The organism is Acidovorax sp. LjRoot129, assembly GCF_964253765.1.
Lineage (GTDB): Bacteria > Pseudomonadota > Gammaproteobacteria > Burkholderiales > Burkholderiaceae_C > Acidovorax.
Window position 1 is genome coordinate 1 of record NZ_CAXUSE020000002.1, and the last position, 113,705, is coordinate 113,705.

Below are 113,705 nucleotides of genomic sequence, written 5' to 3' on the forward strand. Positions count from 1 at the left end.
CATAGCGGTCAACCGGGAAGCGAAACACACCCCGCAAGTTGATGCTCTCCAGCCTGGTGGGCGCAATCTTCCCGATCAGTTCCGGTGGAATGACCTGGCGGCGGTTCGACCAGCGATCCAGGACCGCCTGCATCTGTGAGGTATTCCACGCCATCACGATGTTGGCCATCAGGCTCAACGCATCGGCCACAGCCTGCATTTCATCGACACGTTTGGCCTGCGCCGGGCTGATCCGGCCGGTATAAATGGCGCGCTTGAGGGCGTTAACAGCCTCGCCCCGATTGAGCACCCGGCGCAACTCGTTCCTGAAAGCGTCCTTGACAAAGTAGTCAGCCAAAAACGCCGTACGCAGCAACCGCCCCAATTGCACGCCAGCCTCATAGATTGGATCGCCCTGGGCGGCAGAACCGAACCGCGCAAGAGCTGCCACCGCACTGGCATGTCCGCTCATGACCGAGGCTGCCAGGTGCACCAGACTATCCCAATGCTTTTCGATCAAAGCGACGTCGACATTGGCTTCGCACACCGCAGCGATTTCTGCGGGCACTTTGGTGCCGCGTGGCACAAAGAGGTGGCGCTGTTTGAGTTCCTTCAACCGCGGGCAAAGATCAAAACCAAGCAAACGGGCATGTGACATGGCAAAGTCGGTGTAGCCATGGGTATCCACAGCAAGCTGGCTGGTCTCCAGCTTTTCTTGGCGGATGACACCTTCAATGGCCACGCCCGCCTGGCGCTCATTGAGCACAAAGGGCTGCGCATGGAAGATGCCCCACCGGTCTTTTACATGGGAGTAGATTCCAATGGAAGGTGTGTTGCGCCGAGGATCAAGCCGGGCTTGCCACACCCGTTTGGTGGTCTCCATGCTCATCATGTCAGAAGATGCCAAATCGGACCGCCCCCAGGTGGCGGCAATCGGGTGTCGCTGCATGAATTCCAGCACAGCCTGGCAGGCCTGGCTCAGACGCCGTTCGTCCCGCGCCCAGCGCATGGCCTGGCGAATGCTGGTGGCAGACAATTGCGGAATCATGCGCGCGCATTCGACCGCAGTCAGACTGGTGCCGTGGGCCATGATGCCGGCATAGACCATCAGCAGCTCGTCGGTAGAGCGCGGCTCACGTCCGAGCATGATCCAGCTAAAGCGCACCTGGGCGTCAACGGCCAGAATCACTTCCGGCAATTGAACCTCACCGATGCGGTGATCCAAAGCCGCGCGCAGCTTGGTCACTTCTGGGTCTTCGTCCTCTGCGGGCAATGGCGACAAATGGAGTTCATCATCCACGCGCAGTACGCCACTGCGGGCTGCAGCGGCCACCGCATCGACACCGGCAGTTACTCTGGCCAGCAAAGGCTTCAAGAAAGTGGCAGCCTTGCTGGGTAACGATAGACGGGCATAGTGTTTCTTGGACTCTGCCTGCCAACGCTCGTCCGTGAAGAACAAGCGCGCACGACCCCGAAAGCTCAGGCTGTGCTCAATCCAGACCGAGCCATTGCGCACCGCGCGGCGCAGGGCAAACAGGGTGGCCACCTCCAACGCCTGAAACGCCCGTTCCCGGTCTGGGCTGGAGATCGAAACCTGCCAGATCATTCCCAGACTTGGTGCCACCACTTCAACTGGCAGCTTTCTGGATCCTTTGAGATATAAAGCTTGCAGCTTGGCAAGGTACTCGATGGCAGGATGCTCGCCGGTGGCCTGCCAGGGCAGCTTTGCAATGGCGACGAGCAACGACCGCACGGGGCGAATTCCATCAATCAATCCCTCGCGGACCAGGGAGGCCCTGCTCGGTGGTTTGCGTTTCTGGGTTTCGGTGATCAAGGCTTCAAGACGGGCACGCAACTCAGCATCTGGCACCGCACCTTGCGCGCTCAAGGCAACAAGTTCGCCGAGCAGCGTTTTGTACATTGCGGCCCAATTGACGGTAGCGGGGACATCGGCGGCAGCCTGACGCCACAGATCGGCGATCCGGCGCTGCACCATAAGGATCAACTGGTCTGTGGTGGTGAACAGGCAATACCGAAGAAAGCATGCGACCTCCACGGTGCGCGCTGGCTCTTTGATCTTGGCTCCGGCTGAGGGCGGCCTGGAGACAAGTCGGCGCGCGTAGCGGCGCAAGATGAGATCGGGGATGTCTGCCAGGTGCTTATGAACGTCCAGCGTGTAAAGCAGGTCGATGCGCTCCAGTACCTCGCTGATTTGGCGGGTTGAGTGTTTCGCCGGTGCAGCCCATAGCCAACTCTGCTGGGTTTGTCCATCTGGGCGCAGCTCTGAAACTGAGGCTCGCCAGCGATCAAGTGTTGCTGGATCAACGCTGGCGGCGATGGCGGTGCCTGTTTCAACTTCAAGCTGGGCAAGTGCCGCCGCAATCAGTGTCCGAATTGCCCGCTCGTGCACGATCACCAGCTTGTTCTTGTACAGCCATTGACGCGCCCGCACGAGTAGCTGATCGCGGTCGGCGCAGCGCGCCACTTCGTCGCGCAGTTCACGTACCAGTGAGCGGCGCTGGTGCTCGCTCATCCACTGGAATCCAAGGACCGTGCAGGCTACTTGTTGGTGATCGAATAGCGTGCGCCCGCGTTCATACATGGCTCTCAGCGAGGCGACTTCTGGTGCTGCAATGCCAAGCTCGTTGCCAAGGTGGCGCCACAAGGCTACTGGAATTACCCGAAAGGCACCGAGCAAACGCCCACTCATGCGCAGGAAACCAATATGGAGCGCCAGACCAAGCTTGTGGGAATCACCTCGGCGTGCATTGATTGCGTCGCGCTCGGCACCATCGAAGGTGAAAAATGCCTTCATCTCGAAGTCGCTGATATCGCGGGGGAGCCCACGCATCCCCAAAAACGTTGTGTGCCAACCCTGCATCGTGAACCTCAAAAGTGGGAGGCCACCATACCCGTTTACAAAGCGAACAGGAAAGTCAATGAAATCAACGGTCTACCCAGACCACCCCCGCGCCAGTGCTAGCTTTGCGTACCGTCACTTATTGCACTGAAAACGAGGAGACCCCTATTACCCAGCTTCGCTGCCAGGATGATGCGAAAGAAATGGATCGGCCCATTACCTAGCGAGCGTCGTGCCGCTGAAATCCGCGAAGTTTTTGTCTCGTGCTGGCAAACGGCCAACCAGCGGCACGGCCACATCCCAGCGAGGGAATTTACCCATCACGCGTCTTTTCTTGACTCAGGGGGCACCTTCGCCACGCGAACGGCCATGTCAGTAAGGGCGACTGCCTGAAGATTCCAAAGTGTGTCAGGCACATAGCTCCAGGCGAGTACAGAATTTGGATACACGGCAACCGGTGATCCACGCTCGTCTAGAACAAATGGGAACTCGCCCTGCATGTAGATTCGACCATAGATAACAGTGACGGTGGGTTGCATCATGATCTGTAGCGCCAACCCTTCAAGATAACGCTTCGGGTCGCCCGCTATCACCTCGATGTATTTCCCTTCGTGCATCGCAAACCACTTTCTGCACGCCATAGCCACCATTTCACCCTCTGGCGGCTCCCCCATGTGCCAGCCGTTCGGGGCATCCTGCTGGGTTTGAGTAGGTGATGCCTTCTTTTTTGAGTTGCTCATAATCAATCTAGACCGCCGAGTAACTTTGCGAACTTACGAACTTTCGACCCTACCGCGTTGGCGTCCATTTCTTTTTCCCTCCCTTCGCCAGAACTCTGAGCTAATGCCGCGTTCTCGCCTGACAACGATGCTGATGATGGCACCACGACAGAGGGAGTTTCAACCTTGCGTTGTGGAAGTTCTCTTTGCTTGGACTCTGCGATTTGTACATGCGGTGTTTTGGTTGGGTGCGGATTGACGGAAGCGGCCGAAGTCACAAGCCCACCACTTTCTATTTGCCATCCAATCGCTGCCAATGATCGCAACCTCTCTGCGCGAAAACGAGAGGGTGTTGCTTCAATTTCAGCGTACAGACGCGGCTGGGCCGCGTTTAGCACCACAGCGAATTTCAGCGGCTGGCCCGAAGCCATTAATTCCGCATCTGCAGTCTTGACCGAGACAGGTGCAGAGACAACTACAGAACCATTCTCGACCTGTAAGCCCAGCAGAGCCAAGATTCTCAGTCGCTCAGAGCGGACCCCTTCAGGCACCTGACCCAAAGCGAAGATAAGTGTTGGGTAGGCCTCAGTAATCGCTACGACGACTTTGAGGCTCCCCTGTTTCATGTGGATGCGCCCATCAACCAGAACCCGCGGGCATTCGCCAAAACTGGGTCTTTGGGCGTGACAACTTTAAGCTTGGGAAAAGCGCCCTGAATAGCGTCATGGAAAAGTGGGGCACCACCACCGACTAACACAACGACGTCAGGCGACATGGATTCAACCCGAAGAGACTTTTGAATTGAAGTCGCTGTCACCGACGCCAGCGATTCACTAGCCTTCGACAGGTACGGCTTCAATTCCACACGATCTCCAGCCAGAAGAATTGTGTCTTTGCCATTCCGAAGTGCATTTTCAATAGCCTCTATAGATGGCTTGGACCCATATTCTTGAGCAATCAGAATTCCGGCTTGCTCCAGAAGCACTGATGAAGCCTTGATGCTCGTTCCACTGGATTGACGCTGAAGTTGCCCATTGCTCACCAGCACCCAGTCGAGCGAATAGAAACCTGGGTCCACCACGAGAACCCGGTGCTCATCGGTAATTTCGACGTGGTCATTGTCTGCTTGAGCCTGGTTAATGTAGTCCAGCATCCCACCAATTGGCTGTGCAACGACTTTCACTTTTTTGACGATCACAGTCCGCTTTGGCGTGATCTGGTGCTCACCAGTGAAACGCATTTCCAATTCTTTACGGCGGGCGTCGTCTTGGAACTGATTGACGGGTAAACCCGTCACCAGCAAGTCGATTTCTTTCATTTCGGAAAGCAAGAGGCCAGCATGAAATAGCGCCTTGTACGAATCGGTTTTTGCATAATCGGCATGAAGTGACCTCTCCCACATCTCAGCCCGATCAGTGGAAACGCCCGCGATAAATGGGACTCCATCTACCATCACATGCAAAAACTCATCTTGCGACCGCCCGTCAAAGCGACTTCCAAATCGATCCGCTGGGGCGGCACCCGCTGGACGCAACACTGTTTTCATTTTGCCATCAGATGGACCGTACGCCAATTTCAGACCTGAGTAGCCGATATCAATGCCAACAACGTTCATTTTCCCTCCTGTGCAATATTGCAATTTAATTGTACACGAATTGCAATCAGCAATTCGCATCACCATCACCACAGTCGCCCCTCAGTACGCAGGTCGCTACTAGGTCTGTCGCTCCACAGTCGCTCCTAATCCGTGCAAGCTACGTACTCCCAACCAAGTTCGACTTGAACCCCAGAAACTGATGCAATTCAATCCTGTAATAGGATGGATCTACCCCACAAATCCCCCCTATAGAAGACTCTAACAGGTGAGCCTGCGAGACACATTCGTTTGATGGTCTCTCACTCCTAATAGTGTGGATTGACCGGGTGAATCCATCCCGACTATTGTCATGTGTCTAGACGTCCGCCGCTTCGTTCAACCCCACTGCGCGAATTTTGGTGCTTAAGATACTTCCATCCTGTAGTCGGATGGATTGACTGGGTGAATCCATCCCGATGAGGCCGCTACCGTATTGTGTATGCTAAGATGAACGGTACTTCCATCCTATTAGGATGAATTTGGCCTGGTACATCTATCCTGAAGAAACGATCCGCTAAACACCTCGGAGCTATAGGATGGAAGTACCGGGTAGATCAACACACGGTAAACATATGGATGTACCCCACCCTGAGAATTCCGTCTACACCAATGCAATGGACGCTATCGAGGCATGTGTCCGGGAGCTCTTTGACGAAGCCGTGAGAGCACAAGACGGGTACTTGAGTCACGTTGACGCTGTCGAAGCTAAAGCCAAGGGTTGGGATTCCCGTAGCACCCTTCAGCTCTCGTGCACCAAGAAAGGCAACTCGTTAGACCTTAAGTGGACCGGCATCAAATGGTACGGACCCAAGAACAAGCGAGTGAGCATTCGAGTACCCATCAAGAAAGGTATTGATGGCTCATTCAGTATTGACAAGCTCAAGGAGTTCGCAAAAGATTGGGAGATAGATAAGGTCGTTGAGACCGAAAGGAAACTTCAGGTAGTACGACGAAAAGCAAAGCACATTGTGAATGCAGCGACGTCGATTCGACATGTCATGAGGTTTCCAAAAGAGTCCGTCGATGAAGCATCCTCGGATTGACTCAGCGAATTGGGTGGATGCTCGATGGGTCATTCAACAACTGTCGGCTGATGGCGGGACCATGTAGATGCATATCACCCCGTTTTCATTCGGGGGGCGCCTTTCTAGTCTTCACGGCCTTTATTTCCCGGCCTTATGAGAAATGCATTAAGGGTCGATGCTCTCTCTTGATGTTTACTGGGCCCCTTGGCTTCAGTACCTGAGTTTTCGGGCTTGCTTCCCCTCGATTTGGAGTTCGGTTCCCCGGGCTGTCTTTCGAGGTGCTGGTTTCGAGGCCTTAAATTCGATTTGCACCCTTCGATTCCGCTATCGTTTTCACGGGATGATGTTTTAGTGCTTCCACGGCTCCGATGGACTTCATCCCGCGCCCGCCTGCTTTCATTTCCCCCGGCGTGTTGATACTGGGCTTATGAGAAATGCATAGAGTGACGTCTCAGCGCTCCTCCCGGTTTAATGTTCTCGGGCTCGATGGAGTTGGCGACTATGAAAGTGCATTGTTTTCTTTCTGCCGCGTGCGGATGGCTTTGTCCGCGTGGATATGCAGGCTGCTGATGGTTTTCGGTCGCCCTTCCGTTTTTCCCGACGAAACGCCCCCGACGTCACGGCCAAAATCGGGCTCAGACCTGTTCCCGGCGCCGTAATCAGGATTGCTCGGGCCGTTCAATCTCCCTTGGAATCCTCGCCGCCAACCTCTCTGCGTTACGCCGGCTGCTTCCTGGCTTCGGCTTCTGGCACGGGCCTTTGGTCGACCTGGCGCTTTGTCCCGGGCTTCCCACTCGGAAGGCACCGACTGGCTGGGTTGGGTTTTGGGGGCTAGAGGTTCCGCGCTACGGTGTTCTGACACGAGCTGCAGCCGCCTGCTGCGCCCGGCGCCTGGGCCCTTCGCCTGTGGGCCTGCCTTCGAGCGGAATTCACAGGGTGATCGCTCTTCGCGGCTGTACCCCCGGTGGTGGGCGGACTTTCCCGCCTTGACGCGTCAAGATATGAGGCACGCGATTGCAGGCCCGCCAAGGGATCGAAAACGGGCGCCACAGGGTGCAGGGTGGACTTCGGCCTTCCGGGGCTTCCTGGCCGTCCTATGGCCTCACAGCCTCTACCCCGCTTTTTGATCCCGATGCGGCGCACTCTGGGCTAAAAGGGCTTTCCGCCTGCTTCAAATTCATCTTTTGGTTTTGATGGCCCGTATGGCGGCAATAGCCGCCGTATTTGCGCCCCTGCGTGAATAAGAGCTTCATTGATTTCTTCGGGCGCCAAAACTCGGGCGTTGTCCATTGACCCGGCCCAAACTGACCCATCCAGGAAGTCCACGGCTTTTACTCGCTCAGTTTCCTCATCAACTGAAACAACCAATCCTTCCGACGAACAGCCGTGTCCGCAGTCGAACTCGATTACGTCGTAAAGCTTCATTTTGGCCTTTGCTCAGAAAAAACCCCTCAGCCGGGTCAATGCTGCTCCGAATAGGTGTCCGATTCCATATAAGACGAGCATCGTGGGCGCCGCAATCACCAAATAAGCCTCAGGCCACGACAGCGTGCGCAAAAAACTCGTCGCTCCCATTTGATGCAGCCAAGAGCCCTGTATTGCGATAGGCAGTTGCATTAACACATAGCTGCCTTTGGAGTCTGCCTTATTTGCAATCGAATAACAGACACAAAAAGCAGCTGCCAAGAAGTAAACACCCGCAAGTGTTACCCCGAATCGACTGAGTCGGAATTTCCGTTCGCCCGCCATTTTCATTGATTGAATCCTGTTGTCTTTTGCTTATATGACATTTTCTGATTAACGCTAGTATCCGTCAATGCGCCAACTTACTTTTATACGCGCTTTTCATTGAAATCAACCTCTCCCGCTCGACAGCTCGGAAACATGAATTCATGCTCCTGCTGCTTTGATCCAGTGAAGGCTCTTTCAGGATTAGTGGCATCAAACCGGCGTGACGGTGGCTCAGGTTTGACCCACAATGGGGAAACTGAGCCTGGTAGGCTTAATCGAAAGGAACTCTCGTGGACAACTGGCTGAAACGAACCCACGCGCTTGGGATTGAGGATTTCGAAGAAATGGCTCGTTCGCACGGTGTGCTCGCCCCGGATCAGCAAATGAGTCGCGAGCTGCTTGCCTTTACCGTTGCGGTGGTCGAGCAGTGCGCCTGCATCGCCGACTCGTACTCGACGGACGATGATGAAAATGCCGGGGATCACATTCGGTCGTTGGTCCCTGGTTGAACCTTCACGCTCGCGCGATGGGAATGTCTGCCAGTCGCGTCGTGTATTGCGGCGTGCGGCGCTCCTGCCGCATAGCCCACTGGTGTTCTTCGGCCATTCCCGCGCTCCCTACGAAAACCGTTCGCTTTCCGTATCGGGAATTGATTCCGTCGATGGCACTCATGAGCCCCGACATGTCCTTGCCGGTTGGCTCCTCCAGATCCAGCTCACCTTGGTGCAACGTCGATGGGCCGAGATCGAGCAGCATTACTCCCGCTTTGGCCAACTGGAACCCTGGTTCGTAGATGCGACGCATCCCCTCGCACGCTGCGGCCACGAGCAGTTGGGTATCGGCCGTGGGTCTGCGAAGCGGAACCACCATCCCGCGCGAAAACTGCGGCGTTTGACGAAACGGCGAGGTGTGGGCAAAAACGTATACCTCGCCGGCGTAGCTCCCCTGCTTGCGCAGCTTCTCTCCGGCGCGCGAAGCAAATTCGCTGACCGCCTCAAGAAGCGGCTCCAGCTCTGTCACGGTCTTGCCAAAGGACCGCGTGACCGCGATCTGCTTTTTTTCACTGGGGATCTCTTCCATCTCGATGCAAGCCGTTCCTCGCAGCTCCAGCACGGTCTTTTCGAGGATGACGCTCCACCTGCGGCGGACTGTCGGCGCATGCATCTTGGCCAGGTCGAGCGCGGTGAGAACTCCGGCTTCTGCAAGCTGGGCCCCGATGCGGCGCCCCACTCCCCACACCTCGCCGACGGGCGTTGCCCCAAGCAAGGCTTCGAGGTCACCGGGAGATTGGGCGGCAAGATTGCAAACGCGCGCTAGGTGAGCCGGATAGCTTCCAGGCTTGCGTTCGGCACTCTTTGCAATGTGATTGGCCAGCTTGGCGAGCGTTTTTGTCGGTCCAATACCGATTCCGCAAGTCAGTCCAGTCCACTGCAAAATGCGAGCGCGGATTTTGAGACCCCTTTCGACCAAGTCGCCACGGACGCCGTCAAGGCTGACGAAACTTTCGTCTATCGAATATACGGATTGTATAGGTCCATAACCCGCGGCAAGGCTCATCATTCGATTGCTCATGTCCCCGTAAAGCTGATAGTTCGAACTAAGGCCCACCAAACCATCAGTTTCCACCATTTTCGCGACCTTGAACCAGGGGTCGCCCATTTTTATCCCAAGTTGCTTTGCAAGGCCATTTCGAGCCACGCAGCAGCCGTCATTATTTGATAATACAACTAACGGCTTTATTCTTAGGCTAGGTCTGAAGGCTTCCTCAGCACTACAATAAAAGTTATTCGCATCAATAAGGGAAATTATCGGCATGATAATTACTTTCCCTGCCGGAAACGCTTTATCGTGGCAGTCACAACCCCCCACACCTCGATTACTTGCCCGTCCTTGGGCACTATGTCGGGGAAGGTCGGGTTGGCCGCAACAAGCTTGACGCGGCCATTCCGGCGCCAGTAGGTCTTGCACGTGAACTCGCCGTCAATCACAGCTACGACCACGTCGTTGTGGGTGGGGCGCAATGCCCGGTTCACCACCAATAGATCTCGGTCAAAGATTCCTACCCCCTGCATGCTGTCCCCCCTGACGCCGATGAAGTACGTTGCCTGAGGGTGCGTGATGAGGATCGAGGCCAAGTCCAGACGGTCAACCGCGAAGTCCTCTGCCGGCGATGGGAAGCCTGCGCGCACCGTGGCGCCCGCCAGCGGCAACTCCAACAGGCCAGACTCGATGGCCAGGGGTTGCGGTGCTATGAGGAGGCGATCACTGTACATAACTACAGTATAAGGACCACCTGCGGGTTTGGGTAGGATGGACTACCCTCCCCCCTCCCCAGGAGTGCTCCCTTCCTGTAGTGCGAAGCACTCACGATTTGCGGACGTCGCAATCGGCCGATGGTGTTATAGCCCCAGAAGTACGCAGCCGAGCGCCAGCGAGGCGGCGACGTCGTGTAATCCAAATAGCTTTTTTTGGGTTGCCACGGGTGGACGGGTATCTGAGAGCATGGGACTGACGTCGACAATGTGACATTGACCATTTTTCTGCGTTCGGTGGGTCGACGGACAGCCGCCAATTCCTCGCCCATCACCCTTATGTTCTCCGACCATCGCCCTCACGACGCAACCGAGATCACCATGGAGGATTTCACTCCGAGCTGTTGGGGCTTGGAACCTGGTCCTCCTCGTAGCGTCGACGACTGGTGGACCCTCCTTCGAGACCTGGGATCACAGGCACACAAACGAGGTGAATTCCGCACAGCAAGAGCGATCTATCTCCTTGCCGATGCGTGTTCGCTCCAGCTGCGCGCGGAGTTCCGGAATGAACCTTTTCACCCGAGAGCTCGCACCGAATTCAACATGCCGCGCGACGTGGGCAGCTTTGAAGCGTACGTTTCGCTGATCGCCAGCGTCTACCCTGTTGTGAATGACGCAGCGCTCAGGGCTCGCCTGGCGGATATTGCATGGCTCGCCGGAAAGCCCAAGAGAAACCCCCTGCATGCACAAGCTGCCATGCAAGCCTATTTCAAGATGCCCCTCGACCTGGATTCATGGCTGACACTTGGCAGTGAACAATGCTGGCGTCGCGGGCTAACGCTTGCATTGCAGGTGTACAAGAGGGACGAAGGCGAGAAGTACATTTCAAGCGTTACCGACAAACTCGTGGGTGTTTGTGAATCTGAGCTGGCACCTGGCAACGAGACGAACATCAGCTTGTCGGTCGTCGGCATGTTGATCGATTTCAGCCTCGGCTCGACCAGTTATCAAAGCCTGGCTGGGCTGCTGGTGGATCGCTCAAGACAAGCACGCATTCAGGGAAACTTTTATCAGGCGACGGCTCATCTCACTCTTGCAAAAAGACTGTATCGCCTGCTGCACGACCATGAAGGTACTTCCGACGTTTCGGTCTTGATCTCTGAAATTTACATTGATGAAGCCACACGACGCATCAGTGCGCCACGTCCAAGCTTCTTCTCGGCCGTGGACTGGTACAACGATGCACGTCACGAACTACTGACGATTCCAACGCGGCTTCGCGCTACCAGGGGCGTTCAAGCCAAACTTGATGAGCTGTTGCGGCTTCACGGTGAAGCGCAAGCAAGGTCGCTGGAGGAATTTCCTATCGGTCATGGGCCTTCATGGGATTTAAGCGAGGTCGCGGACGCAGCTATCTCCTCTGTGGAGAACAAAGAACTGCTTGACGCTTTGCTCGCCTTCTCAGAAATCCACCATTGGACTCACTTCGCCTCAGCCCGCCAGGAAGCGATACAGAGCTTGGAGAAATACGTCGCCGGCTCCTTGTTCGCCACAGTAAATCTAGCTGACGGAGGGCGCGTGGTGCGTAAAACGCCAGCCTATGACACCGGCGCAACAGCGGACAGCGGTACGAACAACGCCGCGATCTCGCGCAAGATGGTGGAGCACCATATGATCTCGGTGAAGCTCGTCTGTCACGGGGCAATCCTTCCCGCGTGGCATCAGCTTGTTCTGGATCACCTCATCGAGGAACAGGATCTCTTGGGGATTTGCTCGTTTTCCTCGGTCGTCCCAAACGAGCGTGCGCCATTGGTGGCCAAAGGACTGAAGGCGGGGTTCGAAGGAGACTTTGACACCGCACTCCACCTCTTGGTACCACAGCTGGAACACATGGTGCGTTGTCAGCTCAAGCGTAAGAATGTCGTAACGGCATGGCCGGAAGAGGACGGCGTGGCAATGGAGCACGGCTTGAGCACACTCATCGCCAAGCCTGAGATGTTGTCCATTTTTGGCCCAGACAGGACGTTTGAAATCTCAGCCGTCTTTTGTGATCAGACGGGCCCCAACATTCGCAACGACTTGGCTCACGGCCTTCTTCCACCTGGTGCGCCAAGCAGTCACCAAGGTATCTATGCCTGGTGGATGATCTTCAAGTTGGTGTTTGAAAACTACTGGTATTCGGCTCCCGCCAAAAACTGACCTTCCCTGCAGCCGAGATTCTGAATCGCCGTGTCTCCTACTGAGGCGGCTTCCGCCGTCGGAAAACGCTTCCCCCCTCGCGCGGCGGGCCCAGTGGCAGCTCAATGAATTCTCGTGACACCAGCCGTTGAAACGCATGGCCCTGGAATTGCTCCACCGGCGTGATCTGGATCTTCACTCGATCTGCGTAGACCTCCAGCTCCACCAATGGGACACCCAGCGGCGACAAGATTGCGGCTCCCCGAGCGCGTTGCGCTCTTTCATGCTCCTCGGCCAAGCGCCTGGCTGACATGGTCTCGGGCGTCTGCAAGTGCGCGTCCAGTTTGCGCACCAACTCGGCCGTGATCGGAACGTGCGGCAAGCGCTTGAGGTAGGCGGACACCTCCTCCAGCAGCTTGAGCGTGTCGTTCAGCGTCGCCTCAGCGCTGATCTCAGGTGTGGTCATGGTTTTCCGCGTGTTTGATCAGCATGCACACCGCTTGGTAGCTCTCCATCACCATGAACGTGCGAGAGCCGCGCTGGCCGTCCACGCCGTTTATCTGCTCGGTGAGAGTGATTTTGGTTTTCACCCCTGAAGGGTAGTTGGCGTGGGTCACGTCCACGACCGTAGCGATCAATGGCACCTGCAACAGGGCGCTACGCGGCACCACGAGGGTATCGCCAGAATCGGTGACAACCGTCACGTCAATGCGGGGTGGGGTCAAACCCATCATCGGCCCAGCAGGTTGGTCACTTCATGCCTCGCCGTCGCCGACAAAGGATCGAGGCAGACAAAGTGGCGACCCACAGACACTGCGACGGACAGATCAAACACCACATGGAGCTCCTTCATCGCTGAAAGAGACCCGTCTTCAAGATGTTGAAGTCGGCAAGGCGTAACGGCAAGAGTGTTGTTCATTTCGCGGGCGTCACACCATACTTATCGGCTAATACTAGTAATATTACCCGATAAATCGATCACTGGACAATCCAACAGGCCACAAGTGAATAAAACGACGGGATGGATCATGGCAAAAAACTATGCAGCGCCACCCCAAGTCGCATTTATTACTTAATTTCCTTATCTATTGCCTTTATGAGCTCTGCCAACATAGGGTTTTGCCCTTCCGGAGAGGCCAGATAGTCAATAGGAATCTTTTGGGAATTTGATAAACGACGCACAAGAACCTCAGTATCACTTGACGTGATGCAGAGATTTTTTGCATGATTGGTTTTGATCTGCATTTCAGCGGGGGAAATTTGACTCATAGAAATGTGGCCCCATTTTGCATTTTGGTTATCGGCAGGTGATTGAAATGGATTTACAAAACCGATTGGAGAGCCTAATGTTGGTATCGAGGCCGTATCAAACGGGTTTGAGAATCCAGGTGTTCCCGTTGTCGACATTGGCGGCGCTGAGCAAAAAGAAGTTCCACTAATGTTCTGAGTGGCCCATACAAGGCATCCCCTCAATCGACTTGCAAGTGTGCGTTGGTCGCTATCAGGAGTTTCGAGATTTGCAGCCAAGCATGAGTCACACATGCCGATTGCGTTCATTCGAACAATAGGCTCAAGGTCTCCCAGGATGTTTGGTTTACCGAGAACACTGGCACACGAATTCTTTCTTGCGGAAGATATTTCAACGGCCCGTTCCGTTCTCAAGGGAACTTGGCAAGAGACTGTATTCGCCAGTCGCACAATAATTGTTTCGCTACCAGTGTTTTGAGGTACCTCACAGTGCATAGACGTGGGTGAGTATATACCTGGAACAACTCCTTTTTCACAGGATAAACCTGCTACACCGCCAACCGAGCTGACTGTATAGTTAGATGGTACCTCTTGCACAGCAGGCGTATAGCGCAGATTGATCACCATATTCCGGCTAGATTGAACGGCATTGCACTGCAGACTTTGAATCGCCGGAGTGCCTATTTTTTCAAGCTCGACCTTTTTTGCGAGGCATTGCTCGTACTGCCCTGCCAGTGTTTTTCCACAATCAGCGCTGAAAACCTCGCTATATGTCTTAACGAAGCTAGAGGATTCCAATTTCTTTATCTCTTCGCGACATATCTCGGTCGAATATTGAGCGGAGTTCCCATAACCAAATCCCACCGGACCAACTTCCGGAATAGGAATACTGAAATTAAAATTTGTCCCACTTGTGCTGCCATATTTCATGCAATTGAATGCCCTACTGTAAGTATTTAGAGCTGATGCATTCACGCTTGTATTTGTCAGTTTACAGCTAGACAGTTGCTCAGCCATACACTGCAGTCCACTTGTTTTTTCTTGGGCCTGAACCTCTCCAATTCGTATTAAAGAAAAAATAGCCACTGCGAAGATAACCAGCTTTCTCATACTTCCCTCTCCTTCTTGAATGGTGAGTGCGCAGTTCTAGGCGGCAGCATTGATTTGCCGAACCGCCTACTCAGCCCTCGCAGCATCTCAGAAATATCAGCTTCGTCAAGCGTAGCCTGTGCAGACACCTTTGCGTGTCGTAAAAATTTTGAGGGCGAGAACTCAGTCACCGACGGGTCGCCCGCAGCATCTCCAAGCGAATAACGGCCTCCACCCTTAAACAGAGGCGTTTTGCGTGCTTTTCGCCCCCCTTTACGCGGGGGCGGCTTCGGATAATCCTAAGCGGCATTGACCTCAGCCTCCGACAGCTGAACGGCTGCGCGTACAGCCCTCCCCTCGGAGATCAGTGCCTAGACCCGCGCACCCGCGCGCCTGCTTTTGGTTCAAGTGGGCATGGGCCGCGACAGCTCCTAAAGTCCAAGCCGAAAGCGAATTCACATGCACCAGCCCCTCCCACTCCAGGGAATCCGAGTTGTCGATCTCAGCCGGATTCTCTCTGGCCCGTACTGCGCGATGCTGCTGGCGGATCTGGGCGCTCAGGTGTTGAAGGTGGAGTCCCCGCAAAGCCCCGACCAGGCGCGCAAGTGGGGCCCTCCTTTTCACCGTGAGCAGGTGGCTCCGCACTTTCTCGCAGCCAATCGAGGCAAACGGCTGATGCATCTGGATTTGCAAGACCCGACGGATCTGGAGCACATCCGTGAGTTGATCGCCAAGGCCGACGTGGTGGTGGAAAACTTCAAAGTGGGATCGCTGAAGAGACTGGGGCTCTGCAAAGATCAGCTCATGCAGGAGCACAAAAAACTCATCTGGTGCTCGATCACCGGCTTTGGGGGCTCTGGCCCATTCGCGCACCGCCCTGGGTACGACGCCATTGCGCAGGCCGCTTCCGGGTGGATGAGCCTGACTGGCAACGCTGATTGCGGTCCGATGAAGGCAGCGCCGCCGATCCTGGACCAGTCCACCGGTCTTTTCGCTGCGCTGGGCATTGTGGCCAAGCTCCACCAGCGCCAGGCCACCGGCCAGGGCGGGCAAGTGGAAGCGAACCTGTTCTCCTCGGGGTTCGCGCTCCTTGGGCCTTTCGCTCAGTCCACATTGCTCACTGGGCGCAGCCCGACGCTTGTCGGGAATGCCAACCCGTTTATCAGCCCGTTCGGCCGTTTCCTTTGCGATCAGGGCACCTACCTGATGCTGACCATCGGGTCCGATCAGCAATTCACGACCCTCTGCAATTTGCTGGGAGTCGGAGAGCACGTTGCTCTCGACTTCGCCGAGCACCACGTGCGCCTAGATCGTGCTGGTGAGCTGAATGCCATCCTCCAGGTGGCGTTCTCACGCCTGGATGCGCAGGAGTGGGAGGCCATTTTGGGATCGCGAGGAATCGCCTGCTCCAGTGTCAATTCCGTCGTCCAGGCGTTGGCTCATCCACAAGTTGAACCACTGGGGCTGGTTCAGAAGGACCATCTGGGCCAGCACCAGATTGCCACCCCAATTTTTCTGAATGGCTCTCCTCTGTGTTCGCACTCGCCGGCACCAATGACGGACGAGGCGATGAGTTCAAAAGACGCTTTTAGTTGGTTTGGTGTTCAACCAGTTGCCAGCGCGGTGCATTTTTAGCCGCCAAGTATTCGTTTATCTTGCACAGAGTGTCGATAAAGTCTTCGCGATATAGCCAATTGAGCATTAGAGAGTCGTCGGCAACCTTTACGGTACTCATCAATGCTGACGGCACTTCTTCAAAGCGGTAACCCAGTTGCTTCATGGCTTCGATATTAGGGGTTCCTTTGGCCTGCGAGGAGCAGAAGAATTCCCAGCCATCCTGCAGTGCCTGTCCAACAAAACAGGCCCGGAGAATGTGATTAATACACATGCCTCGGGCTTTCTCAGCGGTAGCGAGGCGCATAACAGTAGCGCAGGGGAACTGAAGGCTGCGGCCTTCCAGGCTGGCGCCGACCGCTTTCTCCAGCGACTGCCGGTCCTGGGAGACTGCGATGGCCACTGTTCCGAGCAGCGTACCGGGTTGATCATGGGGCTCAGCCACAAGAACGACAGTTCCTTCGGGGTCGGATGCCATTTTCAGGCGGTCGTAGTCTTCAGCCGCGAACCATGTCGCACTTTTGTAAGCGCCAATGCGCAGCAGATCCACTGATTCGATATCTTCGTCTGTGGCAAGACGAATGATCAGTTCTGGATTTAGATTTGCAGGTTGCATCATTTATAATTTTCAGGTATCGGGGAGTGGATTGGATGGAAAAAATAGACTGGTTATTTCTCTCAGCCCATGCGACAGGGATTATCGCATTAGTCCTGAACGTTGCGGGGCTTATCGTCAAAAATGATTCTGCATTACGCAGAAACGCCTTTTGGGCGTCGTTATTTACCATCGCACATAACGCGTCGATTGGTTCTGCAACAGCTACAGCGTTGTGCTCAATAATCTTTCTGCGCAATTACATGGCCATTCGCCCAGATAAGCTGTCGTTGCGGAAAAAGGTGGTTCTGTGCAGCGCATTCATGGGCGCAACGTGGGTTGCGGCTGCGGTGACATGGAGCGGGCCGATTTCGGTAGTCCTTGCCGTGGGCAGCTCGTGTGTCACCTATGCCTTTTTCTTCCTCGCTGGGGTCCGACTCCGGCTGGTGATCGGCATGAACTGCCTGCTCTGGCTCTCCAATGCGATCATTTATGAGTCACCCTGGCAGTTCGCGACCGGGTGTTTGGCTGCTGGTGCTGCATTCGCAGGGGCATGGAGGATTCACAGACATCACGCGCAGACACAGTCGCCCTGAAATGCCGCGAAAAGTGCTTAAACGCAATCCGTGCAGAGGCCTCCTTACCCCGAACTGGTGAACCAATTCAACGGCTTACGTGCTTAAACGCAAACCGTGAGCGCTATGTGGGCTCCGCTGCGGCAGGAAAGCCCCGGCTGGTAGCCCCCTGCTTTCGCCTATCGGAAGCAGCGAAAATAGATCCAGGAGACCCCAATGCCCGCAAAAATCTACGACGCGGAAATGCAGTACCTGCTCATCGAGCAGGCCCGGAATGTGGGGCTCGACCCTAAGAAACGCGTCACGCCGTACGACAGCATTGCCGCCGAGGTTGATCCCGGGCTGACGCCTCTGCTGGTGTATTCCATCGTGGTCCCGGCTTTCCGATGCCAGATCCGCATGCTGGTCGATGCCGCCGCCCCCATCTCTGTGTCGGAATTCCTCAATCAGGCGTGGGGCATCAATCGCATGCTTGGAATGCCCCAACGGCTGGAGATGAAACCCTGGCTACTGGAGTCCGACCGGGGATTCGTCGGATGGGCCCAGGAAATCGACGTGCAGTGTGGTCCCGTGCAGCACACCAAAGCCATCGCCGCCTATTCATCCTCCATCCTGGATGTGGCATTTGCCGCGCTGGACGGACGAGGCCGGGGCGAATCCCTTCCCCAGCCTCTCAGCGATGCCAACGATGCTCTCGCTGCCTTTGACAACCGGGCGATTGAGGTCATGGTGAAAGGGATGCGGCCAGGAATGAAACAGGCCGATCTGAGCATGTTCTCGCACTGGCTCCACCGAGGCCAGGGCTACCTGCATGAGCATCACACCGTAGAAGCTGACTGGGACTCGACTGCCTTGGTTTTGAAGATCAGTCCGCAGAAACAAAGAGCCTTTGCTGAGCCCGTCTGGCTTGACCACGAAGCCCCGGCCCTCGAAGCGATCATCGCAATGTGGCCATCCGGTTCCAAGGTCTTCTGCGAAGAGGTCGGTGTCACACCTGCAGACATGAAGGCATGGCTAGCCCTGGAGGCCCCCATTGGAGAAGAGGAGTACCAGACCCTCGTCGGCATGCTGCCAGTCCGGGATGAAGAGGGTCCGGAGGTGTTTTTCGATGCCGACGGCGGGTGCCTGCTGGTCGCTGGGACCGTAGGTCACGCCACGACCGCCTACAACGCCCTGACAGGCAACGGTGAGGTGGGCTTCTGTTTTGAGGCAGTGAGCCCCACCACGGACTTTCAGGGGTTTCGCGTACTGCTCTTCCTGCCGGAGTCGGGTGACCTCACCATCATGCTGTTCAAGAAGGGCGGTAAAGCTGAGCCTGCTCTCAGCCGGAGCGAGCTGGTCAATTTCCAGGGACCGATAGCCGTACCAGCCGATATGGCCACTGCGCTCGATGTGCTGGTCCGTGACCGAGCCACTGTTGCCGACCCCGGCCACGCGGGTTGCGCCTTCTGGGACGAATTTGACGAGTGGCTCACCACTGTCGAAATGGTGGAAACCGGCGCCGAGGAGGATTGCGAGAGCGCACTTCATGTCGCCTCCGACTTGATCGCCCAACACTGGATGATGACTTCGAACGCGGGGTCGATGATCGAAGCGGCCTTGGCGATGGGACCGCCTAAAGAAGCCATTCAAGAAATCGTTCGCATTGCTTTTGCCGAGGGCTTTCGCTCAGGCACAAAGTGGAGATGACAGTGGCTCACACAACCCAACATTACGACGTCTTCAGGCCGCGCACAGCGCCAGCCAGCATCCTCTACGACGCATTCCAGGCAGAAGCGCTGCACCGCAAAAACCGTGAGCTAGATGAGTGGATCAAGCTGGAGCTGCAGGCGGTTTTCGCAGCTGCTGCCCAGTACGCCCAAGAGCATGGACTGACCGCACCGACGTTTGAAGACGTTGAAGCTGCCGAGCGCATGGCGCGGGGCTCTGCCGATTACGGTTCCAAGTGGGCGATCATGGTTGCGCAGAAGATGAAGGTCTGCCGCGTTGATACGGCTGGACAGCGCACGCCGTGATCCGCCAACAGATCACTGATGAACGTTTTGCGATCAAACTTGATTGCGACAAGCTCATCAATGAGCCAGGCCAGGCTGCTAGACCTCGCCAGCGCTTGGGACCTTAAAGGGAAGTACGTTCTCCGGCAGGATTCGGACCCATTCGTGCTTGAATAGGTCACGGCGGCACGTCCTCTGATAGACCTCGCCGAACTGTTCGTTCGCGAACTCTCGCAACATCCAACCGCGTTGGTCACCCGAGTGCTTTAGGTTGAAGAATGCCTCGATCCCTACCTGGCCAATCGTCGGGCTCACTTCTTCAAACTCAGCGCAGGAAGTGACGGTGTAAGGCATGCTGTCCAGCCAGCTTAGATCAAGATTCGCCTCCTCCATTTTCACCCTCACTCCTTCGGCCAGGAGACCCGCGGCAGGTCCAAATAGGTACCAATCCTCAAGAGTCACAACGAGCGGATAGATAGCTAACCCATTGGGCGCCCAGTGAGTGTGTCCTTCGAGGGCGTCAGCGATGTTTTTGTAGAGCTGGATCACTGCCTTCGCCAGGAATTCGACCTGCTGACCGATGATCAATGGGTCTATGGATGACTTCGCGCCGACAGTCATGCGTTTCGCTTTGCATTCGACGAATAAGCTTCCCGTTTCGTCGGCCAATATCCAGTCCACACCGTCTTTCCTGTCACGCCCCACGTGGTAGACACGCTCCTCGCTGATGGTGAACTTAGGGCTTGAGAATGTTGCCGACAGCACGTCTCCAAAGTAGGCCTGGAATGATGCTCCAAAAGGGTTGTTGAAACCCTCTGCCCGTGCAATGTCGTAGAAGAGGCCTTGGCTGGCGCGCCGGATGACGAAGTGAGGAATTGGACAGTGCATTCGTTCCGGTCTCATCGGGTCCAAACTCACGAGTGGTCGAGCTTCGAGCGGGTTCCACGTGTAAGCCCAAGTTTCGTCGTGCCTAGCGGCAGCAACGATTTGTTCTCTGAGGTCAGCCAGCGGCTGCGATAGCTTTTCAAGAATCGTGTCGCTTCGCTCAAGTTCGATATCGAAGGCGCGGTAATCCTGGCGAATGGACATGGCTGGCTCTTTGTTCAAAAGGCCAGCAGCCGCGAAGCCGACAAAAAACCATTCCCGCGTGCTGACACCCGTCTCGCGCACTACCAACCGCTCAACATCGGGTGCTGAAAACACTTTGAAGTGCCTCATGAGCGAATTGAACAAGCGTTGTCGTTGCCAGGGAAACTGTTGATGCCCTATGGGGTTTAGGCTGTTGAACGAGCTCTCCGGCGTCATGTTCGCGATAGCCATCTCGTTGCCTACCCGGCGCAGCGTGTTGATTGCATTTGCCATGCCATTCCACGGACGCATCCGGAGTTTTCCGTTAGGCGCCGCGTGCAGGACGATTTCACGCGCGAGGATGGAGATTTCCCACTTGAAGACGAGCGACTTCAGACTCCGAAACCCCTCGTCAGTCCATACCGACTCTTTGTTCGTTGGATGGTCCACTGCTTGGAAATACCACCATAAGTCTTCGAGTGAGCCACGCAGGTTGTACTGGCGCAGCAGATTCCGAAGTGGTTTGTACTGAGGGTAGCTATTCAAGGGTCATTCTCTTGATGTTGGTGCTGTCCTGCGCTTCACCGAGGCCTGGCCTAAACCAACTTTGCCCACCGCTTGATCCGCGCGATCAAGCGCTCCAGCTCCTCCGGCTCCAATGGCATACCGGGCGCCAATTCCAGTGCCGCCTCCAGTGAAACATACCCGTTGCGCAAGAGCGCCAAGCAGTAGTCTTGGTCCTTGTCTCTTGCTGCAGCTGCCTTTGACATGAACAAATCGGTGACGTCCAGGCACCAGCCTATTCGGCTATCCGTGTTTCCGTTCTGCACTCTCCACAACCTCGTTTCCCAACCGTCTGGAAGGAAGGCGGTTTCGGGTCCGACCCCTTGGGCGTAGAAACCGTAGGTGTGGTGGAAGTCCGAACCTTCCCCGATGCCACCGTCTATCTTGTCGGCCAGCTCAGGGGCGTACCGGGGATATATGTCCGCCTCAGCCGACATTTTGAATTCCGGCTCCGGGTAAGGAATCTGACCAAGGATGGACTGACTGCCGATGATCACGAATTCATACTCGTTGGTGATCGCCCCACTGGCGCGGATCAGGTGCTCAAGCTCGTCACGGTTCATGAGACGACCTTTCCCCACCTACCACCACCCCCTTCTTGAGGCTGGCTATGTCGCTCAAGATGCTCTCGCGCACTTCTTTGGGCAGCACCGTAGGGAGCGGAGACGCCTGGCGCAACTCTTGCGCATGCCGAGATCGACCCAGCACCTTGCTCCACTGTTTGTCGCCGAGAATCTTCGACCACTCCTCAAAAAGGGCGTGCGATTGCTTATTGCCACCTCTGAGCCAACGAACAATCGTTTCTTTGGCTTCATCGAGGAGTTCTGGGTTCTCGCGAACCAGCTCCACGGCTCGCTCGTGAAGCACCAAGCTTTGTAGATCCTGAGCCTGGTGTCTCCTATTGTCCGTACTGACTGTGATCTGCACCTGGGGGATTGGCTTGAAAGAGCGTGCGGCTGCAGAATCGGCCGGGGCGGCATGAACCATGTCTCCGGCCAGAAAAGCCAGGTCTGCAGCCACTCCAAGCACCCCCATGACGCGCAGGTACGTGCCGATGGACGGGCCCGGATCGCCAGCCTCGACCGCATAGAGCGTCGTTCTGGAAATGCCTGCGCTATTGGCCATCTCGACGGCCGTCATCTTGCGAGCCTTCCTCAACCGACGAAGGCGATCACCCAGCTGAAGCAGCAGCTGTCGATGCAGGACAGGAGAGTCGGCAGGATCAGTTTTCATCTGTTCAGAATACTAGGCGAAACGCCTTGTTTTGTCCAATTTAATGAACAGATGAAAGGCCCCATCCGCGGCCAGAACCGTTTTGCTCGTTGGACCGTTCACTGCAATGGCCACGTCCAAAGAACGAGCCCAATTGCTTTGCCAGCGCCCAGTCCCAATGGAAGTGATCCTACAAACTCATCAATGTGGTTTGTCTAGGATCGAATTTTCATAATGCAGGAGACCTCATGTCCGACAACAAGCAAAGCACGTCTCAAGACCGCAAGCTCATCAGCCTTGAGCAAGAGTACGAGTTGCGCGACTGGACCAAGTCGTTGGGTTGCTCTGAAGATGAGCTGCGAGCTGCAGTGAAGGCCGTGGGCAACTCGGCAGAAGCCGTGCGCCAGCACCTGTCAGGCCAGAAGAGGGGCTAACCATGCCCCGCCGTGCGGACAAAGGGACCCCTGAGGCTCCCCTGAGCCCCCTCCCCTTCGCACTGGCACCCCAGCTTGCGACCCTTGCGGATGGCCTGCCTCCTGACCCTGCAGCCTGGGGCTGGGAGTTGAAGTGGGATGGGTTTAGGCTCCTTGCGCGAATTGAGATCGGCACAGTTCGCCTCTTCACTCGGAACGGTCACGACTGGACCGCCAAGATGCCAGAGCTGGCTGCAGCAATTAGCAAACTGCCCGTCAAGAGCGCCTGGATCGACGGCGAGGTGATCGTCATGGACCACAACGGCGTTCCCGACTTTGGGGCTTTGCAAAACTCGTTCGACAACCGCAGATCCAAGGATCTCTTGTACTTTGCGTTTGACCTTCCCTATTGTGACGGTCGGGATCTGCGCGACCTGACCAATGAGCAGCGGCGCGAGCAATTGGAGGCAATCATCTCTAGCGCTGCTGAGGAACGGGTCCGCTTTAGCGAAGCATTCGAGCATCCCCCGGCACACCTGGTGGCTAGCGCCTGCAAATTGGGCTTTGAAGGCGTGATTGGAAAACGACGCAACGGCCGTTATGTCTCAACCCGCAGCACCGACTGGATCAAGCTCAAGTGCAGCAACAGGCAGGAGTTCGTGATCGGGGGCTTCACTGACCCAAAAGGGTCACGCAACGGCGTCGGCTCACTCATCCTTGGCGTCCACACAGGCAATGCGGGCCTCAAGTACGCCGGCAGCGTGGGCTCGGGCTTCAGTGCCCGTGTCCTCGCGGATCTGTACGACAAGCTGGGCGCCATCCAGACCGCAGACTGCCCCTTCTCCAATCCCAGTGCCATCACCAAGAACGTCCACTGGGTAGAGCCCAAGTTGCTCGCCGAGGTCTCCTTTGCAGAGTGGACCAAGGAAGGGAAGGTTCGGCATGCCGTCTTCCGCGGCGTCCGATCCGACAAGCGGCCAGAGCACATCGTGCGCGAGGTGCCCAAGCGCATGCGAGCTGGGAAGCCCCCGAGCGAAAGCCCCAGCGGGCCCCCCGGCGCCGGCTTGCGGGTGTCCAACCCTGAGCGCGTCATCGACAAGAGCACGGGGATCACCAAAATGGAGCTGGTTCGCTACTACGCGACCGTCGCGCCGCTGATGCTGGAGCACCTAGCTGGACGGCCGGTTTCCCTCGTGCGGGCGCCGGAGGGCGTCGGGGGCGAGATGTTTTTTCAGAAGCACCTGGACAAGGGCTCCATCGCCGGCATCAGTGAAATGCCTCCTTCCCTCAACCCCGGCCATCAGCCCCTGCTGGAGGTGGTGCAGCTGGAGGGGCTCGCAGCCGCTGCCCAGATGAACGCCATCGAGTTCCACACCTGGAACGCGCGCAAGGATCTGATCGGAAAGCCCGACCGGATGACATTCGACCTTGACCCCGGCGAAAACGTGCCTTGGGAGCATATGCAAGAGGGGGCGCGGCTTGTACGAACCATCCTGAGCGAGCTCGATCTGCCCTGCTTCCTCAAGACCAGCGGCGGCAAGGGGCTCCATGTGGTGGTCCCTATCAAGCGGCTGCATGACTGGGACACCGTCAAAGACTTCTCGCGCCACCTGGTGGCGCACCTCGCCCGCACCATCCCCCAGCGGTTCGTCGTCAAGTCGGGGCCTAGCAACCGCGTGGGCAAGATCTTCGTCGACTACCTGCGCAATGGCTTCGGAGCCACCACTGCAAGCGCCTGGACGGCCCGCGCGCGCCCCGGCATGGGTATCTCGGTACCTGTGGGTTGGGATGAGCTTTCGGGGCTCACCAGCGGGGCTCATTGGACCGTGCGTAGCTTCGATCAGAGGCTGCGAGTGGGCAACTCTCGCTGGGAGGGCTACGACAAGGCGGCGACGAGCCTTGCTGGCGCTATGAAAACCATGGGGTTCAAGCCCCCGAGCAAGCGGAGCCCCACGAAGTGAACATCCTCGTTGGTACCGCCTCCTGGACAGACAAGTCGCTCATCGCTTCAGGAAAGTTCTATCCCCCTAAAGCCAAGACGGCCGAGGCCCGCCTTCGGTACTACGCGAGCCTGTTCCCCATGGTGGAGGTGGATTCGTCCTACTACGCCATGCCCAGCGCTTCCACTGCGCAGCTCTGGGCCGAGCGCACTCCGGATGACTTTGTTTTCAACGTGAAGTCCTTCCGGCTCTTCACCGGGCACGCGACAGAGCCCAAGGTGCTGCACACCGACATTCGCAAGGCCCTGCCTGAGCCCCTGGCGTCCAAGAAGAACCTCTACTACAAGGACCTTCCCCTCCCGGTGCTCGATGAACTATGGCGGAGGTTCAAAGAGTGCTTGGAGCCTCTTGCGGCGGCGGGAAAGCTCGGGGCTGTGCATTTTCAGTTCGCCCCATGGGTCATCAACAACAGGGATGGCCATGCCCACGTGCGCGAGTGCGTTGAGCGCATGGGCGACCAGCTGCTCGCGGTCGAGTTTCGCAACAAGACCTGGCTGGACGAGGCGCACCGCGCGGACACGCTGGAGTTCGAACGAGAGCTGGGGGTTGCACACGTCATCGTTGACAGCCCCACGCACACCTACAACAGCGTCGAGCCGGTGTGGGATATCAGCAGTACCCGGCTGGCGTTGCTGCGCTTGCACGGGCGCAATGAGGAGACCTGGAACATCAAGGGTGAAGCGGCCTCGGACAGGTTCAACTACGACTACACCGACGACGAGTTGCGCGAGCTGGTGCCGCAGATCCGGAGCATTGCCGCTCGGGTAGACGCCATGCACATAGTCTTCAATGTGAATAAGGAGGACCAGGGACAGCGGAACGCCCTGACCCTGATGCGCCTTCTGGCTGAGAGTTAGCCCCTAGGCGCCTGCCTTTGACGTTTTCTGGCGGATCTTCATAACTGCCAAAAGGCCAAGCAGACCGACACCGGTTGAGATAGGGATGGTCAGGAAACCAGCGAACAAAATTGCCCAGAAGGTCCTCTCTACACCCATCTCTTTCACGAGGTAATACGACGCAGCGTAGGTGGCCCCAAAAAATAACAGCATGCCAAATTTCATCAGCGCGTCCGCGCTCGTTTGGTCAGCACTTTTCTCTGAGGTCGAAGCGGGCGAGGATGCGGGGGCATGCTTGCTCTGCTCGCCCGCCAAAAACAATTTTTCGTCTGCGCTCAGCTTCCCAACTTTCAAGGTTCGGGATGCGACGGTATGAATGAAGTCAGAAGCACCTGGGACCTCGGGGTCGAGAGATAGCGCGAGCTTGCAAAGTTGAACGGCCTCAACGCACCGAGTTGCGTGCTCATACGGGGTATCCGGCACAGCGATGAACTCCATCGTGTGCTTCAAAGACGTTTGGTAGTAGGCGTTTGCAATAGCTACCGCTCCCACAGCGCAATCCATGCTTGCGACTTTCTTCATCGCATCGTTTTCAGCAAGCCTGACTGCTGTCCGGTAGCACTCCATCGTCTCGGGAATACGCGAGTGGGCCAGGGTTGAGAGGTATCCAGCACTGGTCCCTTTACCTACCCAAGCCAAAACATTCTTGCTGTCGATCTCAAGGACACTGGTGAAGTACCCAAACGCCTCTTGATGGTTTCCAGCGGTCGCTGCAGCGTTGGCAAGCTCGATTAAGTGTGCAGACCTGTTGGCGTCAGATTTCTCCACCTCGCGAACGAAAACGTCAGTACCGCAGTATTCGCATTGGGCGGACACTTGCCCGGAAGGCACCTGCAGTTTCCCTGAACACTGTGGACAAATCGCTGGAATGAACTGCATGCCTGGTGCCTGTTACTTGTTGTGACAGTCGATTTATACAGCACATGAATAGGGTTTTACTCGCGCAAGACATACCAGCGCACGTAGCCCGCGGGCGGCTGGGGAGCTTCGGGTAGATCTCCAGCAGCGACTACGCGAGCGTTTTCCCGCTGGATCTTGGCGATGGCCTTCGAGGGGCTGATCGCGTCCCACGAATTGCAGGACCAGCCACACTGATCCCCCGCTATCGCCTTCGGGCCCCGTACCAACTCGTCGACCTCATCATGGCCTCCCAACCCTTTCCGCCGGCCCCCGTTCGAGTTTTCCGGCTGCGGCGCTAGGTCAAACCAGTGCCCGTAGACGGGGGTGTTGTCCCGGTCGCCATGCGGTCGCAGTGTGATTTCGTGGACATGAACCGGTTCGTAATCCTCTGGCAGGGCAATGGACAAGACGGCGTCAACATCCAGCCGACCGTTGGGATCGCTCACGCCTGGAGCCATCCACAAGGCCGAATTGGGAAAGCGCGTGCGCCAGCTTGAAAACCAGTCTCCCAGCAGCGGGCTGATGGACTCACCTGCGAGCTTTTCGATGCTGACGCCCATGTCGTCGTGCACGAAAACCGTGTCATGGTCGAGGTAGTCAGCGGCAGGTACTGCGCAGAGCCGCCACGCGTGGTGATCAGAGTTCCCGGCGAAGATCGCCCGTCCCCTTCCCTTGTCCAGGTAGGGCTTCACGAAGAGACTTTTGAAGTGCTCGACTACTTTGGCGTCCGGGGCCAGTCGGGACATGATCACCTGGGGCTGGGCAGATCCAACACACAGGTACCAAGCCTCTCCGTCCTGCAGCATGGCGCCAACCGGGATGGCAAGGTGCATCTCTCGCACGTAGCCTGTGTCTTTCAAGCTATCGCGAGAGCGCTGCCATTGGGACACCGCGTGTTCAAAGGTCGCCTCATCCATGGGCGCCGTGAAAGGAGCGAGCTGCTCGCGCCAACGCTCCACCACCGCGAAGATGGCACCCTTACGGCCGACGCTGGCAAACCGACTGCGCCGCGCCGTCCACCCATGCGGATCGGGCCACTGCGCGAGGACTGTGACAGAGGCGTCGAGCTTGGGCAGTACCTCCCAGCGACGTCGCAGCTCGGTAAAGCCTTTTGTGCCACGCTCCAAGCTGATTCTGTGCACCCACGCATGGGGTTCCAGTCGGTTGTCGCATTCTTCCACCTTGGGCGCCGCGTAGAGCATGTACCTCGCGCCGCCAGAGAGAACCAGTCTCAGGGGCTCATAGCCCAAGCTGCGTGCCAAGGCCTCGGCTTCGGCCTTGCGAGCATCCTCGTTGCCGTCGCCCGCAATCAGGAACATCTGGTCCAGCAGCGATTTCCAGGCCTTGGCCTCGCTGGGGATGGAACCGTCGAAACGCGGGAGCGCTTGGCCCCGGTTCGCTGCCCGCCAGGCGATCACCGCGCGGTCCACCAGCTTGGGGCGCTCCGATACCTCTCCGACGCCACCGTCAAGCAGGGCCTGCAGCAATTGGGAACGCGCCCCGGACTCGGCCGCTCGGTCGCTCTCAATGAGCTTCAACGCCCGCTTGAAGAACCGGATGTACTCCAGATGCCTCGCCCGTGTTCCCCGGTGCTGGATGTACCAGCGCAACTCATCCGGGTCGACCGCATCCAGTACCAGGTAGGGCACCTCGTCGCCAGCCCAGTCAGAGCGCGCCAGCTTGAGCAGTGACACCTTGCAGTTGAACTGACGGTCGCTGCGATACGAGTCCTTCTGCACCCGTGCGTCGACGCACAGTTGGTCGGCCTCGCGGTAGACAACAGCGCATTCGACCCGCGCGAGGGGCCTGGCTCGGAACTCAATGCCATCTCGGCTCCTGCCACTGAAAGACTTGCAAGCCCCTGGTGCTGTCTGAGGGGTCATCAGGCTGTACCAGTTGCACAGAACCCGCGAGCCAGAACGCAGGTAGCCGTTCATGCTGGTGAGCCATTCTTCGAATCCGGGACGCTTGGGCCCGCCCGCGATCATGTTGCTGGCATCGTCGTCATGCAGGAAACGGCAGTGCCGCTCCTGAAACCCCAGGGACACGAAGTCTAGCGATGCAGGGCCGTCGTAGAAGTCACCGAACAATTTCAGTCGATGATCCAGCCCGCAGGCCAGGAGCAGGAAGCGCTTGAAGTGCAGGGCGAAGAGCTCATGCTTGCGCAGGCGGTCTGTATAGGCCACGTCCTCGAACTTGATGCGGGTGCCGTCGAGCCCCCGAAAAATGCCCTCCTGATCGTTCTGGGTGGGGAACAACCTGGCTGCGCCCAAATGCGACTCAACCGGCGAAAACACCCTGTGGATGTTCATCCCGTCGCGCACAAGCAGGAACACCTCTTTGTTCTGGGCGTTGCGGGCCATGTTAGAAAACGCGTCACCGTAGTCGATGTAGCGCCGCGTGGTTGCCATCACCAGTACGCAGCGCTCGGTCGGGAAGATCTGCTCCACCAGGCCGTCATGTTCGCGCAGCGCATCGAAAAGCTGATCTACATTCGAGTGGTCGAAGCGCTCGTCGACGTCCGCCCAGACGGCAAGCTCCTCGTCGGCGAGCAACTTGCGCTGCACGAAGGTCAGGGGCACATCACGGTGAGCCCCCTTGCCTTCTCGCACAGTCAGAACATCCACGTCCTTGCCCAGGTACAAGTCCAGTGACTCTATCCCCCTGAGGAGATCGGAGACGAAGGCGCGCACATCCTCTGTCTGCGCAAGAGCAGCAGCCGCCTGTTCAGCGTAGAAGGGGGTTAGCTGCTGGATGACGCTGGCAATTTCCTTCGTCTTGCCCTCGATCCACTTCGCTCGTACAGAGGCAATTTGATGCTGGTGGTTCGCTGCAGCACGCAGTGCCGCCATCCGCTCGGGCGACAGCCCCCCCGCGATGGCCTCTGCAACCGTCCCGGTGGCCATACCCACCACCTCGGCCGCGTTGACTGGGGGTGCAAGGGTCGCCAGCACCTTCGGGGGCTCCTGCGCGCTTCCGGGGGTGTCAGAGGGGGTTGCTTTCTTGTCCTGAGCCGCCTTCGCGGTTTTCGCCGCCTCATCTTCCTGCACCAGAGCGGCGATCAGGACGGGGTTACTCTGGCCCTGCACCAACTCGCCTTGAAGGTCGGCGATACGGGACTGCACCGCCTGCACCTCAGCGTGGCGGATCTTCTCGTGATCCGGCTCGAATTCGAACCGGCTCAGGAAGTCGTTCAGCAAAAACCGGTGTTCGTCGTAGCGGAACCATGTGCGCTGTGTTCCCCCCTCCTCCTTCGGGACCTCCAGATAGACGTCCTGGCCGATCTTGAGCGGGTGAGGTCGCAGAACTACCGTGTGGGGCTTGTCATCCGCCAGCCGTATCGACTGGATCAACAGCACCATCCCTGCGTCAATGCCCTCTTCGGGCACGTTGTCCAGGGCACGCCAATACTGGCCCGCCTGAAGCGTCTGGAATCGCGCCAGCGAGTGAACCTCGGCTTCGGAATGCGCCAGGGGATGTTGGGTCATGGCTCAGGTATCCGCTTTCATGGTGATGGCACGGAACATGGCGCAGCGGCGGAATGTGGCCACATCAAGGGGATCGCCATGGGCCTTCGAGACGCGCAAGGCCAGCCTCAGCAGCATCTTGATGTCGCGCGGAGCTATGCCTGGGAAAAGATCCACCAGCTGGGCGATAAGGTCGGGGGTCAATTCAGCGTTGAACTGGGTTGCCATCACCCGCCAGATTGCCGCTGCGTCTTCCGCGCCTGGAACGGTGTAGTCGATGATGGCAGCGCAACGGGAAATGATGGCGTCGTCAATGTCGTTCGCCCGGTTGCTGGTCATGAACATCAGCGCCTTCGTGTACTCCAACACCCGCAGGAACACAGCCACGATGGCGTTCTGCTCGATGCTGTCGCCGCGCTTGACTACGAACACATCCGCCTCATCCAGCAGCAACACGCAATCCCAGCGCGTTGCGCGGTCGAAGACCGTCTTCAGGTTTTTTTCGATCTCCTCAGCGGTGGTGCCCAGTGTGCCGGCGTGGATCGCGTACAGGGGCCGCTTGATCAGCTCGGCATACACCTCGGCCGTCAGCGTCTTACCTACCCCTGCCACGCCCTTGCACAGGATCACGTTGGTGGCGCTCTTGGCCTCAATGAAGTCGTTCACGAAAGCATCGAGGTCCGTGGTGAGCACGTCCAGAAGATCGCGGTGGGTGTCTGGAAGCACTAGCTTGTGGCGCAGCGTTTCGTCATAGACATAGGGACCCATGTTGTCCGCGTGAACCCAGTAGTAACTGTGGCCACTCAGGTCAAAGACCCTCACCACTGGATGCTCGGGCACTTGACCCACGCCATCGTCCGAATCAAATAACGTGGAGTCGGTATGGCGCACCACTGCGCCATAGTCCTTGGACTCCAGATCGTGGACCACGCGGCGCCCCGTCATGTCATCGCCGTCATTTCCTTGACGTGCCTCACAGTGGAAGGCTTTTCCTGTGATGCGGAATTGCTCCGCAAAGGCGCTTTGAATGCATTCATTGTGTCGCTTGAGGCTCGACTGATGCGCAGCCTTCAGCGCGTGCGTTTCTTTGTAGATGCCCTCTTCCGCCAGAATGTCCGCGACACGGCGCTTGGCAACTATTTGGGGATGGAACGCGTGCCGGCGCGTGAACACGCCGAAAGTGGCTTTGTAATTGCCGTCTCGACTGAAACCGTAGCTGGCGGTTTCAATCGTCACGGTGGGGGTTCCGTTGCGCCGATAGTCTTGCCCGCTTTCGAAAGTGACATTTGTGACGAGCTGGGGGTAAAGCTTCTCATCGGGCCCAGAGACATAGATCCATCCGTCGATGAGATCGCTCTTGAGAAAGGCCAACAGCACCGCCTGGAAAGCCTTGAAATTCGGTACCGGCTTGTCGAACTTGCCTGCCCTGGCCAACAGGATTGACTCCAAGGCGCGAGCGGTCTTGTTGTCTTGCACCGCTTGCGCTGCAGCGATCAGGTCACTCATGCCCTCACCGATCAACTTCTCTGTGTTGATCACTATGTCGCGCTGGACTCTCTGGGCATCTTGGCGATTGGCTTGAAACACACTGGATTTCGTGGCGGCGATGAGTTCTGGGCTGACGGTCAGGGACATGGGTTTTCCAATGAGTGTTCGCGCGCGTTCGATTAGGACTGGGTCAGGGCGGGGCTTGTGGTCACGGGAACACTTCGCATCACCTGCTTGCTGACCCGGTACTGTTTTCCGCGCTTCGTCGTGAGGATGTGGGTGTAGCTGTAACCCCCGCTGTAGAAACTGCTGGCCAGAACAGCTACTGAGCCCCCGGCGCGAAGGGCGCGCATCACCTGGTCGAGACCGGCAGATTTCAGTTGATGGGGAGCGGCAATTACCGGCTCGTCATGGGCGGGTTTGTCAGTGGGTGCACACCTGGGGCAGTCTTCCGAGAGCAGCCCTTTTAGATCTTGCGACGGGCTAGCGCAAATGTCATCGTGATGGGAAAGGTACATGATATTGAATTGCTTTGAGTGCAATTATCAATTGCACTCAATTGCAAAGCAATAGCAATTCATATTTGTCAGAAATTATTCGTCAAGGCCTCGCGAAGAATGCTGGGGCCAGCTGGCTACGCGGTGGTGACCAATGCTTACAGCGCGAGTTGGTGCTGCTGGAATACTCTTTGAAAATCCTCTGACGCACATTGCCATGCTTCATCGAAAACTTCTTCTGACAGTCGCTCTGTTCGCTGGCTGCGCGAGCAATCCAGGGAGCGTCAACGTCCAGGTCCTGCCGACTGAGTACGTCGTCGGTAGCGTCCGCTCGGAGCTTGCTACGCCGGGCGTGGACGAGGTGGTCCGGCTTAAACCGAAAGTCGTTCACTTCTCGATTTGTATGTCGATGCCGCCAGCCAAGGTGATTCAGTTCCAAACTGAACTTAGGGCGCGGCTCGATGCAAGGATGACGGCGGGTTACTACGAGAAGTGCCCAGAGAAGTCCGTCGCGAGCACTCCCCCGGCCGTTCAGAAGTTCATCTTTCGCCCCGATGGCATGCTCACGCCGCTGCCGCCATCAGACTCCGTGTGGCATTAGCGGCGCGTCTGCATGGCGCTTGTGCCAGAGAGTCGCTTAAAGCTCTATCGCTACCGGAATAACAGCCAAAGGAGCAGCATGATGCCAGCCACCAATATGAGTGAGCCCTGCCGCTCGGTGCTCCGTCGCCTTCCATGTCTGCGATGCCGAACTGGTGCCATCAAAGTTCCTTCCCGTGTTCAAAGCGCTGATACCCAAAGGTTTTACAACGTCAAAATCCGATTTCGTGGCACCGCGCATCATGTTGCTTGATCCCAGTTTCCCAGCAACAGCGACTTCAAACGGCGTTCAAGATCCCGCTCGTCATCTGGAGCAAAGGAACGATGGCAACGCCGAATAGAACCACCCCTGCCAGGGAAAGAAACAGTGCGGCCAAGACCTGGGTAACGGGTACGAACACCGCTATCCGCTGACGATACAAGTTCCGGTACTGGAAGGCCAGCTCTCCGATGGTCGTGGCAATCTGCGTACGGTCTTGTGCAGTGGCGAGGGCGGCTTTGTCAGTGGGATGGAGCGTAGTCATCACGTACGGCCAGGGGCTTGCGCTACCCCCTACGATGGTCTTCCTGGCCCGTTCGAGGTCATCCCGAAGCTCCCCCCTTGGTGAGTTGTCACGGGAGAGGCGCAGGCACTCTTCGAGCCTCAGGCCAGCCGTGAGAAGCACGCCAAGGCCGAAAAAGACAATGTAGTTCTGCTTGGCCAGAAGCAGGTCGCGGTAGAACGGGATTCTCAGGATCACCCGGTCGACAGCAGAGGGGATGATCGGTCGAAGAATCATCAGCGAGAAAAACGCTGCCAGGAAAAGGCCCACCAGCACACCGAGTGTCCAATTGAGTGTGCTGGAGAGAGTCGTGACCCACCCAATGTCCACCGAGCTCTTCCCCATCTTCATGAGGTCCGACTCCATGATCATCGGGCCGACGTACAAGGTGCTCCCGAACAGGGTTGCGACACCCGCCAAGAAGCCCATACCGGCGCTCCACAGGCCCCGGCCGGATTCCTTCTTGACGCTTTCGAGTTCCAGTTCGAACCGCGCCGCTTCGCGCAGCGCATGGGCAATATCCCCACCATGTGCACCAGTCCGCACCAATGCCTGCACAGCTTCTGGAAAGAAACGCACACCTGCGAGTTCCATTGCCTCTGGCAAAGATGATCCCGATTCGATGTGCTGGCGAAGGATGGCCGAGACTTCGCGTACGTTCCCACTGAAAGAGCTGTGAATGATCTGCAGCGCCTCGGACATGCTCACGCGAGAAGCAACCATGCTGCTCAGCCGCTGGAAGAACACGGTGCGATCACTGATCGACATCCCACCGCCAAAGACCAGCCGAGGAACCAATTTGATCCTTATCACCCTGCCCTTGCGTGCGGCCTCGTACTTTGCCGCCTCCAGATCTCGCGCGGCCACCAGGATGGACTCAATGCCCTTCGAGGACTTGATCGTTGCCTTGTAGGAGCGCATTCTGTTCACCCGTGGTGGTTGGCGATGACCCAGTAGGTGACGTATGCCCCCTCGCTGTTGGACACTGCGTTGCACGAGGTACCCACGAACATCGCCTGGGCCGGAAATCCTGCTTTGGCGCTCTTGACGCCGCTGGCAACCGCGTTTTCAACCGCGATCTGCGGGTACAAGCAGATCGCGACGGCCGGCAATCCCGCGTACTGCGAGCTTTGAACGGACCAGGCCATGCCTTGTGGTGCCGGTGGCAGAAAGGCAAACGTGGGCTGCAGCGTCGGGATCAGGTCGGTGCCCGGTGCTGGCAAGGCAACGTTTCCGTTCCCATCGGAGACGCTCTTGATGTAGCGAATGGCACCGTCAGAGAGGCGGTGAAGCCCATCCTGCGCCTTCGATCTCGCTTTGTAGGCAATGAGAGCGTCGACAGGCAAGTAGCTCAAGGTCGCGGCAGTGAGTGCGGTGAACATGGCAATGGACATGAGCACCATCAGAATGCTGAACATAGGGATGTGGGGGCTGGGTTTGTGGGAAGGCGGAGCTTGCAGCAAAGTTGCGTGCCACCTCAGGCCTAGGGAACAGGGATCTCTATCGCGTCGTCTACTTCGGCACCAAACACGCGGCGGATCTCACGCATATCGGTCTCACCCGCCTGCAGTTTTGCCAGGGCATCGTCAACGATGGTGGGCCAGTTGCGCTCGCTGTTCAGGACTTTGGCGACCGCCTCTTCGTTGGGCAGATAGGTGGCTTCTGACACGATGGTTCGGCCGCGATAGCCGGTGTCTCTGCATTCACGACATCCTGCCCCTGCGCAGGGTTTGCAGATCGTCCGCACAAGCCTCTGGACCATGACGCCCCTCAAAAGGTGAAGCAGCTCATACGAGGCCACCCCGATATCCCGCAGCCGACCCACCGCGCCCAAAATCGAACCCGTGTGAAGCGTGGCGATCACCAGGTGGCCTGTTTCGGCGGCTTTGATGGCATTGCGGGCTGTCTCAATGTCGCGAACCTCGCCAACGATGATGACGTCTGGGTCGGCCCGCATGAACGTCTTCACCGCCTCGGAGAAATCGAGGTTCACGGTCTTGTTGATGTTGACCTGACCTGCATAGGCGATGCGGTACTCCACGGGGTCCTCTGCCGTGTAGATAGCCCGCTCCAGGAAGTTCATTTCGCGGGCTGTGGCATTCAATGTCGTGGTCTTGCCCGAGCCGGTGGGCCCACAGATGAGACAAAGCCCGTAGGGACGTGATACCGCTTTGCGCCAGTCGGCAACTCGCGTGATCCCGAGATCATCGAGGGACAGGTTCATCGAGTCCGGGTCCAACAAACGCACGACGATTCGCTCACCGTCGGTCGTTGGGACTGCAACTACGCGCAGGTACACGATTCGGCCGTTGTGTTCAACCGAGAAGCCCCCGTCCTGGGGCTTGCGGCGCTCAGCCATATCCATCCGAGCCAAGTCTTTGATGCGCGAGGCCAGGGCCGTGTACTCCTCCAGCGATCCCTCATGGTCAGGGCTCAAAACGCCATGACGCCGCAGCATGACGGTGTAGCTTGCTTGGCGAGGGATGATGTGAATGTCAGAGGCTTCCTTGTTCATCGCATTGCGAACGACAGCCTCCCAGGCGCCCCCCTTCCCCGAGGGAGAGCCGTTGCCAATCTCAGAAGCCTTGTCGAGATACTCGGCGAGTCGAGCTGGGTTACAAGGCGCGAAAATGATTTCACGTTCGCCCAAGACCTCTTGCAGCTTGGCGCGCACGACATTGGGTGAGCCGAGCGTTGCAACGTAGATCTGCTCGCCAATGTCAGCGGTGATCATCGTGCGAGTCGAGATCAGCAACTCAAAGGGCACTTCAGGCAGGTATACCGATTCCTCGTGCATCGATTCCGGTGAGACCTCGTGCAGGATTTCAAGCAATCGTTTTTGACGCAGAAACCCGTTGCGCACCAAGATTTTCCCTAACCTGGCACCTGTAACCCCCTGCTCCTGAAGCGCGGCATTGAGCTTGTCCCGATTGATCAGGCCGCGCTCAATCAATATCTCGCCCAGCGGTTTGCTGGCCAGTGACGGGGTGGTCATCAGCTGCCCGCCTTGGTGCTGACGGGAGCCAGTGACGAGGTGTTTGTACCATCGCCAAGCTGCCCTGTATTGTTGCTCCCCCAACACTTCACCGTGCCGTTCATCGAGGCACAGGCTGAATTGATGCCGATGGAAATACGGCTCACGCCTGCTGTAAAGCCTACAACCTGAACCGGAACGCTTGATGCGGTGGTGGTGCCATCTCCCAATTGGCCACTGCCATTGGCTCCCCAGCATTTGGCGGCCCCTGAAACAACTGCGCAGGAGACGCCGTTGCCCGCCGAAATGCTGCTCACTCCTGATGTAAGTCCGACCACCTGTTGGGGAACGCTGGAGCTAGTCGTCGTTCCATCCCCTAGCTGGCCTTGGGCGTTAAGTCCCCAGCATTTGGCAGCGCCATTGACAACAGCGCAGCCGTGGCTTGTGGTTGCCTTCACGCTTGTGACCCCTGAAGTCAAACCTGACACCTGCACGGGGACGCTGGAGGACACCGTAGATCCATCGCCAAGATTTCCCGACGTGTTGGAGCCCCAGCACCGTACCCCACCGTTCACAATGGCGCATGCGCTCCCAGAAGAGGCAGACACGGCACTGGCACCTGAAGTCAACCCTGCAACTTGCACAGGCAAAAAAGAGTTCGTAGTGGTACCGTCGCCCAGCTGACCTCCGCTGTTGTTGCCCCAACACTTGACGGAGCCTGCCAACGTGACTGCGCAGCTGAATGCCTGTCCGGCTGCAACGGAGGCCACACCCGTCTCCAAACCCGCCACCTGGACAGGTACGCGAGAGGCAGTATTGCCTCCATCGCCCAGCTGGCCCGAACTGTTGTTACCCCAGCATTTCGCTGCGCCTGACACGACGGCGCAAGTAGTGTTACCGGTAGCAGAAATGGTAGTGACACCAGAGGTCAGCCCTTGCACTGAGACCGGAACATTGGAGGCGGTAGCGCCACCATTCCCGAGCTGCCCCAGATTGTTGTTGCCCCAACATTTCGCTGCGCCTGCAGTGGTAATTGCGCAGACGTGCGAAGTAAGTGCTGAGAAATACGAGTGCGAAATTTGGACCACCTGCAGGACCGACTCGCCCACCTTGATGGTGTAAACCTGCTGGCCTGTCTTGTTCACGTATGTGCCAACAACCGTGAAGCTTGCTCCCTGCGGACCGGTCTTAGTCGTGGGCGTACCTGCGAGCAGTCCATCGTTGCTCAGCGAAATACCCGCTGGCAAACCTCCTCCGTCCAGCGCGTACTGCACACTTGAGATACCTGGCCCAGCTGTCACCCGAGTGATGGTCTTGAGGTCAAAGTTGTATCCCGCGCCCTCCATCGCGTCCGGCAGCGCACCAGAGTCCAAGGTTACAGCGGGCTCGATGGGTCCAGCCGACCCTTTGGGCTTGAGAGCTGGAACTGCTTTCAACATCCAGTAGTTCTGCGTTTGCGCAAAACCGGAAGTGTGAAGAGCGGACAGTGCTATGAGGCACGGAAGAAAAAAGCGGCGATAGTTCGACATGGCTCTAATCTGGTTTGAGGTGGTTAATGTTTAGCGGCCTGCTTTGATGTTCACGGGAACACCAGAGGCGTTGTTGGAGCCGTCGCCCAGCTGACCGTTGTTGTTCCATCCCCAGCACTTGACCGCACTGTTCACGACTGCGCAGGAGAAGACGGTGCCTGCTGACACCTGGGTAACGCCGGTTGCCAAGCCAAGCACCTGCACCGGCACCGCGGAAGGGGCCGTCGAGCCATCACCCAGTTGCCCGTAGTGATTGAAGCCCCAGCATTTGGCCGCGCCTGACGCTACGGCGCAGGTAAGAGAGCCACCCGGAGAAACGCTGCTCACGCCGGTGCTCAGTCCCGCAACTGCGACGGGCGTGCTGGAGCTATTTGTAGATCCATCACCGAGCTGGCCGTGGCCGTTTAATCCCCAGCATTTCGCAGCACCCGAGACAACTGCACAGCTGTGAGATGAGCCCGCCACAAGGCTCGAAACTCCCGAAGTCAAGCCGGCTACTTGTTTTGGCACGTTGGAGTCTTGCGTCGTGCCGTCACCGAGGTTGCCGTTGAAGTTCGAGCCCCAGCATTTGGCGCTCCCGCCTACTGTCGCGCACGCATGCGCCGAAGAAGCGGAAATACTGGTGACCCCCGCATCCAGGCCAGCCACCTGCACTGGCACGTTGGAGTTGGCCGATGTTCCATCGCCCAACTGACCGCTCGCATTGCTACCCCAGCACTTCGCGGAGCCCGAAGTGGTCGCTGCACATGCGAAACCGTGCCCTGCAGACACACTGGCAACACCCGAAGCAAGACCTACTACCTGCGCAGGCAAAAGCGATACGCCGGTTGTGCCGTTCCCCACCTGACCGAAGCTGTTGTTCCCCCAACATTTCGCGGCGCCCGCCACGACCGCGCAGGTCGTGTTGCCACTTACTGAGATGCTGCTCACGCCAGCACTGAGTCCAACCACCGGCACAGGTACGTTGGAGTTGGTAGTTGTCCCGTCACCCAGCTGGCCAAAGCTGTTTGTGCCCCAGCATTTGGCCGCTCCAGAAGTCGTTACTGCGCAGGCATGGGAGTTCAGCGTCATCGCATATGAGGTTGCGATCTGAACCACCTGTAGAACTGCCTCACCTACCTTGAGGGTGTAGACCTGTTGCCCTGTTTTCATTTCATAGGTGCCCACCACCGTAAAGCTCGCGCCCTGTGCCGTGGTCTTTGCGGTGGGAGTGCCTGCCAATTGACCATCGCTGCTCAGCGAAATCCCGGATGGAACCGATCCTCCGCCGAGGGCGTATTGGACAGAGGTGATGCCGGGCCCGCCCGTCACGTGCGTGTACGTCTTAAGGTCAAAGATGAACGCCTTGCCTTCCACCGCATCCGGCAGGGTACCGGCATCAAGTTTGATCGATGGCTCAGTGTCTACGTCGCCAGTTTTGTTCTTCAGACCGGGGACCGGCTTGATAACCCAGTAATTCTGGCCAGCGGCGGGAAGCGCAGCACAAAGAACGGTTGCAGCCGCCAGAAGTGCCAAACAATTTTTAATAGGAATTTTCATTTTTGAATGGCTCAGCCGGACTGCTGACTATTTATTGGGTGCAGCAACCTGCAAAATTGGCGGAAACGGTAGAACAAGAAGGAACTGGCCCTGTAATACCCATTTTCTTGTTTACTTCCGTGCACGTTTGAAGTTTTGCCGAGTCCGTGCCCGCAATCGGATACGCGACATACCCATTTAGGGCTGGCATCGGCACGGACGAAAGAGTCCATCCATCAGGCACAGAGGTGAGATAAATGGGAGCAAGGTCCGAGATGCTCACAGAGGTTACGGATGGGTTGTCCGCAATGTACATTTCAAAGGCGGCAGCAATTTGTTGAGACTGATTGATAAGGCCTGCCGTGTCAGCCTGTTTTTTGCCATCAGCCATGGCATCCCCACCATAATAAAATGATGCAGCAACTAAGGCGACCACCAGAACAATACTCACGACCGCAATAATCAAACTAAACATGTTTCAATCCCAACTTATCGCACCGTCAAGTGCTTGAGCAGCCACTTGGCAGGTTGATATTTATAAGCCGCAAAACTGATTACCGTACCCAAGCCCCAGAACACCACTGCGACCCAATCCCCTGTGATCAAGTACCAAATAGTCATCAGGCCAGAAATGACGGCGAGTAAACCGTCCATGAATCTGGCGTAGTGCTGGGCTTTATTGAACTTACTCATCAGAACGACCTTTATGCCCACGCCGCAGAGCGGCGGGGCTTGATTACCTAGATCGCGTTTTAGAACTTGAACTGGAAGACTTGTGGATCAGTGCCAGTAGCACCAGCCACGCATGCGTAGGGGAGCGTGCCCAGGGCTGCAATCACGCCGGTAGTTGCGTTCATGCCTGTTGCACCAGCGTTTTTGTTGATCTGGTCGCACAGCTTCTGATTGGAAGCGGGGGTGCCGGCCAGGTTGATGGTGATCATGCGGGGCGACGTACCTGCCACAGCGTCAACGAGAACCCAGTCATTGGTACCTTCGACGCGCGATTTGACGTTGGGAACGCCGCTCAGGTTATTGCTGGTCACCAGGTCAGCAACGCTTGCAGGGTTTGCTGGCTGAGTGGTGATGTGCATTACGGCAGCGCCGCCGATTTGCTGTGCGGCAGTAACGTACGCGGTTGCATCGGCGCTGCTACGACCTTGCGAAAGGGCATCGCCGCCGTAGTACATAGTCGCAGCTGCGAGGGCAACCACCAGAGCAATCGAAACGATAGAAATAATCAAGCTAAACATATTTTCCTCAGACAGGTTCCAGAATAAAAAACACGCCGGGTTTAGCGCAACCGCTCCCAGCACAAAACTCCGCCAGCTTGTAACCGGCACAGCGGCCGATAACAATTGACGAAGACTTCACGCGATCCTGCATCAAATCAGTAGTAGGCTGATATGACACGATTGCATGATCGTGGGCCCGAATGGCAGACTTAATGCCATAGGCCTCAAATTCCTTAACGCATTGCGAAGCTAGTATTTCCTTGGACTGCGCTTTTCCCACGGAGCTCGCAGCGTAAATAAAAAAGGCAGAAGTCAGCAGCAAAAAAGCTGAGGCGATTGCAAAGGCAACGGCAATTCGAATGTTCACCGCACGCTCAATCATTGGCGCCCCCCTTCTTCGGCGACGCGGCAGACCCAGTTGCCTGCGCCCAGGACCAGCGGCCCTGCCCGTACTTGATGTAAGACAGATAACCGCCGTTGGTCGTCAACTTTTGAATGGCAATATCAAGCTGCGTGCTTGGCAGATTGGTTATGTCGGTTCTGTAAGAGGGGTTAATTGCAGCAAACCGATGCGTATAGCGTCCCGCGTCAAGGGCCGACCCTTTGAGGAAATACACCCCCCCTGCGACGCTGAACACGACGGCGCTCGTCACGAGTAGCGCTGTCATTGCGCTACGGATAGCGCGTGCTGTTCCGTAGAAAGGCGCCAGTGGCTTGCCCAAGAAGAGCGACCCGATACCCTCTGCAGCTTTTGCGTGGCGAATCTCATCCGGGGGGTGAATGACGGTGATCAGGTCTGTCCCTGTCTGGCGTATCGAGGCAACACGAAATTCCGTCAGTGGGACGTCGACCCGAGCGCCAGGCTCGGTTTCCAGCAACTGCAGTGCCCAAGCGGTGATGGAGCGGCCAAGACCGCCTTCCTGGACTTCGAAGATTTTTCGTCCGTTGTGGCTAACGACGTCAATGAAGCACGCGTCCTTGGCGATCACCTGTGACTCCGCGAGCCCGCGGGCATAGGCAAGCACATCCGCATGGCTCTCGGCATCCATTGCGCCCACGACGAGCAGCATTGGCAGGCGACCGAGGAATTCCTGTGCGTCGGAGGCACTTACGCTTTTGTTTCGGCGCATGGTGGCTCCTCAGCTTCCACTCTGTGGAGTGGCCTGCGCTTCGACATCTGCGCCGAAGATCGTGATGGACGGGCGAATCACGATGAAGATGGCGTGACGGTTGGTCGTCAATGCCTCGCTGCCGATTTTCGATTTCTCAAGCCCCGTCAGCGATGTGTAGCTTTCGCTGACCTGGTCGTACGAGATGCCGCCGAGCATGATGATTTGCCCAGGCCGCATGCGGCTGATGTTCTCGAATTCGAGTTCTTGGATTTCGGGCTGGCTGATCGTGCCCACGGCGTTGCCGGCGCTCAGCTCGCGGAAACGCACGAGAGAGGAGAGCTTGGCTTTGACGTTCGTGACGACAAGGTGCTCGGAAGCGTCGTATCTGGGAACAATGTCAATCTTGAGCCCCGAGTTCACCGTGCTCGTGTTGACTGAGCCTGCCACTGCACCACCTACCGCAGCGACGGCGCCGACGCTGCTGACGTAGGGGATCTGACTGCCCGAGCTGATTTTTACCGGTGCACCACTGAGTGTGCTGATGAGGACGTCTTGGTTTGTCTGGGCCTTGCCGTACTTGGAAAGCAGCTTGATAGCGGCAACCAGAGAGAACTTCGCGTCGTCGATCTTTATCCCGAAGCCCCCACCGGTCAGCGACGCAACTGAGCCAAGGACGCGCTGGGTCACCACAGCCGCAGCTGCAGCGCCGACGCCTTGTGGAGTGACAGGAATGTTCACGCCGGTCGCCACTGGCTTATCAATGCCGGAGCCCCACTTGGCCGAGAATTCGTTCCAGTCGAAGCCGTGGCCCGCATCACGGTTGAGCCGCACATCGATCACGGCGATCTGCAGAGCCACCATGGACGCGTTAGCAGCCATGCGCTGGAGGTACAAATCCACATCCCTGCTGACGGTCGAGGTCGCGTCGTACGTCACAAGCCCCGAGTCAATGTCGGCCTTGATGTTGGTAGCACCGAGCCCGCCCATGGCCACAGGAATACGCTCCATCAGCTCCCTGTTCTGAGGGACCGTCACCATGTATCGAACGCCCTGCCGTACGAGCAGCACTCCATCAATGAATTCGTAGTCGAGGTCGTGGACGAGCGCGAAGGAGTCGAGGAACTCAGCTACGGTGCCATTGAAAGCGGTCATCTGGACCGTTTCATTCCGCTTCTCCTCGCTGGCCTTGAGCACGACTCGGACGCGCTGCAGCTCAATCGCACTGACCAGCTCAGCCAACGTTGCCTTGGCGCTGAGCGAGAACTTCAGGGGCATCTGCGCCACGCTGCTCGGCAAAGGCGCCCTCTTGCGCACACTCTTTCCGGTCTCAGCACGCACGTACTGGACTGCAGGCAAGCTGGCCCACTTCGATTCCATCTCACTGGTCACTTCACTGCGGACTGGAAGCTTGTCTACGGAATCAGGAAATGCCGCGCATCCAGCCAACACACCGGCGAGTGATAGCAGTGGCAGCAGTCGGAAAGAAGCGACTTTCATTTGCCACCCCCTGCAATCTTGGGCAGCGTGAGGGTGGATGCCTCGGCGGGCCGTTTGCGAACGACGCCTTCATAGACGTAGATCTCGAAGTCGTTCATCACCCCCAGGACGCGTTCTTGCTCCTTCACCAGCTCGGTCGAGGTTTTGGCGATGACGAAGGAGCCAGGCGCGCTGCCCTTCGATGGGAGGGGCAGAGGCAGGGGATCACTAAGCTTGATCCCGCTGTCTGGAGGCTTTACCGAATCATTCGATTTGCCGATCTTTTCGATGGCGCTGGCGAGCGATGCCTCAAGCCGCGCAATGCGACTTTCTTGCTCGGCCGAAACACTGGGAACTGCAGCAGCCGGGGGTGCAAATACGTCTGCCGCCTGCACGGTGGAGCAAACGAAGAAGCTGCATGCGCAAGTTATTGCGCATCGCAAATCGAAAAGCAGTGAAGAAGAAAGCACTTGGTGACCGGTCTTTGAAGCAATCGATTGATGAACCAAAAAAGGCTCACCACCTATGCACAAAGTGTTACCGGCGCACCCGCTTCAAACAGGGCTGAAAAGCACGCTAAAACTGAACGTTATGAGAAAAGTGCTGTAAATCGGCCTTATGAAGCGCCTCTCGCGATGAGGCGCAGCTACATCTCATCGCTGTTCAGTCGAGCCCACTTCACATCAGTCAGGAGTAGATATCGTGCGTCCCAGCGGCTCACCTCATCGCGCTGCGCGAATCAAGCGCATCTGCAGATAGACACCAAGACCTCTACCTGGGCCGAGCTTTCTCCATCGCGCGAACTCCAGTGGTCGCACCATCCCCATGAGCTTCGCAAGGGCGCGCCAGCAGGGTTTGTGGCTCCACTGAAGCCCCAATCTGCCGACCAGATCTTGGGTGAGCCCCCGAAACGGAAGCACCTGCACGGGATGAGTTTCGCTGCGGATGGCAACCGCCCACGGGAAAAACGGAACTGGACTAGCCACAAAACCTTCGATGACCGGAAACGGCATCTCATGAACAGGCGCCCGCCTGTGCACGCCTGCAAGACGATGCAACTGCGTCCGGTTCTTTCCTTCGCCGGCCAGGAACAAGGGAAAACCACTCCAAAAGCTGGTGTACCCCTCGGGGTCCCATTCATTCGCATCCCGCGCTTCAAACTTCAATTTCTTCATGGGGGCGGAGGGTGTGTCTCTGTATGACTCCTTGCGCACCCATCCCAGAACTGCCCATGGCGGGATAGTCATCATCTGATCGCCGCCGTTTCCGAACTTCGAACGAAACTCCACGCCGAGAAGCATGAAAACGAAGCGATCCGCGAAATGCGGGCCCTCTTGGTGGGATGTTCCTTTGAAGTGCTCAAGCGCCAGCCCGTGACGCCTCAGCACGGCGTTGATCCACTCTTCGTTGCCTCCCTCGCCTTGCCAACGGAAGGCGTGGTCCAGTGCGTCTTTGAGCGTGGTGATCTGGGTCAGCAGGGGTTTCCAGCCTGGGTCGATGAACGCACGCGGGTCAGGAGATCCGCGAAAGGACAAAGGTGGCTCAACATTCATTCGCCGAGCTCGTCAAACCAGCGACATAAGAGCCACTTTGAACGCATTCCAGGCATCGGCTGCAACAGCTGTCTCGCCCGCAGCCTTCATCCATTTGGCCCGCTCTCGGCGGTCGAGACCATTCCACCACGCCATGCCCTCTTCCCCATCGACGTCGGACACTGATGGTGCGTCATCACGTTTCAAAACCGCCTGCAGCTTCTCCAGCGCATAGGCGACGTTGGCCTCCGTGATGACTCGCGCGATTTCGGGAATTCCCTTCACGCCGTGACGTGGAACCCCTTCCTTCGCGGCCTCCAGGTATCCAACCCTGCGCACATGCCATCCCAGGAACAAGCGGATTTTGGCGCGCGTCAGGAGTGAGCCCCGGCGCTCAGCGTCGATGGCCAGGGCCTTGTCGATGCCTACCTTGAGCGGCACGAACACACCGGGGCCGAACAGGTGCGGCCAGAGCGTGGCTACCTCTCGCGCTACGGCTGTTTCCTCCACGGCGACGGTCGCTTTGGTCGAGGCTTCGGGCTTTTCTATGACGGTCATGGCTTTTCTCCGGAAATCTTGCTGGCGCGCTTGCGCAGTGAGGCGATGGCTGGCGTGGCTTCGAAGTGCTTGAGCAAGCGGCTTTTCTGCTCGTCCAAGAGTGTTGACGCGGCGATCATGTCGGGCCAAGCATCGAAAGCCTTGCGTACTGTCTCTCTGAGCAGGGCGTTCACCTTCGGCTCCAGCAGACCCGGAACCTCGTTGCAGAGCTGTCGAATCACCTGGGGTGTGACTCGCGCATGTTTTGGCCCAGCCGACGCAAACCGAAGTGCGTGCCCCCGGCCCGCCAGGTACGCGGCGTACGCCACCACGTCATAGGCGGGTGACAGCTCGGGCGTCCGGCCATCGCGGTAGATCAGCCCGTGGTTCTTGAGGTGTGCGTCGTAGTTGCCCAGCAAGTCGTTGACCACGATGCGGCGCAGCATCTCGTGCGCAGCGTCCATGCCCAGCCCCGGCGTTTGCACCAGAACCCGCAGCACGGCTGCATAGCTCGCCAGCGGGTGGCTGTATTTGAGCTCTGGCCGCACTCCGAAAATCTGGGCGAAGTCCTCGCAATGGATGTGCGCCGACTCGGTGCGGTCAAAGCGTTTCACCGCAAGGAACTGCCGCCCTTCCCCCAGCACGAACGGCTGGTCGGCCTCGATGTTCTCCAGCGGCGCCAGCTCCACCTCGCACACGTTCACACCGGCCACCGCAGCCAGGCGCATGGACAGTTCCTCCACTTGGGGAAGCAGCGGGTATTCCACCGTTGGAAGCTTGGCAATGATGTGGATGCCTCGTGCGTTCTTTGTCCGAGCGACGTACCGCCCGCCTGACTGCACGAGGGAGAGCTTGGGTTGCACGCCAGACAGGGACGTTGCTTCGGGCAGCGGTATCGGCGTCACCGTCATCTCCAGCGCATCGTTGTCCTGCGTGACCACCTTGGCCACGCTCTTGTTGTCCAACGGGGCTTGCTCCACGTACACCGCGCCGGGGAGATCCGTGCCGCACAGGCTGAGCAGGCCGAAGTCGTCACCCTTGTCGAGGTGGCCGATCTGCTCCAGGTGGCGCCGCAGCGGCCCCTCTGGCAGCAGGTTCAGGAAGAACGGCGGCAGCTGGTCACCCTCCCCGTTGAAGAATGGCTGGGCCGTGTACTCCGCCAAGAAGGCAGCGCGGGCCTGCGGATCTGCCACCAGTGCGTTTTGAGAGAACACTGGGGCTTCGTTGTCGTTCCAGAACTGGGGCTCGGGCACAAGGCGGGTGATGGCGTTTGGCCCCGTGCCGTACTGGAATAGGAGCCCCACAAGACGCTTTTGCGGCCCAAGGAAGACGTTCACAGCGCGGTACTGCATATCTATCCCCTTCCGAGGCCGAGACGGCGTTCCACGTCGGTTAGCACAGCGCGCTCGGCGCGGGGAGCTTGTGTCAGCGAATGGGCCGCTTCCTTGGGCAACAGGACCAGTTCCAGCCCCAGCTCCGAGGCGAGGGCCATGGCATTGGTCAAGCGGGGAGCTGCTTGGCCGGAAAGGATCTGCCGGACAGCCTGCGGAGTGAGCCCTGTGCGCTCAGCAAGCGCGTTGGCGGTGATCTTCCGCGCCTTCTGCGCTTCTGTCATCGCTGCGGCAAATGCGCTGAGTGTTTGCATAGATAGTTAACTGTCGTTTTTAGAGAAAACAATAGTTTTATATAACAAGATTTGTTGCACAGTCAACAAAAGGTTGACTAACGATTTTCACAAAAACGACAGTTAACTTACCACGCAACACCCGAGCCCCATATGACACCCGCGTATTGAATCTGCATAGGCCACGCACCCAACTGAACCCGTACACCGTCTCAAACCCGTGGTCAAATTCCGCTATGGACTTAAACGCTCAGGTCAGTACAGGATGCCGGCGAGGCGAGGTTTGCGGCCTGGACAGCAGCCACGCAGGCTACCCAGCGCTGGCGCAGTCTTTCTGGGAAATGCTGGCCACCCTCGACCCGCATTTGCGCGCGCCTGCAGGTGACACCATCGGGTCGATGACTGGTGATCGCCTGCATGTCCAGTGGTGGTGTGACCCCACTGGTAAGTGGTTTGCCGCTCAGGTGATGGACGCAGCAACACAAGGGGTGTGGGAAGCTTTCCTCTTGCCGGCTAGCACCGGACAGCCTCTGGTGGGGCGCCGCCTGTGCATGGGCGACACGCCAGCGAGCGACGCCCTGGATGAGCTGTGGATGGACGTCTTCGCGGGCTTGCTATCGGAAACGCACCCCGCCGCCCGATATCCCACGTTTTCCGAGCTGGTGGCCGCTGGGAGCAACCCCGCTGGTGTCACTGCAGTTCGAGAGGAAACCACCCTGCTCGCACGGCTGCAAGCCGACGTGGAGTATTGGAAGCACCTGGCTAAATCGCTCAGCAAGGCCGCAATTGCCGCAGAGAGCACCTACTCCCCTCCCCCTGCATTCCTGGCGCCGCCTGCACCGCCTGACTCGGCCGGAGCCCCCCGGCAGTGGCAGCTGAAGGACATAGCAGAGTGGGCCCAAGCGAACGAACATCGCATCGTCATCATGCAACGGGCGATTTCGGCCACAAAGCGCAGCACCTTTGAGCAACCCGCCCTGCTCTACGAATGCCTGGAGCTGCTGGCCAACGAGTACACCCAGGTGAAAACTGGCAAGGCCGACCGAAATGCCTTCAGGGACAAGGCCCGCTCAATTGGTATCGACTTTGGGGGTTCCGTTGACCCGAGCGTTGCCGGCGAAATGGGTGAGCTGTACTTCGTTCGCAGGGGAGGAAGGCGCAGATTTCTGGATCAGCACCTCATCAAGGGAAATGCCCGAGATCCACGCTTTTGCATGAGGGTGTACTTTTGCTACGACGAGGAGGAGCAAAAGGTCATCGTCGGGCACATGCCTTCCCACCTCCCTACCAGTTACACGTAAGGCACGGTCATGGCGTCGAAGCTCACAAAGGACCAGAAGCGAGAAAAGAAAAAACGCGAGGAGCGCAAGCTACAACTGCGCCGCGCCCATGAAGAGAACCGGCACAACAAGAAATTCAGCGGTCTGTTGATGACCCTCACCAACGCCCTGGAAGGGGTGGCTCAGCAACAGGATCTGGATGAAGCGGTGTTGCGAGTTGGTGGTGGGCAAAGCGTGGCCGTGAGTGAGAGGGAATCACGCTTCCAAAGCCCCGAGTGGGCAGAGATCAAGCAACGCACTTCTCGCATGGTGGCCCTCCTTCGCGAGGACGCGGAAAGTGACTGCGCGGGCTTGGGTCTCCAGGGGCGGGTGTTCTTGAACGGAGACGGGGGAACACGCTTTTCGTCATCCCCATTTCCTCTGTTCGCGATGCTCTCGTCCTATTGGCTCCCGGATGAGGTCGTTCACAAGTTGGCAAAGGAGCTCGACCCCGAGCCCAGTCAAGGTGCCTACTTTTTCGGGGTCGAGGTGAGGGACCTGGCTGTCCACTTTGCCATTGCTTCCACCACCGATGCCAAGGATGAGCCCGAAGCGTTCTACGTAACGCCAAAGGGCTGGCACCGTCTTGACACCCGCATCTGGCGCAATGACCTGTGGCCCGGCCTCGGCCATCTTCTCATCGCTCATCGAATAGCCAGGGGCACCAGCTTCACTGAAATGGCCATAGCAAGCCTGATGGAGGCTGCGCAGCGCGCCAACGATGATGAAGAGGCGGAAAAGTCTGAACCCATTTTGGACGAAAGCACCAGGGGCTCCATCAGGTCCTTGGGCGCGGATCTGCTCTTCGAAACTGAAGTCCTGCTGTCAGCAGCAGAAGCAGCCCGTGCGAGAAAACATCAGGACGCCCTTACCTACGAATGGAATGAGGGATTCGAGGCCCGTCAGGGTGAGATAGATGCCCTGGAGGAGCGGTACCGGGCGCTGGAGCAAGAAAACCAGACCCTCCGTCGCGTCTTCTTGCAATCGAAGCAAAACCCCGTGGCGGCAGAGCACCTGGAGCCAGCGGCACGGACGATACCTGCAAAGAGCCTTCAGGAGCGCATGGGTGCCCTCTTGGGGCTTTGACCAAGGCACCATAGTCATGCCAACGAAGACGCGAACGGCGCTGATGATGGAATACGGCGAACTGTCGAAGGACTTCAGTTTTCCGGATGAGATCGAATGCGCCTTGGAGCGCGACTACGCGGCCAATCCAGTTTTATATGACCTGGGGGCCCTGAAGAGCGTGTCGTTGGTCTTACTTATTGCGTCCGAAATTTCAGCGCAGGAAGTTCTCGACCACGTGCGCGCGTATAGACAGTGGAGCATCACATAGCCGTAGCGCGGAGGGTTGAGCCCCACAGATTTACTGAGCCTTGACAGCACAGTCTGCGGAACCGATTCCCACGTCAAAAGCCGAAAGTTAAAGACGGCGCAGGCGGGAGAAAGCCGAGTTCTTCAACAAGCAGCGATCTCATACACGTTCCGCCGCAAGGAGAGCTTGAGGATGAGGCTATGCGCGAACTGGGCTACTGAGAAGTCATCGCCTTACTCAACTCTTGGTGCGATCATCGGCGCACCAAGTCCAATTCACGTCTGAGCATTGGCGCCGTCCCCCGATTTTTTCGCGAAGCGTCGGATGAGGGCCTCGAAGATCTTTGCCTCAGCCTCGGTAAATTGAACCTCATCACCTCTGCCCGCAGCCTTTAGCTTCTTCCGCAGCCTCAACAGCAAGTAGGTCAGGTAACCCAACCCACCGCTCATGCCTAGGCCTGCAACGACGGGAACGACGATGGGAGTGGCGGGCAGGATTCCCGCCGACATCAAGATCCCCGTGAGCCCGCTTGCCCCTAGGGTGGTTCCGAAGTATCCCGCGCTCCCAATGATTGCGCTCGCAACGCCCGTTACGGTCAGCACCCCTGCACCAAGCACTGCGCTTGTGCCAGCAACCAGGGAATAGATTGCAGCCGAACTCAGATATGTGCCCGCCACATACCCACCAGCACTGGTAACGATCAATCCACCAGCAGCGTGGGGAACCAGACTGCCGCCCACTTTAAGGGCTGCAATGACAGCAATGAGGGGCAACGGCATTCACATTCCTTCCTTTAGTTTTTCTTTAGTCCTGAAGGCTACTGCGTGTTTTTAGCTTTGCCCGCTGTAAGGACGGCAAGCTCTTCAGAGATTGGTTCCCGTGTGCGAAACAGGTGGGTAATGTCCTCCCCGTGCCCGTGCTGACCCTTGTCGATGTAGACCATGCCGGATGGTCCGCGCAGGGAAAGCAAAGTCTCTTTTCTGAAGAGCAAAACCTTCTCGATCTCCCCCTCCCGCACGATGGCCAGCACGAAGTCATCCATCGCATCCACCTTGTGAGCGGGGAGCTGGCACAGCCACGATTTGGCTTCAGCGTTGCGTGACTTGACCTCTACCCTGCGCTGCTCTTTGGTCATAACGTCGAAGCCCTTCATGCAGTGGCTGGCCTGCACGCCTTCAAGCACCAGGGCGACTTCTCTCTCGATGAATTCGCCGACCACGTTGGACATGGACCTGTACTTGTGCTTTGCAAGCACGCGGATGGCATCTCGGATTTCGTCCATGGCTACTCCCAGAGGGACTGGCGTGCAGTTGGCATAGGGAAGGGGCTCAGGGAATGCTCTTCAAGAATGTGATGGTGTCCAGTACGGCTTCCGCTTGGATTGCTTTTGCCTCCCCGCCGCCGCGCGAACCCGGAACTATTGCCTGGCACTCATTAGCCGCAGCAGTGAATTCCGGCCCGGTGGTCATGGACTGCTTCTTCTTGAAATCGTAGACGTTATTCCCAAGGCCGCTACCCGCCTTCATGGTCATGTACATCTCCATGTCGCAATTCTTGGCGCTGGTGGTGCGTGGATTGACCCGGTACGCGAAGTTCAACGTGTCGAAACCGTGGCGAGCGCCCTTGAATTCCTTGTATCGAATGTTGTTGCCTTTGGCGATCAGCTCGTCATACCAGCGGCGGCAAACCCCAACGTCCTGCGCTTCTTCCAAATCCCGTTCTGCCAACAAGACCAGAATAGGAGCGGTCGCTTTTTCCCTGTCGTCGGTGCGGTAGCGGATGTTGCAGTTGCCAGGGTAGAACGACACATGCCCCGCGAACTTCACCGCACTTGTGTTCACGGGGTCAGACCACGTGGGCCAGGCAGTGTCGAATGCGGTACTGCCGCCACGAGAAAAGCCGATGTTGAAAATCCGCGCCGCATCGATCTGCGGATGGGTCACCAGCATTCGCAACGCATTCATGGTGTCGGCCACGTGGGCTGGGTATGGAACCCGCTCCTGGTTCGTGTTGGTCTCTGTCACGCCCCGAGGCTTGTAGCTGTCTGCAATCAGCACCGCATAGCCCACGGCATTCAATTCCTTGGCCCAGACGTCACGCATGTTGCTCTCTACTCCACCGCTGCCATGGCTGAGCACCACTGCCGGCACCTTGGCGTCCTTGGCCATGCCCTTCGGCATCAGCAGCTCTGCGGAGATCGTTGCCGGCGTCGAACCGGCCTTGATTTGCCGCGCGTAAAGGTGCCGGTTGGGCGGACTGAAGGACTCGTATTCAAACCGGCCAGTCGTGCCGTCGCTGAGGTCGCTCAACGCAGCAGCGTGTACCTGCGCAGCAGCAGAAGCAATCGCAAGCAACCGCACAAGCGATTTGAGCGTAGTCATCGCACGATTTGTTTTCATCCCAACCCTTTTCACAAACTAGCGCAGTGAATGTAACAGTATGAATCTCCCGTTTTACACTGAGAAGATGAGAAAAAGGTGCGTAACTGACCCCCAACGTTTGAGCTACCGATGACTACCCCCGGCCGCCTTCTCGCAATCGTGTCCGTGCATCCAAATAAGACCGTCCAGTGCCAGCAGCCTGGTTGCGGCCACAAGGTGTATGCAGCGATTCACGTGGTGCAGGAAGAAGAGGATCTTCTTGTGCTGGGCTCAACATGTTTTGCCAAAAGGTACGGTGGAGCTACTGCGCTGGGAGAGGCTTTGTATGCAGGTCGAGGCGGGGGCGACAAGGGCAATCCCCTCACTGACGAAGAGCGCAACATGCTGGCGACCAACACCGCCGAGTTGATCGCGCGCTTCAAGGCAGAGCAGGAGGCCTTGATTGCGGCTGCAGCAGCTTCGCAAGCGCGGCTTCGAGTGATGCCATATCAGACAGCCGCTCAAGTTGCCCCGGTGCGACGCCCTGCCCCGCCACCGCCACCTCCTCGGCCAGAACACCCTTGGCCGTGGCAGCATCGCCAAAACACGTCGGTGGCACTATTCAGCTCACGAGAAGGTCAGTATTGGGTGCGAGTCACGCACCACAACGGCACCCACGTGCTCGTGCCATGGCCACATTTCCCGGGATGGGAAACCGCTTTGTCTCGCGTCTGCGGCATTCCTGACCTTGAGCTGAAGGGGTATGTGGTACCTGCACCTGCAATTGCCACGGCGATGAATGCGCTCCACCAGCAACTGGGGTACTCAACACCGCGGGTGACAGCCTGGCCTGGAATTCTCCGCTTGGCGCCGCAGGGTCACAGGCCTTCTTCAGACTGATCCACACCTAGTCCGCGTGCAGGTTGAACTCTTCAATCGGCTTCTCGGTGATCGCCCAGAAAATCACGGGCGAGTAGTCGAAACTCTTGACCGCTTTGCTAACGTAGCGCAGACCATCTCGGGGCTCAAACACCCCATGGGGCACACGGGGATCGTCTCCCAACCACATGCGTGCGCGTGCGTCGCAGATCTGTCCCGTTGGAAGCTCGATCCACCAGTGAAGAGTGATGTGCCCTACCCCACCCACTTCCAGCGAACCGATATGAATCACGTGCTCGATGCCCTCGCGCATCAGGAGATGGGAGAGTGAGCGTGTCAGACCATCGCACTCCAGCGGAAGGGCGTCCAACAGGTGCACTGCTCGGGCTGCTACAGCCTCGGGGCTTCTGTTCTGGTTGCGCTGGGGCTTGGGGCTCATAGTGCGGCCAGCGGCACAGCCCACATGCCTTCACCAAAGGAGAGGGCCTTGTCGCCGTCATAGAGGACGATGCCAGTGATGAAGTCCTTGGCCGTCTGGGACTGCAGCCGCCTGAGGCCCTTGAAGTCTTGGGCGCCCACGGTGGCCGCTGCCTTCGCCTCAATGCCGATGATCTGCCGCAGTGGAGACTCCATCACGAAGTCCACCTCCACCTGGTCCTTGTCTCGGTAGTGAGCCAAGTACCAGGCCTCGTCGTTCATGGCCAAGATTTTGCGCAGCTCCGCATACACCCAGGTTTCCAGGGTCGAGCCCCAGCGGTCCCGGTGTTTGATCAGCATGTCGGGGGTGAGGCGCATGAGAGTTGCCTGCAGCCCCGCGTCCAGGAAATGCAGCTTCGGCGTCTTGATCAGGCGGCCCAGCTCGTTGCGCCCCCACGCCGGCAAGCGCTGCACTAGGAACAGCTTTTCGAGAATGCCCAGGTACTTTTCCACCCTGCGGTTGTCCATCGAGAGTTGACCGCCTATCTGCGAGGCATTGAAGAGCTGACCGCAGTGCGCCGCGGCCACATCCAGCAGACGAGGGATTTGGTCCAGGTGCTCGATCTGCGCGATATCTTGGACGTCCCGCTCCACCAGGGTGCGGATATAGGACCTTGCCCACGCAGTACGCCGCGCTGCACTCAGGCGAGCCCGCATTTCAGGGTATCCGCCTGCCAAGGCGTTCAGGACGGTGTCCGACTCCCCGTTCACCGCAGGTGTCACCCATTCGCTGTTGGTAAGGGGCCAGTTCTGCTCTTGAGCACGCTGCAGGAAGTCGCTGGCGCGCCCTTGTAGCTCACTTTGCGACAGGGGGAGCAGAGTGTGGATCTCCACGCGTCCAGACAAGCTGTCAGCGATTTGGGGCAGCGCCATCAGGTTAGCTGAGCCCGTGAGGAGAAACCGGCCTGGGCGGCGGTCTTGGTCGACCGACTGCTTCAAGGCCAGCAGCAGCTGAGGCGCGCGTTGCACCTCATCAATGATCGCGCGGTCGAGCTGCTTGATGAGCCCGACCGGGTCATTCCTGGCCGCATCGAGTAAGGCTGGGTCATCCAGAGTCAAATAGGGCATGCCCTCCGATGGGACCTGCTCCGGGGCTTCAGGAACGGTAGATGCCATTCCTTGGGCGAACTGTTTTACCAGGGTGGTTTTGCCGCACTGACGAGGCCCATTCACCATCACAACGGGTGTGTCCATCAACGACAGGCTCACCCAGCCAGTGAGGTGACGATAGATCAGGTCTTGGGACGCAGCGGACATGAAGATTTGGGTGGGGAAGGATCGTCCAATTACGCATTGGTTCTTCGTCCAATTCTACAATGAACATGCGTCCAATTCAGCAATGAACCATCGTCCACAACCACATTGCTACGCGACCCAGAGACTGCTTGCAGGGCTAAAGTCCCGTAAAGTCCTGGGCCAGCCTAGTGGCCTACTCGGTCCGCCGCTCGGGCGGTTGAAAGTGGTAGCCATCCTTGCTCTGTAGAGCTCTCCCACAAGCGCGGATCGGTAACAGCCTCAAGGTACCCATTGAGCAGGCAGGCGACATAGTCCTCAACCTGGTCCAACACCTGCCGCGCAGTTTCGGCCTCCCTCCAGCCCTCATGGGGGTCATCATCCTCCAGCGCAGGGCATGACACCACAAAGCTTCCAGCGTATTCATGGGCAATATCGATTCCGTACCTGGCTGCGAGCTTGCGCGCACGTTGAAGCAGCCTACGGTCCGATGCGACGGTGTCACCGGGTACTGCCATGGGCAAGCGATTGATCACCATGTACTCACTCACCTCGCCTCGCTCCCACGGGATGAGCTGAGTCGCCCAGTCAACAGGGCCTAGTGAAACACCACACTGGTACTGTCCACCCAGGACAACGCCATAGTGGTTTGCGAAGTCAATGACGACGTGCTTTTCAGCGAAGAGGTTGACGTGTTCAACCAGCCACTTCCGCACGTGCACGCGATGCGCTGGAGGTATCAAGAAATGCTCTACCTCGCACCCGAGGGTGCGCATGGCCTGAAGGAAATGCATCGGGTAGACGCCGGTCACGCGCCTATCCCCACTTATGGAACGCAACACACGCGCCGCATGGTCTGTTGTCAGCCCCAGAACAGATGCGATGGCCGCTGGCCCGCAAAAAGTGTTTTTCCCGCGGATGGTATGCAGTCTGCGACTCACGGGGGCTCCAGTTCCAGCCTTTAGACGAGCACTGCTGGTCGAACTTTGCCAATGAGCGTAGAGAGCTTCGCAGGGTCGATGTGGTGCTCGGAACGGGACACCCCAGTAGCTACGAGGATGTGAGTCAGGGCCGGGGCATAGATATGCACGTTCTCTGGTGTCATACCGCTGGCGATAGCAAGAGCCCCGCCCTCCCCCATTGACACGATCTTCTTCGGGTCTGGAGCGTGGCCAGTGGCCTCACCGCTGGTAGTGGGGATAAAGCCAGCCTCACGCGCTTGAGCTGCGGCTCCGACAGGGTCGATTTCGTGAGGACGGTACTTGAACGCAACGCTCGCGAAAAGCTTCAACTGGGGCTCTTCCCGGGCTATGGATGCCATCGCGCGGCCATCAGCCGTCAGCCCTTGGGAGTCAACGCCCATGTCGTCCGCCCATACCATCGGGGCCCCCACTTCGATAGCCATCCTCGCTGCCTTGACGCATCGCATGGAAAGCAGATTCAACCCTATCGGGAAGCCTGCGTTTTCTTGGATGGCGGTGCGCGCGATGTCCAACAATTCGAGATCCGCGCCCTCATGCGAGATCAGGAAAACACCGGCAGCGCCACAGGCCCGCGAAACAAGAATCTCGGAGAAAGTGGTTGTCGCATCCAGGTGGTGGATCACGGGGAAGACATGGGGCATGCGTGCATTCATATTGGGGCTCTTGGAGCTGCTGGTAAACCTAAAACAGATGCGAGAGGGCCGGGAAACGTTACCCGAAATCAACCTTGGGCCTTGAGTCGCGCAATGCTTTCCTCTCGACGCCGTCTCAAAGCTTCTTGCTCAACTTCAATCTCGCGCTTGAAATGTCGGCTCAATGCCTCAGCAACGTCGCAGTTGCGCAGCTTGCTACGGGTAGCCATGAGGGTTCGAAGATAGCAGCGCCCCGCTTCGTTGAAGGAAAAGTTGTTTACGAGATCGATCCCATCCTCTTCAATCTCCGCAAGGAAATCGGCCACAAGGATGCAGCCGAAAAAGAGCGCGCATAGGCCCAAGGCACCAAGAATCGCAGCGTTAATCTGGTCCATGCGAGGTTCTGTGAATACTCCCAGAAACCCGGCAATCGACAACGAGATAAATCCTGCCCCAACGAGCACCAGGAGGAGAACTAGGCCAACAGGGAAGTTGGTGAAACCGCTAGCCTTGGCCGTCAATTTCAACAGCTCCGGGTCTGCGCGAGAAGCTGAGGCGTCGTTCGGCATGATATGTAAATTCGTCATTTTTCTCCTTCAAAACTTTGCTCAGGCAACTAAAAGTGCAGCAACCAGCAATACGACAAGTGCCATCACGATGGGCACCCACAACCAGGTAGGCATCCGCCAAAAATATCGACGGTCAGTGGAGACGAACCGCAGATTGCGCTGCAGCCTCTGCAGCTTCCGTTCCTCATCCGCCTGCTTCAGTTCGGCCGCAGGATCGCGACCAGATCTCTCGTACATATTCGTTCTCTCGATTCAAATTTCAGTGATGCGGAGCCTTGGGAGCGTGCGGGTCGACAGGGCGGCTTCCAGCGCTGGTAGGGAGCCGTGAGCTGCGCGATATCGGCCTAGCTCATCGGTCAGCTCATGAACTTGGTGCAGTAGATCTCCAGACTTGTTTTTGGCAACACGCAGCTCATTGACGAGGTCATTGACGCGGAACGCCAAGCGGTTGCGCTCTTTGCCTAGATCGATGAACTTCTCAGCGTCTTTGACCCGGTCGAACATGCGCACCACCAGGAAAAACTCGCGTGCCGTGTCCGACTCATGGCGCATCGCTGCGAGCCGCTCCTCCTGGAGCTTGTAATCGGAGCCCGTATACGCACCAACGAGTGTTTTCAGGTGTCCACGTGCATTAACCTCGACAAGGCCCCACTTTGGAGGCAGTTCCTCAGGTGCTATGAGGCCTTCAGGGGCGAGGTAATAGCGCCAGTTACCAACTCCGCCCATTTGGCGATGGGGCTTCAGCTTGTCTGCGAGGAAATCGGCCCTGGTGACCTTGCACTCGACAAGGACCGTGCCATCACCGGCCGTACCAGCGGCTCTGTAGCCCAGGGCGTCAGGCACTTCACCAGTCCAGCCAGTGCGGCATTCGTCAATCGCAACGCTGCAGCCATGACCTCCACGCGATGACGGGCGCTTGAGCCAGCCAACCGCCAGCTTGCACAGTTCGGCATGCTTGAACGGGGCTTTCACTGGAGCCTTGTTGATCATCCTCGGGCTTGCGCAAGGATTTTTTCAAACGGATTCACCGAGCCGCTGCCCGCGCCGTCCACAACGACAACGTTCAAGCTGAGTTCGTTGATGTAGAGGATGTCGCCCTGGATTGCGACGCCTGACATGAGGCCCAGTTGCAGTGCTGATTCCAGCTCGTCTGCATCGGCGTCCATCTGGGTGAGTTCGGCGCGGGTAACTTCAACTGTGATTTTCATGATGCTGTTCAGGAACGCTGTGAACTGGAGATTTCAAGCATTGGCATGCACCGCTGCACTTCGTTTGAAAAGCTCCTTTCCGCGCCCTGGTGGCTGGCCAATGCGGATGCGTGCGGCTCGTGACCCCGAGCCACCTGCAATTGCGCTTCGTAATCGAAATGCGTTTTGAGGGCCTGTTGGAGGTCGACTACGCGCAGATAGGCCCTCCCGGCCAGAGCTTTCTCCAAATGGCTCTTGCCAGCTTTGTTGAAGGGAAAGACCTCCAGCAGCAGGAGCCCGTCATCCCCCAGAGGCCTGAAGCGCCCCATGCCGATGAGGATGCTTCCCGCAAAGAAGGCCAGCCCCAACGCATACATCGTCGCGAGAAGGACTGAATCAAGGGGGTTTGGCAGATGCCCCCCAGCCGAAATCCGAGCGGTTTCCAGAACGATTCCAGCCCCCATGCCAAAGAAGACGATGGCGATCACCCTTTGGCTCGATAAATAGTGGCGAGCGAGCTCCACGGCGTTATCGCTGGTGGAGCTTGAATCGATTGTTGGGTATGTCATGACGAGGCCGGACAGAAAATGAAGCGAGGGAACAAGCGTCGGTGCGCCCTTCCCTCGCGTTCAATTGTCCAGACACGCACCGCTCCAGAAGCCCCCGAAAAGCAAGCAAAACAGTGACGTTTCGCCTGAGGGGCTGTCTGTGACCTACATCACGCCCCAATACTGGTGTAGCAGGGATGCAGCTTCCAGAACTCATCAGCCGAAATCTCGCGTGAAGCCATCCCGTAATGGGCCTCCAGGAGCGGAACGACTTTGGCAGCGAATGCTTGTTTGACCGCCGCGCTCCCGTTGAACACCGAGCCGCCGCACTCAAAGCACAAGGCGCCGTCCAGCCCAGTCACGTCCACCCCAACTCGATGAGCCAAGGCGTCGAGACCCGGAATAACGTGATGGCCGTATGGCACGCGCAGGTAGCCAGCGCCCCTACGCTTGGGCACGAGGACATTGAAGTTGTTCGCCACCCATGAATACAGGAGCACGAGGCGCTTAGTCTCCGCCGCAGCCATTGGTATTGACCCGGGCGGGATCACCGAGCACTGTCCCATCGGTCTTGCTGTGGACGTCTCCCAGCCCCACCGGGAACCACTCGCGAATGTCGGCGTACTCCTGGTGAGGTCCCAAGGCGACGACGGCTCCTACATGGTGATCGGTAGCGTTCAGATAGGGAACATTCGTTTCCCCGCCCTCAATGAGCTGGCACAACAGGGGGTCTTCGTCCAGGTTGATCAGCAGCCGGCACTGAAGGGGCCTTGAGCCGTAAACGCCGCACTGATCGCCCTTCAGGAAGGTGCACGGCTTACCAAAATACGCTGCCGTGGCGGTCTGCAGCGCCTCTTGAACGTCGGAGCTGTTCATCGTGAATCTGCCCGCGCTCGGGTTGAGCGCTGCGCCTGTCTCCTTGGCGATCACCTGGGCTTCGGTTCGGGAAACCATCACGGTGATATGGCAGCAGTGCGCACAGCCTTTACCGCATGCAGCAAGATGCTTCGCGCCATCAGCAAAGTAGTCTGCGGCCTTGCGTAGCCAAGTGACTCGCTTGGTAGCGTTTCCAGCGCGTTGTGCCTGGTCCACCATTCTCAATTCAGGGTTTCGATCACGGCCATGGAGTGTCCGTACCTTGGCTTCCACCCGGTCCTTGAGGCCCTCCCACCGCTGTTCGATGCGCATGCGATTCTCAGCCGTGGCAGGCAGTATCTGCCCAGCGGGAATGAGCCCCTTCGGGTCGTTCATGTCGGCCGACGATGGAATTTCTGTTGACGCCACGGGTCCCCCCATTCAGGCAAGGCCGCAAACACCTGCAAGCGACTTTTGCAGCACACCGTTTCGCAGGAGCGACTCAACGGTTGCTGGGGGAACCGACCGCGTGGTGACGCCATCGCGCAATCTGAAGAGGCCGGTGTCGCTGTGGTGCTGCAACGTTGCACCTTCGCGTATCTTGCTCACCAGGAGATGTTGCGGTTCGCTGAGCTTTCGGACTGCGTTCCTCGTTGCTTCGCGTGCCTTGGTCATGCTCGCTTCCTACCTATGCCTGACCAGTGAAGCGGCTGGCCGCATCGTTCCGGCGCTGGTTGAGCGCTTCTTGCTCCATAGCCCCTTCATGCTCGAAGTGCAGACGCAGAGCCTTCTCCAGGTCTATGGTGCGGACAGCGCCGCGCTGCGCAACAACACTTCTTAAATGGTCCTCGCCGGGCCTGTTGAAACGGAAGCTTTTCATGATCTCGATGCCCCAGTCGTTGACTGGGGCGAACCGAGCACGTACCAACATCGAGCAGAAATGAAAAATTCCTGCAGCCGCGATAGCACATAGAGCAACCAACACATACGCGATGTGCAGTTCAAACGGCAGCTCATAGAGCGCATATCCCACAAACCCCGTCAATGCGAGGGCAACGCCAACCGCCACCGCAAAAATCCAGGTTGGAAAGTACATATATGCCTCAACCTTGAGCTGTGCATCAGCGTTTGATTTAGTACCCTCGCAGGAGCATTCTTTAGGCTGATCGCAATAAGGGGTGGACATCAGTTCTCTCCTTTCGCTTCGAGAAGCGAGGTTGCTATTTCTTCGAAGCAATCAAGCGCCGCATCCAGCGCGGACGCCGCTTCTTCGCTGGCCTGACCGTTCTGAGCAGACTGAAGCGACTCGGGCATGTTTTCGAACGCTTCAACTTCATCATCATGGATCTGTTGAAGGCGATCACGTAGATCCATCAGCTCATCGAGCAGAGTCTGGATCTCTCTGCGGCGCTGATCATTCATGACTCAATTGTCCCAACACGCTGAGGCTCGCAGACCCCTTGAAAAGCAAGGAAAAACGCGACGTTACGAACTTCCATGAGGGCGGCGCTTGATGGTCAAGTGCTTTTGCCACCTGGTTGAGTCGAGTCACCTGCCCTGGCGGTGCCGCTTAGAGCTCCCGCCAAAGCGCTCTCGGCCGCAGCCTGAGCGGGCTCAAGGCCCTCATCAAGAGCTGCACATGCGAGCATCACTAGGCGGGGCACCCGGTCGGGGTCCTTGAGATAGCTGGCGTAGGTCGCACGGCTAACCCCCAGGGCCTTGGCGCCGCTTTCATAGGTGTGGCCATGCCGTAGGTGCCAAACGCCAATGTTGCGCACGCAGTGACCAATCGTGACTCCATGGCAGGCAAGCGCAACACTCGTGGGCAGCTTCTCGCGCTTGAGGTAGCTCCAGAAAGTAACGCGGCTAACCCCAAGGGCTTTTGCAGCTGCCTCGTAGGTGTAGTTGTGCAGCCGCTGCCAATCTACGAGATGTTCATTCATGAAAGTTAAATCTTCCACAATCGACCGTCATAAAGAAATTTGCGCACCTTCGTCACGGTGATTTTTTTCGCGTCTGGGTGTTTGGGATTGATGAGGATGTTCAGTTCTTCAGGCACAACAACTGAGGGGATCGCATAGACCGCGCTGGAGCCGCTCTTCAGCCAAGAGTCCCCAGCGTTCAGAGAGACCTTTCCGAACGGCAGCGCATCCCACCCCACAGGCAGACTGTCCGCGGTGTCCTTCTTCCTCGCCTTCCACACATCCGGTGGTACATCCAATCTCACTAGATAGCGATTGGCTGGCACGCCTGGCAAATGGACCACAGTCTCCAGCAAAGCCAGCGCGATAGAGCTAGCCGTGTAGAGAACCGGCGTGCCCTGGCTATTCCAGCGCCCACCCGAAATCCGGGCACCCTCACCCGTTGCGTCGTCGGCCGTGTAGTCCTGTGTGTCTTGCGCAATTCGCCAAACAGCTGTCATGCGTAAGCACCGCTTTGAGCCTGTGACAGCAGGCGCGATACCAACTGCTGCCCTTCGGCCGAGTCCATGTACCCGGATGGCTTGCGACCGCCCAAGGCCGGGCTTGGCTCCTCCAACCATTTTGCGACCCATTGGGCGGCATCAAAACCCTCTTGCCCCCCTGATTCATCCACCATCGCCTGCACCTGGCCGATTAACCTCGTGATGCCGTAGACCCGCGAAGACAACTCAAGCGGCATACGAAGCTTTTTGCTCGAAAAACGATGGAAGGTAGCCCGTGGCACACCAAGAATTTCCAACAGCTTTTCCTGCGTGACCTTCATGTTGCCGGCGATTTGGTCCAAAAGCGAGGGCTCCACACCCGACTTGACGACTTGCACCCACTCCAAGGGCAGAGCACGATATGCGTTCAGGTACAGATCAGCATGACCTGAATCCCGCCGAGAAATTTGCTTTCTATCGGTGACGATCACACTTTTCTTCACGCGTGGGGGCTTAACTTTGCGTGGCTCTGCGCTGCCTCCCCCCGCAAACGCAGAGGCGCGTAAAGGCTTTTTATGGGTGATGATGACAGGCATAAATTCTCCTTTGAAGGTGCATTCTGTCTCAGATGGAGCTGAAATGCCATCGTTCAACCTCGCCTGTTGACTCCCAGACTTTGGGGGCGGGGATCTCATTGCAGGCACGGGTGGTGTGCCACGCGGGAGACAAGGTTCATCTGCGACATCGGTTAGCAAAAAAAAAGCACCCTTTGGGGTGCTTGCAGCGCTGGGGATGTTCGGTCATATGTACCGCCGTAAATGTGCTTTGGCCTGGTCACCTAAACCTATCTTTTGGGCTGTCCGTACGAACTCATCAGCCCCCGCCGCAGTGACAGGGAACACCTGAAAATCACCGTCCTGCCCCAGGATAGCTACCGCCTCGTTGACCTGGGCGAACGGGGAAGGAATCTGCTCAAGTCTCGCTCGTGTTTCCTTGTCGTCGCGATCATCGAGCGCCTGCAGTGCCCAGGTCACGATCTCTTCCCCCCTGAGGCTACAAACGAAGGGTTTGACTGTGGAACCCGTTTGAGTGCTTCGAATGCTGCGGATGACAAAGTATTCGGTCTGAAAGGGCATCTTTTCTCTCCGGTACGTCGCCCGGCGACACGTGGAGTTACATCATATGCCTGACTCTCAAAGAGACTTTTTATCTCACTCCTCGCACGTCTTCTGAGCGCGAAAGACGTTATTGTTGCGGCTGAGCAGTTCTACTGCCATAAGCTGACCTACTGCCCTGAGTAGCGCGCGGATGAACCCCGATACCGACTCTTGCAGCTGAGTGATCGATGCAGCGACCGGTATTTCCAATGCCGCAGCCTGTTTCATCGGCGCATCATCCGCCCCTTGATTGACGCTCGCACAGAGAATCAGGCCATTGCCGGTGGCCGTCCGCAGGGACACGTGCGCACGGTGCCCGCCAGCAGCACCGGGAAATTCTCGTACCAGCTCGTCGACTGCGCTACCGACACTCCATCCAGACCGCTTCAGCAGGTCAAAAACGACAAGTTTGGCGGCTTCTGAATCGCATGAATTGGAATCGTATTTGCGGCGCATATTCGTTCGACAGTCCAAAAACTGAACCATAGAAGAATAGGAAGTAAGGCGCAACGTCAAAATCCGATTTCTAGTTGTGGAGCCAGCAAATTTTTCTTCACGTTATGCCCTGCATCACTGAGCCTTGAGAACCTGGTCCCGAAGCCGAGAGATACCCATTCCGGGGCTAGAGATTGAGAACGCCGGCACGCCCGAAGGACACATCAATCTGGCCCGCAATGCCGAGATTGAATATTCACGGCCAAGTTGCTGCAGCAATCGCGCCATTTCCACGCCGTCAGTGACACCCAAAATGAAAGGTGGTGGGGCACCGGTTGAGAAGGCATTGAGGATCTGTAGCTGCCAATGTGACCACTGAAGGTCGAAGGCATGGAAGGACGATCTGCCTTCGGGGCTCAGTTGCGACAAGGCGAGGTCGATCCGTGCTTTGGCCTCTTCCGCGCAGACGGGGCTGGTAGACCCGTAGAGGCCCATGACTGTCCTGGTGAAGCCATGGGCCTCGGCCAGTGCGGGGTAGCGGCTCAGAAGCCCTTTCAATTGCACCAGCGAGGATGCATTCAATTGATCGTACGGGGTGAATAGGGCTTTCAAATCGCCGCGCATGCCGCGCAGCTGCCGAGGCTCCAAGTGGGCGCGTACGCTGATACGGATCGCCGTCAGCCCCTCACGTAGCAAGCTCTGAACTGCCAGGGGATCAATAAACACCCTCGCGGCCGGAAAACAATGGGTGGCTGCTTGGTGAGCCACCGGGTCAAAGTCAATGCTCAGGTGTGCAATTTCCTTGGCCTTGCCAAGCGACTGCAGGGCATCAGTGAGAGCTTCCGCGGTCGGATCTTCCACAAGATCGACGAGCATCTTGCTGCCGGCGTTCAGGATGAGATACCTGCGACTGCCCATGACCTTCGCGGCAAGGATCGCCATCGACGATCCGGCATTCATCCGAACTTTCGCGCGAATGTTCTGCATGTGCTCGTCGAAAACAGAGCGAACTGTTTTCTCGTGAAGGCCGACCTCAGCTGCAATAGACACGAAGGGCCTGGCCACCGCAGCCTCCCCTATCCAGCGGACGAGCCGCTGCGTCAGCATGCGCTGCGGCGACATGGCTGGAAGATCCTGGGTAAAGGTTCTGCGACAGCTCTCGGATTTGCAGCGGTAGCGCTTGGCTTCCACTAAAAGCTCGACTGCTTTGCCACGGCGAGGTATGTCTTGGAACCTCTGGGGCTGGCTACCCCAAGGGGCGATCTTTGCGCCGCAGTGCGGGCACTTCGAAGGAAAAGCAACGCAGTGCATTGCGACTCGCAGCGTAGATCCGACCTCCTCAAACCTGTCGACGCGGTACTGATGGGTGAGTATGGGTGCGTCCTCAATCGCCAATGGGCGTGCCGCTTCAATCACATGCGGGTGCGCAGCTCTTGGGTCAGCGCATCAAAACGTGAAAGGTCCTTCTCTCTAACGGCGCGGGCCAGGGCTTCCATGATGCCGCTGACTGTCATCGAACTGGGAGCAGCGTTCCGATCTCGCTCGCGTTGAGCGGCCTTGTGCTCGGCTGGAGTTCGTGCGCGACCCGTGGGGGGCCTGCCCCTGCGCTTCTTGCCAAGGATATCGACGGTGAACTTATCTTTGGGATCTTGCATATCGACGGTTCAAACACTGGCGGGGGCGCACAAAACTCTCAACTGCCTGTGTGTCTCGGGATTCCGACGAGTGGGAGTCTGAGATGGCCTGCATTACAGGCGGATGAAGCTAGCGATATCCACTGATCCGCAGATGAACAACCAGGGCACGCCATAAATCGATACCGCGAACCGGCAAGTTGGCCTTTTTCCGGACTGCAATCAAGTGCCTAGCCTCGTCCGCGAATTCAAAGTCACTCACGAGCAGCGCTTCCATTCCCTTCACCGGCTTTGCCAAGCTAGTGGCATTGGCCCAGAACATGGCGAAGCATACGATTGACAAAATGCCGACCAAAGGAGCCATCGGAGATGAGAAATTCCCATCTTTCAGCTCAAACGCAAGCCAAGCTGAGAAGCAGCTAGCGAACACCGCATATATCAACACCACCACTGGGTGATGCTCCTTCACAAATCCCCGGCCATGGAGGATGAGTTGAACCTGGGCGCTTTTCGTATTCGCTCTCGCGACAAGAAATCCTGATTCGCTGAACTCGTTGCTCATGTACATGGGGGCCTTTCCTGGGGGCTATTGGTGCTGTTCTTGCCTCTGTAGTGCAAGCCCTGCAATTATTTAACACGACAGTCAGACAAACACCCCCCGAAAAGCAAGCAAAAAGTGGACGTTTGACCTATCACCTTCATCTCTACTCCGCTTAGACAAAAAAAAGGCTCCCCGCAGGAAGCCTTTTGTAGCGACGAAGCGCTTTTATGAATTGATCAGATACTGCGTACGATCTGAAGCGCCTGCGATCCAGCGCGGTGCTTTGCCACGGCCAGTCCAGGTGGAGCCTGATGCCGGATCGCGGTACTTTGCAGCCACGGTACTGCCCTTGCGGGATGACTTAGATTCACCCGTTGCAGCTTTACCGCCGAAAATGTCTTTTTCTGTCAACGAAAAATCGGCGCACAGCTTCTTAATAGTTGCAATAGCCTCGCCTACTTCACTCTTGCGCGCTTCAGCAATCTGAGCTTCCAGCTCTTGCTTCTGCTTCATCAACTCTTGATAAGTTGCCATGTGGTGTGAGCCTCAAAATATTAATGACGAACGTCATTTTACATACGTTGAATAATTTGGGGCTCAAATGCAGCAGATAAACTGCAACATCAAGAAACTGACGGCAATGGGCAGTGGTCTCTCAAGAAGAGATACGCTCGTTTTCTTTGGGCGGAACTGAGCCGCTTGATGAGAGATATAGACTCTGGCGAGTGGGGCTGAACAAGAACAGAACCAGAACGAGAAGGTACCCCTCGCAAAAGGGCCGCATTTTCAATGTCCCGGCGCCACTGCATCGCTTTTTGCTCGTTCTGCGCTACTAGACGGAGGTGCTTGCCCGATCCCGATGTGAGCTCATAGGAGATCAACTGGTCCGCATCTGAAGCAGTTTTAGGTATTCGCAGAGTCATTGCATTTCATCAATTGTTCGATTGCACGAACAATTGTATAGCAATGCAATTATTTTGCAATTAATAGCCGGGTTCGAACGGCTCCGACAGCTTCCAGTTACTTGCGAAGTGCCCAGCGTACACAGCTACCAGCTCCGGATTGTCCCAGTGCACGATGACGTTTTCCGAATTGCGCGTAGCTGCTGCTTGGCTGTAATTGAAGCTTCCAGTCTGCACGGTTCTCGGGGTCAAAATCACCTTGTCGTGGAAGATCGGATAAGCGCCCACCACCCGGACCTGAGCCCCCGCTAGCTGCAAGGTGGCCAATGCAGAGCGGGACTTTGAGGTGTTGCCTTCCCCCAGGTTCTGTTTCTTGTCGGCCAGCACATAGACATGCACACCGCGTTTAACGGCTCTCACCAGGGCAGCGGTCACCTTTGCGCTGGTGAAAGAGTAGGCCATCACTCTCAAATCACCCTGCGCGCTGTCGATCACACGCAGGACCAACTCCTCGGCTCCCTGATTGGGTGAGAACGCAACCTCAATCGAACCCCTAGAGTTAACGACAGTGCCACCAGGGCTTGTCAGCTCTCGGACCTTGCGCAACTGCTCACCCGCATCCGATGCCATCCGCTGGGCTTTGCCCCCCCACCCTTCTGCTGCGTTACCAGCGGACAGCCCAAGGCAAAGCAGCAACGCCAAACACGCTCTAGATCCTGTAGTTACGGATTGCATCTCCATCCCTTAATGCGCGGCCACGCGAGTCGGTTGAGGCGCTTGCTGTTCAGGAGGCAGATGCGTCAATGCCACATCCAAAGCGTGTTGAGCAGTCGCAGTCAGCGTGGTAGAGGCTCGCTCGACGACACGGTCCACTGCACCTGAAGCTCCATCTGCAGTTTCCATCACCACGGCAACCGCGAAGCTTATCGCGGCAAAAGTCAAAGCGCTGTTCAGAATCGACATGAAAATTCCCTTGTTTTAAAGTTGTGCAATTCGTAATTGACGTTAAAGCAACTGTAATTGCATTGGCAATTGCAAGTTGTGTTTAAATTATGTAGGATTGGCCACATCGAAAAAGGAGTTTGGAATGCTGAAATTGATCAAGATTGCAATGCTTGCTGTGGCCGTAGGGCTGACTGCATGCGGGACGATGACCCAGGAACAACTCAACGAGATGGGCCGCAAGACTCGCGCGGACAACGACTACAAAGTCATCATCGAAGGGCGAATCAAAGAAGCCCGCATTGGCAAGCCACCGCGCGACGTCAAAGCCACTGACACGATCGGCTTGGCGACTAAGAGCGATACGCTGCAGGGGGCCTTCTTGGTCGTAGGCGTCATCGATCTGATCGAGAAGAGCCAGGACGTCATGCACGTGACCTACACCGACTACGCCACCGGCGAAGAAAAGAAGCTGCTCGCCCCGGCTCCAAGGAACCTCACCAATTTCCAGCCAGGCACCCTCTTCCGGTATTTCCAGACGACCAACAACTCGAATTACTTGCGGGTGTTCAAAACGGAAGAAGACTTTGCTGCCTTCAATCGATAGAGCTTTGCTGATGCGGGGGATGCAATCAGTGCGCATGCATTGCCGCCAGCGCCAGCGCAGCGGCCTCCGGATGAGCCCGAAACCAGACGTCAACCCAGAATCGTGCTTCCTCTAAGGCTGCTCTGAACACCTGTGGTTCGAACATGACGACCGTTGACGTTTTAGGCGCGGCTGAAGAATAGGAGCCAACCGAAACTGCAATGGTTTGCCCGAAGATCTTCTCGGACTGAACACCCAGGAAGTTTGGAGTGAAGTCATCGGGCACTTCGACCCTCAGACCGAATGAGTAGCCCTTTGCCCCTCGGCCGCTGGTGTCGAACCCGTTGATGAAGCAACCTTTGTAGACCTGATATCGCTTTACCTGAGCAACCACAAATCCGATGCTGATTGCATCAGTCGCACTAGGGAATGAGTATTTGGTTTGCATGGTTGGGAATGCTTTTGGCCAGTGTCCAAAAACAATCCGCACATGTCATTTTTTTAGAGCTGATTTCCCGTAAAGCGAGCAAAACCCGTGTTTTTCGACGGTAGTGCTCGACGCAATACGAACTTGCCCCAGTCATTTCTGTGAACTGCCCAAAGGAGCCCCGCCATGAAGACACCACATCTCAATACAGGTCTGCGTATTCAACTCATCCGGTCCGTACTTTTTTTGCAGCCCGCTGAAGCCTCTGCGATGTTCAGCGACATGACGCCCGAGAAATGGGCGGCGATAGAGGCCGGTCAAGAGGCTGCACCGGATCACGTCATCAAGAAGCTGGAAAACCTCTTCAACTGGCGCAATCATCAGCTTGCTATGACCCGACAGATGATGGTGAGCAACCCCACTTGCACGCTCAACGAGTTTTGGCATGCAACGATTGATGATTGGATGGCCATCGACGAACGAGAACCGGAGCACTTTCGGGCCGCGCAATCGCTGGCAGCGTCCCTCGCGACGGAATACCCGACACAGTTCAAGCTCTACCCTTTCGATCTGGCAGCATTCACGGCATGGGCTAGCGGTCGTCCCGGTACCGATGAGCTGCAATCACACTACTTGGCCATGATTTCCGAGCCAATGTTCAACGCGCATCGCTGACACTTGGCTGTCGGCAAGTCTGTGACGTTGCCATCCTCTCGCGCATATGAATGCCGGAACTCCTGGCACTTCAGAACCAAGACTACTGATCCATGGCAGCTCAATCTACAAAGCCAGGCAACGGGACTACAGCCAAGTCGCCTGATTCGCCTTCGCGTCTGATAGCAGTCACTCAAGCAGGGCCTGACCACCAAGTTGTCACGTTGGCTGGATCAGGTAGCGGCTGCTACCGTCGCACACCGTGCGAAAAATGCCCGTGGCGGGTGGATGCAACTGGTGAATTCCCACCAGAGGCATTTGTCCACTCAGCTACCACCGCCTACGACATGGCTACCAACCTGTTTGCTTGTCATGACTCAGGCACCAAACGCCCAGCGACCTGCGCCGGCTTCCTGCTGCGAGGGGCAGATCACAACCTCTCAGTGCGGCTAAAAGCCGTGCGCGGCGAACCGATGGATGACGTGACGGACGGTGGTCACGCCCTGCACGCGAATTACAGGGAGATGGCAGTGGCCAACGGCGTAGATCCTAGTCACCCGCGGCTCAAACTTTGTCGCGATTAAATCCAAGACTCCTCATGGCTAAATCAAAACGCTCATCAAGAGGGTCTTTCGGCGACGTCCTGGATGTGTTTGCGCTGCTCCCGTGGTGGATCTGTCTTTTGGCCGCAGCCGGCTCTTTCTGGTGCCTCCACTACTTCTCGTTGGCCTACTCCGACGCAGTGAGCGCAGACGGGCCGGCAAAAGCTGGGAAGGCGGCAATCCTGGCCTTACTGACGGTGGGCAAAGTCCTCGTTTCCTCCATGCTGCTCGCCTCTGCTGGCTTGTCCTACCTTGCACGAGCGAAGCGCAGAAACTTGCTGCGCCAAGCGGAAAGCCAGCGATCTCTTGAGGGGATCACTTGGCAGGAATTCGAGCTGCTCGTTGGCGAAGCCTTTCGTCTCAAGGGTTACCAGGTGAAGGAGTTAGGCGGTAGCGGACCTGATGGTGGAGTCGATCTTGTTCTCACCAAGAGCGGCGAAGCCCACCTTGTCCAATGCAAGCAGTGGCGATCTCTATCTGTTGGTGTCGACGTTGTTCGTCAGATCTTTGGGGTCATGGCAGCGCACGGTGCTGCTGGTTCGTTTGTGGTGACCTCAGGTACGTTCACGTCGGCTGCTAAGGACTTTGCGCATGGGAGAAATGTCGTCTTGATCGATGGCCAACAGCTGATGACCATGATCGCGGATGTACGCGGCAAGGACGCTTCAGCGCAAGGTACACGGCTTGAAGGCCTTCCGAAAAGGCGACCGGAGCCTGCGGTATCGAGGCCCGAGCCATCCGCGACATCGCCCGTCTGCCCATCGTGCAAGGGGGCTATGGTGAAGCGCATTTCCCGAAATGGTGCTCAACCTTTTTGGGGATGCTCCAGCTTCCCATCTTGCCGTGGCACGAGAAAACTCTAACTGACTGACTCGCCGCACAGGCAACAAAAAAGTAGCGTGCGATTTGACGTCATCGCTGGCAGCAGGGAGCAGTCCTCATGGCCTTCAACGGGCTTGGAAGCTTTTGTCGCCCCGCAGAAGCCCTCTGGGGAACGCTGCTATTTTCTTCGCTCTGCAGTCGCCCTTCTGTCGCCCCCCACTACTACTCGCTCTTTAGTCGCCCTTCAGTGATTCGAGGTGTTGGGGTAGTACCTTCTATGAAACATGGATAAAGCAAGATCCTGCTCGAAATGACTTTAAGCGAGCGTTGTGTTTCGTGGCGCTCCCCGTTTAGTTTCCAGGGGACTCGATTGGTTTGAAACTGCCTGGTGCCGCAAATGACGCTTCACGAAACTCGCTGACGCTGGCTTAAACCTTATCGTCAGCAGGCCACGGCTTTCAACCATCGTCATGTCAGCACGATCCACACTTTGTTAGCAAATCCAAAATTCACTCCGTGTTCTGTCTTCTCGGGACTTATCCACAAGCTGCAGCGCATGTATTTCGTAAGATTGTTTTAAGAAGATATAGAAGCCGCAGGATTGCCACATGAGTCCTGGGATTAGCCGTCCACCGGGACGAGCTTGCCTGCCTCGACCGCCTCAATGAACCCGATGGTGAATGGCGCCATACATGAGCGCTGTCCATCCGTCTCCCTGACGGCCCCGGACTCGATTCGGAAAACCTTCCCTGATTTTTTCGAAATAAAGCTTTTACCTTCGTAAATCTCAGATTTTTGAGCTAAATACTCGTGTTCACGGTTTTCCTGCTCTTTGGTTTGTTCTTCACGCATTCCTGCTGAAAAGTCGCGTCCGCTGACGAGCAATGCCTTGATGTAGGCGTACAGCTGGTTAGCCTTAAGTTTGAAGAGGTACTTATGGGCGCCATGGGCAACGTCGGAGAGACGTTGGCTTGCTGCTCTGGCTTGCTTCATGAGCCCTAGCACAGCGAATGGCGACAGACCCCTCCCGCAGAGCCACAGAAGGTCACTCGGCAGGGAAACATTCCCCACCCTTGTGTACCCCCCGTCAAAGCCGTTAACGACCTCTGTGCTGTCCGTTGGGTAGGTGGTAGTCCGCCTCTCATGAGAGCTGGTACCAGCATTGGGGTTGGTGGGCCGCTGGGGTGCAGTATCAAGCTTGTTATCGGAAAGCAGTCTTTGCTTAGCCGTGGGCTTGCCCAGTGCATCCACCAAGCCGAGTGCAACCAGCATCGCCTTTGTGGGAACGAGTGGCGACCGTGATCCGCGTAGCCCTGCCCGAGCTACGCGCTCTCGTTCAATGAGGTTTTGTTTCTCAAGCCAGCTGATCGCTCTATGGACTGAATCGAGTGACTTCCCCGATTCATCCGCGAGCGTTTGACGGGACGCAAAGATTTCGCTGAAGGGATTCAGCAAATTAATCTTTTGAACTATTTTTAAAACAATTCTAAGAAAACCATCTGGCATTTCGACAAATGCCGGGGCGTACGGTAGTTCCGAGCAAGCGCGAACAATCGCGTAGGGGTACCGTACTTCTGTATAGGCGAGCTTATCCATCGCAGTCTCCAGGGGACACGAATTCCTTGACGGATGCGCTGGAGAAAACTACTATTCGCTCTGTGTGGAGGACTACTTGCTTTTTCCGATTGACGTCGGTCGAGCAGTGAACAGTAGGAACTCAGGGCATCCTTCGATGCTGATAACCCCGGTAGTTGACGCTACCGGGGTTTTTTATTGGCCGGTTACTTAGGTCATGAGGTCACTCCTATATCGACGAACCCAAAAGCAAGAACCCCGCTTGGAGCGGGGTTCTTGCTTTTTGACTCTCTGGTCGGATGGGGCAGCTTGGCCCGTGGAACTGATGGGCGCCTTGCTTGGTAAATTCCTGTGCACGCTGTCGAGAGCTGCCGGCGCCATGCTTCGACCAGACCCTTGTACGTACAAGGCAGTCTCAGTCTTGGCAAAGTCGACTTGAACTGATCTTTTACTAGGCGAGGTCAAACTGAGCCCCCCCTTGTACGTACAAGGGTAGGTTAGATAGCTCGGTGTCAGGCAGGGCCGTGCCAACGCTCCACCCTTGTACGTACAAGGACCGGTTGGATTGCCGAAAGTCAGGTAGGGTCGCGCCAACAGTGCACCCTTGTACGTACAAGGGTCTGCGCCCAAGCCATCTGTGCATGCAAAATCTATCAATCGCCCTATGCACGCAAGAGGCTGATTTGCATCGACTCTGGAGCAATGGAATTCAACAAACAAAAGTCGCACCGCGCCTATGTGGGCCTGGAATAGAGGATCAGATTCCTCGCTCGCGATGTCTTTGTCTCGCAGACGGCTTTCGAACGTGGTTTGATCGAAGGGGGCAACGTAGAGGCGCCCTTGGGTGCGGCTCATCACGCCCTTGTACGTACAAGGGTCGGCGTCCACAGTGAGTTGGCGTTCGCTTGGGAGAGTCTTGCTATCGCGCCAGTTGTACGTACGAAAGACGTCAGTTGAACAGCGCGAAAGAAGTACGCTGTGAGGGTCCTCGCCCTTGTACGTACAAGGGTCCAAGTCCGCGCCTTCTAGGGATACACGAACGTAGTCGTTTGCAATGGAGCGCGCGTGCGTAAAAGAGGAGTCAGTGCCAGACCTGCTATGAAATAGATTACTGGTTGTCCCGCCCTTGTACGTACAAGGGCCCAGGCCTCCGTCGCTTCGGCGGACGCCTGTGTAGGCGATGTCCGTGCTGCCCTTGTACGTACAAGGGCCGTTGCCTACGCTCCATCGTGATTCGATCAAACGGCAGCTGGACACGAAAACCTTGTACGTACAAGGTTCACTCGCAGACACTCGGAAGTGTTCGGACCCGCTCTGCATCAGACCCTTGTACGTACAAGGGTCGATGGCAGAACTGGCATAGGCTCCGTCCAATGATGAATGGGCTATGTCACCCTTGTACGTACAAGGGTGACGATGGTCCCTGCCTTCAGCGTCATATATCGCACATGCCCGAAGAATTCCATTGAGGTGAAATTGCGTGGCAAATGGTTGGGGCAAAGCAAAAGGCCCTGTCTCTGCATAAAAGAACTTTTTGGTACGCCCATAAAGAACAAGGGACAGCGAGTGTCCCTTGTGTAGTTGCTGAGCTAAGCCCAAATAAGTCATTCTTGAGTGCTTGAGGTAGGAGCTGATGGCTCAATACCATCGTCCTGGCCAACAAAGAACGGAGCCAAAGATTTCTCGATGAGCGCGTTGAACTCTTCAAGCCTCTCAGGAGAGATGGTGCCTGTAATTTCCACTTGACCATCCGTGCGAAGACGAAAATGGCCATTGGGAAAGCGGCGCTGGAAATTCACTTGGCTCTTCTTGCGTCCGGCCTTCTTTTCTGACGAACCAATCGCGAGCTCAACCTTTTGCTTCAGCCAGCGAAAAGTTTCGTCTTCCTCTACGAAATTTTTGCAAACTTCCAGTGCGTAATCGCGTCCTTTCAGATCAGTGAGCCTCTTGAAGTGCGAAACAGCGTTGACGGTGACCTTCTCTGGGTACTGCTTCGCGAAATCAATGAGGTCTACGTCCAGGCTATCGTAAGCACCGTACTGATAAAGGGTGCCAATTGGAATGCCTGTTTCGGTAGCGATCTGATCCCATGTCCATCCTGATGATCTGAACTTCTTGAAGAACAAAGCCCTGTCGTAGTCGCTATGGGCACGACGTTCCTCATTCTCTGCATAGCCGAGCCAAGCCGCCTGTTGCTCAGTGAGGTCATAGTGGATGACCGCTTTGACTTTGCGTTCTTGGAGATCCCTGGCGCGTATTGCCTGTACTCGTGTCCACCCGTCGCCAATGATGAAACGACCGGGTTTGGACGGATTTGGTATGACGTGAATTGCGTCTCGCTGCCCATTCGCATGAATCGAGTTCGCAATTTCCATAATTGCGCTATCGTTGTATTGATTACGCGGGGGAAAGGCGTTTTCGTCTATGGCGAACACATCGATCCAGAATGTTTCCTGGACCATCACAAGACCTGCCGGGACAGATAATGCCCCATCGTGCTTCTCAGGGGCATGCACGGTCGAACTATCAAGTTCGACCGCAGAAGAAGCACCTTCAGGACGAGATACAACATCCCCGTCCTCAACTATCTCGGGCAACCGCAAGGGTGGTACGAACGGCGCAACTTTAGGTCTTTTAGCCGCAGCTGGCGGTGCGGACTTGCTGTCGTCCTCCACCGGCGCGAATCCTCTCCGCTTCATGATTGAGACCCCTTCTCGACTGCTTGCGACCTTTTCTCCTCGATTGCAAGCAGCCGCTTAATCAAGTGATCAGTAAATAGCTTGTATTCGTTGCTTGCCTGGCTGAGTGGCTTTTGCAGGCTCATCGGGATGTAGCGCTCCAGAGATTTTGGGAACTCTTCTGATACGGAAATCGAGACCGGAGCTACCTGCTTTTCATACTGCTGAAGTGCCTGATTCATGCGTTGAATCCGCGACAACTGTGCGGCAAAGTGGGTTGCGAGTATTACCAATTCGCTGTGAATTGCGCCTTTGTAAGTCTCGCGCAGTAGCTTTAGCTCCTCAATCACGCGCGAAAGCCCCTTAACTGCAAAAGCGTCAAGGCGAACCGGTGCAACGACGATGTCTGCAGCTGCAAGGGCCGCTGTGCTTGTCATCGAAACGTTTGGCGGGCAATCGAAAACAATTACGTCGTATTTACTTGTGTCGAACCCAGGCAGCTGACCCGTTTTCGCCAAGTTCAAGAGCTTGTCCAGAGCCATCTCGCGGCTCCCTTTTGCTGTACTTAGCGCGAACTCGATATCACCCAAGTTGGCATCCGCAGCAATCAGGTGAGGCCCGTTCTTGCCAAAGGGCATCTTGATCAAACTACCGACCGATTCGCCAGGTGCTCGATTCAAAAACGGGCAAACGACATGCGCAAAAGTTTGCCCAACGATGGCGTCGAGGTTGAGCCCGTAGCTGGCCAAATCCTTCTCTGTGAGGTCTGCCTCATAACCCATGTACTGGGTCAGATTGGCCTGCACATCCAGGTCGATAGCAAGTACACGCAACCCGGCCAGTTGAAGGTGGAGCGTTATCTCTGCTGCAGTCGTCGTCTTGCCGGTCCCACCCTTCACAATGTCCACAGTAATGACATACGGGCCATTCTGCGGAGTCTTGATGAGGTTCTTCTCCCGACGCCACTGGGCAATCTGGAAGAGGGTATCCGGATCGAACAACCTAACGGCTACGGACTTGGTTCCATCATCGTTCGCGCGCCTTACTTGTATCTGTGACTCCTCCAGGTATCGCTTGGTGGTGTTGTCAGTGATACCCAGGAGGGCCGAAGCTGCTCGCAGACGGTACTGAAGGCCCGAAGGGTCAGAGTAGGTTGATCGCAAAGTCATGGCGCAGCCCATCAAAAAGATGAGCAATTATGGGCATGGGTGATAGGGGTGTCAAGAAAAACAATCCCTGGTGGGCAAAACACCTGTCTACGGCGAAAAAGCCACCAACGAGCAATTTGTAACGGGGGGCACAACGGCGCCTCCAGTTGCAATGAGTTTGCAGTTCTCTGCCCCACCAACGTGTTGTGAAGCCAAGATTCTAGGAACCCGTTTACTCCAAAAGGGGTTCGAAAAGTAAGCAAAAAACTCACGTTAAGGCTAAAAGCAAGTTTCGGACTACGCCTGAGGCTCAGCGGTGACCTTTTTTGGAGGAGCACACCGCGTACAAGGACCGGGCGGCTGGCTAAAAGCTACAGAGGCCAAGATCAGAGGGACCAGCGTAGCCCGCATCCCTTGCACAGTGCTCACGCGTATGTAGGAGGTAAGGCCACACCTAGTTGAATTGCAAAAAGATTTGCAATAGAATTGTATAAAGTTGCCAACGAATATCATTTCGCTCAATCTATCGCTAATTCATGCCAAACACCGTTTCGGAAATCAAAACCAAAATTGCCGAGCTGGAGCAATCCTTGGAGGCAACTCGCCAAAAAGAAAAGCCGATGGTGATAGACGCTATAAAAGCGCAAATCGCAGACTACGGGATCTCTCCGATGGACCTGTTTCCCGACGTCAAGTTGATGCCCCGCTCGACACCAAGGCGCGAACGGCACACGCGAACGATCAAGTACAAAAACGAGAAGGGCGAGACGTGGAGCGGGGGGCCTGGACGTCGACCTAAATGGGTCTTGGATGTTCTTGCAGCCGGAGAATCGCTGGAGAAGTACGCGGTGGTGTGACAGTCACCCCGGTCAGACATGGGAGCCCTCTGGGCTCCTTTTTTTTTGGGTGCTCTTCGGGACGCAGGAATGACCTGGATGGACTGATTCGAACCGCCTCCTGGGCAAAAACATTGAAAAGCTCGCAAAACACGCGTTTTTCAAGTGTGTTTGGCCATATTCCAGTTGCTATTCTCAATCGCAACAATTGGATCAGGAGATGCGCGTGTGGTTGTATGACGGAAAGCCTGAAATGGTCAGTGCAGTGGTGCCAGATGCATCTGCGCAGGTCGGCGGCTACATCATGGTGTTCGTGCTCGGGAGTGGAGCGCCACGGATTGTTGCGACACGCTTCCCGGGAAAAAACGTGACGAGCTGGAAAAGCCGAGCCGCGCTCTACGGAGGTCAACGCTTAGAGAGGGTGCTCGTGAGCCCTGCTCACCCTAGGTACGAAAAGATAAAGAGGCTTCTGACTACACAGCTCTCTCACGATGACGAGGGGCAACCTCATCCGGGCCCACTCACGCTTGACCACATCGCGGTGAAAGTTACCGGCCTTTTCGCCACGTTGACGGCTGAAGCGGCACCAGGCGGAAATGGGGCAATTGCCATGTCCGCTCCTCATTAAAGAGGTCACGCGTGGCTGAGCACCTTTTTGATTTCGACAACCCTTGGCGCCCCAACTATGAGGCGGGCCAGGCCTTAGGCTGGTTTGGCGCTTTCGCAGTTTGCATTGCATCCGTGACATACACGCCGCTCCCCACAACATTTGCCGCGGTGGCTGCGTTCGGGTGCGGTGGCATGGCTTTACTGAGGTTGTCAAAGGCTTGGGCGCGGTATAGCGACAAGGCCCGGACCAACATTACTGGCAAAACGTTCATCGATATTGAGGGCCTGAAGAAGGCATCGAAGAACTCGATCAAAAACAAAGAGCTTTGGCTTGGTCACGGCTTCCAATGGACTGATATCGAGTCCCAGCGAATGCACGCACTCATTGCGAGCGGCGTTGCTAAAACACTGGGCAAAGAAGCCACCAGCAAGGATGGCAGCTACTGGCTTCACGGACTGCAGAAAGAAGCAGACGTCAGCGCTTCTTTGGAGCTGCTTGAAGGACACACGCTGATCGTTGGATCAACTGGGGTTGGGAAGACCCGCTTATTTGACCTGATGATTGGTCAGGCCATCCTCCGAGGCGAGCCAGTCATCATCATCGACCCCAAAGGGGACCAAGGCCTAGCCGACAACGCTCGCCGCATCTGTGAATCGATGGGGCAACCCGACAGGTTTGTCTATTTCAATCCTGCCCATCCAGAGAAGTCGGCCTGCCTAGATCCGCTGCGGAACTGGAACCGTAAAACCGAACTGGCTTCGCGCGTCGCTGCCCTGATCCCTTCTGAAACTGGAGCTGACGCGTTTGTGGCTTTCGGCTGGAAAGTTCTTCAGGACATTTGCGCTGGGCTGATTGCCACCGGTGCCCGTCCCAACCTGGTGAGTTTGCGTCGGTACATCGAAGGCGGACCCGACGACTTGCTCGTCAAGGGCCTTCAGATGCACTTTCGACAGAAGGTCAAGAACTGGGAGGAGGGGGTCGCTTCGTATGTGAAGCAGAACCAGGCGAAGGGCAAAGCCAAGGGCCAAGAGGCTTTGCTCATGGCGTACATCCAATACTACAAAGAAGTGGTCATCCACGAGTGGCCGAATGTTGACCTGCAAGGTCTGATTTCGACCTATGAGCACAACCGCGAGCATTTCCAGAAGATGGTCGCGTCACTGATCCCAATTTTGTCGATGCTGACGGCGGACCCGCTGGCGGAGTTGCTTTCTCCAGATCCCGAAAATGCCAACGGGAAGATTGTTCTCGACATGTCGAGAGTGATACGGAACGACATGGTGCTGTACATGGGCCTGGACTCCCTGGCGGACCCTACCGTGGGCAGCGCCATTGGATCGGTGATGCTGGCGGATATGACCGCGGTGGCGGGTGACCTCTATAACTACGGTGAGGGCAAGCGCAAACCAATCGCCGTGTTTGTTGATGAGGCCGCCGAGGTGATCAACACGCCCACGATTCAACTGTTGAACAAGGGTCGAGGCGCTGGTTTTAGACTGACCATCGCGACACAAACGTTCGCCGACTTTTCTGCTCGTCTTGGCGATGAGAACAAGGCTCTGCAGGTGCTCGCCAACACGAACAACAAGATCGCTCTGCGTGTTCAGGACACGCGGACCCAGCAATTCTTCGCCGATGGCATCCCGAAGATCAAAGCCCAGTCAATGTCAGTGAGCTACGGCCACAACGTAGCGGCCGACGCCAGCGCAAATTACGACGCTTCTTACAAAGAGCAGTCGACCGCAGAAGAAGCAGACCTGATACCCCCTGCGATTCTGAGTGAGCTTCCTCCGCTGCACTTCTATGCGCGTATGTCCGGTGGTCGAACGTTCAAAGCGCGGATTCCCATCCTCATCACCGATGGCCCATTGCCGAAAACGCAGAAGCCGTCCTTCTGGTCGATGTTCGGGGGATAGGGAATGGCCGCACAACAGAAGGAAAAAAAGCACTCGCTGGCATCGGTGATGCTGGTGATCGTCATATTTGGCGCGTTCGCAGTGATGTTGCTGGTCCCGTTGCCTGTCTTCAATGCAGTGCGGGATGCCGAGCAGAGACAGCTCGTATCTTGGCTCGGCACGGACACTCACCAGTGGGTGATGAATCAGATCTTCGATGTACTCGAAGCCATAAATAAAGAGGTCACGGCCGCGTTTGTTAGCTCGGAGCTGAGCGGTAACGAAAAGATTGACCGGTGGGTTATGACCCGCGCCTACGCTGGCACGGTCTGGGCTCACGTCATTCTCTACCGGTGTGGAATGCTGGCCATGTGGACGATCTTCGCTTTGCCCTGCATGTTTGCAGCAATGAGCGACGGCCATTTTCGGCGGCAGATATCAAAAGCCTCATTCACCTCACAGAGCCCCATGCTTCACAAGCGCGGGGTGGACCTGGCCAAGCTAGTGGCGGCGCTGCTTGTGGCTTGGCTGTTCGCGCCGATCTACGTCTCGACGTGGGTGGCCCCTTTTGCAATTGTCGGTCTATCTTTTGCGTGGTGGCTATGGGTTGCAAACCTTCAGAAACGTCTGTAATTCGCTCGCCAGGCATCCTCGCGAACTTCAGGGCCCAGCCAATGCTTGCCTGCGGTTCTCATCGCATTGAGGGCTTCGAACTCCTTTTTCGGCACCGTATCGACTTCAGCGATAAGGCAAAAATGCTGGAGGTCGACATTGCAGCGGTCAAGGCGGCTAGAGCACTCTGCAAGTTCTACAACATGAACATGCGGGTTCACTGCAACGTAGAGCTGTCGTCCATGCTCAACATTGATTGGGTGGTGGCGATGGCTGAGAACGTGTGCCGCGGCATGGTCATCGAGATCGTCGAGCGCAATGAGGCACTGAAACATCCACGGACGTTAGATCAGATACAGGGTATCTGTGCTGGCATCAGAGGCCTGGGCGGCGCAGTGGCATTGGACGACGTTGAAGGCACGGATTTGGAGGCCAGTCTGATAGAGGTTCTTCGCCCTGAAGTGCTGAAAGCAAACAGCGTGTCTGGTCTGGACTTCATCACCAGTTTCGGTACCAAATCCATCGTCGTCGCTGAGCAAATTGAGTCTCCTGACCTAGCACATCAGGCCGCGAAATGCGGAGCAACTGAGCTTCAGGGGTACTGGTGTGACGTGCTGAAAGAGGACGAAGTTCACCCAGCGCTGACTCCTCCGGGTGTGACTGCCAGGAACCGCCAGTTGATGGCTGCAGCCGCCTGAAGAGGCCACGATATTCGTAAAGCGCGCAAAAGGCGTGCTTTTCAGGGGTGGTTGGCGGGGTGCGGCTTCGTAGCATTGAATGCTATGAAACATTGGATCGTCACGTTCTTTTTCGCTCTCGCTTTGCAGGCCCACGCAGCTTGCTTCGAAGACGCTGCAAAACGGTACCAAGTCCCTGTAGAACTTCTCAAGGCGATATCGACAGTCGAGTCAAACGGCAACCCAAATGCCGTGAACCGCAACAAGGGCGGTTCCTACGACTATGGCCACATGCAGGTCAATGACTGGTGGCTTCCCAAGCTAGCTGCATACGGGATCACCAAAGAGAACATCTCGGACCCTTGCATCAACACCAATGTGGGTGCCTGGATCTTGGCCCAGAGCATTGCTTCCCATGGCTTCACATGGAAAGCCATCGGGGCCTACAACGCCACCACGGATTACAAAAGACTTGTTTACGCCCGCAAGGTGGAGCGAGTCCTGGCAAAGCACGCCCCAGTGCAAGTAGCAAGCAAGTGACAACCTCCTGGACTACACCATGACCAAAAGACCCATCCTGCGCGAAACAGTAGCTGCTGTACTTACTCTGTGCTGCAGCATTGCGCCCTCGGCCAACGCGGCGCTTGTATCTGCGGCATGTGAAGTCAACGGCGTCAACACTTGCGACGCTGGGGCACCTACTATCACGCCCACCGGAATTTTGACGATCAGAGGGTATGCATTCGACATGGTGACCCTTGAACGGCCGAATGAGACTGCAGGGGGTTTTATCGTGGTGAAGAACGATGACACCCTCATCAGTTACAAGATTCCCATTCAGCGTATCGAATCTCGGCCTGACATTCTTGCCGACCACATAACAGGTGACTTCTCTGATGCTCAGTATCCTCTGCTGAACTCAGGATTCGTAGCCCAGGTGTTCTCATCGTCCCTGCCAGCGGGGCCGTACACGATACAAGAAGTGCGCCTTTCAATGCGACAGGGCATCATGACTTCGCTTCCACTCGATAGGGCGGAAGCAAAGGGGCGATTTGTACTCTCCGACGCTCAAAGCCCACTGAAGCTCGTACACAGCGGTGGAACAGAGGTGCCGCTCAAGATGGTGCGGAGCATTGGTGGCGCGATCCAGGCCGTCGGATACCCTCCATTGCGTGACGGCCCCATGGAGATCAAGGCCGAGGTTGTTGCAGGCTCCAACACAGCCTCACGGTCAGTGGCATTCAGCTACAAGCGCCCGGTACTAAAAGCGGACATTTCGCTGCCAATCGTTGAAGCCTTTCCGGGAATGAGCAGCCGTTTGACCCCGTCGAGTCCGCTGAACAATCGCGCAATGGATGTCGCTGCTCTCCCAGTGGTGGTTGACTCGGCATCCGCTGATGGTCTCTCGGTGAATGGGCAAGCCGTCTCCAAAGACTCGGCATTCGATCTCGGCCGTCAAGCCAACCTGGCTGGGACCTTCCCGATTGTTGTCAAGGACACCACCGAAACCGAAGTTGCGCGCGACGTGAAGCTGTGGGTGAACCTACCTGATGCACCCAACATCCTCCTCAAAACAGCCACGTGGAACCCAGCCAAAAAGATTGTCGTCTCCCAGTCGTTACCCACCGCCGCCATCAAAGTCCAAGACGCGGACGTGCAGGCAAAGCTTGAAAACGGCAGCACTGAAACCTGCAGCAACCTGAGCACAATTCGGCCGGGGTACATGCTCTCCCAAACCATCGGAGTGAACTGTGCAATTCAGTTCGGCGCGCTCCCTGAGGGCATGAAGTACAACCCCTATGCATCAAACGCATTGCGCGGTTCGGTGCCGACAGTTGGCGACAACACCATCACGTTCACCCCTGGGATTGTTTATACCGATCCTGCAACCCGACAGACAGCCTTCTACCCAGCGAAGTCAGGCCATGGCGCCGTGAACATTGTGGGCACGACTCCGGCGCCAATTGCGCTTTCGTTCAAGAATGACAAGCTGCTGGACACCTTCTATGCAAAGAACACGTCGCAGTTCCCGGGTAAGTATTTTGCAACTGTGGACAAGGCTCAAGCACGCGCTGCGGGCGTGGTCAACGTCAAAGCTGGGCATCGCGAAGTAGTGACTCGTGTGACCTACCCTGGAGATCTGGTGAAGGAGGTCACCAGCTCGATACCAGAGTCGAACGTCACGTTGTTGATGCAGACGGATACTCCTTGGGCTGAAAACAAAGTGAAAGTCGAGTCCTGGTACAGGCGCGCACCAGAGTTCAAGACAGAACAGGTCTTCGACTTTATTGGGGTCCCCCAAGGTCCATTGGTCGACTTCGAAAAGAACTTTGTCTCCCACGATCAGGCTGACACTGTCATCAATGGCATCGTGGGCATCGCTCGTGGGCAAAACATCGTCTTCGAGCGAGAGTCTATGGGTCAGTGGCAAATCGTCATCAAGGATGAAAAGTCCAACACGGCCTTGTCTTCGCCTGTGATGCTTGACGATCAAGGGGCCTTCACTGTCAACATGGGCCGCTTGTCAGCAGGCACGCGATTCATCGTTGCTGAAGCGAAGATGGTCAGCGACGGGCTGGTTTTAAATAGCTCAGTGGTATCAAAGACTCGCGCGCTCATCACGGCGGCTGGCGATGTGATTGAGGCCTCTCTCAGCGCCCGCGTGTTGAGCGGCAAAGCGCCTTTTGTTCAGACGCTCAATGCGAACGTCAAGAACGCAAAAATGCTCGCCAATGTCAAAGCCGTTGCCTGGGAGATCCAAAACACTGACGGAACGTGGCGTCGGGTTATGCGCACAGAGCAAATCGAGCAGACAGGCATAAACTTCACAGCGCGGCTGGAGAACGTGGGAACGGCGACCTATCGCGCCGTGCTCGTCAACAAATATTCAGGTGCCGAGTTTCAGACGGAGCCACTGACTCTCACGGCGTTTGAAGTGCCAACGTTCAGTGTCACAGCTCCTGGGGTCGTGCTCGTTGGGCAACCCGTGGAGTTGAAGGTGAAAGCGGAAGAGGGCTTCGATGCAGCGTATCAATGGCGGATCGTCACAACCGGCGGCTTCACGAATGTCACGGGAGAGAACTCGGACACACTGACTTTCACCCCAACGGAAATCAAAAACTACGCCATTGAAGTCATCGGCAGATCCGCAAAGGCGCCAGACAACCCATCCGCCAACGTCATCAAGACAATCGGGTTGAAGGCGGTGAATCCTCTCGTGGCGCGAGCATCACTGCGCGGACCAACGTACGTTGAGGCTGGAAAGAGCTACGTCTACTCTGCCACCATCAATGACGTTGTCCCGACAACCTCAACCAAGTCGTACGAGGTGCTCGGCTATTGGCTCCTCCCAGACGGCACTCGCGTCGACGGCACAGAGCTGAGCTACACACCTGCACCAACGGACAAGGTGCTGAGCTACTACACCTACGTGAAGGGCTACCCCGACGAGACTACAGTCGCCACCCTTGCCATCAAGGCATGGGCTTACAACTGGCCAGCAAGCTGGAAGATCAAACTGGTTCCGCAAACGACGGATGTGCCAGCGGTCGTTAAATACTACGTAGAGACTCCCGAATTTGATTTGAAGTCGCTGAACGGTGAGCCACTGACATACACGTGGTCGTTGCCAACCGGGGTGACTCGGGGCAGCGGCAGTGATGTTGCCGGCACTGTAAACATTGGCGCCACCGGCACTTATCAGTTGGCTCTGCAGGTATCGGACACGCGCGGGAATGTGGTGAATGTCTCATCCGACGAATTCACCATACTCCCGCCAGCCAGCGTCGAGACCCAAGCCTCCATCGTTTCGAAGTACCTGGACAAGTATTTCGCGCCTGGTTCTTACTATCTGGGCCTCAAGATCGTGGGTATGCCGCGCGGTGATTCATTCATGCGCAACGACGTGTTGATCAATGGCACAAAAGTCGGCGAATTCACTGGTTCGGGGCACTACGTGTCCTTCCAAACGCCTGGCCAATATGAAGTTCAGGTTCGCACTATCACCCGTGCGGGCAACTACGGTGAAAAGACGATTTCACTCGATGTGAAGGAACCGCCCAAGCCGAATTGCACTATCAAGCAAACCACCACAACCAGTGGAATGTTGCTGACACCTGAGTGCGAGATCGAAGCCGGAGTTTGGCGGTCTACGGTTTGGAATTACAACCTGGACGGTGTGGCCCAGAAATCCACGTCTAAATCATTCGCCATTCCCAAGGCCTGGCTTGGGACTTCACGACTAACCGGGCTCCGACTGACGGTCGACACGGATCTGGGTGCTATTGCTGAGCAAGACGTGATCATCAATCAGTAGCCCTGCATAACCAGCCCAAAACTGGGCTGAAAACACTTCCAAACCTTCGGGGGGTGCGAAACGTCGCTTTTTAGCGTGCTTTTCGCCCCCCTTTTCGCATGTTGAGCCCCGTAATATCTCTACATCGCTCATAGAGCAATGAAGGGGTTTGGACGTGAGAGCAGCAATTTTGGCGGTGGTAGCAGCGGCGGTTCTAACAACCGGCTGTGCTCCCCAATTCATCGACGTCCCAGCACAGCAAAAGAAATCAATGTGGGTTGAGCGCGATGCAATTCTTTCCCATGGCGCTATTGGACAAACCGAACAAACCGAAATCGTCCTTACCGACGTCGCTAAAGACCTCCGTTTGACTGCTGAAGAGCGTGTTGTATGGCTAGCTGGAGTCGATATGGCCAAGAGCAAGCTGCAGCGCAGTCACGAACGACTGGATGGCGCATCTGCAGATATGAATGCAATGCGTGGTGCAACTGGGAAGTCAATTGTTGAAGTTCACAGTTTCAATGTTGCATCCAATTCTGTTTCAGTTGCAGGTCAAATTGCATTGCAAAAATTCAAAACTAACGACATGGCTCGATATTACGTTGAATTTTTGAATGATGGGCCAATGACTGAAGAGCGAGTAAATCAAATGATGCAGGCCTGGAAGGAATTAGTTCCACGTCTTAAAGATCGTGGGCTAAACGCTTCGAATGTCATTCTCGGTGGCGCGAAATACGACCAATCAACCAACAGTATCGTGCTTGTGAAGGTGGGCAAATGACCGAGAAACCAATTCCAAATTACGTGGATGACCAGATGCAGATCTTCCTTTGGGAAGTAGACGAGTTTCTGCCCGCCTTAGTCATCTTCGTTGTCCTGTTTATGTGGGATCAGCTGTTGTTGGGCATGTTCGCCACGTATGCATTCGTGAAGATTTTTGGCCGTTTCAAGAATTCGCACATGGACGGAGTGCTTTTTCATATGGCCTGGTGGGCCGGAATGATGAGCATGAATAAGCGGTTCGACAGTGGCGCAATGCGCGAGGTGGCGGAATGAATTTCAAAAGCGCACTGCGCAACATGAGCGAGCTGCAAGCCCTGACCAGGGTCTTGGTTGTTTCAAACGCAATGCTGGTTGCCGCACTGGTGTACGCCTTTGCCGTCATGTCGGGCGAGCGCGAGCGAATTGTGCTCGTGCCACCAATGTTGGATCAGAAAGCCGAAGTGGCGTGGAATTCGGCCAACAAGGAATACATCAAGAGCTTTGGGATGTACATCGCCACCTTGGTCGGCAACATCCAGCCGAAGTCGTCACAAGTCGTGCTGGATTCGGTGTCCGCATTCATGGACCCCTCGATCTACACCGACTTCCGCCGTCAGCTCATGACGATCATGGAAGACCCTGTTTTCAAGGGTTCAGGCTCCGTCATCAGTTTCCTGCCGAACTCGCTTCAGTTTGAAGCCGACACCAGCCGCGTGTTTGTCTCAGGGACCCTGATCACCTCCACATCGGGCGCTCAGAAGTACCAAAAGCAGGTTACCTACGAAATGGGAATTTCGATCCGTGAGGGGCGCCCATGGGTTTCTCACTTCCTCTCGTACGAGGGAACCATTCCACGAACTGTTGCCTGGCACGTGAACCGCAGCTCCCGTGAGGGCGGTGTCATACCCGACTACGCGACCCCTAGCCGGTACAAGAAAAACGGCGGTAAGCCGCAAGAGGATGCCCTCCAGGCTCTCGATCTCGATGCAATGAAGCCAGCTACGGCTCCCATCCAAGAAGCGGCTCAAAAAGTCTCGGAACAGCCTGTGCAAGCAACTGATTCGGCTACCGGCGAAACACTCATTAAGGAGCAGAACTGATGCGCGCCATGAAGATGACGCTGGCTTGCCTGTGGGGATTCGCCCTCAGTGCCGGGGCAAACACGGCACTCGCCAACGACGATGCCGCAAAGGCAAGGGATGCAGTTGCACAAACGAAGGCGGCGATAGATGCCGAGCTTTCAAAGCCCGTGTCCGCCCCACTGGCCCCGGCCGTTGTGCAAGACGCAAACCGACTTGCGTCGGGAGAGTTGCCAGCTGGCACCAACCGGTTTGTCGAACGTCCAAACACTGGGCAAAGCAAGCAAGTCCGCGCTGCACCTCCGGTGATTTTGCCGAAGGGCCCGCTGGGTAGAGCACCAGTGGACCCCCTGGCAGCGCTTGCCGATGCGCAACGTGAGGGCGGTGTCGGTCTCGATGCAATTCAACGTGAGATCAATCTGCCGGGACTCAAGAAGGACGACCCGAGCTTGAAGCCCTTCGTTATCCACACGCGAAACGGCGTGAACGAAATCGTTCGCATGTCGAGCAAGCTGCTCAATCGCATCGCCACGCCCTTTGCCAAGCCAGTGGTGATCGATACGTCTAATTCGATGGCGAAGGTCGTCGGCAGCGACGTCTACTTCATGCCAAACGGTGAGCAGCCCATCGGACTATTCATTGTTGATTCGGCAAACACCTCTCAGTCGATTTCCCTGACCGCTATACCTTCTGGCGCGATACCAGGCCAATCCGTGATCGTGAAGCTCGAAGACCTTCGCGCGAGTGCGAATGTCACTGGCGCAACGGAGGAGGAGTCAGAGATATCGACTCCGCGGGCAAGCGATTACGCGGGCTTTATCCGGACCCTGATGTCACAAGCCGTGCGAGGCAAGGTCACAGGCTTCAATCCTGTTCCGCTGGAGAGCGGTGTAGCAAAGATGGGCCCTTTGCATGTGACGCCAGAAGTGGCATTCACTGGTTCAACGGTTGACATCTATCGGTACCTGATCGTCAACAAGTCGGCCGAGAAGGTTGATCTCACTGAAACGGCCTTTTACCGAAAGGGAATCAAGGCTGTGAGCTTCTTCCCAGCAATTTCCCTCAAGCCTGAGCAGTCAGGGTACGTGTTCATCTTGGCCGACAAGCCGAAGTCTGCCGCGTCGATGGCAATGGAGGCCCAATGAGCATCACCGAAAAGCTGAACAACCTTCAGCCGAAGACTCGTCGGCTGGTGCTTGGTGGCGGCGCCATCGTTCTCGTATTTGGTGTCAGTTTCCTGCTCACCAACATGACCGAAAAGAAGGCGTCACGCACGCCGCGCGCGGCTAAGCCTGAGGTGACAGTTGTGACCCCGCAGCGCGTGACAGGTGTTGAGCAATTTGGCGCTCGCATGGACACCATGACCAAAGTGCAGGAGGAAATGAGAGCGGAGTTCGAGAAGCGATTCAAGAATTTCGACGAGAAAAAAGGAAACCCGGAAGGCCTCCCGACAGACACCGCCGCCGCCTCACGCCCTGCTGAACCGGTGGTGCCAGCTCTCGAAGCAAATACGAGCGTATTCGATGCCCCCGCGTCGAGAGCGCCAGCACTGCCGCCACCACCTCCGATGGCTGCTCCCATGCCCATGCCGGCAGCTACCACAAGTGCGCCTACTGCAAACGAAGCGACCTCAAGCATGGCGGAAACGAGCGTTGGTCCAACGATTCGTCTGCTTAGCGAAGGCGGAGAGATGGACGAGCAAAAGGCGGAACAGCGTTTGAACACGCTTCCTGCAAGCGCAAATTCGCGGAAGAAGCGTGAGAACGAGGCCGCTTACATACCTGGCGGTTCCATGTTTCCGGGCGTGTTGCTGAACGGCATGGACGCCCCTACGTCGAGCGTATCTCAGAAGAATCCAACGCCAGTGCTCATCCGAGTGAAGAAGGAGGCCGTGCTTCCCAACTTCGCATCCATCGATGTGCGTGAATGTTTCGTAATGGGAGCGGGATTCGGCCAGCTTGCATCAGAGCGCGCATTGATTCGCACCGAAAGCATTGCCTGTGTCCGTCATGACGGCAAGGTGTTCGATACCAAGATGGAGGCCTACATCGTAGGCACCGACGGGAAGGTGGGAGTTCCTGGCCGACTAGTGTCAAAGCAGGGACAAATGATCGCCCAGTCGTTGCTTGCAGGCGCTCTGGGTGGTATCGGCCAAGCACTCACAAAGTCGCGTGTTCCGACCCTCAACATTGACCCTACACAGGGCAACAACATCTACGAAAGCGAGTCTCTCGCCTCCGTCGGTCAATCAGGCTTGGCTGGTGGCATCTCGTCTTCCACAAACATGATCGCCAGGTTCTATCTGGACATGGCCAAAGAGACATTCCCTGTCGTCGAGACGCAAGCGGGGCAAGTGGTCACTGTGATCGTGACGCGTGGAATGAGCCTTCCCTTGAAGGGTTCAACGTCGCTTGAACGATATGTGGATGCACCAGCAAAGCCAGGCAGCTCCGCAGCTCGTGGCAGCAGCCACGACAACGACGACGAGGACCAAGTTGCTGCCCCTAAGGCCCAAGCAAACGCTCAGAGCATGGCAAACAAGATTGCTGCCGGCGCGTCTGCTGCGAATCAGGTTGGAGCCACTGCTCAACCCGCAACTGTCGTGGGCGCTCATCAAGTCCCAGTTGCTATTCCCGGCGTAAACGGACCCGCACCAAAGGGTTCTGGCTCCAACAAGCCTCAATGGTGAACCAAATGAAACTGATCTCCCGTATCCCTCTGATCGGCGCTGCCGCTGCCGTGGTGTTTTCTCTGACAGGTTGCGCAAGCGCACTCAACACGGCTTCCGAGTCGAAGTTTGCTTGCGACAACAACAACACGAGTTGCCCAACACCGCTTGAGGTGTACCGGGCAACACACAACACGCCGAAGGCGATCCGTGATGGCCGGACACCTGAAGAGTGGAAAACCGGCGCCAAGGATGGCGGGCAACTTCGTTCGATGGAATCCAGTGAAGAGCTGGCCCGTGATCTGACAACGCTCGCTCCTTCATCGCACCTGCTGACCGCTGCTGAGCCTCCAGCCAGGCCAGTTCGCGAAGCCAGCCAAGTTATGCGGATATGGGTAGCCCCATGGGTTGACAGCACCGACAACCTCAATTGGGCCACCTATGTCTACACCGAGGTTACGCCAAAGCGCTGGAGCTATGGCGAACAAGAAGTGCGGCATCAAGGGATGCCCGCTGCATTCACCCCCCGTTAATTTACTTTTATCAACTAGAGGAAAGCCATGACTCACGTTTCTTTCGCCGCTGCACAACAAGCACTCGGCTTCGCCTTCGGCCGCAATGCCCGTAACACCCCCAAGGTCGAAAAGCTCATCATGCTCGCCCTTGGTCTGGGCATCTTCTTCAGCTCTTTCGTGAGCAATGCGGGCGGCGGCGGTACTGAATTCACACAGGTCTACGACCAGATCACCGGTTGGGCAAACGGCACGCTGGGTAAGACCCTCGGCGTGTCCGCGCTGTTGGTCGGCCTGGGTGTCGGCGTCATCAAGCAATCTGTCATCGCAGCCGTGGTTGCTGTTGCGATGGCGCTGACGGCTGGCTTCGGTCCTGGCGTGATCGACGGTGTGATCTCGTCCGGTCTGCTGATCGTCAATCCCATCTGATCACCGTTTTCCAGAACTAGGGGGATTGAATGTCCGCATTGCACAGGGCTATGAGCCAAGCCGTAAAACGCCACAAACCCAGCGAATTCATTCCCGTGGTGGCCCAAGATCCAGAAACGGGAGTGTTTCTCTGCGATGACGGCTACATCGGCGTTTGCTACATGGGCAACCCTGTCAATGGGGCGGATGACACGTCAGCGGAGATGCTCAAGGGAGCATTTTCGCTACCCCTTCCTGCCGGGAGCATGGTACAGGTCACCCTGTATGCGATGCCCGATATCGACGTTCCGTTGGGTCGGTATGAAGCTCGGCGTCAGGCTGGGATAAATCGTCTGACCAGTGAGGTCACCAAGGCTGGCGCTGAAGCGTTTTACAAGCGCCGCATCGAGTTCATCTCCAAGTCACGAGATCGCTCGAATCTGCCAAGTTTTGGAACGAAGCTACTTGATCGCTTTGTAGTGGTTTCGTTGAAGATCCCGTACAAGGGTCTGGAACCCACCAACGCGGAACAGGACATCGTTGCCGAGAGTGGAGCGAAGTTGGCCGAGTCACTGATGACCATCGGGCTTTACACCACACGTATGAGCAGCGCAGACTACCTGCGTCTCGCACATCGGATCACACATCCATTTGACGAGCCAAAGCTCGACAGCGTGCGTGAGGATCAGAAGCTAAAGGATCAAGTCTTTCTGCCTGGTGAAGGGTTCTCTGTCACCGAAGACACACTTGAGTTTTCCAGCGGCACCAAAGTGCAGATGCTCTCGGCCGGCCGCTGGCCCAAGGAGAACGCTCTCTGGCTGATGGCGTACATGATCGGGGACCCGCTCGGGGCGAACAACCAAATCAAGTTTCCGTACCAGATAAATCTGACGATGCATTACCCGGCGCAACACAGCAAGACGTCTGCTGTGAAAACGAAAGCGGGAATGATCACATATCAGGCTTTCGGGCCGCTATTGAAGTTCGTGCCGAAGCTTGCGCTCAAAAAGCAGGGAATGGACGTCATCGTCTCGGCAATAGACACGGGCGCCACTATCGTCGAGGCTTCCCTGTCAGTTGGGATCTTTGGCCAGCAACGCGAGCCACTCACCCGTCAGATGGCTGCGATGCGTACCTATCTGCAATCTTTTCAGTTCTCGATGGGTGAAGAGCGGCTGGTCCTCTTGCCGGTGTTCTGGAATGCGTTTCCCTTGTTTCCGTCGGCGGAAAGCATCAAGAACACGTTCCGTTTCAAGACGCTGGCGGTTGAGCACGCTGCAACTTTTCTTCCCATTCTTGGTGAGTGGAAAGGAAGTTCCTACCAGCTCGGGCAAGACAAGGGATACGCCATGCTTCTTCAGAGCAGGCGTGGTCAGATCATGTCTCTTGACCTGCGCGACTCAAAGACCAATTCGAACGCCGTCGTGTTTGCGGAATCTGGAGCGGGGAAGAGTTTCTTGACTCAAACACTCCTGACAGAGTACCTATCGATGGGTGCCAAGGTGTACGCCATCGACGTGGGCAAGTCCTATTACAAACTGTGCAAGTGGATGGGAGGCGAATTCATCGAGTTCAGCCCTGATAAGGACTTATGCCTGAACCCATTCTCAAAGGTACAGGATATTGACGATGAGGTGGGATTGATCCAAGCCATCATCGAAAAGATGGCCGCTCCAGAAGACGGTCTTGATGACTATCGCCGCTCACGAATTGAAGAGTCCGTGAAAGCTGTATGGGGTCGCAAGGGGCAAAGCACTGACATTTCCGACATCGCTGAATACATGCGCGACATGGAAGATGAGCGAGTGCGTGATATCGGCGCAATGCTGTACCGCTACACAAAGTTCGGAGCAGAAGGGCGGTGGTTTAACGGCCAGTCAAACCTGGACCTGAGCAAGGACTTTGTCGTTCTGGAGCTGGAAGAGCTCAAGAGCAAGCCAGCCCTACAGCAAATTGTTCTGATGCAGCTAATCGCTGCGATTCAGGCAGAAATCTACCTGTCGAATGATGGTCGACCTCGAATCGTCGTTATCGATGAAGCCTGGAGCCTGCTGGATGACCCGATGGTTGCCCGCTTCATGGAACACGCATTCCGCCGCTTCCGTAAGTACAACGCGAGCGCAGTGATCGTTACGCAGTCGATAGCTGACTTGTATCAATCGGAAGCCGGCAAAGCAATTGCTGCAAACAGCGCCTTCAAGCTGATCATGAAGCAGAACAGCGAAACCATCGAGTTGGTGGAGCGCGAACAGTACCTTGCGCTTGACGACTGGTCCTTCAAGCAGATGCGGACTATTCACACCATGCCTGGTCAATTCGCAGAGGTAATGATCTACGCGAACGAGAGCGTCGGTATTGCGCGCCTCGTGGTGGACAGGTTCTCGCAAGTTTTGTTCTCTACCTCCGACCCAGAACGTTCACAAATCATCAATGCCATCGAAAAGGGCGTTGACCCTGTCGAAGCAATCGAGTCATTCATTGCGAAACACGGATAAAAATCATGACGACCAATGCAGTACAGGCCTCCGAGGCCATCCCTACAAAACAGCCACTGGGCGTTCTCCCGCTGGTTACCGAGATCGGCACCATCGTTCTGATCTCCGCGCTTGTCGCACTGGCCTTCAACGTTTTTGCTGTTCCGCTGCTGAACCAGCAAAAAGCCCCGAGCAAGATCGCTTTCGTGAACTACGAGCAGCTGGTGGGCGAGTACGTGCTCCTCGTGGGCCAGGATGTTGTAGCCGGCAAACTGCCGGTGTCCGACGTCACGGTGAAGTCGAATCAATTCACGCAAGAAATTCTGAAACGCCTGCAGGCGCACGCTGAAGCAGGCACTACCGTTTTGCGAACAGAGTCCGTGGTGGCGGCGCCCGCGGGCGTTCCCGACCTGACCGACACACTTCGCAATGAGCTTGTGGCCGAAGGGTACCTTCGCAAGGAAGGCACGAACCCTAGTCCCGCTCCCGCCCGTTAGGAGTCTTCATGTCGGTATCCAAGGACTCCCCGGCAAGAAATTGGCCGGGGGTTGGGGTGCGCATTGTCTACCGTCTGATCAAAGTGAACTTGATCGGCTCGTTGCTGGTGACCGGTCTTATTGCCCTGGGCCTGTGGTTGACCGGAATTCGGATTGGTGTCGACGTCCAACGGCTCGTCGGTGAGCCAGCATGCATGCCATCTCTGGTGTACCTCTGGAAGAAGGGGATGCCCCAAGAGCCCAAGGTAGGTGACTACGTGATGACCCGGATGCCGAAGTCTGGTTTGTCTGTGGGCGCGCGCGAAGGCGACCGGATCGTGAAGAAAGTGGCCGCTCTTCGCGGAGACACGGTAAAGGTCGAAGGCACTGAGCTGTGGATCAACGGTGTGCATGTGGACCGTCTATGGCTTGCAAAGAGCCTACCAGGCAAGAGCCCGGGTGATTTTGATGCGGAGTACACGCTCAAGGAAGGACAGATGTTCCTGATGGGTACTACCAAAGAGAGTTTTGATTCGCGCTATTGGGGGGTTGTAAATCGTGAAGCATTTTTGGGCTACGCTATTCCTTTGTTCTAGCCTTCCGCTTCTCGCGAGCGCACAGGTGGCGGAGTCCCGCAACCCTTGGCAAGACAACAAGCACCAGGTCACCAAACCAGTCCAGCTGCAGCAAAGCGCTCAGGGGACGCTGCGTGACTACGGCATCACGTCCGTTTCTTCTCCTGCGCCGCAGTGGACGAGCGACATGCGTGACCAATACAAGCAGAGCGTTAAGTCGGAGCAAGAGACCGGCGCTCTGCCTGATTTCGACATGCAGGTATTTATCTCGACGGGCATGCCAGACGGTGTGCTGCGCAGCCTCTTCCGCCAGTCGTTGGATGAAGGTGGCAAGCGCGTCCGATTCGTGGTGCGTGGCTTTGAGCCGCAGAAGATCGGGGAGCTGATTCACAAACTGCGGATGCATCTGCCTGATCCCTACAAAGATGAAGTTCTCGTAGAGGTCGACCCGAATGCGTTTCGGTCTTATGGGGTCACCTCAGTCCCTGTGTATCTGGTGAAGAACAAAGACAAGTGGTTCTCGATTCGAGGCGCAGTGAGCCTGGACGGTGCGAGAGCCATGGCACGCAAGGGAGGCAACTACAAGGCCGGCGAATCCTATGCAGTGGCCGAGCCGGACATTCTCAGCGTGATCGAGGACCGCGCAAAGAAGTACGACTGGGAAGGCGCTTTTGCCCGTGCTCGAACGCGCGCAGCGCAGAACATCAAGCCCAGCTTTGATCTGCCAACAGTAGTGAAGGAGTCGACGGACTACTTTGTTCCTACCTTCACGGTACCGGAGGACGTCACTGGTCCAGGCCCAGACGGCAAAGGCACGGTTGTGCTCGCGAAAGCAGGTCAGACCTTCAATCTCCTTCAGCACACACGACTGCAAGTTCCTGTAATTGCGATTGATGCTGGTGATGAACGCCAGATCCAACTTGTACGCGGATGGCTGAAACGCCCGGAATACCGCGCGGCTGACGTCTTCATTGTCGGCAGCATGACCAGCGCACAAAGCGGTAACGTGGTGATGGAGGAGCTGGTGAAGAAATTCAACCGCCCAGTATTCCCGTTGGTGAAACGACTCGGTGATCGTTTTGGCATTCAAGCTGTCCCCGCAATCGTGGAGCAGGAGGGTGACCGCCTGCGCATCCGCTACTTCAATCCCCAGACTAAAGGTTGACCACATGTGGAGAAGTATTTTGGTGATCGCGGCCCTCCTACTTGGTGGAGGGCACGGACAAGCACATGCGGAAACGATGAAGCTGGCATGCAGTAGCTACAACCCCCTTGAAACAATGTTCAAGGACGTCTGCTGGTCAGGCATGTTCCCCTTCAAACTGATGGGTGCAACCATGATCGCCGGCAAGAGTGGCGAGCCTGCAGATCGCACCAACAAAATCATCTGCGCATGTGGGGGCGACCTGTCGAAGGGGCAGCTCCCACGCATCGGCTTCACGGTGGGATTCTGGGCTCCGTCCAAGATCCTCGACGTCACCCGCCGTCCCTACTGCCTGCCCTCGCTGGGCGGTATGGAGCTTCCCTTTGCGAGCGTGGGGTTCCTCAACGGCGGGGCCAACATGGGCCGCAGCGATAAGCACGAAGCTTTCGCAAACTGGACCCTGTACACCTTCCCGATCATCTACATGCTGCGTCTCATCGACGACGGCGCATGCCCAGCCGATGGCATGACCGAATTCGATTTGCTCCAGTCGAGCCCCATGTTCCCAAACTGGAATGATGCGATTGGCCGGTACACGACGTTCATCAATCCAGAGATGCTGCTGTTCACTGGTGTTCAAGCCATGTTTGCGATGCCTGTGGACGGCGTCGCGTCAACGCTTGGCTCGCCGATGAACAACCTCTTCTGGGTTGCGGGGACTTGGGGAAACATGTACCCGATTACAGGGTTTTTTGGGAACGGGGTAGGGCGGATGGTTGACCCCGTGCAGTTCACCAGTCTGACTGGCGTCAGGGCGTTGTCCATGCTTCATCGCCTCGGGTTGCTAAACGAGACGATTGGCAACGACAACCTCTGCGAGCGGAACCCTCGCTACATCATCAGAAAGGACGCCTACCGCTGGCAGTTCTTGGCTCCTTCACCCGAGGTGAATGGACGGCCGCCCGGGGCACCGGCCCCAACTCCAACGACTTCGCAGGTTCAGGAGGTGAGCCCTCCACAACGGTTTGGGACTTGCACCCATGCAACCGGGTCAAGCACTGCGGCCTGGGGCATGTGGCGCGATGTACCTGCCACAGGTGAAGACCATTCGTACCTGCTCTTTCAGTGGACCGATTGCTGCTTTGGCATCACGCCTTAATCCCCGCACGACATAGCTATGAATTTTTCTTCAGATCCGATTACAACGCGGGACAGGATTGTCAAAGCGGTTGGGCGCTTGATGCTGGCATGGGCTGCGGTCGGTATGCCCAGTATTTCTATGATGGCCTACTCACAAGGCCTCCCAGACCAAGCCCCAACGTCCCTTCAGCGAGACAGCGCTGTACTTGAGCGACGTGTAGACACGGCCACAAGCGACACCCTTATCAATCAGAGAGCTTCCAAGCTCTTGAATGGCCGCTTCGATAGTTCTGCACCCGTTCGTGCTCCTCGGGTTGACGCGGTCGAGCCTTCCGTACGAGAGCCAAGAACCATTTCTGATCCCACGAGTGATGCGCAGGCGCAGAGGCAGGGCCAACGGGCCGGAACGCGCACCGTTCAGGAGATGGTTTCTGGAGCAGAGAAGGGTGGTGCGGTTGGTCGCGCCAGCTACCAAAGGGCGGACTTGGCCAACCAGACCAATACCGTGGAGCGCGTTAACCCCGGCCAAAACGACACTGCACCAGGCCGGAGCAACCTCTCAGAGATCATGCCGGGGTTCAACAAGAACGAGGCGTCTGAGATGAGCAACATGGGCAGTGCGCTGTATGCCAACCCATCGCTGACCAAAGTCGTCGCCGAACAGAACCGGCGCAATCTCCGCCGAGACGGATGCCGAAAGACTGATTTCATACTGCGCGAGCGCCAGAATGTGGATCTGGCTGCGACCGGAGCTACGCACCGCATATTGAAGGTGGAGTTCTTCGACCTGGTCAAAGAACCTATCCCTGGAACCAATCCAGTGGAGTACCAGACGATCACCGTTCCTGGAAAGCACCTGGGCGGGCCTTTGAACATGCAGGTGGCCACTCTCGGCGCCTCGCCTAGCGTTTACTGGGAGCGTGTGGGCGAGACCCACACGATTCGCTACACGTATACCCCTTTCTCTTCCTCCAAGGGGCGAAACTACTTCACGTACAACCATTGGTTGGGATACAGCACCGGAGGAGCAATCCAGCGCGTGGTTGGGGAGATGGTCAGCTATGGGTCGCCGTCTGATTCTTGGAAGACAGTCCATACGCACGTTGTACCCACTGGCGCAACTGCGGCTTACCTGACGGCCGATCTCTACCAGACCAAGGTCACGTACACAGAGCCAGCTCCAGGAAACCCGTGCCCGCCAGACCCGCCAGAAGTTTGCGAGGTCGGGTCGATAGGTGGAGATCCCATCAGGTTTTGTCCGGGCTCCTTTGGCGCGAACATTGCATCGATGTACGACGATGTGGCCCACCCATCTTCAGATAGATACGGCAAGACATTTAATGACCAGATGGCCAACAATGCGGCCCGCAAGGACTACACGACTGACCCTTCAATACGCGCGGGTGTGATCACTGGCGTCAACGCGCCTGCAAGTGCGAAGGCACAAGAGCTGATTGGCCAATGCTCACGTGATGCAGTGTCGCGAGTCGAACTGAACCAAGGTGGGTCCTATGGCATACCCAACATGCAGATGTGCTCGGAAACGCTGGTCAATCCCTATCCGCAGGGTTGCGATGGGTTGCGCCGTTCGTTCGGTCTCTCCTACATGGGCGAGCACAATTATCTGACGGTCAAGGCATTCAACAAGACCAAGGTGCCGATCATTGATCCTGCGACCAACAAGCAGATCAAAGATGCCGACGGCAACCCGCTTTTCACGTACAAGAAAGAGCCGACCAACGTTCAAGGTCAGATCGATACGTCATTCCCGATCATGGGCGCGGCTATCTGCCCAGGACAAGGACGCTGTTCTACCGAGATCCCTGATGACCCTCTGGGTACCAGTGAAGGGAAGTACCTTGAGTACCTGCACTACCCCATGGGTGGAGATCCGAAGGCAAGCGCCTTTGATGGCGTGTATGCGCAGGCTGGTGCTACAAGCAATTTCACGAACTACGGCTCCCCTTTAGCTCAGTGGCTCCCAACCGGGACAGCAAGCGGAGATGGAACGCTTCATGAAATCCGCATGATGGCTAAGGCCTACTCCGTGACCATCAACACCTTTGCTGGCTGTGAACGGTACATGGAATACATAGCGGATGGGTTCTGCAAGGGCGGCAAGTTGACGTGCAAGGAAACCTCGGCAACGCGTTCAGTGGGCGGTGTGACGTTCGGGCCTGGTTTGGCGAACAAGGGCATTGTTGATTTGCTCAAGACCTGGGGCACTGATGCATCGACAGTCATGCCTTCCGAGTACGACAACGGTGTAGGGTCTGAGCCCACGCCCAATGGCCCGCCAATCAAGCTTCTCGATGATCCGATGTGCTGGCTGGCAGATGCGGAGCCTTTCACGTCCTGCAGCACCATGAACAATGAGAAGGGTACGTTGCGGACCTTCTTGCGCGATGGGCAACAATGGGCGACGGACTGCAACCTGGCGGCAGACGACAAGGGCGTTCCGCTTGAAAACTCACCCAGCTGCAAGCGGGTTCCTGAGAACGATGGATGTGACACTCGCTTCAAGGGTCCATTCACCGGGCAGTGCTACAACCCGACCCTTGCTTATGACTGCGGTGAAACAAAGCCTTCGACCATTCCAGTCATCGTTGAGGAGTTGGGTGATGCCTGTTCCGGGGCGATGCGCTGCCTGGGAACTCAGTGCCACCGACCAAACCTGGCAGGCACGCACGGGGGCGACTTCGCCAGAGCGGTAGGTGCTATGGAGGCCGTCAACGCCATGGTCGAGGACATGGTCTGCCTCGAAACGGGAGAGAAGCCAACGAGCGTGACACAAGCGTGCACGCCCTATATTTTTGGTGGCAAGGCCATGTACTGCAAGATCCCAATCGGCAATGAGATTGGGTTGACCCCGAACTGCTGCAAAGAAGCTCAGAAAGGGGCGAAGTCAGCACCTAGTTGGATGGAGTACCTGTCAGCTCTTCAAACGTTGGGAAAGATTGGCCAGCGCATGGGTGTGATGCAGGCCATGCAGGGGTCCGAGGTGTATGGGCAAATTTCTCGCTTTTTTGGTGACGTGAAGCAACCCGTAGTCGATGCCTATAGCAGTGCCTCTCAATTCGTCACCGATAAGTTCATCACTCCATTTAGGGCCGGTTTCGACAATCTGGTGGGCGGCAACGCTGCTCCTGAGGCCGTGGGTAGCGTCGGCAAGGCAGGGGGAATATCAGAACTGATCCATGGATTCGAACAGCAGATCATGGCCGGGATTCAGGACATCCTCACAAAAATCGGGGGCGAGGAACTGTCCGGAATGGTGATTCAAACAGGTGCAAATGGCTTGGAGTTCACTGCAGGGATGCAGAATTTGATGTTTGCATTCCAGATCTACTCTATTGCGCGCTTGATTGGCCACATCATCTTTGCTTGCAAGAAGGAGGAGTACGAATGGGGGATGCAGGACAGGTGGCGACTATGTACGTTCGCGGACAGCTGTTGCAACAAGAAGGTCCCGTTGCTGGGGTGCGTAGAGAAACGCCAGCTGTACTGCTGCTACAAATCGATTGCTATTCGGGTCATCTCGTCCGAGCTGATTAAGAAGAATTTAACCGGATCGCGCCCACGGGGATTCAGGTCAGCCAACGACGGCAGCAGTCTCGGCGGCTGCAACATCAACTGCGGTGGATTCACTGCTTTCGAGCTGGCCGCAGTCGACTGGAGTCGTGTCGACCTGACGGAGTGGACCGATGCTCTTATCGAGTCTGGGCAGCTAAATCCGGCTGACCCTCGAACGAACTACGGCATCTCGCAAAACAGAATCAAGGAAACAATGACTGTCGGTCGCGATGCAGATCCACAGGGTAATTTCACCACCAAGGTTCCGGCAGTGAAGTCCGCTGAGTTGTTAGGTCAGAACATCCCAAATGTGACGAACAACACAGAGGTCTTGAAAGAGGCTCCAGAACATTGCTACAAGGACTCACGACTGATGCCATTCACCTATCCTGGTTGCAAGAGCACTCCGTAGATGACAATTTTTATGGACATTTTCGACAATAGTTATGGACCTTTTCGTTTACCCCAAGGGTGACGAGATCTTCGACAAACTCCACAGAAGGCCGTCAAGCGGCCTTTTTTACGTCCCAGCCGTTTAACGTGCTGTTTTCGCTTGCTTTTCGCACCTGTATTGGAGGGGTGCGCTCCGTACCATTGATCGGATAGATTTCGCCCCCCCGAGCCGTTCGAGAGGGGCCGATAAGTCTTCGATGAAGGGCGGGGTGTCATGGACGGTGCGAGATTTGGGTTACTGGGATTGGTGCTGGTGTGCGTTTGCATAGCCCTTGTGCTTGTTGCTGCATCTTCTGCCAAAGAAAAGGATGCTCGTAAGAACATTCAGTCGAAGGCTCCCGCGAAAGATGCCTCTGAAAGCCAACCAAAACTAGATGCTCTCTCAGCATCTCCGAAGCGCGAGAAGGCCCTTGAGGAGCACGAACTCGTGCTCGTGAATCAGAGCCGCTTGGGAATTCCGCCACCTGGCGAGAAGCGTGTTGAGGCTGTGGCACCACGTACGGTTGGGCGAGCCAGGCTATGAAAAGTGAACTCATGGTCGCCTTGTTGGTGGTAGCGTTCCCTGCACTCGCGTGTGCCTCTGAAGGGGTGGTCAGCGCCGTCAAGGAGTCTGCGAAGGACAACAACAGGATCTCGGTCTGCATCCAGCTTGCGAAAGCAAATGAGCCGACAACCTCCGCCAATGCCGGGGTGAAAAAAGAGGCTGTAGATCAAGTGTCGAGCAAGCTCAAGGTCGGGGAGCCGCTGATGCTCCGTGCCCGTGGTGATGTTGCACGGAAGGCTCTCTACGGGTATCCGAGTGACCTGGGCATGGCAATGCGAATGTATGAGCGCGCGGCCAAGTCTCAGGAAGCCGGATGGAACGCCTCATTGCTCCTCTATCAGTCGGCACCTGACGGGGTGAACCCACAGCTTGCACAGCGAATTCTTTCGCTGCTTGAAAAGTCTGGCGCATCGTCATTCAACTCGCGTGGTGCTGTCGGCGCGCAAGCTCACTATCTCTCCGGTCTTCTCACTGAGACGGGAGCTACGGGCAAGGTTGATGTGAAGAAGGCATTTCTTCACTACCGTGCCTCTGCTCGAAATGGGTACATCCCCGGCTCGTATCACTACATGCGGCTGCTTACCCAGTCCATGAGCAAGCTGACAGAAAGTGAAAGAGCAGTTGCCCTTCATGAGGTTCGCATGATGACGAATCGCTGGAAGTGGCACCTGCCGGAAATCATGATGCTCACTGGTGACCTTCACTCGTCGCGTTGGTTTCCCGACGCTGAAGGATTCACTGCGCAGTATCACTGGCGCATGGCCATGAAGATGGCAACCAGGCTTGGCGGAGTGACCGAAACAAGCGACTTCGAGGCAACGATGCGTCAACGCATCAAGCCTCTCACACCCGAAATGGAAAAGCGGCTTGAAGAGGCCGTGGAAGCGGGTATGCGCATCGCAACCACAACAAAGCACAACCTGGAGTTCGCAGATCTATGCGTGGATTGATTTTGACCAGGTCGGCATTCCTGCTTGCTGCGCTACTTACCCTTTGTGGGCTTGCCGCTGCTCAAAGCGAATCCCGTCCTGCACGGGATGTGAACATGTACAAGAGCGGGGAAGAGGGGTGGTTTTGGTACGAACGAGAACCAGAGCCATTAAAGGAAGAGAAGAAGCCTCTTCCGAAGAAGGCACCGCCCACTCCTTCCATCATCAAGCTGGAGGCCCCCAAGGCAAAGGCGCCTGAGGTCGAGCCGCTGAGCGTGAAGTGGTTCCAGCAGGAATACATGAGCGTCATTCACGCTGCCATCGACGACCCTAGTGAGGCAAACGTTCGCAACTATCGATACGCGACGCGAGTCATGCTGGACAAGGCCAGCAACTTCACACGCCAGTTTCAGAAGCAGTCGCTGCTCGACACGCTGCTCGACGAGTCAGTGCGCTCACCGTTTTCATCCGGCATGCGCGGGAGCTTCCAGGGATGGTCTATCGACGCCAAGAGAGCCGCGACGAAGGGGCTCAACAAGAAGGCGGGCCTGTGGGTCTTTCTCGATGACCAATGCCCGTTCTGCGCCATGCAGTACCCCATCGTTGCTCGATTGGCCAAGGAGCTTCAGTTCGAGGTGTTTTACATCACCCCCGACGGCAAGCGGCCGAGCTGGTTGATGGGCGGGTCCAACGTCCTGAAAGACGAAGGCCAGTCCAAAACACTTCGTATCGGCGTCCGCCCAGCGGTCGCACTTGTCGTACCTCCCGCGAAGGTCACTGTCATTACGCAAGGCCTGCTTTCCCAGGACCTATTGGAAGAGCGCATTTTGATTGCCGGTGATGCTGCTGGGCTTATTACTGGGGTGGAGCGTAAAAACGCATTCCCAGAAGAACGCGGGATATTGACTCCCGAGGATATCAAGGAGTTAGGCAAGGAAATGCTTAAAGACAAAAATGCCCTGACACCCGGCGCACAACAACGACTTGAGAAGAGATATTGACATGCAAATGATTGGCTATAAAAAACTGTTCGCCGGGGTTGTCAATTCCGTTTTAGTGGCTTCGATTATCGGCGGCGCTGTAGCGCCCAAGGACGTGCATGCGGGCTTGAAAGACGCGATGGGTGAAATGTTCCTTGTCAGTGGTACAGGCGCGCAGGCCATCAATACTCAACGACTGAGGGGGTATTACGGTGGGTCGCTATCCGTGAGAGCACCCGGCCGTGGTTTTGAAATCGTACAATTCGCCGCGCCAAAAATTGACGCCGGTTGTGGGGGCGTTGATATTTTCTTTGGCTCATTCAGCTTTATCAACGGTGCCCAATTTGAGCAGCTGATCCGGTCAATTGCCGCAAACGCGGTGGGATATGCAATTAAATTGGCCATCCAGTCGATGTGTAGCCCATGCGGTGCAATTCTTGAAACTCTTGAAGAGGCGATTCGAGACCTCAATAGCCTTGCAAAAAATACCTGTGCTATCTCAATGGCGTCGATGATCGCCACCAAAGACAAGATGATGGAGCACGGCCGAAAGATTGGCGAGCAGCTTTCTGTCAGTGCAAATCGTGCGGCCGACTCGACTGCGGCGACGAACAAGGCCCAAAGCGAAAAGCCATCCGTTACCGCGAAAGGTGGAGATGCTGAAGTCGCCAAAAGCAATCCGGTTCTCGGCAATATGGTCTGGCGTGCTTCCCAACACACGATGGATGCGGGGAATAATACTTTGCGCGCTTTTATGACAACCAGAGAAGTGACGGAAATGGTTCAGTCACTATTTGGCACCTCAATTGTCCGAAGCAAAGAAGCCAGCGATGGGCAATGCACGGGTTCTCCATCCGAGGAGCGCTGCGACAACAAGCCTGCGGAATACTCCCCGACTATTACCGCCTGGGACAAGCTTACCCGTACCCGTTCCACCAGTCCGCAAGGTGTCTCAATTCTTCGCTGCACTAATTGGAGCGAAGGATGCACCCGTGTGGCGACCAGTGTTATGACCGTGGGTGAATGGGGGGGTGTCGAGGACACAATCAATTTGGCCCTATTTGGTACGGTTGATGCGCATAACCGCGCTGCCTATACCGCAGACTCAATCATCGGTTCGTTCGTACATAAGCAACCTGTAAACCTGGATGGCAGTAACTTGTCGCCTCGTGCTCGACAGATGCTAGCTGTAATTCCGGTTCCAATTCTTCTAATGCTTTACGAGGCACAAAAAACGCCTGGCGTCGCTGAAACCATGGGCATGCTGTTGTCGAACACATTGCCACCGTACTTTGAATATCTAATTGCCATGGAACTTCTCGGTATCGGAAGCAATGCATTTACGGGGCAGACGGAAGTTGACACGCCTCAGGCATACAAAGATGCGTTGGCTTCGAAGACTCAACAGTTGGTTGGGATGCGCCCCAAAACTCAGGACCTGGTTGGGATGATCGACGGCATGTACAAGTTACTCACCCAAGCTCAGCACATGACCACGTCCCCCATTCGTCCTCAGGCTCAGCGGTAATTGAATCATGGCATTCACTATTTACACGGTCTCCGACCCCGCCACGGTCGGGTCTGCCCTCAGCGCGATGGCCATGTTCTTTGGACAAGACGACTGGGTTGCATCCGCAATCAAGACCGGGCTGATGCTGTCTTTGATCTTTATCCTTGCCCAGGGGGTGACAAGGAACGGTTTGAGGCTCGATGTGATGGTGATCCAGGTGATTGTGGTTTGGGCAATGTTCATGCCGAAAACCACCGTCACAGTCGAGCAGTTCGACAATGCCGCTCCGCCACGTGTCGTTGATGACGTTCCATATGCCATAGCCCTGCCGGCGTCCGTGGCGGGGGCTTTTGCCCTCTACATGACCAGCAAAATCGAAGCTGTCATGGTTAACGTGGATGGAGACTATCTATCCGTCAGCGGTGATTCCCATCCATTTACACCAGCTCGCGCCCTGATGGCAATCACGATGTGCCCGTCAGATCCTATGTCCTGTGCCGACCAGAATCTTGTGGAGTCGATGCGCCTTGCAAGCAGGTATTGCGCAAGCGGTAAATTAGCAAATACCGACTTCAAAGTTTCTGGCAATGTTTTGCAGTCGTTCGCAGATACTCTTGAATTGCAAGGCCAGACAATCGTTTTCGATACAACCAACCCATATATTCCTGGCGGTGGGGGTGGACGTGCTGTTTCATGTGCAGACGCAGCGTCGCACTTTCTGAGTGTCGCTCAGAATGAAAGAGATGGGGTGGGTTCGGTGAGCAAAGCCATGAATGGTTTGGCCAATCGCGCAGAGATCAAGAAATACTCTTCCAGTGCACGAGCCGCATCACAGACCGAAAGGACCTGGGATGAAGCGCTCACCGACATTAACCGACTTCGTGATTCTAATTCGAAAATGGATTCGTTGGCATTCGCGAACGTGACGCTTTATGCGCTAGCTGACACCATGAAATTCAGTGCAAATGCTCCGCTGGATCAAGCAATATCAATCAGGCGCGACACGAGTTTGTTTGAGTGGGCCAAGTCCGAATCTCAGCAGAGCATGCTTGTGAGCACGACCGCTCCCAAGTTCATGGACATTTTGTTCTTCGTGTTTATTGCTTCGACTCCCATCGTGATGTTTATCGTCGCGGCAAACCCTCAGGGCGGTTTGAAGGTTGCCGGATCGTACGCACTCTTCGGGATGTGGACACAGAGTTGGATTCCAATGATGGCCATCGTCATGTCGTGGTACCAGACTGAAATCCGAAACATGGTGAGCCCCCAGAGTTTCACGCCCGAGTACATGGCGTTTTTTATGCGCCATGCTTATACGACAACTATTGCGGCGTCGAACATGATCCAGCAGGCGCCCTATCTCATGTTTGCCATCATGACGGGGAGTATGTTTGCACTTTCTGGAATGGTGTCTAAGGCAATGCCATCAGGCAAGGGCGATTCTTCTGCTGCACTCAAGGGTGGAGGTGCAGGTGGTGGGGGCGCAGATGTGATGAATCCGGGTAGTGCGAAGGGGGCTATTCCGGGAGCAGGGATGGGTCACGCCCTTCACGGTGGTATGGCTGCTATGCAAGGGGGCATGACGTCGGCCGGGGTTGGTGTAAGCGGTGATGGATCGGCCGCTTTACCGGGGATAGCGAAGCTAAGTGGGTCCGGTGCAGTACAAGGCGGTACTGCACAGGCAATGGAATCCTCCGCATCCTCAAGACAGCAATTGCAAAGCCAATCACAGCAGGCATTCTCTGAACTGGCTCAATTAGTCCAGAGTTCCGCTAAGAAAATTGGCGGCGCGAAGACAGCGCAGGCAATGTCATCGAGTGATTTAAGCTTTAGCTTCGACTCTAAAACTGGGCAGATTTCATCAAAATACGGCTCGTTTGACGTCTCTTCAGGTCAGACCAATTCAACTGGCACTCAGGCCAGCGCTGGCGTTGAAGCTAACGCGTCCGGGGGGTTTAAGGTATTTGGTAATGGATTGAACGTGGGCGCTAATATTGCTGGTGCTATTAAAGAGGCGGTATCGCAAGATGTAAAAGCAGGTAACTCGAACGGGGCTCGACAACAACAGGATGCAGGCACATCCGAGTCAACTCGTGTTTCTGGAGGTAGATCTGCGTCTTCTGGATCAAGCTCTACAGACGGCGCAGAGTACGGAAATGCAGCGACTAAGGCCGACGCATTACAAAAAACATTCTCAAAGCTTGCTTCCCAAACTGATGCGCTGGACAAGGCAGATAAGGCTACTTCGCAAGCGTCTCAAACTTCCGCGGCATCAGTTGGGAAAGATATTGACGGAGGTTCAGTCGTTTCCAATTGGGCGGCCCAATCTAGCCGCCAATTCAACGGTAGTACGGGTAATGACGGCGTCGCGTTATCCCGAGTACAGGGTATTGCAAATTCAGCATTGAGCTCTGATCAGCAAAAAGCCCTTGGCGAATCTGCGGCTGCGGAGATGAAACGGCTCGACAAGACCGGTGCTTCAACCGCATTAGGTAGGGACCAAGTGGCGATGGCTGCGGCTTGGAACACCCTTTCCGATATGGCGGCAACAGCTTCGACACCTCAGGAAAAAATCGCTGCCCAGCTGGGAATGGCGCAATTGGCTAAAGCGGCCGGATCTGCGGATATTACGAAACCACTCCAAGCAGTCAAGGATAGCCTTGATGCAGTTGCAGGTGTTGCAAGCAACATCTCTGCGATGGAATCAAAAATTTCACCTTCCGTCGCGCAATCGGTTGCAGCAGCAGATAGCCGTTTGTCTGCTTCCGCGACTGGTGGTTTCAATAGCAGCGTTGCACAAAGAATGGACGAACACAAGAAGGAAGCCAATGGAGCCAGGGGAGCAGCACTTGGAGGCCTAAGCGCTGTGACTGCAGCTGGTGAAGCCGCAAAAACCCAGGCACTTAATTCCTCGAATTCTATTCAGTCAAACTTAACCAACACTGCCCCATTGGTAAAGGCATCTCAGGAATCATCGGCTGCTCAATCAGCTATCCCAATGAGCGGTGATATCAACCAGTTCGGCGCAGGAAACCAAACTAGCGTCGGACACAAAATCTTTGGATCTCAGTCGGAAGGTAAGAACAGTGGTGCTAATGGGCCTGAAGGGTCTAACGGCGTTGCCCCGACTAAAACGCTGAATGATATGTTGGGCTCAGGCGCTACGAAAGCTCAGGAGCTGTCATCTGATCTTTCACATTCTTTAGCCAAGGTCTCAAGTGTTGCGCCAGCTGCGCTCGGTTCAGCGGTGTCAGCCAGCATGGATACAGCAAGATCACTAATTCCAGGGGGGGGGCAGTCCGGTGGCTCAACAGGTTCAACGAGCAGTTCAACCACAAATATTATTTCGGGGGGCAGTGCGAGCGAGCTCCCTAAACTAGGCGGGGATGGTGGGATTAATCTTTCTCAGGGGGGCGGCGGAAGTGGGCCTGCACCTGCGTCTGCACCGGTAACGCCATCTGCGAAACCTTATGCCAAAGACAACCCGTCAACTGACGCTGGCAAATCTAAAACCCCAATGGGTAGACGTTAAATGAAATCGGAATCACCTGGCTTAGGGATTCCGACTTTCAAGATCGGATCGAATTTCATGGCGGGCTCATCCTCGATCTCATCTTGGATTGACTCGGAGCTACGATTGCCATAGATAGCTTTAACTACAAAGCCTATACCAAGCGCAGTAACTAATAAAATCAGGAAAGACATTTCTTTGCCCTTAATAATTGCATGTCGCAATTATAATTGCAAACCCATTAATTGGCAATTCATTCTCAGGGAAATAGCTGAAAAGTGCGTTTTTTGCGTGCTTTTCGGGGGGTGTTCGAGGGGGTCGTCCTCCCTACCATTAGTGCATCGTCATTCTGTGGTGAGCACAAAAAATGAACAAGAGAATTCGCCCGGAGATCATCAACAGGTTGTTGGCCATCTCCGCAGGCTTCCTCCTCGGCGCCGCGATGCCTGGAACTGCGAGCGCTTGTTCCGCCAATCTGGACCGCACCCAGATTGAAGCTGCTGATGGGTACCTTGACCAGAATCGTCCGGTTGACGCTTTCCGTGTCATGTATCCGCTTTCCCAAAACGGCAGCGGTGGTGCTCATCATTTCCTTTCCAAAATGTATGAAGAGGGTCGAGGACTCAAGAAGAGCCCCTTCATGGTCCGCCATCTCAACTGGATGGGTTCGCAGTATGGCGACCCGGAATCGATGTTTCGTGCAGCGCAAGATTTCTACGCCAAAGGGCACAAGAAAGACGGCGACTACTTAGCAGGCAAAGCTGTTGAGTGCGGGCACAAAGGCGCGCTCGTGCTGCTCCTCAAAAAGCGGATCGAGGACGGCAGCAAAGACGAGGCTCTCAAGCTTCTAGAGCGCGCCATCGAGCAATCAATTCCTGAAGCCAAATTCATCCTTGCTGAGCAGTACGACAAGGGTGGGCTCGGGCTCGCAAAAGATCCACGTGCGGCATTCAACTGGTACTACTTGGCAGCAAAAGATGGCGTGCCGAAATCCATGGCCGCTGTTGCTTACGCCTTCACTCGTGGCGATCACGGCCATGGGGTTCCTGACGACCGCGCTGCAATCCACTGGTATTTCATGGCAGCAAAGGCTGGCCACGTTGAGTCGATAACTGCATACGCCTGGATGCTTGCAAATGGAAGGGGCGCCCAGAAAGACGTTGATGAGGCGATTTATTACCTGAAGAAGGCTTCAAAGTTGGGTGACGCCAACGCGGATCAATTTTTGCTGGAATTTGGCGGCAAGGCCACCGCAAACAAGACGGCGAAGGGTTAACTGTGAAATCATTCGTCGCGAAATTTATCATAGCGCTGGTTTTAGGCGCGACTATGAATGCATATGCTGTCACAATGTATGCATATGTCAAGAATGATCTGCCGAACGCTGTTACGGTTAATCTGACTAACGATGGAGCGGTTTTTGGGGGGGGTGGTAGTGGCAGCTCTTCATTTACTGCTCCTCCCGGAGTAAGCACTAGCGGCAGCGGGAATTTCACTGATGGCATTCGCGTAAACCCATACATCAGCCCCTTTTCCGTCGGGGGTGGAAATCCGTGGAGTTTGTATTACTGCATGCGGCATTCTCCCTCCGGATTTCTGGATGCAAGTGCTACACCTTGCACGTCCGCGAATACCTACAAGGTTGGTGCTGATTCCACTACACCGTACGGACTTAGGCGGTTTCAGCAATGGGTTGTACTCACAAAAGTTGATTCCTATCTATTGAATCGTGCAACCAGCGGGCGGACAATAGGCTATGAAGTAAAATTCGTTAGTGGTTCCACAAAAGTAGGCACGTTGGCACCAGGTGAGGGCCTCCCGTTATTGGAGCCAGTAACCACCCTTTTCGTAAAGAATACTGCTAGCGATCAAGCGTGCGTTTATCAGAACGGATCGACAACATGTGCAAATATGTTGCCGAACACTACCCGCTCATATAGCCAGAGTGGGAGTTACGCTACGTATGAGGTGGATAAATCCACTGCACCGATTTGCCCCGCACAAAACGTTAACTGGGGGACCTCAAACTTCTGTTCAGGACCTGTCGCAGCAGGTGTTCCCGGCGACTCCTTTTCGGTGACCAACTCCACAACCGGAGCAACAGGCTCCGGCACCGCGTCATGTTCAGTCGCGGGCTGGACCGTGACGGCGTCATCTTGCTCGGCAAGTCTTAACGCTCCAACAGGTCTTTCCGCAACAAAAGGCACTTTGACGGGGCGGATTGACTTGTCTTGGTCGGCTATCCCAGGAGCTTCGACTTATCGCTTGCAGTACCGGAAGACGGGCGTCCCGACGTGGACAGATTTGACTTCCACGGCCTCCCTTACTCACTCATGGACCGGCGTTGCAGACCCGTCCGTTTTCGAGTTCCAAGTTCGCGGAGAGAACGACGTCGGCAATTCGGAATGGAGCGCAATCGACACTGGGTTCATCCGAGCTGCGTTAAATGCACTTTTCATTTCGCAGTCCAACGTGCCCCTCAAAGTGGCCGTCGGTAGCAAATTCCCCTTGAGCCAGGTCTGGCGCAATACAGGTGCTGAAACCTGGGCCGGCGCCGCCTATGGGACGGCACCGTTTGGCGCTGGAGGGGCAATTGATTGGGGCCTGGGCGTGACAGCTTTCGCAGGAACCACGGCAACCTCGGCAGAGGTCACGTCTTCCTTTACCGCGACGGCTCCTGCGACACCCGGGACTTACACCCTTCAGCGAATCGTGCAAAAGTCCGGCGTTAACCTTGGCGAACCATCGACACCGTTGACGGTGGTTGTTGTTGGACCACCTACTTGTTCCGCACTGACCACTGACCTCAGCACGACCTTCAATCCAAATGCCACTATTACAGCCACATTGGTAGGCGAATCGTCCGTTGAGTTTGCGAATGTTCGGGTCTGGGGTGATGCACAAGGAGAGACAGGCGCAGCAACCTATGCGATGACTTTCAATGGCACCAACTGGGTGGGGACTTTTCCTGTAGCGGCTCATTTGAGCCCTGGCGAGGTAAAGCTCAACCTTCAAGGGATGGTGGGCAACAGTCTCTTCAGTGCTGCTTCCTGTGCAGGTAGCTCTGTCGGGTTTCAGCAATTGCCTGTTCCAGCCGTAACGCTGGTACCCACATTCGGTACCTTCGGGGATCAATCGCTGCCGGGCTTCGTAGCTAACAGGCAGGGCGGTGAATTTGCCAAGATCACCATTGATCTTGGTTCGTACAGCAATTCGCTGAAAGCGCGCGTTGAAGTGATCGACGCGAACAACGTACCCCTTGCATCGCTCAACGCTGTCACTGCGTCGCAGCCGACATCACTTTCACTTTCGTCTTCAGTGCTCAACAAGCTGTCCAGTGCGTGGGGGATTGAAGCTGCGACGGTGCGAGTGACGTATTCGGACGCCGGCGCAGCATCTCAGGGCAAGAGCTTCCTGCTCGCAATCTCTTGGACTGCAGGACCTGGTGGTCTTTCTGTGAGCGCGGGTGGTGTAACGGGTGTGACCCCTACCGTGACCTCGGTCTTGAATCCTTCAGGCCCCGCCTTCGCTACTTCTACCTACGGTTCTTTCATTGGCTCAGTGAGGGTAGCCGCTGATCAGTCGAGCGTTGGCGCACAGCCAGTTACTGATACGGGAAGCTGGACTGTGTCTGGACTCGACTACTCCCAACTGTTTGCCACGCAGCTCGTTTCAGTTGCACGCGCAATTCCTCCCGCTGGCATTAGCTTGTTCAGTCCGCTGGAATTCACAAGCGCCCCCTTCGTGTTGCCTGTGCAATCCCCTTTATCAGTTGTCGCGACAGATGGAACGCGCGAGAACGACGTGCAAGTGACCTGGCCAGCCATCGCAACGGGCAGCGCCATCCGCTACCGGGTGTTTCGGGACTCCACAGAGATCACACCGAGCAGCGGCATAAACGCACTGGAAGTGGTCGACGTCCCACCAGTGCGCGGCACCACTTATAGCTACAGCGTGAAAACGCTGATTAACAACGTCATGAGCCAGGCTGATGTGACTGACACGGGCTTCGTTCCTGCTTGCCGCGCAGCACGTCTGATCGGTGCTTCCATGGACGCGAGCATGTCGGCAATCAACGGGTTGGTGGAGAGCTGGGAATGCCTGCAGGGGCTCGTTGGTGCCGGCCGCATAGACGCCTTGGAATCGTCTGAAATTCAGCTTGCTGGACAAAACCCAAAGTACCGCAGGTTCTCTTTCCCCATACCGACCGGAATGAATGATGGATCGCACACGCTGCGAGCCACGTTCGACTCCGCTGGGGTAGTTATCAATGCAAAGCGGACATATGAAATTCCTTTTGTGATGGACAGGTCGTCGATCACGATAAACAACCTGACCATTCTTTATGACGGCTCTGCAGCGCAAGCCGGACTTGAAGCAACGTCCATTGGCAGGTTCGGCATTCGGATGGATGGCGGCAATGGAATCGGCTTTGCAGAGGAAGTCAAATGAATAAAAGCTTTAACTTTGCCAAGTACCATTCATTGGTAAATGGCTTGATGATCCGCATCAAATCCAATCTGGTGCGACTGTGCGTTTTCGCCGCTTTCTCATTTGCCGCACATTCCGCAAGTGCAGCAAACTGGTCTGTTATTAACATGACCAGTGGGTCTTCTGCCGGCACGGTGAAAATCTGGCTTAGCGCTCAAGCTACTCAATCCAGTTCGCTCCTATCCACGGGTAAAAACGCGACGGTCGGCCCTAATTCGAACTACACATTTACGCATACTGCATATGCAGCAGAGTTCCAGGTCAACAACGTTGGATCAACGCCAATTTGTGCACAGGTTGATGACGCTTCTGACTATGAATTCGAATGCGTAAAGATTGACGCAGGCGGATTCAACGATATGTGGATGGGCGGGGCGGGTTCTACTTTGCTCATCAAGCCTTATGTCCCTCCAAGCTGCCCAGCCCAAACATTGCGGTGGGGCAGCGGTAACTTCTGCAGCGCACATGCTGATGAATCAGACATTGGCACTGCTCTAAATCTGTCAAACATTTCGAATGGCGCAACGGGCCAAGCTTCAGCGACTTGTTCAGGGTCGGGCACTTGGACTGTATCCGATGGGGGTTGCTTCGCTAGTATGCAAGCTCCTCTCACATTCTCTGCCACAGATGGGGTCAGCTCCACAAGTATTAACTTATCGTGGGGAGCCACTTCTGGCGCGTCTGCCTATCGTATTCAATATCGTAAGCAAGGCACCACTAGTTGGTTGAATCTTATCCCCGCGGTTACAACTTCAGCTCTGACTTATTCGTGGGCAACCGTGCCTGATGACGGCATATACGAATTTCAGGTACGCGCTGAAAATAATCTTGGCACTTCCCCATGGTCATCTACGGAGACAGGGTACATAAAACCTTTTGTCGGGCCGCAGTTTATTTCGCAAACAGGGATTCCAGCAAAGCTAGGCGTAAATCAATCCTTCACGTTTTCCCAGGTTTGGAAGAATATCGGGTCCGAAACCTGGACTAGTGCTGCTTACGGAACAGGAAGCTTTTCTACGAATGGCGCTATTTCCTGGGGTATCCCGTTCACAGCATTTGCTGGAACTACTGGAAACAATGCTCAGGTTACAACGACGCTCACTGGAACTGCGCCATCCTCTGCGGGGACCTACACCTTGCAGCGGATTATGCAGAAGAGCGGGAGCAACTTTGGCACGGCTTCGACCTCGGCAAGTATTGTTGTTTATGACACGCCGAAATGTTCAGCCGTTAATACCGATATTTCTACGACTTTCAATCCCAACGCTACTGTAACTGCCACTTTGGCCGGTGCATCCTCCGTCGAAGCTGCTTCGCTTCGAGTGTGGGGCGATATTCAGGGAGAAGGAAATGGGATAGCGTATCCAATGACCTTCAACGGATCAAACTGGATCGCGACATTTCCCCTCGCCGCGCACCTGCAGCCTAACGAGGTGAAAATTAATCTCAAGGCCTCCGTATCGAATAGCGTGTTCTCAGCCAGTGAGTGCGCAACCTCAGCAGTCACATACCAAAACTTGCCCATTCCAGTCGTCTCGCTTGCGGCAACGATGGGCTCGTTTGGCGACGCCACGAGACAGGGCTTTGTGGTCAACCGCGCTGGGGGTGATTTCGCAAAAGTGACAGTGGATCTGGGTGCCTACTCAGGTTCGTTGAAGGCGCGCGTTGAAGTCCTGGATGAGTCAAACGCCAGCCTTGCGGTCGTGTTGAATGCAGTGACCCCGAACGCGCCGGTGACCATGCAAATGTCCTCCTCGACGTTGGGAGCAAACGCAAATGCTTGGCAGATGGTGAACGCCACTGTTCGGGTCACGTACGCCGATGCGACAGCAGCTACCCAAGGTCGCGTTGTACTTGTACCGATTTCGTGGACGGTGGCTCCTGGTGGCCTCATTGTTTCTGCTTCTGGTGCCGTCAGCTCGACACCCACGGTGAATGCTGCACTGGGCCCAACGACGGGTGTATTTAGTACCGCCTCGTTTGGTACTTTTGTGGGATCTCTCCGTTTGGCG

At 56.4% G+C, this 113,705-nt stretch carries 111 protein-coding genes and 1 pseudogene (1 of these 112 running past the window's edge); 44 read left to right on the top strand and 68 right to left on the bottom strand.

The genetic code is table 11. From position 1 onward, the window contains the following. The 4 genes from ACSQ3Q_RS24510 to ACSQ3Q_RS24525 all read right to left on the bottom strand — a co-directional run. Positions 1–2,860, bottom strand: a 2,860-nt coding sequence (locus ACSQ3Q_RS24510; protein ID WP_436137074.1) for a Tn3-like element IS1071 family transposase, incomplete at its 3' end; no start/stop codon positions are given. A gap of 299 nt (positions 2,861–3,159) precedes the next feature. After that, positions 3,160–3,579, bottom strand: coding sequence for a hypothetical protein (locus ACSQ3Q_RS24515; RefSeq protein ID WP_436137075.1), 420 nt, complete (start codon positions 3,577–3,579; stop codon positions 3,160–3,162). A 2-nt stretch (positions 3,580–3,581) separates the two neighbouring features. After that, positions 3,582–4,184 (bottom strand): hypothetical protein, encoded by a 603-nt coding sequence (locus ACSQ3Q_RS24520; protein ID WP_436137076.1) that lies wholly within the window; start codon positions 4,182–4,184, stop codon positions 3,582–3,584. Then, positions 4,181–5,173 (bottom strand): StbA family protein, encoded by a 993-nt coding sequence (locus ACSQ3Q_RS24525; RefSeq protein WP_436137077.1) that lies wholly within the window; start codon positions 5,171–5,173, stop codon positions 4,181–4,183. Before ACSQ3Q_RS24525 ends, ACSQ3Q_RS24520 begins: the two co-directional genes overlap by 4 nt. A 593-nt stretch (positions 5,174–5,766) precedes the next feature. Between ACSQ3Q_RS24525 and mobI the strand changes: the two genes are divergently transcribed. Next, positions 5,767–6,237 carry a conjugative transfer protein MobI(A/C) gene (gene mobI / locus ACSQ3Q_RS24530; RefSeq protein WP_436137078.1) on the top strand — a complete coding sequence of 157 codons (471 nt, stop codon included), beginning with the start codon at positions 5,767–5,769 and terminating at the stop codon, positions 6,235–6,237. Positions 6,238–7,368: 1,131 nt separating this feature from the next. Here the strand turns inward: mobI and ACSQ3Q_RS24535 are convergent. Next, positions 7,369–7,644 carry a hypothetical protein gene (locus ACSQ3Q_RS24535; protein ID WP_436137079.1) on the bottom strand — a complete coding sequence of 92 codons (276 nt, stop codon included), beginning with the start codon at positions 7,642–7,644 and terminating at the stop codon, positions 7,369–7,371. A gap of 596 nt (positions 7,645–8,240) precedes the next feature. On the opposite strand from ACSQ3Q_RS24535, the gene ACSQ3Q_RS24540 reads away from it, so the two are divergent. After that, complete coding sequence (locus tag ACSQ3Q_RS24540; protein ID WP_436137080.1) at positions 8,241–8,459, top strand: hypothetical protein; 219 nt, start codon at positions 8,241–8,243, stop codon at positions 8,457–8,459. Positions 8,460–8,463: 4 nt separating this feature from the next. Here ACSQ3Q_RS24540 and ACSQ3Q_RS24545 read toward each other — a convergent pair whose 3' ends face one another. Then, positions 8,464–9,759, bottom strand: a complete 1,296-nt coding sequence (locus ACSQ3Q_RS24545; protein WP_436137279.1) for a Y-family DNA polymerase — start codon at positions 9,757–9,759, stop codon at positions 8,464–8,466. An 11-nt stretch (positions 9,760–9,770) separates the two neighbouring features. Then, entirely contained in the window at positions 9,771–10,223 is a 453-nt protein-coding gene (locus ACSQ3Q_RS24550) for a LexA family protein (protein WP_436137081.1), read from the bottom strand. 249 nt (positions 10,224–10,472) lie between these two features. Between ACSQ3Q_RS24550 and ACSQ3Q_RS24555 the strand changes: the two genes are divergently transcribed. Next, positions 10,473–12,401, top strand: a complete 1,929-nt coding sequence (locus ACSQ3Q_RS24555; RefSeq protein ID WP_436137082.1) for a DUF4209 domain-containing protein — start codon at positions 10,473–10,475, stop codon at positions 12,399–12,401. Positions 12,402–12,438: 37 nt separating this feature from the next. Here the strand turns inward: ACSQ3Q_RS24555 and ACSQ3Q_RS24560 are convergent, their stop codons facing one another. The 3 genes from ACSQ3Q_RS24560 to ACSQ3Q_RS24570 form a co-directional block, all read right to left on the bottom strand. Continuing rightward, positions 12,439–12,846 carry a hypothetical protein gene (locus ACSQ3Q_RS24560; protein WP_436137083.1) on the bottom strand — a complete coding sequence of 136 codons (408 nt, stop codon included), beginning with the start codon at positions 12,844–12,846 and terminating at the stop codon, positions 12,439–12,441. Next, a complete protein-coding gene (locus ACSQ3Q_RS24565; RefSeq protein ID WP_436137084.1) occupies positions 12,833–13,084 on the bottom strand; it encodes a hypothetical protein in 252 nt (83 codons plus the stop codon). The genes ACSQ3Q_RS24560 and ACSQ3Q_RS24565 overlap by 14 nt, the downstream gene beginning before the upstream one ends. A gap of 364 nt (positions 13,085–13,448) precedes the next feature. Then, positions 13,449–14,738: a hypothetical protein gene (locus tag ACSQ3Q_RS24570; protein ID WP_436137085.1), complete on the bottom strand. Its 1,290-nt coding sequence runs from the start codon at positions 14,736–14,738 to the stop codon at positions 13,449–13,451. Positions 14,739–15,176: 438 nt separating this feature from the next. Between ACSQ3Q_RS24570 and ACSQ3Q_RS24575 the strand changes: the two genes are divergently transcribed. Continuing rightward, entirely contained in the window at positions 15,177–16,352 is a 1,176-nt protein-coding gene (locus ACSQ3Q_RS24575; RefSeq protein ID WP_436137086.1) for a CaiB/BaiF CoA transferase family protein, read from the top strand. On the opposite strand, the gene ACSQ3Q_RS24580 is transcribed toward ACSQ3Q_RS24575, so the two are convergent. After that, positions 16,306–16,950: a hypothetical protein gene (locus ACSQ3Q_RS24580; RefSeq protein WP_436137087.1), complete on the bottom strand. Its 645-nt coding sequence runs from the start codon at positions 16,948–16,950 to the stop codon at positions 16,306–16,308. The two genes, ACSQ3Q_RS24575 and ACSQ3Q_RS24580, sit on opposite strands and share 47 nt — an antisense overlap. Positions 16,951–16,982: 32 nt before the next feature. Between ACSQ3Q_RS24580 and ACSQ3Q_RS24585 the strand changes: the two genes are divergently transcribed. From ACSQ3Q_RS24585 to ACSQ3Q_RS24595, 3 genes are all read left to right on the top strand, one after another. After that, a complete protein-coding gene (locus ACSQ3Q_RS24585) occupies positions 16,983–17,522 on the top strand; it encodes a YgjV family protein (RefSeq protein ID WP_436137088.1) in 540 nt (179 codons plus the stop codon). Between the two features lie 195 nt (positions 17,523–17,717). Beyond that, complete coding sequence (locus tag ACSQ3Q_RS24590) at positions 17,718–19,190, top strand: hypothetical protein (protein WP_436137089.1); 1,473 nt, start codon at positions 17,718–17,720, stop codon at positions 19,188–19,190. Beyond that, entirely contained in the window at positions 19,187–19,516 is a 330-nt protein-coding gene (locus tag ACSQ3Q_RS24595) for a hypothetical protein (protein WP_436137280.1), read from the top strand. The genes ACSQ3Q_RS24590 and ACSQ3Q_RS24595 overlap by 4 nt, the downstream gene beginning before the upstream one ends. A gap of 78 nt (positions 19,517–19,594) precedes the next feature. Here the strand turns inward: ACSQ3Q_RS24595 and ACSQ3Q_RS24600 are convergent, their stop codons facing one another. From ACSQ3Q_RS24600 to ACSQ3Q_RS24610, 3 genes are read right to left on the bottom strand one after another with little or no spacing between them, the layout of a single operon-like run. Beyond that, positions 19,595–21,109: a hypothetical protein gene (locus ACSQ3Q_RS24600; RefSeq protein WP_436137090.1), complete on the bottom strand. Its 1,515-nt coding sequence runs from the start codon at positions 21,107–21,109 to the stop codon at positions 19,595–19,597. 50 nt (positions 21,110–21,159) lie between these two features. After that, positions 21,160–21,690, bottom strand: a complete 531-nt coding sequence (locus ACSQ3Q_RS24605) for a DUF6036 family nucleotidyltransferase (RefSeq protein ID WP_436137091.1) — start codon at positions 21,688–21,690, stop codon at positions 21,160–21,162. Beyond that, positions 21,680–22,360 (bottom strand): helix-turn-helix domain-containing protein, encoded by a 681-nt coding sequence (locus tag ACSQ3Q_RS24610; RefSeq protein ID WP_436137092.1) that lies wholly within the window; start codon positions 22,358–22,360, stop codon positions 21,680–21,682. The genes ACSQ3Q_RS24605 and ACSQ3Q_RS24610 overlap by 11 nt, the downstream gene beginning before the upstream one ends. Positions 22,361–22,587: 227 nt before the next feature. Between ACSQ3Q_RS24610 and ACSQ3Q_RS24615 the strand changes: the two genes are divergently transcribed. The 3 genes from ACSQ3Q_RS24615 to ACSQ3Q_RS24625 are packed head-to-tail and all read left to right on the top strand — an operon-like array spanning position 22,588 to position 25,609. Beyond that, positions 22,588–22,773 carry a DUF3606 domain-containing protein gene (locus tag ACSQ3Q_RS24615; protein ID WP_436137093.1) on the top strand — a complete coding sequence of 62 codons (186 nt, stop codon included), beginning with the start codon at positions 22,588–22,590 and terminating at the stop codon, positions 22,771–22,773. Between the two features lie 2 nt (positions 22,774–22,775). Then, entirely contained in the window at positions 22,776–24,713 is a 1,938-nt protein-coding gene (ligD, locus tag ACSQ3Q_RS24620) for a DNA ligase D (RefSeq protein WP_436137094.1), read from the top strand. Next, a complete protein-coding gene (locus ACSQ3Q_RS24625; protein ID WP_436137095.1) occupies positions 24,710–25,609 on the top strand; it encodes a DUF72 domain-containing protein in 900 nt (299 codons plus the stop codon). Before ligD ends, ACSQ3Q_RS24625 begins: the two co-directional genes overlap by 4 nt. Before the next feature lie 3 nt (positions 25,610–25,612). On the opposite strand, the gene ACSQ3Q_RS24630 is transcribed toward ACSQ3Q_RS24625, so the two are convergent. From ACSQ3Q_RS24630 to ACSQ3Q_RS24645, 4 genes are read right to left on the bottom strand one after another with little or no spacing between them, the layout of a single operon-like run. Then, a complete protein-coding gene (locus ACSQ3Q_RS24630; RefSeq protein WP_436137096.1) occupies positions 25,613–26,527 on the bottom strand; it encodes a hypothetical protein in 915 nt (304 codons plus the stop codon). Between the two features lie 56 nt (positions 26,528–26,583). After that, complete coding sequence (locus ACSQ3Q_RS24635; protein WP_436137097.1) at positions 26,584–30,036, bottom strand: hypothetical protein; 3,453 nt, start codon at positions 30,034–30,036, stop codon at positions 26,584–26,586. A 3-nt stretch (positions 30,037–30,039) separates the two neighbouring features. Then, positions 30,040–31,650, bottom strand: a complete 1,611-nt coding sequence (locus ACSQ3Q_RS24640) for an AAA family ATPase (protein ID WP_436137098.1) — start codon at positions 31,648–31,650, stop codon at positions 30,040–30,042. A 32-nt stretch (positions 31,651–31,682) separates the two neighbouring features. Then, the gene (locus tag ACSQ3Q_RS24645) at positions 31,683–32,021 is read right to left on the bottom strand and encodes a hypothetical protein (protein WP_436137099.1); all 339 of its coding nucleotides are present in this window, start codon (positions 32,019–32,021) and stop codon (positions 31,683–31,685) included. Positions 32,022–32,217: 196 nt separating this feature from the next. Between ACSQ3Q_RS24645 and ACSQ3Q_RS24650 the strand changes: the two genes are divergently transcribed. Then, positions 32,218–32,601, top strand: a complete 384-nt coding sequence (locus ACSQ3Q_RS24650) for a hypothetical protein (protein WP_436137100.1) — start codon at positions 32,218–32,220, stop codon at positions 32,599–32,601. Positions 32,602–32,878: 277 nt separating this feature from the next. On the opposite strand, the gene ACSQ3Q_RS24655 is transcribed toward ACSQ3Q_RS24650, so the two are convergent. From ACSQ3Q_RS24655 to ACSQ3Q_RS24730, 16 genes are all read right to left on the bottom strand, one after another. Next, positions 32,879–34,063 (bottom strand): type II secretion system F family protein, encoded by a 1,185-nt coding sequence (locus ACSQ3Q_RS24655; protein ID WP_436137101.1) that lies wholly within the window; start codon positions 34,061–34,063, stop codon positions 32,879–32,881. 5 nt (positions 34,064–34,068) lie between these two features. After that, positions 34,069–34,560: a hypothetical protein gene (locus ACSQ3Q_RS24660; RefSeq protein ID WP_436137102.1), complete on the bottom strand. Its 492-nt coding sequence runs from the start codon at positions 34,558–34,560 to the stop codon at positions 34,069–34,071. Positions 34,561–34,625: 65 nt separating this feature from the next. Continuing rightward, positions 34,626–36,137, bottom strand: a complete 1,512-nt coding sequence (locus tag ACSQ3Q_RS24665; RefSeq protein ID WP_436137103.1) for a GspE/PulE family protein — start codon at positions 36,135–36,137, stop codon at positions 34,626–34,628. Next, entirely contained in the window at positions 36,137–37,645 is a 1,509-nt protein-coding gene (locus ACSQ3Q_RS24670; protein ID WP_436137104.1) for an RCC1 domain-containing protein, read from the bottom strand. The genes ACSQ3Q_RS24665 and ACSQ3Q_RS24670 overlap by 1 nt, the downstream gene beginning before the upstream one ends. A 30-nt stretch (positions 37,646–37,675) precedes the next feature. Beyond that, positions 37,676–39,184: an RCC1 domain-containing protein gene (locus ACSQ3Q_RS24675; RefSeq protein WP_436137105.1), complete on the bottom strand. Its 1,509-nt coding sequence runs from the start codon at positions 39,182–39,184 to the stop codon at positions 37,676–37,678. A 31-nt stretch (positions 39,185–39,215) separates the two neighbouring features. Then, positions 39,216–39,638, bottom strand: a complete 423-nt coding sequence (locus tag ACSQ3Q_RS24680) for a hypothetical protein (protein WP_436137106.1) — start codon at positions 39,636–39,638, stop codon at positions 39,216–39,218. Positions 39,639–39,652: 14 nt separating this feature from the next. Continuing rightward, complete coding sequence (locus tag ACSQ3Q_RS24685; RefSeq protein ID WP_436137107.1) at positions 39,653–39,856, bottom strand: hypothetical protein; 204 nt, start codon at positions 39,854–39,856, stop codon at positions 39,653–39,655. Positions 39,857–39,915: 59 nt separating this feature from the next. Further along, the gene (locus tag ACSQ3Q_RS24690) at positions 39,916–40,413 is read right to left on the bottom strand and encodes a hypothetical protein (RefSeq protein WP_436137108.1); all 498 of its coding nucleotides are present in this window, start codon (positions 40,411–40,413) and stop codon (positions 39,916–39,918) included. A 7-nt stretch (positions 40,414–40,420) separates the two neighbouring features. Further along, entirely contained in the window at positions 40,421–40,777 is a 357-nt protein-coding gene (locus ACSQ3Q_RS24695; RefSeq protein ID WP_436137109.1) for a hypothetical protein, read from the bottom strand. Continuing rightward, positions 40,770–41,525, bottom strand: a complete 756-nt coding sequence (locus tag ACSQ3Q_RS24700; RefSeq protein WP_436137110.1) for a hypothetical protein — start codon at positions 41,523–41,525, stop codon at positions 40,770–40,772. The genes ACSQ3Q_RS24695 and ACSQ3Q_RS24700 overlap by 8 nt, the downstream gene beginning before the upstream one ends. 9 nt (positions 41,526–41,534) lie before the next feature. Further along, complete coding sequence (locus ACSQ3Q_RS24705) at positions 41,535–43,004, bottom strand: type II secretion system protein GspD (RefSeq protein WP_436137111.1); 1,470 nt, start codon at positions 43,002–43,004, stop codon at positions 41,535–41,537. Next, the gene (locus tag ACSQ3Q_RS24710) at positions 43,001–43,378 is read right to left on the bottom strand and encodes a hypothetical protein (RefSeq protein WP_436137112.1); all 378 of its coding nucleotides are present in this window, start codon (positions 43,376–43,378) and stop codon (positions 43,001–43,003) included. Before ACSQ3Q_RS24710 ends, ACSQ3Q_RS24705 begins: the two co-directional genes overlap by 4 nt. 327 nt (positions 43,379–43,705) lie before the next feature. Next, a complete protein-coding gene (locus ACSQ3Q_RS24715) occupies positions 43,706–44,536 on the bottom strand; it encodes a hypothetical protein (protein ID WP_436137113.1) in 831 nt (276 codons plus the stop codon). Positions 44,537–44,548: 12 nt separating this feature from the next. Next, on the bottom strand, positions 44,549–45,073 hold the full coding sequence (locus tag ACSQ3Q_RS24720) for a ProQ/FINO family protein (protein WP_436137114.1): 525 nt from the start codon (positions 45,071–45,073) through the stop codon (positions 44,549–44,551). Continuing rightward, positions 45,070–46,404, bottom strand: coding sequence for a type II toxin-antitoxin system HipA family toxin (locus tag ACSQ3Q_RS24725; RefSeq protein WP_436137115.1), 1,335 nt, complete (start codon positions 46,402–46,404; stop codon positions 45,070–45,072). Before ACSQ3Q_RS24725 ends, ACSQ3Q_RS24720 begins: the two co-directional genes overlap by 4 nt. Before the next feature lie 2 nt (positions 46,405–46,406). Beyond that, positions 46,407–46,697, bottom strand: a complete 291-nt coding sequence (locus ACSQ3Q_RS24730; protein ID WP_436137116.1) for a helix-turn-helix domain-containing protein — start codon at positions 46,695–46,697, stop codon at positions 46,407–46,409. 320 nt (positions 46,698–47,017) lie between these two features. On the opposite strand from ACSQ3Q_RS24730, the gene ACSQ3Q_RS24735 reads away from it, so the two are divergent. Genes ACSQ3Q_RS24735 through ACSQ3Q_RS24745 form a run of 3 tightly spaced genes read left to right on the top strand, consistent with a single transcriptional unit; the run spans position 47,018 to position 49,331 of the window. Then, positions 47,018–47,977, top strand: a complete 960-nt coding sequence (locus ACSQ3Q_RS24735; protein ID WP_436137117.1) for a hypothetical protein — start codon at positions 47,018–47,020, stop codon at positions 47,975–47,977. 9 nt (positions 47,978–47,986) lie between these two features. Further along, positions 47,987–49,081, top strand: a complete 1,095-nt coding sequence (locus tag ACSQ3Q_RS24740) for a hypothetical protein (RefSeq protein WP_436137118.1) — start codon at positions 47,987–47,989, stop codon at positions 49,079–49,081. Positions 49,082–49,097: 16 nt separating this feature from the next. Then, positions 49,098–49,331 carry a hypothetical protein gene (locus ACSQ3Q_RS24745; protein WP_436137119.1) on the top strand — a complete coding sequence of 78 codons (234 nt, stop codon included), beginning with the start codon at positions 49,098–49,100 and terminating at the stop codon, positions 49,329–49,331. Positions 49,332–49,585: 254 nt separating this feature from the next. Here the strand turns inward: ACSQ3Q_RS24745 and ACSQ3Q_RS24750 are convergent, their stop codons facing one another. From ACSQ3Q_RS24750 to ACSQ3Q_RS24890, 29 genes and pseudogenes are all read right to left on the bottom strand, one after another. After that, the gene (locus ACSQ3Q_RS24750) at positions 49,586–50,089 is read right to left on the bottom strand and encodes a hypothetical protein (RefSeq protein WP_436137120.1); all 504 of its coding nucleotides are present in this window, start codon (positions 50,087–50,089) and stop codon (positions 49,586–49,588) included. A 38-nt stretch (positions 50,090–50,127) separates the two neighbouring features. Further along, complete coding sequence (locus ACSQ3Q_RS24755) at positions 50,128–50,592, bottom strand: hypothetical protein (protein WP_436137121.1); 465 nt, start codon at positions 50,590–50,592, stop codon at positions 50,128–50,130. A 46-nt stretch (positions 50,593–50,638) separates the two neighbouring features. Beyond that, entirely contained in the window at positions 50,639–51,691 is a 1,053-nt protein-coding gene (locus ACSQ3Q_RS24760) for a dienelactone hydrolase family protein (RefSeq protein WP_436137122.1), read from the bottom strand. Positions 51,692–52,577: 886 nt separating this feature from the next. After that, complete coding sequence (locus ACSQ3Q_RS24765) at positions 52,578–52,919, bottom strand: hypothetical protein (RefSeq protein WP_436137123.1); 342 nt, start codon at positions 52,917–52,919, stop codon at positions 52,578–52,580. 65 nt (positions 52,920–52,984) lie between these two features. Further along, the gene (locus ACSQ3Q_RS24770; RefSeq protein ID WP_436137124.1) at positions 52,985–54,283 is read right to left on the bottom strand and encodes an ATP-binding protein; all 1,299 of its coding nucleotides are present in this window, start codon (positions 54,281–54,283) and stop codon (positions 52,985–52,987) included. A gap of 164 nt (positions 54,284–54,447) precedes the next feature. Continuing rightward, positions 54,448–55,071: a hypothetical protein gene (locus ACSQ3Q_RS24775; RefSeq protein WP_436137125.1), complete on the bottom strand. Its 624-nt coding sequence runs from the start codon at positions 55,069–55,071 to the stop codon at positions 54,448–54,450. Positions 55,072–55,220: 149 nt separating this feature from the next. After that, complete coding sequence (locus ACSQ3Q_RS24780; RefSeq protein ID WP_436137126.1) at positions 55,221–55,895, bottom strand: hypothetical protein; 675 nt, start codon at positions 55,893–55,895, stop codon at positions 55,221–55,223. Positions 55,896–55,963: 68 nt separating this feature from the next. Next, complete coding sequence (locus ACSQ3Q_RS24785) at positions 55,964–56,461, bottom strand: hypothetical protein (RefSeq protein WP_436137127.1); 498 nt, start codon at positions 56,459–56,461, stop codon at positions 55,964–55,966. A gap of 21 nt (positions 56,462–56,482) precedes the next feature. Next, positions 56,483–56,680, bottom strand: a complete 198-nt coding sequence (locus ACSQ3Q_RS24790) for a hypothetical protein (RefSeq protein WP_436137128.1) — start codon at positions 56,678–56,680, stop codon at positions 56,483–56,485. A gap of 15 nt (positions 56,681–56,695) precedes the next feature. Further along, complete coding sequence (locus ACSQ3Q_RS24795; protein ID WP_436137129.1) at positions 56,696–57,433, bottom strand: adenylosuccinate synthase; 738 nt, start codon at positions 57,431–57,433, stop codon at positions 56,696–56,698. Continuing rightward, on the bottom strand, positions 57,430–57,651 hold the full coding sequence (locus ACSQ3Q_RS24800; RefSeq protein WP_436137130.1) for a hypothetical protein: 222 nt from the start codon (positions 57,649–57,651) through the stop codon (positions 57,430–57,432). The genes ACSQ3Q_RS24795 and ACSQ3Q_RS24800 overlap by 4 nt, the downstream gene beginning before the upstream one ends. An 8-nt stretch (positions 57,652–57,659) precedes the next feature. Continuing rightward, positions 57,660–58,199, bottom strand: a complete 540-nt coding sequence (locus ACSQ3Q_RS24805) for a hypothetical protein (protein WP_436137131.1) — start codon at positions 58,197–58,199, stop codon at positions 57,660–57,662. A gap of 149 nt (positions 58,200–58,348) precedes the next feature. Continuing rightward, on the bottom strand, positions 58,349–58,678 hold the full coding sequence (locus ACSQ3Q_RS24810) for a hypothetical protein (RefSeq protein ID WP_436137132.1): 330 nt from the start codon (positions 58,676–58,678) through the stop codon (positions 58,349–58,351). Positions 58,679–58,685: 7 nt separating this feature from the next. After that, on the bottom strand, positions 58,686–59,366 hold the full coding sequence (locus ACSQ3Q_RS24815; protein WP_436137133.1) for a YkgJ family cysteine cluster protein: 681 nt from the start codon (positions 59,364–59,366) through the stop codon (positions 58,686–58,688). A gap of 108 nt (positions 59,367–59,474) precedes the next feature. Further along, positions 59,475–59,708, bottom strand: coding sequence for a hypothetical protein (locus ACSQ3Q_RS24820; protein ID WP_436137134.1), 234 nt, complete (start codon positions 59,706–59,708; stop codon positions 59,475–59,477). A gap of 13 nt (positions 59,709–59,721) precedes the next feature. After that, positions 59,722–60,219 (bottom strand): hypothetical protein, encoded by a 498-nt coding sequence (locus ACSQ3Q_RS24825; protein ID WP_436137135.1) that lies wholly within the window; start codon positions 60,217–60,219, stop codon positions 59,722–59,724. Continuing rightward, the gene (locus tag ACSQ3Q_RS24830) at positions 60,219–60,455 is read right to left on the bottom strand and encodes a hypothetical protein (protein ID WP_436137136.1); all 237 of its coding nucleotides are present in this window, start codon (positions 60,453–60,455) and stop codon (positions 60,219–60,221) included. The genes ACSQ3Q_RS24825 and ACSQ3Q_RS24830 overlap by 1 nt, the downstream gene beginning before the upstream one ends. Positions 60,456–60,550: 95 nt before the next feature. Further along, positions 60,551–60,976, bottom strand: coding sequence for a hypothetical protein (locus ACSQ3Q_RS24835; RefSeq protein ID WP_436137137.1), 426 nt, complete (start codon positions 60,974–60,976; stop codon positions 60,551–60,553). 5 nt (positions 60,977–60,981) lie between these two features. Continuing rightward, complete coding sequence (locus ACSQ3Q_RS24840) at positions 60,982–61,455, bottom strand: RES family NAD+ phosphorylase (RefSeq protein ID WP_436137138.1); 474 nt, start codon at positions 61,453–61,455, stop codon at positions 60,982–60,984. Then, complete coding sequence (locus ACSQ3Q_RS24845; RefSeq protein WP_436137139.1) at positions 61,452–62,033, bottom strand: antitoxin Xre/MbcA/ParS toxin-binding domain-containing protein; 582 nt, start codon at positions 62,031–62,033, stop codon at positions 61,452–61,454. The genes ACSQ3Q_RS24840 and ACSQ3Q_RS24845 overlap by 4 nt, the downstream gene beginning before the upstream one ends. A 204-nt stretch (positions 62,034–62,237) precedes the next feature. Then, positions 62,238–62,573 carry a hypothetical protein gene (locus ACSQ3Q_RS24850; protein ID WP_436137140.1) on the bottom strand — a complete coding sequence of 112 codons (336 nt, stop codon included), beginning with the start codon at positions 62,571–62,573 and terminating at the stop codon, positions 62,238–62,240. 75 nt (positions 62,574–62,648) lie between these two features. Then, entirely contained in the window at positions 62,649–63,050 is a 402-nt protein-coding gene (locus ACSQ3Q_RS24855) for a hypothetical protein (protein ID WP_436137141.1), read from the bottom strand. A gap of 114 nt (positions 63,051–63,164) precedes the next feature. After that, on the bottom strand, positions 63,165–64,151 hold the full coding sequence (locus ACSQ3Q_RS24860; RefSeq protein ID WP_436137281.1) for a transposase: 987 nt from the start codon (positions 64,149–64,151) through the stop codon (positions 63,165–63,167). A 51-nt stretch (positions 64,152–64,202) separates the two neighbouring features. Next, positions 64,203–64,340 (bottom strand): annotated as a pseudogene (locus tag ACSQ3Q_RS24865) (hypothetical protein); the annotation flags it as partial. A gap of 101 nt (positions 64,341–64,441) precedes the next feature. Continuing rightward, positions 64,442–64,684 (bottom strand): hypothetical protein, encoded by a 243-nt coding sequence (locus tag ACSQ3Q_RS24870; RefSeq protein ID WP_436137142.1) that lies wholly within the window; start codon positions 64,682–64,684, stop codon positions 64,442–64,444. A 109-nt stretch (positions 64,685–64,793) separates the two neighbouring features. Continuing rightward, positions 64,794–65,231, bottom strand: coding sequence for a hypothetical protein (locus ACSQ3Q_RS24875; protein WP_436137143.1), 438 nt, complete (start codon positions 65,229–65,231; stop codon positions 64,794–64,796). Positions 65,232–65,429: 198 nt separating this feature from the next. After that, a complete protein-coding gene (locus ACSQ3Q_RS24880) occupies positions 65,430–65,738 on the bottom strand; it encodes an H-NS histone family protein (protein ID WP_436137144.1) in 309 nt (102 codons plus the stop codon). A 449-nt stretch (positions 65,739–66,187) separates the two neighbouring features. Further along, the gene (locus tag ACSQ3Q_RS24885) at positions 66,188–66,808 is read right to left on the bottom strand and encodes a phospholipase D family protein (protein WP_436137145.1); all 621 of its coding nucleotides are present in this window, start codon (positions 66,806–66,808) and stop codon (positions 66,188–66,190) included. Positions 66,809–66,850: 42 nt separating this feature from the next. Next, complete coding sequence (locus tag ACSQ3Q_RS24890) at positions 66,851–67,069, bottom strand: hypothetical protein (RefSeq protein WP_436137146.1); 219 nt, start codon at positions 67,067–67,069, stop codon at positions 66,851–66,853. Positions 67,070–67,193: 124 nt separating this feature from the next. Here ACSQ3Q_RS24890 and ACSQ3Q_RS24895 point away from each other — a divergent pair, with 124 nt between their 5' ends. Next, entirely contained in the window at positions 67,194–67,655 is a 462-nt protein-coding gene (locus ACSQ3Q_RS24895; protein ID WP_436137147.1) for a hypothetical protein, read from the top strand. Between the two features lie 25 nt (positions 67,656–67,680). Here the strand turns inward: ACSQ3Q_RS24895 and ACSQ3Q_RS24900 are convergent, their stop codons facing one another. Continuing rightward, the gene (locus tag ACSQ3Q_RS24900) at positions 67,681–68,082 is read right to left on the bottom strand and encodes a hypothetical protein (protein ID WP_436137148.1); all 402 of its coding nucleotides are present in this window, start codon (positions 68,080–68,082) and stop codon (positions 67,681–67,683) included. Between the two features lie 165 nt (positions 68,083–68,247). Between ACSQ3Q_RS24900 and ACSQ3Q_RS24905 the strand changes: the two genes are divergently transcribed. From ACSQ3Q_RS24905 to ACSQ3Q_RS24915, 3 genes are all read left to right on the top strand, one after another. Beyond that, positions 68,248–68,736, top strand: a complete 489-nt coding sequence (locus tag ACSQ3Q_RS24905) for an Aca2/YdiL-like domain-containing protein (RefSeq protein WP_436137149.1) — start codon at positions 68,248–68,250, stop codon at positions 68,734–68,736. Between the two features lie 92 nt (positions 68,737–68,828). After that, on the top strand, positions 68,829–69,299 hold the full coding sequence (locus tag ACSQ3Q_RS24910; RefSeq protein ID WP_436137150.1) for a DUF6283 family protein: 471 nt from the start codon (positions 68,829–68,831) through the stop codon (positions 69,297–69,299). A gap of 14 nt (positions 69,300–69,313) precedes the next feature. Further along, positions 69,314–70,180 carry a restriction endonuclease gene (locus ACSQ3Q_RS24915; RefSeq protein ID WP_436137151.1) on the top strand — a complete coding sequence of 289 codons (867 nt, stop codon included), beginning with the start codon at positions 69,314–69,316 and terminating at the stop codon, positions 70,178–70,180. Between the two features lie 580 nt (positions 70,181–70,760). Here ACSQ3Q_RS24915 and ACSQ3Q_RS24920 read toward each other — a convergent pair. The 3 genes from ACSQ3Q_RS24920 to ACSQ3Q_RS24930 all read right to left on the bottom strand — a co-directional run bounded on the left by ACSQ3Q_RS24920 (position 70,761) and on the right by ACSQ3Q_RS24930 (position 75,588). Next, entirely contained in the window at positions 70,761–71,735 is a 975-nt protein-coding gene (locus tag ACSQ3Q_RS24920; protein ID WP_436137152.1) for a hypothetical protein, read from the bottom strand. Between the two features lie 1,583 nt (positions 71,736–73,318). Further along, complete coding sequence (locus ACSQ3Q_RS24925) at positions 73,319–74,413, bottom strand: ParB/RepB/Spo0J family partition protein (protein WP_436137153.1); 1,095 nt, start codon at positions 74,411–74,413, stop codon at positions 73,319–73,321. Further along, entirely contained in the window at positions 74,410–75,588 is a 1,179-nt protein-coding gene (locus ACSQ3Q_RS24930; protein ID WP_436137154.1) for a ParA family protein, read from the bottom strand. Before ACSQ3Q_RS24930 ends, ACSQ3Q_RS24925 begins: the two co-directional genes overlap by 4 nt. 488 nt (positions 75,589–76,076) lie before the next feature. Between ACSQ3Q_RS24930 and ACSQ3Q_RS24935 the strand changes: the two genes are divergently transcribed. The 23 genes from ACSQ3Q_RS24935 (at position 76,077) to ACSQ3Q_RS25045 (ending at position 107,223) form a co-directional block, all read left to right on the top strand. Continuing rightward, positions 76,077–76,397 (top strand): H-NS histone family protein, encoded by a 321-nt coding sequence (locus ACSQ3Q_RS24935; RefSeq protein WP_436137155.1) that lies wholly within the window; start codon positions 76,077–76,079, stop codon positions 76,395–76,397. Between the two features lie 618 nt (positions 76,398–77,015). Beyond that, a complete protein-coding gene (gene traD, locus ACSQ3Q_RS24940) occupies positions 77,016–78,902 on the top strand; it encodes a conjugative transfer system coupling protein TraD (protein WP_436137156.1) in 1,887 nt (628 codons plus the stop codon). Positions 78,903–78,905: 3 nt separating this feature from the next. Continuing rightward, the gene (locus ACSQ3Q_RS24945; protein WP_436137157.1) at positions 78,906–79,514 is read left to right on the top strand and encodes a DUF4400 domain-containing protein; all 609 of its coding nucleotides are present in this window, start codon (positions 78,906–78,908) and stop codon (positions 79,512–79,514) included. Between the two features lie 41 nt (positions 79,515–79,555). Continuing rightward, positions 79,556–80,191, top strand: a complete 636-nt coding sequence (locus ACSQ3Q_RS24950) for an EAL domain protein (RefSeq protein ID WP_436137158.1) — start codon at positions 79,556–79,558, stop codon at positions 80,189–80,191. Between the two features lie 84 nt (positions 80,192–80,275). Beyond that, positions 80,276–80,710 carry a lytic transglycosylase domain-containing protein gene (locus ACSQ3Q_RS24955; protein ID WP_436137159.1) on the top strand — a complete coding sequence of 145 codons (435 nt, stop codon included), beginning with the start codon at positions 80,276–80,278 and terminating at the stop codon, positions 80,708–80,710. A 19-nt stretch (positions 80,711–80,729) separates the two neighbouring features. Next, entirely contained in the window at positions 80,730–84,485 is a 3,756-nt protein-coding gene (locus ACSQ3Q_RS24960) for a hypothetical protein (protein WP_436137160.1), read from the top strand. 154 nt (positions 84,486–84,639) lie between these two features. Continuing rightward, complete coding sequence (locus ACSQ3Q_RS24965) at positions 84,640–85,245, top strand: hypothetical protein (RefSeq protein WP_436137161.1); 606 nt, start codon at positions 84,640–84,642, stop codon at positions 85,243–85,245. Next, positions 85,242–85,520: a type IV conjugative transfer system protein TraL gene (gene traL / locus ACSQ3Q_RS24970; protein ID WP_436137162.1), complete on the top strand. Its 279-nt coding sequence runs from the start codon at positions 85,242–85,244 to the stop codon at positions 85,518–85,520. The genes ACSQ3Q_RS24965 and traL overlap by 4 nt, the downstream gene beginning before the upstream one ends. Continuing rightward, positions 85,517–86,326: a TraE/TraK family type IV conjugative transfer system protein gene (locus ACSQ3Q_RS24975; RefSeq protein WP_436137163.1), complete on the top strand. Its 810-nt coding sequence runs from the start codon at positions 85,517–85,519 to the stop codon at positions 86,324–86,326. Before traL ends, ACSQ3Q_RS24975 begins: the two co-directional genes overlap by 4 nt. Further along, on the top strand, positions 86,326–87,450 hold the full coding sequence (locus ACSQ3Q_RS24980) for a hypothetical protein (RefSeq protein ID WP_436137164.1): 1,125 nt from the start codon (positions 86,326–86,328) through the stop codon (positions 87,448–87,450). Before ACSQ3Q_RS24975 ends, ACSQ3Q_RS24980 begins: the two co-directional genes overlap by 1 nt. After that, positions 87,447–88,994 (top strand): TrbI/VirB10 family protein, encoded by a 1,548-nt coding sequence (locus tag ACSQ3Q_RS24985; protein ID WP_436137165.1) that lies wholly within the window; start codon positions 87,447–87,449, stop codon positions 88,992–88,994. The genes ACSQ3Q_RS24980 and ACSQ3Q_RS24985 overlap by 4 nt, the downstream gene beginning before the upstream one ends. Positions 88,995–88,999: 5 nt before the next feature. Beyond that, positions 89,000–89,506, top strand: a complete 507-nt coding sequence (gene traV / locus ACSQ3Q_RS24990) for a type IV conjugative transfer system lipoprotein TraV (RefSeq protein WP_436137166.1) — start codon at positions 89,000–89,002, stop codon at positions 89,504–89,506. A 27-nt stretch (positions 89,507–89,533) separates the two neighbouring features. Beyond that, complete coding sequence (gene traA / locus ACSQ3Q_RS24995; RefSeq protein WP_436137167.1) at positions 89,534–89,914, top strand: TraA family conjugative transfer protein; 381 nt, start codon at positions 89,534–89,536, stop codon at positions 89,912–89,914. Positions 89,915–89,964: 50 nt separating this feature from the next. Continuing rightward, positions 89,965–92,388, top strand: a complete 2,424-nt coding sequence (gene traC, locus ACSQ3Q_RS25000) for a type IV secretion system protein TraC (protein ID WP_436137168.1) — start codon at positions 89,965–89,967, stop codon at positions 92,386–92,388. A gap of 5 nt (positions 92,389–92,393) precedes the next feature. After that, the gene (locus ACSQ3Q_RS25005; RefSeq protein ID WP_436137169.1) at positions 92,394–92,864 is read left to right on the top strand and encodes a TrbI F-type domain-containing protein; all 471 of its coding nucleotides are present in this window, start codon (positions 92,394–92,396) and stop codon (positions 92,862–92,864) included. Positions 92,865–92,872: 8 nt separating this feature from the next. Next, the gene (gene lepB, locus ACSQ3Q_RS25010; protein ID WP_436137170.1) at positions 92,873–93,439 is read left to right on the top strand and encodes a signal peptidase I; all 567 of its coding nucleotides are present in this window, start codon (positions 92,873–92,875) and stop codon (positions 93,437–93,439) included. A 166-nt stretch (positions 93,440–93,605) separates the two neighbouring features. After that, a complete protein-coding gene (locus ACSQ3Q_RS25015; protein WP_436137171.1) occupies positions 93,606–94,583 on the top strand; it encodes a TrbC family F-type conjugative pilus assembly protein in 978 nt (325 codons plus the stop codon). Between the two features lie 115 nt (positions 94,584–94,698). Next, the gene (locus ACSQ3Q_RS25020; RefSeq protein WP_436137172.1) at positions 94,699–95,721 is read left to right on the top strand and encodes a TraU family protein; all 1,023 of its coding nucleotides are present in this window, start codon (positions 94,699–94,701) and stop codon (positions 95,719–95,721) included. Positions 95,722–96,186: 465 nt separating this feature from the next. Further along, positions 96,187–99,687, top strand: a complete 3,501-nt coding sequence (locus tag ACSQ3Q_RS25025) for a conjugal transfer protein TraN (protein ID WP_436137173.1) — start codon at positions 96,187–96,189, stop codon at positions 99,685–99,687. Between the two features lie 560 nt (positions 99,688–100,247). Beyond that, entirely contained in the window at positions 100,248–101,222 is a 975-nt protein-coding gene (locus ACSQ3Q_RS25030) for a hypothetical protein (RefSeq protein WP_436137174.1), read from the top strand. Beyond that, positions 101,210–102,202, top strand: a complete 993-nt coding sequence (gene traF / locus ACSQ3Q_RS25035; protein WP_436137175.1) for a conjugal transfer protein TraF — start codon at positions 101,210–101,212, stop codon at positions 102,200–102,202. Before ACSQ3Q_RS25030 ends, traF begins: the two co-directional genes overlap by 13 nt. A gap of 1 nt (position 102,203) precedes the next feature. Continuing rightward, on the top strand, positions 102,204–103,709 hold the full coding sequence (locus tag ACSQ3Q_RS25040; RefSeq protein WP_436137176.1) for a conjugal transfer protein TraH: 1,506 nt from the start codon (positions 102,204–102,206) through the stop codon (positions 103,707–103,709). A 7-nt stretch (positions 103,710–103,716) separates the two neighbouring features. Next, the gene (locus ACSQ3Q_RS25045; protein WP_436137177.1) at positions 103,717–107,223 is read left to right on the top strand and encodes a conjugal transfer protein TraG N-terminal domain-containing protein; all 3,507 of its coding nucleotides are present in this window, start codon (positions 103,717–103,719) and stop codon (positions 107,221–107,223) included. On the opposite strand, the gene ACSQ3Q_RS25050 is transcribed toward ACSQ3Q_RS25045, so the two are convergent. Continuing rightward, entirely contained in the window at positions 107,220–107,396 is a 177-nt protein-coding gene (locus ACSQ3Q_RS25050; RefSeq protein WP_436137178.1) for a hypothetical protein, read from the bottom strand. The genes ACSQ3Q_RS25045 and ACSQ3Q_RS25050 overlap by 4 nt on opposite strands. Positions 107,397–107,569: 173 nt before the next feature. Between ACSQ3Q_RS25050 and ACSQ3Q_RS25055 the strand changes: the two genes are divergently transcribed. The 3 genes from ACSQ3Q_RS25055 to ACSQ3Q_RS25065 form a co-directional block, all read left to right on the top strand. Further along, positions 107,570–108,478, top strand: a complete 909-nt coding sequence (locus tag ACSQ3Q_RS25055; RefSeq protein WP_436137179.1) for a tetratricopeptide repeat protein — start codon at positions 107,570–107,572, stop codon at positions 108,476–108,478. A 1,028-nt stretch (positions 108,479–109,506) separates the two neighbouring features. Next, the gene (locus ACSQ3Q_RS25060) at positions 109,507–111,654 is read left to right on the top strand and encodes a hypothetical protein (protein WP_436137180.1); all 2,148 of its coding nucleotides are present in this window, start codon (positions 109,507–109,509) and stop codon (positions 111,652–111,654) included. Beyond that, positions 111,651–113,705, top strand: the 5' portion of a protein-coding gene (locus tag ACSQ3Q_RS25065; RefSeq protein ID WP_436137181.1) for a hypothetical protein. The gene runs 882 nt beyond the window's last position; only the first 2,055 of its 2,937 coding nucleotides appear in the window; it begins with the start codon at positions 111,651–111,653; its stop codon lies off the right edge, out of view. The genes ACSQ3Q_RS25060 and ACSQ3Q_RS25065 overlap by 4 nt, the downstream gene beginning before the upstream one ends.

Excerpts from the sequence above, each read along its gene's own strand:
- ACSQ3Q_RS24515 (WP_436137075.1), bottom strand. The coding sequence starts at position 3,579 with ATGAGCAACTCAAAAAAGAAGGCATCACCTACTCAAACCCAGCAGGAT.
- ACSQ3Q_RS24520 (WP_436137076.1), bottom strand. The coding sequence starts at position 4,184 with ATGAAACAGGGGAGCCTCAAAGTCGTCGTAGCGATTACTGAGGCCTAC.
- ACSQ3Q_RS24525 (WP_436137077.1), bottom strand. The coding sequence starts at position 5,173 with ATGAACGTTGTTGGCATTGATATCGGCTACTCAGGTCTGAAATTGGCG.
- mobI (WP_436137078.1), top strand. The coding sequence starts at position 5,767 with ATGGATGTACCCCACCCTGAGAATTCCGTCTACACCAATGCAATGGAC.
- ACSQ3Q_RS24535 (WP_436137079.1), bottom strand. The coding sequence starts at position 7,644 with ATGAAGCTTTACGACGTAATCGAGTTCGACTGCGGACACGGCTGTTCG.
- ACSQ3Q_RS24550 (WP_436137081.1), bottom strand. The coding sequence starts at position 10,223 with ATGTACAGTGATCGCCTCCTCATAGCACCGCAACCCCTGGCCATCGAG.
- ACSQ3Q_RS24560 (WP_436137083.1), bottom strand. The coding sequence starts at position 12,846 with ATGACCACACCTGAGATCAGCGCTGAGGCGACGCTGAACGACACGCTC.
- ACSQ3Q_RS24570 (WP_436137085.1), bottom strand. The coding sequence starts at position 14,738 with ATGAGAAAGCTGGTTATCTTCGCAGTGGCTATTTTTTCTTTAATACGA.
- ACSQ3Q_RS24575 (WP_436137086.1), top strand. The coding sequence starts at position 15,177 with ATGCACCAGCCCCTCCCACTCCAGGGAATCCGAGTTGTCGATCTCAGC.
- ACSQ3Q_RS24580 (WP_436137087.1), bottom strand. The coding sequence starts at position 16,950 with ATGATGCAACCTGCAAATCTAAATCCAGAACTGATCATTCGTCTTGCC.
- ACSQ3Q_RS24585 (WP_436137088.1), top strand. The coding sequence starts at position 16,983 with ATGGAAAAAATAGACTGGTTATTTCTCTCAGCCCATGCGACAGGGATT.
- ACSQ3Q_RS24590 (WP_436137089.1), top strand. The coding sequence starts at position 17,718 with ATGCCCGCAAAAATCTACGACGCGGAAATGCAGTACCTGCTCATCGAG.
- ACSQ3Q_RS24595 (WP_436137280.1), top strand. The coding sequence starts at position 19,187 with ATGACAGTGGCTCACACAACCCAACATTACGACGTCTTCAGGCCGCGC.
- ACSQ3Q_RS24605 (WP_436137091.1), bottom strand. The coding sequence starts at position 21,690 with ATGAACCGTGACGAGCTTGAGCACCTGATCCGCGCCAGTGGGGCGATC.
- ACSQ3Q_RS24610 (WP_436137092.1), bottom strand. The coding sequence starts at position 22,360 with ATGAAAACTGATCCTGCCGACTCTCCTGTCCTGCATCGACAGCTGCTG.
- ACSQ3Q_RS24615 (WP_436137093.1), top strand. The coding sequence starts at position 22,588 with ATGTCCGACAACAAGCAAAGCACGTCTCAAGACCGCAAGCTCATCAGC.
- ligD (WP_436137094.1), top strand. The coding sequence starts at position 22,776 with ATGCCCCGCCGTGCGGACAAAGGGACCCCTGAGGCTCCCCTGAGCCCC.
- ACSQ3Q_RS24630 (WP_436137096.1), bottom strand. The coding sequence starts at position 26,527 with ATGCAGTTCATTCCAGCGATTTGTCCACAGTGTTCAGGGAAACTGCAG.
- ACSQ3Q_RS24635 (WP_436137097.1), bottom strand. The coding sequence starts at position 30,036 with ATGACCCAACATCCCCTGGCGCATTCCGAAGCCGAGGTTCACTCGCTG.
- ACSQ3Q_RS24640 (WP_436137098.1), bottom strand. The coding sequence starts at position 31,650 with ATGTCCCTGACCGTCAGCCCAGAACTCATCGCCGCCACGAAATCCAGT.
- ACSQ3Q_RS24645 (WP_436137099.1), bottom strand. The coding sequence starts at position 32,021 with ATGTACCTTTCCCATCACGATGACATTTGCGCTAGCCCGTCGCAAGAT.
- ACSQ3Q_RS24650 (WP_436137100.1), top strand. The coding sequence starts at position 32,218 with ATGCTTCATCGAAAACTTCTTCTGACAGTCGCTCTGTTCGCTGGCTGC.
- ACSQ3Q_RS24655 (WP_436137101.1), bottom strand. The coding sequence starts at position 34,063 with ATGCGCTCCTACAAGGCAACGATCAAGTCCTCGAAGGGCATTGAGTCC.
- ACSQ3Q_RS24660 (WP_436137102.1), bottom strand. The coding sequence starts at position 34,560 with ATGTTCAGCATTCTGATGGTGCTCATGTCCATTGCCATGTTCACCGCA.
- ACSQ3Q_RS24665 (WP_436137103.1), bottom strand. The coding sequence starts at position 36,137 with ATGACCACCCCGTCACTGGCCAGCAAACCGCTGGGCGAGATATTGATT.
- ACSQ3Q_RS24670 (WP_436137104.1), bottom strand. The coding sequence starts at position 37,645 with ATGTCGAACTATCGCCGCTTTTTTCTTCCGTGCCTCATAGCACTGTCC.
- ACSQ3Q_RS24675 (WP_436137105.1), bottom strand. The coding sequence starts at position 39,184 with ATGAAAATTCCTATTAAAAATTGTTTGGCACTTCTGGCGGCTGCAACC.
- ACSQ3Q_RS24680 (WP_436137106.1), bottom strand. The coding sequence starts at position 39,638 with ATGTTTAGTTTGATTATTGCGGTCGTGAGTATTGTTCTGGTGGTCGCC.
- ACSQ3Q_RS24685 (WP_436137107.1), bottom strand. The coding sequence starts at position 39,856 with ATGAGTAAGTTCAATAAAGCCCAGCACTACGCCAGATTCATGGACGGT.
- ACSQ3Q_RS24690 (WP_436137108.1), bottom strand. The coding sequence starts at position 40,413 with ATGTTTAGCTTGATTATTTCTATCGTTTCGATTGCTCTGGTGGTTGCC.
- ACSQ3Q_RS24695 (WP_436137109.1), bottom strand. The coding sequence starts at position 40,777 with ATGATTGAGCGTGCGGTGAACATTCGAATTGCCGTTGCCTTTGCAATC.
- ACSQ3Q_RS24700 (WP_436137110.1), bottom strand. The coding sequence starts at position 41,525 with ATGCGCCGAAACAAAAGCGTAAGTGCCTCCGACGCACAGGAATTCCTC.
- ACSQ3Q_RS24705 (WP_436137111.1), bottom strand. The coding sequence starts at position 43,004 with ATGAAAGTCGCTTCTTTCCGACTGCTGCCACTGCTATCACTCGCCGGT.
- ACSQ3Q_RS24715 (WP_436137113.1), bottom strand. The coding sequence starts at position 44,536 with ATGAATGTTGAGCCACCTTTGTCCTTTCGCGGATCTCCTGACCCGCGT.
- ACSQ3Q_RS24720 (WP_436137114.1), bottom strand. The coding sequence starts at position 45,073 with ATGACCGTCATAGAAAAGCCCGAAGCCTCGACCAAAGCGACCGTCGCC.
- ACSQ3Q_RS24725 (WP_436137115.1), bottom strand. The coding sequence starts at position 46,404 with ATGCAGTACCGCGCTGTGAACGTCTTCCTTGGGCCGCAAAAGCGTCTT.
- ACSQ3Q_RS24730 (WP_436137116.1), bottom strand. The coding sequence starts at position 46,697 with ATGCAAACACTCAGCGCATTTGCCGCAGCGATGACAGAAGCGCAGAAG.
- ACSQ3Q_RS24735 (WP_436137117.1), top strand. The coding sequence starts at position 47,018 with ATGCTGGCCACCCTCGACCCGCATTTGCGCGCGCCTGCAGGTGACACC.
- ACSQ3Q_RS24740 (WP_436137118.1), top strand. The coding sequence starts at position 47,987 with ATGGCGTCGAAGCTCACAAAGGACCAGAAGCGAGAAAAGAAAAAACGC.
- ACSQ3Q_RS24745 (WP_436137119.1), top strand. The coding sequence starts at position 49,098 with ATGCCAACGAAGACGCGAACGGCGCTGATGATGGAATACGGCGAACTG.
- ACSQ3Q_RS24750 (WP_436137120.1), bottom strand. The coding sequence starts at position 50,089 with ATGCCGTTGCCCCTCATTGCTGTCATTGCAGCCCTTAAAGTGGGCGGC.
- ACSQ3Q_RS24755 (WP_436137121.1), bottom strand. The coding sequence starts at position 50,592 with ATGGACGAAATCCGAGATGCCATCCGCGTGCTTGCAAAGCACAAGTAC.
- ACSQ3Q_RS24760 (WP_436137122.1), bottom strand. The coding sequence starts at position 51,691 with ATGACTACGCTCAAATCGCTTGTGCGGTTGCTTGCGATTGCTTCTGCT.
- ACSQ3Q_RS24770 (WP_436137124.1), bottom strand. The coding sequence starts at position 54,283 with ATGTCCGCTGCGTCCCAAGACCTGATCTATCGTCACCTCACTGGCTGG.
- ACSQ3Q_RS24780 (WP_436137126.1), bottom strand. The coding sequence starts at position 55,895 with ATGAATGCACGCATGCCCCATGTCTTCCCCGTGATCCACCACCTGGAT.
- ACSQ3Q_RS24785 (WP_436137127.1), bottom strand. The coding sequence starts at position 56,461 with ATGACGAATTTACATATCATGCCGAACGACGCCTCAGCTTCTCGCGCA.
- ACSQ3Q_RS24790 (WP_436137128.1), bottom strand. The coding sequence starts at position 56,680 with ATGTACGAGAGATCTGGTCGCGATCCTGCGGCCGAACTGAAGCAGGCG.
- ACSQ3Q_RS24795 (WP_436137129.1), bottom strand. The coding sequence starts at position 57,433 with ATGATCAACAAGGCTCCAGTGAAAGCCCCGTTCAAGCATGCCGAACTG.
- ACSQ3Q_RS24800 (WP_436137130.1), bottom strand. The coding sequence starts at position 57,651 with ATGAAAATCACAGTTGAAGTTACCCGCGCCGAACTCACCCAGATGGAC.
- ACSQ3Q_RS24805 (WP_436137131.1), bottom strand. The coding sequence starts at position 58,199 with ATGACATACCCAACAATCGATTCAAGCTCCACCAGCGATAACGCCGTG.
- ACSQ3Q_RS24815 (WP_436137133.1), bottom strand. The coding sequence starts at position 59,366 with ATGCGCATCGAACAGCGGTGGGAGGGCCTCAAGGACCGGGTGGAAGCC.
- ACSQ3Q_RS24820 (WP_436137134.1), bottom strand. The coding sequence starts at position 59,708 with ATGACCAAGGCACGCGAAGCAACGAGGAACGCAGTCCGAAAGCTCAGC.
- ACSQ3Q_RS24825 (WP_436137135.1), bottom strand. The coding sequence starts at position 60,219 with ATGTCCACCCCTTATTGCGATCAGCCTAAAGAATGCTCCTGCGAGGGT.
- ACSQ3Q_RS24830 (WP_436137136.1), bottom strand. The coding sequence starts at position 60,455 with ATGAATGATCAGCGCCGCAGAGAGATCCAGACTCTGCTCGATGAGCTG.
- ACSQ3Q_RS24835 (WP_436137137.1), bottom strand. The coding sequence starts at position 60,976 with ATGAATGAACATCTCGTAGATTGGCAGCGGCTGCACAACTACACCTAC.
- ACSQ3Q_RS24840 (WP_436137138.1), bottom strand. The coding sequence starts at position 61,455 with ATGACAGCTGTTTGGCGAATTGCGCAAGACACACAGGACTACACGGCC.
- ACSQ3Q_RS24845 (WP_436137139.1), bottom strand. The coding sequence starts at position 62,033 with ATGCCTGTCATCATCACCCATAAAAAGCCTTTACGCGCCTCTGCGTTT.
- ACSQ3Q_RS24850 (WP_436137140.1), bottom strand. The coding sequence starts at position 62,573 with ATGCCCTTTCAGACCGAATACTTTGTCATCCGCAGCATTCGAAGCACT.
- ACSQ3Q_RS24855 (WP_436137141.1), bottom strand. The coding sequence starts at position 63,050 with ATGCGCCGCAAATACGATTCCAATTCATGCGATTCAGAAGCCGCCAAA.
- ACSQ3Q_RS24860 (WP_436137281.1), bottom strand. The coding sequence starts at position 64,151 with ATGTCGCCGCAGCGCATGCTGACGCAGCGGCTCGTCCGCTGGATAGGG.
- ACSQ3Q_RS24870 (WP_436137142.1), bottom strand. The coding sequence starts at position 64,684 with ATGCAAGATCCCAAAGATAAGTTCACCGTCGATATCCTTGGCAAGAAG.
- ACSQ3Q_RS24875 (WP_436137143.1), bottom strand. The coding sequence starts at position 65,231 with ATGTACATGAGCAACGAGTTCAGCGAATCAGGATTTCTTGTCGCGAGA.
- ACSQ3Q_RS24880 (WP_436137144.1), bottom strand. The coding sequence starts at position 65,738 with ATGGCAACTTATCAAGAGTTGATGAAGCAGAAGCAAGAGCTGGAAGCT.
- ACSQ3Q_RS24890 (WP_436137146.1), bottom strand. The coding sequence starts at position 67,069 with ATGTCGATTCTGAACAGCGCTTTGACTTTTGCCGCGATAAGCTTCGCG.
- ACSQ3Q_RS24895 (WP_436137147.1), top strand. The coding sequence starts at position 67,194 with ATGCTGAAATTGATCAAGATTGCAATGCTTGCTGTGGCCGTAGGGCTG.
- ACSQ3Q_RS24900 (WP_436137148.1), bottom strand. The coding sequence starts at position 68,082 with ATGCAAACCAAATACTCATTCCCTAGTGCGACTGATGCAATCAGCATC.
- ACSQ3Q_RS24905 (WP_436137149.1), top strand. The coding sequence starts at position 68,248 with ATGAAGACACCACATCTCAATACAGGTCTGCGTATTCAACTCATCCGG.
- ACSQ3Q_RS24910 (WP_436137150.1), top strand. The coding sequence starts at position 68,829 with ATGGCAGCTCAATCTACAAAGCCAGGCAACGGGACTACAGCCAAGTCG.
- ACSQ3Q_RS24915 (WP_436137151.1), top strand. The coding sequence starts at position 69,314 with ATGGCTAAATCAAAACGCTCATCAAGAGGGTCTTTCGGCGACGTCCTG.
- ACSQ3Q_RS24920 (WP_436137152.1), bottom strand. The coding sequence starts at position 71,735 with ATGGATAAGCTCGCCTATACAGAAGTACGGTACCCCTACGCGATTGTT.
- ACSQ3Q_RS24925 (WP_436137153.1), bottom strand. The coding sequence starts at position 74,413 with ATGAAGCGGAGAGGATTCGCGCCGGTGGAGGACGACAGCAAGTCCGCA.
- ACSQ3Q_RS24935 (WP_436137155.1), top strand. The coding sequence starts at position 76,077 with ATGCCAAACACCGTTTCGGAAATCAAAACCAAAATTGCCGAGCTGGAG.
- ACSQ3Q_RS24945 (WP_436137157.1), top strand. The coding sequence starts at position 78,906 with ATGGCCGCACAACAGAAGGAAAAAAAGCACTCGCTGGCATCGGTGATG.
- ACSQ3Q_RS24950 (WP_436137158.1), top strand. The coding sequence starts at position 79,556 with ATGCTTGCCTGCGGTTCTCATCGCATTGAGGGCTTCGAACTCCTTTTT.
- ACSQ3Q_RS24955 (WP_436137159.1), top strand. The coding sequence starts at position 80,276 with ATGAAACATTGGATCGTCACGTTCTTTTTCGCTCTCGCTTTGCAGGCC.
- ACSQ3Q_RS24960 (WP_436137160.1), top strand. The coding sequence starts at position 80,730 with ATGACCAAAAGACCCATCCTGCGCGAAACAGTAGCTGCTGTACTTACT.
- traL (WP_436137162.1), top strand. The coding sequence starts at position 85,242 with ATGACCGAGAAACCAATTCCAAATTACGTGGATGACCAGATGCAGATC.
- ACSQ3Q_RS24975 (WP_436137163.1), top strand. The coding sequence starts at position 85,517 with ATGAATTTCAAAAGCGCACTGCGCAACATGAGCGAGCTGCAAGCCCTG.
- ACSQ3Q_RS24980 (WP_436137164.1), top strand. The coding sequence starts at position 86,326 with ATGCGCGCCATGAAGATGACGCTGGCTTGCCTGTGGGGATTCGCCCTC.
- ACSQ3Q_RS24985 (WP_436137165.1), top strand. The coding sequence starts at position 87,447 with ATGAGCATCACCGAAAAGCTGAACAACCTTCAGCCGAAGACTCGTCGG.
- traV (WP_436137166.1), top strand. The coding sequence starts at position 89,000 with ATGAAACTGATCTCCCGTATCCCTCTGATCGGCGCTGCCGCTGCCGTG.
- traA (WP_436137167.1), top strand. The coding sequence starts at position 89,534 with ATGACTCACGTTTCTTTCGCCGCTGCACAACAAGCACTCGGCTTCGCC.
- traC (WP_436137168.1), top strand. The coding sequence starts at position 89,965 with ATGAGCCAAGCCGTAAAACGCCACAAACCCAGCGAATTCATTCCCGTG.
- ACSQ3Q_RS25005 (WP_436137169.1), top strand. The coding sequence starts at position 92,394 with ATGACGACCAATGCAGTACAGGCCTCCGAGGCCATCCCTACAAAACAG.
- lepB (WP_436137170.1), top strand. The coding sequence starts at position 92,873 with ATGTCGGTATCCAAGGACTCCCCGGCAAGAAATTGGCCGGGGGTTGGG.
- ACSQ3Q_RS25015 (WP_436137171.1), top strand. The coding sequence starts at position 93,606 with ATGCGTGACCAATACAAGCAGAGCGTTAAGTCGGAGCAAGAGACCGGC.
- ACSQ3Q_RS25020 (WP_436137172.1), top strand. The coding sequence starts at position 94,699 with ATGTTCAAGGACGTCTGCTGGTCAGGCATGTTCCCCTTCAAACTGATG.
- ACSQ3Q_RS25030 (WP_436137174.1), top strand. The coding sequence starts at position 100,248 with ATGAAAAGTGAACTCATGGTCGCCTTGTTGGTGGTAGCGTTCCCTGCA.
- traF (WP_436137175.1), top strand. The coding sequence starts at position 101,210 with ATGCGTGGATTGATTTTGACCAGGTCGGCATTCCTGCTTGCTGCGCTA.
- ACSQ3Q_RS25040 (WP_436137176.1), top strand. The coding sequence starts at position 102,204 with ATGCAAATGATTGGCTATAAAAAACTGTTCGCCGGGGTTGTCAATTCC.
- ACSQ3Q_RS25045 (WP_436137177.1), top strand. The coding sequence starts at position 103,717 with ATGGCATTCACTATTTACACGGTCTCCGACCCCGCCACGGTCGGGTCT.
- ACSQ3Q_RS25050 (WP_436137178.1), bottom strand. The coding sequence starts at position 107,396 with ATGTCTTTCCTGATTTTATTAGTTACTGCGCTTGGTATAGGCTTTGTA.
- ACSQ3Q_RS25055 (WP_436137179.1), top strand. The coding sequence starts at position 107,570 with ATGAACAAGAGAATTCGCCCGGAGATCATCAACAGGTTGTTGGCCATC.